Origin of the sequence: Acidisarcina polymorpha, from assembly GCF_003330725.1 — a bacterium.
Lineage (GTDB): Bacteria > Acidobacteriota > Terriglobia > Terriglobales > Acidobacteriaceae > Acidisarcina > Acidisarcina polymorpha.
Window position 1 is genome coordinate 5,754,430 of sequence record NZ_CP030840.1, and the last position, 113,359, is coordinate 5,867,788.

Sequence of the window (113,359 nt, forward strand, 5' to 3'; positions counted from 1 at the left end):
CCCTCTTCCTCGCTCTTGAGAAAAGCACCAGAGCCAGTCTTGACATCGAGAACGAGGCCGTTGAGCCCGGCCGCCAGCTTCTTGCTCATGATGGAGGCGCAAATCAGGTACGGACTCTCTACGGTCCCGGTATGATCGCGCAGCGCATAGAGGACCCGGTCGGCGGGAACGAGCGCCTTCGTCTGGCTGACGATGAACGCTCCGTTCTGCTCTAAAGCCCGGAACATCTCGGCGAGGGAGAGGTTGGAGCGGTAGCCTGGGATGCTATCGAGCTTGTCGAGCGTGCCTCCCGTATGGCCGAGAGCGCGACCGCTGATCATGGGAACGGAGAGTCCGGCTGCGGCTGCGATTGGCGCGACGATAAACGAGGTGCTATCGCCGACTCCCCCAGTCGAGTGTTTGTCAATCGCGAACTTGCCTAATGGTGAGGGATCGAAGACCTCCCCGGAGAAACGCATCGCCTTCGTGAGGGCGTGGAGTTCGGCAGCGGTAAGCCCTCGGAGCAGGACGGTCATGAGCCAGGCGGCAAGTTGGGCTTCCGTAGCTGGCTGGGTTGCGTCGGGATCGGAATGCCGCGCCGCGGCGTTGACCACGAATTCGATCTCAGGGGCGTTTAGCTCGTGACCATCGCGCTTCTTGCGGATGATGTCGATGATGTGGTGATGGATCGGTTGAGCGGGATCGGCCATTCTTTAGGAGGGCTCCGAGGGAGACTTGGCCAGGGCGAAGCTGAAAGGGAATAGGTCAAAAAATGGCCGGTTTTCCATCCCGCTCACTGCATTTCCAGAGCCGGTCGGGAAGAAGACCATGGCATCTTCCTGGGCAAACTCGCTGAGCACCTGACGACAGGCTCCGCAGGGGGAGCTTGGTGCCCCGTTGAGGTTATCTATGGCAATGGCGGCGACGCGGACGTGCGGCCCCTTTTCGCTGACCGCGCGGACCATGGCTGACCGTTCGGCGCAGATCGTAAGGCCAAATGATGCATTTTCAACATTACAGCCGGTGACGATCGAGCGATCGTCAAGCAGGATCGCGGCGCCGACGCGAAAGTTCGAATAAGGCGCATAGGCGTTTTCTGCGGCCTGGGTAGCGGCTTGTTGGAGGCGCTGGGCCTCTTCGGAGGTGAGACTCATTTTAGTGAGGCTAACGGGATGTGCGGTGGTGCGCAAGGAAAAGTGTTGAAGGAGTCACCCGCCCAGCTGAAAGGCTCTCGATAAGTCATTCATGCTGGTGTCTGATCGAGCCGCTTTCACCAGAAAAATTATGCCAGGAATACCCGGGGTCCGAGTCGCCCGCGAATCGAATGCCCGCGAAGCGTAGCAGGCAAGGGCCTGACGAGTCCTCAGCTTTTGAACCTAGGGCCTGGTTGGACTTCTGTGCGACATTGGTGAGATGGACTCAAGACTGGCGGGGCGCAACCGAACCGCAATGGGCTATGTGGCTTGTGCATCGGCCGGCTGTCTTTGGAGCGCAGGATTTTACTTTGGCAAGATCGCACTTGGGCAGATGGGAGTCGGGCATATGGTGCTCTACCGCTTCCTCTTCGCTTGCTTGGGACTGTCGCCGATCCTCTGGCAACGGAGTTTTCGTCAAGCTAAAGGTCTGAGTGGCGGGGAGTGGAGGTTGTTGCTGCTGGCTTCATTCCTGGGTGTGCCGGTCCAGTTTCTCATCCAGTTCTGGGGACTCAAGCTGACGAGCGTCTCGCATGCCGCTTTAATGGTGGGAACGATGCCGGTCATTCTGGCTGTTGCTGCGACGTCATTCACACACGAACGCTTGGATGGTTTCGGGTGGCTAGCGCTATTTGGCTCGACCTCGGGCGTGGGACTAATCGTATGGAGTGGCGTCGGCAGCGGAGGCTTGTGGGCTGGGTTGGCGAATGCACCAGGCTTCACCGGCGACTTGCTGGTGGTGCTGTCGATGCTAATAGCATCAGCATGGATCTTGATCAATCAACGGCTGATGAGGCGGCATCCACCGCTGGTGATAACTGCCTACGGCGTTATCTCTGGGACAGCGATGCTGGCAGTCTGGGTTCTGGCGGTGGATGGGCTGCCGCCGCTACAAGGCGTCAGTTCGGCAGCTTGGCTGGCGTTGGCGGCCAGCGGGGTTCTATGCACCGCAACAACGACGCTGCTTTGGAACTGGGGAATTCATCATGTCCCAGCTTCGCGGGCAGGCGTTTTCCTGAATATTGAGCCGGCGCTAGGTTCGGTGCTCGGGGTGAAGTTGATGGGCGACAAACTGGGTCCGCTGACCTGGGTCGGAGGCGCGCTCATCCTGGCGGCTGCGGTGATGTTGACGAGCCGGGGCGGGGTGGATGCTGAAGCGGTAATGGAGTAGCGCAACCCGGTTTCTACGGCTGTGCCTAGGTCTTCTCCTTTGAGGGTCAACTGCTTCCAGAGCCTGGGCCAAAATTTCCATGCAGAACCGATGCTAATTCAACGGTGAGGCAACGATCACGAGGGCTGCGTCCTTAGCGGCTTTCGATTCAATGTCGAGACCTTTCACCCACACAATCTCACCTTGCCACTCAAGCATCGGGGGTTGACTGTCGCGAGGAAGCCGCGCCCGCTGAAGGGCCTCCTTGATCTTCAGCGGCGAGCGGCTATAGCGCAGCGTCACCCGATCCCCCGGACGGCTGGCGCGAAGCGTGGCAGAGGGAAGCGGCGCCAGGCTCGGTTCTGTGACGGTCACGTCAAGATGCAGTCCGAATGCTGGCGCATCCACAACACCAGGAACCGGCAGTGTGTATTCGACCGAAGCAGAAAGCACATCACCGGCTGCAATCCCCATCGGTTCGCGAAGGAGACGCAGTTCCCGGGGCGTTCTTTCGGCGCGTAAGCCTCCAGACAAGTCCAGCCTGGAGCTATCCGCGCTGCCATAGCTATCTGAGCCCTCAGAGTCGCCAAGCCCGCACAAGCTGAGCAACCGCTCGGTATCGGCAAAGGATGCGGTACCGCCGAGTTGCTCGACTGCAGTGCGCACGATTCGGCGTCGAAGCGCCGGGTGCAGCGAACGCAAGCGCTCGATTTCGATGGCCAGAGAGTCGCTCCCGGTCAGGGTGTTCGTCGCCCGCCCACCGCCGCGAACAGCTCGTCCGGGAAGAAAGAGGGTAGGCAAGAGGCGCGAAAGTTCGGCTTGCCAATACGCATCTTCGTCGCGGGCGAGGACGGCGAGCTGGGCAAGCTGCTTTCGGATCTCAGGGTTGAAGGTCCCCAGCTTCGGCAACAAGTCATGGCGGATACGGTTGCGGGTATACACAAGATCGAGGTTGGAGGAGTCTTGGCGCCACGGCTGCTGAATGGCCTTCAGCCAAGCCTCGATCTGCTCGCGGGTGGTATCTAGAAACGGCCTCACGATCAATGCCTGCCTGTTGGGCGCAGATTGCTTGGTGGGCCCGGGCTGTTTGGTGGGCGGTCTTAACACGGGGTGAATTCCGGATAGCCCCTCAGTCCATGCGCCGCGAAGCAGCCGGTGCACGACAGTTTCGGCCTGATCATCGAGGGTATGGGCGGTGACCAGGACATCTGCCTCCGCTTGCGCTAGAAGCTTCCAGAACCAGGCATATCTGAGATTGCGGGCACTTTCTTCGAGACCTTGCCGATGGGCCGCTGCCTCTCCCGGAGTATCTACAGACTGGGGGTGAACGGCTAGGTCAAACTGGGCAGCCAAAGCGCGTACGAAGGCTTCGTCTCCATCGGACTCTGCTCCCCGGATGCGGTGATTCAGATGAGCAACCGAAAGGACGATCCCGAGCCTGTCTCTCCACGCAAGGAGGGTCCGCAGCAAGGCGACAGAATCAGCACCCCCTGAGCAGGCGACGATGATTCGCATTCCTGAAGCGAGGTACCGGGTGTTCAGGAGCGGCGTATTGATGGTTGCGTTCTGGGTCATACCAAGTTGGGATTATTCACTTGCCAAGAAGCATCGCTTTGGAACTCTTATGCCTCCAGCAAGGCGCAATCGTGTTTCGATTGTTATCATCGCAAATCAGAGGACATGCCATGAGCAGGCTATCTGCGAAGGCCATCGTGATCGGGGGGCTGGCAGGTATTCTGACCTCCGGGTTGGGAGCGGTTTTGCTGGTTTCCTTGGTCATGTCCCGCCTTGGGACGCTCCATTCTACGCGGAGTCATGCGCATACGACCGTCGCCCTCGCCATGCAAAGGAGCGGACCGGTTCAAGCTGCGGAACTTCTCTTGGGCTTCGGCAGCTCAGTTCTGGGAGGCTACATCGCAGCCCGGCTTTCGGGCCACGATGAACTGGTCAATGCCGCCTGTTCGTCGTTGATCTGCCTGTCTGTTGGGATCCTCAGCCTGGCATCGGGGCATGATTCGCAGTCGTTGATCGTGCAGGTTCTTATCCTTCTGGCTAGTCCACTTTTTGGACTTTTTGGCGGTTATCTCCACCAGTTGTGGACACGGCGCTCGTCAGCTCCAAACCTGGCCTGAAGGTTAAATTCAGGTAACCAACTTGTAACACGCGAATGGTATCGTCCCGATTGGCGGAAATCTCATTTCCGCTGTTCTGGAGGCGAAAATATGAAGTTGTACTCTTCCCCACGGCTATACCGGCGCGAAACGCTGCGGCGGACTGCCGCAGTCGTTGCTCTGGGCGCGCTGACCGGCAGTCTTGCGGTTGCCGCCGACGACCATTCCCCGGCCAAGCCACAATCCTTTTTTACTCCCGGAAATCTGGTGTTGAGCCGGAGTGTTTACGACAACAAGGCGAGCAATGTCACGGTCGGCGAGGTGCTGCCGCCGGGTTGCGCGAGCACATCGGTTGGCTGCCCCGCTGGGAGCAAGGCCACCAACAGTGGCATCTATCCATTCGTTTTCAATAATGTCCTGGCCGATGGCAGCTTCGGCATCACTTCACCGATCTATCTAGATCAGATCGCTCCGGATGGAACGATCATTAACAGCCTGGAAGTGCCGAACAGCAGAGAAGCCGGAATTCAAGAAGGCAGAAGTCAGCTGGTAACCAGCTTCAGCTCGAAGTCAGAGGTCGGACTGCATCTGTCGACCGATGGTCAATATTTAGTATTCATGGGATATGTCGCTCCGGTAGATGCGCTCGACGTTTCTAATTCGAACACGCCAGGCGCCATTGATCCCACGAATCCAGTCGGGGAGACCTATTTCAGGGCCGCTGCCCGGGTCGACAGGCGCGGCAAGTTTTCCTTTACCGAGACAAACGCATATAGCGGGAACAACGGACGCGCTGCAATCCTGAACAACAGCGATGGAAACTTCATTTTCTATAGTGCCGGCAACGCCGGCAACGGCAACAATCCTCAGCCCGCTGGCGTCGTCTTAGGGGCGGGCGCACAGATCTTCGATTTCGCAGGAGAGCCGGAGAGCGAGCAGGAGCCAGGAACTCCGACACCAGTAGGCAGTTTCTCGGTGACCCAGCTTGGCGCGAAGGCGGACAAGATCGGAAAGGACGATAACTTCCGCGGGATTGCGATCTTCAACAACGTCGTGTATTTCACTAAGGGAAGTGGTGGAAACGGCGTCAATACGGTGTATTTTCTCGACACGACGGGTGCTGCCTGCCCCAAGGGAGTGGGCCTTCCGTCGACCTCGGCGACCCTGCCGACGACCCCGATCGTTCCGGGACCTACGTTGACAACCACCGGGCTGCCTAGCAACATGTGCATCCTGAAGGGCTTTCCCTCGATCCCGAACAAGACCGCGACGGTGACTGCGTTCCCGTTCGGGTTGTGGTTTGCGAATGCGACCACGCTCTACGTTGCGGATGAAGGTGACGGCTACACGGGCGGCCTCGACCTTTATAGCCACGCCGCCAAGCAAACCACTGCCGGGCTGCAGAAGTGGGTCTTCGATTCGGTTTCGCAAAGCTGGAAGCTGGCCTATGTTCTGCAGAAGGGTCTGCGGCTTGGGGGTCCGAACCTGATCACCGGGTACCCGACGGGCATCAACGCGGCCACCGGACTTCCATGGGCTCCGGCAGCAGACGGTCTCCGCAACATTACCGGCAAGGTACTTCCCGGCGGCAAAGTATCGATCTGGGGGGTCACTTCGACGATCAGCGGCAACGGAGATACGGGCGCGGATCCGAACACGCTTGATCAAGTGATCGACGTGCTCGCGAACACCGACCCATCGGTGGCTGCAGGTGAATCCTTCGTTCGGCTTCGTCACGCGAAGAGCGGCGAGGTTTATCGCGGCATCTCGTTTACGCCGGGCTCGAACTAAGAACGGCGCTCTGCAACTATCTGCAAAAGCAAGTGACGGCGGATGTTTAAACACATCCGCCTTCGTTGTCTCTCCCCTTGAAGTGCGCCGACCGTAGGGAACGCAGCCTGACGAGAGAGAATTTAGGGACCGATTTAGTCGAAGCCTTGAATGTGACCGGTACGCGGGAGACGGTCACGATCATGCCGGGCGTGTTGGGCAATGAGAAGGCACTGGTCACAACGCGGGAGTTCTGGCATTCGCCGGATTAAGAGGTGAATGTCTCGGTGACGCGTAAGGACCCTCAGGAGGGAACCCAGGTAATTCACTTGAGGGATCTTTCGCGGTCGGAGCCGGATCCGGCCGTATTCGAGACGCCGGCCAACTTCACTATGCATGACCTTCGACAGCCCAGTCAGGCCACGCAGTAAACAGTCCCCGCCGGGTGAGACGTTCGTTTCTCGCGGCGGCCTTCAGGTTTTCAAGCCATCGGACAAGGAACTTAGGCTCCATCCTGTATACTCCTGATGCTATGCGGGTTTATGTCATTCTACCGGCGGCTGGGCTGGGTACACGTATGGCGGCGGGAGCCGGCTCCTCCCCCGCGCCAAAACAGTTTCTCGAACTTCGTGGAACGCCAATCCTCATTCACACGCTGCGCGCCTTTCTTGACCTGCCTGCGATCGCCGGGATCTTTGTGGCGGTGCGCAAGCCGGAGATCCCGCGATTAGAGGCTTTGCTGGATGCCCATCGGATCGCAACCAAGGTCACCATCGTCGAGGGAGGCGACACTCGACAGTTAAGTGTCGCCAATGCGCTGGCAGCGATCCACGGGGACGATGACGACATCGTCCTGGTGCACGATTCCGTGCGGCCGCTGATCGATGCGGCGGTGATCTCCCGTACTATCGAGGCTGTGGAACGGCATGGCGCCGCGATCGTGGCCCTGCCGGCCGTCGACACCATCAAGCAAGTAGAGCGGACCGCCCATGGCGCAATCATCACCTCGACGATTCCGCGTGAATACGTTGTGCAGGCGCAGACGCCGCAGGGCTTTCGTCTAGGATTGCTGAAGCGGGCATTTCGTGAGGCCGCAGTCGATGGGTTTGTGGGGACTGACGAGTCTTCGGTGGCAGAGCGCGCAGGCATTGAGGTGGCTGTGGTACCGGGGACGGTCGAGAACCTGAAGATCACTCAGCAGAGTGATCTCGATTTGGCGGAATTCTTTCTGACCCAGCGCGAAAAGGGTCGAGGGTGAAGATAATGCCAACAAGCGTCGGAAGCGGGTGTGCTTCGCGGTAAGATTCAAAATGGCCTGGCAAGAAATACTACAAGAGATGAGACGATGAGCCTGAGAATCGGTTGTGGCTGGGATTCACACGCATTTACCGCGGGGGTGCCGCTGCGCATCGGCGGTCTTCACATCGAGCACCCAGAAGGCCTCGCGGGCCACTCCGACGGCGATGTGCTACTGCATGCGATCACCGACGCGCTGTTGGGAGCGGTGAGCGCGGGCGACATTGGCAGTTTCTTCCCACCGGGAGACCCGCGTTGGAAGGACGCCGATTCGGCAATCTTTCTGAATTTGGCGCTGGAAGAGGTCCAGAATGCCGGATACCGCATCGTCAATATAGATACCACGCTGATCCTGGTCTCGCCGAAGATCCGGCCGATCGCCCACGAGATGCGCGATCGCATCGCCGATATGCTCGACGTCGAACCGGCTTGTGTCGGGATTAAAGCCAAGACTCCTGAGGGGCTGAACCTCGATCATGTAGCCCAGGCGCAAGCGGTGGTATTGCTGGAGAAGGTTGAAGACCCGGAAGAGTTAAAGAGCATGACGGCAGTCATCGAGAGCCAGCGTCAGTTGGAAGATGTGGTCGAGAACTTGGTCAGCACCGTGCACGGGGTACCTCGGCGGCGGGCGGTCATCCCGGCCTTTGACACCGAAGACATCACCTGAGGTTTTCGCAACCGCTCCTTTCGATTGAGATAGGTGGAGCGGGCCGCCGCTCAAAATGCCGCTCCTCGCCTCGGCCGCGCCCGGCTACTGTGTTGGTGAGTCGGTGTCTCCTTGACGTGCATGCGAGTTGATTGCATGCGACGGATCAGGTAGTGTGGGCGCAGTGCAAAGGAGATCGCATGAACGCTCCCACGCTTGATCCGACCCAGATCGCTGCCATCGCGATCCCTATGATTTTCCTGGGATTGATCTTTTCGGTAGTGATGGTCATTCCTTATTGGTTCATCTTCAAGAAGGCTGGTTTTAGCCCCTGGCTCGCAGTGCTCATGTTCGTTCCTCTGGCAAACATTATCATCGTGTATGTCGTGGCGTTCTCCCAATGGAAGGTTGTGCCGATACCGCCTTACTCAGTGACCGCGCATCCTCATCAGAACTACCCCCCGCAGGTATATCCTCCTCAGACATAGAACCGCTCGAGTTAGAGGATCCGGCATAACCGGGAGGGGTCGTGCGCCCTCCGGTCAACTCCGAAGGGCCAAATGCTTTAGCATCTGAAGTTGAGACACTATGGCAGAGACATCTTCGGCACCACGAGTACGTTTTGCGCCTTCCCCTACCGGCTACCTGCACGTAGGTGGTGCGCGGACCGCGCTGTTTAACTGGCTATTCGCCCGGCATACCGGCGGTACGCTGATTCTTCGTATAGAAGATACTGATTTTGAACGCTCCTCCGAGGAGATGGTCGGCGGCATTCTCGACGGAATGACCTGGCTCGGCCTGGATTGGGACGAAGGCCCCTTTTATCAGTCCAAACGGCTCGATCTCTACAAGGCGGCGGCAGAAAGACTGATTGCCAGCGGGAGCGCGTACCCCTGTTTTTGCACAAAGGAAGAACTGGAGCAGCGGCGCGCTGAGGCGGCAGCGGCAGGCAGACCGCCCATGTATGACCGGCGCTGCCGCAGGCTGACAGCGGAAGAAGTGGCGGCGAAGCGGGCGTCGGGCGGATTGGCGGCGATCCGATTCGCGGTCCCTGAGGGCGGATCCACCAGCTTCGACGACGCCGTCTTTGGACGAATTGAATTCGCGAACAGCGAGATTGAAGATTTCGTGCTGCTGCGATCCGACGGCATCCCGACCTACCACCTGAGCGTGGTCGCCGATGATATGGAGATGCGGTTGACGCATATCATTCGCGGCGCGGACCATATCTCGAATACGCCCAAGCAGGTGCTCCAGTATCTCGCTTTGGGCGCGGAGTTGCCGGTATTCGCTCACGTCCCGCTCATTCTCGGGCCGGACAAGACGCGGCTCTCGAAGCGCCATGGAGCCACCAGTGTTCTCTCGTACAAAGAGATGGGGATTGTTCCGGAAGCCTTTCGGAATTTTCTAGCACTGCTGGGATGGAGTCCGCAGGCGGCCTCAAAGGACCGCGAGATCTTTGCTTCGGAAGAGCTGATCCAGCTTTTTTCGCTGGAGGGAATTTCAAAGTCGAATGCGGTCTTCGATAACGATAAGCTGGCTTGGTTCAACACGGAATATATTCGCGCTTACTCAGCCGAGAGGCTGCTGCCCTTGATCGAAGAGGAGTGGGCGAAGGCTGGTTTTGAACCCCTCTGCACAACCGAAGAGATTCTGGCGATTATCGACCTGCTCAAGCCGCGAGCACGCAGCTTGAAGGATTTCGCGGGTGCGTTCAAGGCCTACTTCAGTGATGAATTTGAATTCGATACCGCCGCTGTGACCAAGTTCTTTAAGGATGAGGCAGTGCCGGCGCTCCTGGTTGAGCTGGGGTTCCGCTATGAAGGGGCGGAAGAATTCAGCGAGGCCTCAGCAGAGCAGATACTGCGGCAATTTGCAGAAGAGAAGGGCATTAAGGCCGGCGCGTTGATCAACGGTTCGCGGGTGGCGCTGACCGGCCAGGGCGTGGCTCCGAGTTTATTCGCTGTCATGGTCACCCTTGGGAAGCAGAGGGTGGTGCGCCGGCTGAAGGCTGCCGGAGAAATCGCAGTCGTGACCCAGGGGTTGAGCTAGAGCGTTGGCCGCAGCTTCCTATCTATCCGCACACTTTATGGCGCAGACGATTCCTGCACTTTGACGACGAAGTAGAGAATGGTCGCTCCCTTTTCGAGCGTCATCCGGTGCGGCTCCCCCGCGGGAATGTGGACGATATCACCCGCATGAAGCGCGCGCTCTTGATAGTTTTCAAGAGCTGGGCCCTTTTCCTCTCCAGGGGAAACGGTTGTCGTTGGAGCGACCATTCTTCCGCCACTCTGAAGACTAGCCGAGCCGCGAATGATGATGAAAACATCTGCAAGTTTTTCATGCACCTCAGCCTGACCACTTCGATCGCGGTACGCGAGCATCGTGTAGTGGCCTGGATAATGGGCCAGGATTTCACTCGAAATACCGCTTGCCGCTGCCTCTGACGCTAAGGCAGATTCCTTCTGACGCAATTGTTCCGGGGTGTAGGAATCCACATTGAACGAACCTGTCGCGGGCGATGCGTCGGCTTTGGCGTTCTGCGCGATAAGGTGAGGTGTAATCAGGAGGCACAGGCAGGCCACGACTGGCGTCGTGAGATTGCGGAATCGTTCTGTCTTCATGCCTACTAATCTCATCTGCCGAGCCGTTCGCCGTCAAACGCGGGAATACTTTTGCTGCCGCTGTATCTACCTAATGCAGGAAGCTACAGGCCACTAGCGCTTGGCGGCGCGATGGTTTTCGACAGCAGCTCGATATTGTCGCGCTACCTCAGTAATTTTGTCATGGTCGCCTCTGCGGGCTGCGTGGACATCGGCCAGGTCGGCGCCTACACCCAAGGCAAATGCTCCAGCGTTCAGGAATTCATGCGCGCTCGCGACGGAGATACCACCAGTGGGGATCATCCGCACCTGCGGCAACGGAGCCTTGAGCGACTGAATGTATCTCGCGCCTCCCATAGCGCTGCAAGGGAAGATCTTGACCGCTGAAGCGCCGGATTGCCAGGCGCGGACCACTTCGGTTGGCGTCAATGCACCGGGAAAGCAGGGAACTCCGTAGCGATGGCAGAGCTCCACCGTGGCCGCGTCGAAAGCGGGGCTCACCACAAACCGGGCGCCGGCAGAGATGCAGGCCCGGGCGGTCTCGGCATCGAGGACGGTGCCCGCTCCGATCAAGCCGCTGGAGTCTGCACGTTCCAGCTCTTTTAATACGTCAAGCGCATTCGGCACCGTCATGGTGATCTCGAACACCGTGATGCCGCCGGCCTCGATGGCGTGCACCAGCGCCAACGCCTCCTCGAAGCTGCTGCCGCGAATTACGGGAATCACGCCACATTGTTCTATCTGGATGAGTATGTCTTCCCTGGTCATGAATGTCCTTTCAGCGAATCATCGTGGCAGCGCCGCACTCCATGAGCCGTTCGACGTCCGCGAGCGTCGCCATAGAGTTATCCCCCGGCGTGGTCATGCAGAGCGCGCCATGAGCGACGCCACAGTCGAGCGCCCATGCGAGCGGCTTTCGATTCATGATCCCGTAGATGAGGCCGGCGACGAATCCATCTCCGCCGCCAATCCGGTCGAGAATGGCAACATCGTTGTAGTGTCTCGAGCCCGCATAGTCCCCGTCATAATAGGCGAAGGCGCTCCAGTCATGGAGCGAGGCGTGATGGACGTGGCGGAAGGTGGCTGCCAGCAATTTCAGTTGAGGAAACTCCGACCGCGCCTTATCGAGGACCGCGACGAATCGTTCGGCGTCGGGTGCGGGATAGCTCCTGTATTCACTCGGCTCGTCGCTCAGGAAGGCGAAATGCCCTTCGTTGCCAATCACTACATCCATCAATGGGGCAAGTTTTCTTATCAGCGCTCTGGCGCCCTCGACACCACCCTTATCGCGCCAGAGAGATGCCCGGTAATTCAGATCGAAGGACACCATCACCCCGTGACGGTGAGCTGCCCGCATGGCTTCTTCAGTTACCAGGGCAGCTTCTGGAGAGAGCGCCGCATAGACTCCGCCGGTATGGAACCACCGCACTCCCTCGTCGCCGAAGAGCCGGTCCCAGTCGATGTCCCCAGGCTTCAACTGGGCGACCGCCGTGTGCCCGCGATCGTAGCATGCGCTACCTGGCCGCAAGCCGAAACCTCGTTCCGCGAAATACAACCCGTTCCGGACTGACTGGCCGATACTATCGAAAGAACGCCAGAGAATCTGCGAGGTGTCGACGCCGCCCTGGTTTATCAGGTCTTCAACAAGGCGCCCAACCTGGTTATCGACGAGCGCGGTACAGATCGTCGTGCGTTGGCCGAAGACCCGCTGCAAACCACGGATGACGTTATATTCGCCGCCTCCCTCCCACACCGAAAAGCTTCGAGTCGTGGCGGTTCGTCCGTCGCCTGGGTCAAGACGCAGCATGACCTCTCCGAGCGCAGCTACATCCCACTTACACTCTCCGGCGGGCCGGCATTCCAACTGGCGGCTGACCTTGTTCTTCTCTTCCATCAATGTCTCTTACCTGAGCGAACGATCCCTGAAGACATTCGAGCCTTGCCTGACACGGCTGTGTCACAAATCAACTGTGGCCTACTTGGCGATGACGTCGATCGCCACTGGGATCGTCTTTGGTGGATAGCAGGACCTGGAATCGCAGGCCTGGTAGCGCAAGGAGGCCTGAAGAAGATATTGTCCGGCTGGAGCTGCGAGATGTGCGTGCAGGACGAACTCTCCGCTATAGACGCTGAGCTTTTCGCTGGGTGCGAAGGCGAAGGCGTAGTCGGTGCCTGAGGGAAATTCGACGCCCGTAACCTTGAGGGCGTTCATCTCGACGACGGCGAGATTCGTAGGGATCAGGCTCTTTTCACGGGGAGTGTGAGAGTTGATATGAAGGCCGTCGGCGACGCGGAAGTGAAGATCGACCGGCGCTGGTTTACCGGCAGGAATCGAGACCTGTTCGGGAAAGAGAAAGGTCACCGATGACGGTGTGCCCCTAGAGGACTGGATCGCCTGATTTGCAGGTAAATCCTGGGCGCCGGCCGCTGCGCACCCAAGCAACAAGAGAACGGAAACCATGGTAGCGAGGTTCCGCCCCACTTTCGGCTGATGGCGCACGGCCTACTGGCCTCCGCCGGCGAGTGCCTTCTTGATGTTGGCTTCGATCTCGTCGCGGTCGGCGAGTCCTATGATCTGAGCAGTGACCACGCCGTTACGGTCGACATAGAAGGAATTAGGCAGGCCGTCCAGTCCTCCGTAAGGTTTGGAGATCGAGTCGCCTCCGAGCAGCACCGGATAGTCGACTCCGAGAGCAGTTGCTGACTTGACGACTCCCTCCTTGTAGGAGGCGAACGCTTTGGGATCGTCGTCGTAATTGTCGGATTCGATACCCAAAACCTCGAATCCCTGAGCTTTGTATTGGTCGCGTAACTTGACGATCCAGGGCATTTCAAGCTTGCAGGGACCGCACCAGGTGGCCCAGAAATTCAACAGGACGGCCTTGCCCTTGTAGTCGGCGAGCGAGACTTTCTTGCCGTTGATGTCCTGAAGGGTGAAGCCGGGCGCCGGTTTGCCCTTCATGGGCTGAGGCTGGGCAATCTGTCCGTCGTTCGCCGCCTCTGATCCAGCATTGGCTGGCGGCGATTGGCCATCGGGCACAAGCACCATCTCCGGCGCATGTTGCGCCCCAGCCTGCATCTTGCGGCGCTGATATTCCTTGAAGCCAGAAAAAGCCATCAGCCCTAGGGCCGCGACCAGAATGAGTGCGACGATTGCTTTTCTTGCCATGCCACTCTGATTCTATAGGTTCGCCTAAGGTTACGGGGCGGGTCTGGTAGCATCAGGTGTTTGTTTCGTTATGTCTGAATTAAGCGCAGCCCAACTCGTTCGCATCGAAGCCGCGGCCCTCGAAGCGCTCGCGCTGCGGCTGGATGGCGTCATGAAGCCGGCCTTTGAGCGGGCGGTCGAACTTGTTTTGCAATGCGGCCAAACGCGCGGCCGGGTGGTGGTTACCGGCATGGGCAAGAGCGGCATCATCGCCCAGAAGATCGCCGCAACACTGAGCTCAACGGGAACTCCAGCGCTTTTTCTTCACCCCGCTGAGGCCGTTCATGGGGATATTGGCGCACTGGCTGCCGGAGACGTCGTGCTCGCGCTCTCGGCAAGCGGCGAGACGGAAGAGATTCTGCGTCTGCTGGTGATGCTGAAGCGGATTGGCGACGCGTTGATCAGCTTCTGCTGCAATCCGCAAGCGACGCTGGCGCTGGCCAGCGATGTGGCCCTCGACTGCTGCGTGGCCCAGGAGGCTTGCGCGCTGGGGCTCGCCCCGACGGCCTCGACAACGGCGATGCTGGCTTTAGGGGATGCGTTAGCTATCGCTGTCTCGCAGCGGAAGGGCTTTCGCGCAGAAGATTTCGCCGACCTCCATCCAGGCGGGAAGCTGGGCCGGAAGCTGGCGCGGGTTCGCGAACTGATGCATTCGGGCGAGGCGATCCCCCAGGTCGACCCGCAGACGCGGATGAGTGAAGTGATTTACGAAATGTCCAAGAAGCGGCTGGGCGTGACGACGGTCATTGAAGCGGGCAGGCTCGTCGGTCTTATCAGTGACGGCGATCTGCGGAGGCTGCTGCAGCGCGACGGTGCGAGCGTGCTGGACAAGACAGCGGCAGACGCGATGAATCAGTCCCCGCGAACCATTTCAGGAGAGGAACTCGCGGTGCGGGCTTTGGGAGTCATGGAGGAGGCCAAGATTACTTCGCTGGTGGTCATCGATGAGCAGCGGCTCGTGCTCGGCGTTGTGCACCTTCATGATCTGTGGCAGGCGGGTGCCTTCTGATTTCCCTCAAGCTAAGGCCCAAAACTTTATCTGTAATCTCAGCCGGATTTGGTAGTCAGACAGGTACAGTCTTCCGGAGAAATTATGAAAAAGCTGGCCTGCTCGATCGTCATCGCACTCTGTTTCTTCGCCTTTTCTGCGCCATCGTTTGCTTCAGAGCCGCCATCCGTTGGGCAAAAAGCGCCTGATTTTGAACTGAGCAATGTGCTGGGGAAGAAGGTCAGTCTCAGTTCGGTCCTGCAGAGCAGCCCGGTTGTACTGGTTGTGCTGCGCGGCTATCCAGGCTACCAATGCCCATTCTGCGTGAAGCAGGTGCATGATTTCGTCCAGCACCAGGCAGCCTTCGAGCAAGCGGGGTACCGGGTGGTCTTTGTCTATCCTGGACCGCCTGCTCAACTCGGCGATCACGCGCAAGAGTTCCTCAAAGATGCGCAATTCCCAAGCTCTTTTGAGATGTTGCTGGATCCCGGGTATTCCTTCACGAATGCCTATGGCCTGCGTTGGGATGCTGCCAACGAAACCGCCTATCCTTCAACTTTCCTGATCAGCAAGGACGGGAATATCTTCTTCTCGATGAGCAGCAAGATGCACGGAGGAAGAAGCTCGGCTGCGGAGATCCTTGCGGCCCTTCCGAAGAAGTAACCGGTTTGGGCCGGGTCGCTACTCCGCGTCGCCCGCGGTCGGAACCAGCTTCAGCAGTTTGTCAGTATTGGTCAACTCGAAGAGCGTTTTGACACGGTCGTTGACACCGGCCAGCACCAGCTTGCGATGGTTTTTGGTGCAGGAGATGTGAAAATTGATGATGGCTCCCATACCCGCTGAATCCATATAAGGCACTTTGCTCAAATCCAGGATGGTTAGAGGAGCGCTATCCTTGCGCAATTCAGCCTGGAAGGCAAAGAGGTTGCTGAGGGTCAGTGGCCCTTCAAACTCGAGAACGAGGGTATCAGCGCTCTTGCCTGGATGGGAGTTGATCGAAAGTGGGTCTTGTTGCATATGGTCTTCCAGAGTAAAGACACCAACAGCTTACACGATGAACGAGTCATGAATACAAATAGGAGAGGGATTCGTTCGGTAATGCGGGGGAGGGGCCTTCGCAACGGCTAAAATAAAGTACTGACCTCTTCAAAATAGCGGCGTGGAAACCGAAACGCGCGCAGGAAAGCAAGTAACGCAAAACATGCATCGTTGGTCGAAACTGTTTGTCCCCACTCTACGCGAAGCTCCGGCGGACGCCGAAGTAGCCAGCCACAAGTTCCTGCTGCGTGCCGGGTATATTCGGCAGTTGGGCGCTGGGATCTATTCCTATTTGTTTCTGGGCAACCGATCGGTCAATAAAATCGTCGGCATTGTTCGCGAGGAGATGGACAAGATTGGCCAGGAGTTCTTCCTGCCGGCGATCCATCCCAGAGAGATCTGGGAGGCGAGCGGCCGCTGGACGACTATGGGCGACAATATGTTCCGGCTGAAGGACCGGAAAGGCGCCGACCTCGCGCTGGGCATGACCCACGAAGAAGTGATGACCGACATCGCCCGCAAGGAGCTGCGCAGCTACAAGCAGCTGCCTCAGATCTGGTACCAGATTCAAACCAAGTTCCGCGATGAACCGCGCCCGAAAGCAGGGCTGCTGCGGGTACGGCAGTTCCTGATGAAGGACAGTTACAGCTTCGACATCGATGCGGCGGGTCTGGATAAGAGCTTTGATCTGCATGATGCCGTGTACCGGAGGATTTTCAGCCGATGCGGCTTGCAGTTTGTCGCCGTAGAGGCTGACTCGGGAGCGATGGGCGGCTCGCAGTCGCAGGAGTTCATGGTCTATACAGACGCCGGCGAAGACCTGATCGTCAGCTGCCCAACGGGCGATTATGCGGCAAATCTGGAGAAGGCGACCTCGCAGTTGCCGGTCGAGGAGGACCTGCCGCCGAGCGGCGATGGTCTGCCTGAACTGGTGCATACGCCGGGAAAAGGCGCGATTGCGGATGTTGCGGAGTATCTTCAGATTTCTCCGAAACAGGACATTAAGTGTGTCGCGTATATGGCGCTGCGGGCAGGTAAATGGCTCCCAGTCACGGTGTTTCTGCGCGGAGATCACAGCGTCAATGAGGCAAAATTAAGCGCCTTAGTTGGTGCAGTCGATTTACGTTCAATGGTTGCGGAGGAACTTGAACAATGGTTTCATGCGCCGGCCGGCTTTCTCGGCCCGGTTGGAATCGCGGCAGCCAAGGATCTGGAGTCTGCGGAAATGTTGGTGATTCTGGATACCGCCCTTGTTGGGCGTAAAAACATGATTTGCGGCGCCAACAAACTGGACTACCACCTGCGCAACGTCACACCGGGGCGGGATTTTCAATGGACACTTGTGGCTGATGTTCGCAATGTGGCTGAGGGGGAAGGCTGTCCGGTTTGCGGAACTCCGCTCAAAGTCGCCAAGGCGGTTGAGATCGGACACATCTTCAAACTAGGGAAGAAGTACACCACCGCGATGGGCGCGAGTGTGCTCGACGAGGCCGGCAAGGAAGTAACGCCCATTATGGGCAGTTATGGCATCGGGATCGAGCGCATTTTAACCGCAACGATCGAGCAGAACAACGACAAGAACGGCTTTTGGCTGCCAGCGGCCATTGCTCCGTTCGAAGTGGTGGTCACGATCACGAACACCACCGACCCGAAACTCGTCTCTACTGGAGAGGCAGTGGCGGCGCAATTAGAGGCGGCGGGGTTCGATGTGATTCTGGATGACCGCGACGAACGCGCGGGGGTCAAATTCAAAGATGCTGATTTGATTGGCATCCCGTATCGTGTGAACGTTGGCAAAAGAGCAGCCGAGGGCAAAGTGGAATTGGTGATCCGGTCGACATCGACAAGCCAGGATGTTGAGATGGACCAAATCGCAAGCCTGATGACGGGTTTGATTCCGGAGAGTTCGCGGCCCTAGTGTTTTTGCATCTAGTGATTTGGCGGATATCTTTTGGGTCAACAAGGTCACCAATGAGGAAACCGGGGCCTTTGACCGTAAGAGAGATCCGGTAGCTTTGTGGAGATGACGCCAAAGGAAACAACTTGAGGTTGGAATAATTTCGTGGCAGTTAAAGTGAAGATCGGGAGTGTGGGTTCGGGCAAACTGCAACGCAGCCTGCTGATGGCGTCGGCGGCAGTGGTTGCGCTGGGATTGCTGGTTGGCGGTTTGGTGTTTGGCTACTACTGGTTCAAGTACAAGCATATTGTCGATGAACGGCTGACCCAGCCTCTGTTTGAGAACACCGCAAAGATCTATGCCGCGCCTCGAGAGGTCCGTCCGGGGCAGCGCCTGAGTGCGCATTCCGTGGCTCAGGAGCTTCGCAACGGGGGTTACAGCGAAGACGGGGCGGCTTCGCAATCCCCAATGGGTCACTTCAGCGAGTCCGCCGACTCCATCGAGATCCATCCCGGCCCCGAGTCGTATCACTCCGAAGACGGCGCCACCATCAGCTTTGAGAACGGCAAGGTATCGCAGATTACCGGCGATGGCAATGTCAACCTCAATGCCTATGAGCTGGAACCGCTGCTGATCACCGGGCTTTCTGAGGACAAGAGCCGCACCAAGCGGCGGCTGGTCGACTACGATGAGCTTCCCCAAAATCTGGTTCATGCAGTCGTCTCTATCGAAGATCACCGTTTTTTCCAGCACGGCGGCGTGGACTACATCGGCGTACTCCGCGCGATACGAAATGACTTGACCCACCGGCACAATTACACCGAAGGCGGCTCGACGCTGACCATGCAACTGGCGCGAGGGTTCTTTCTGACGCCCGAAAAACGCATCAAGCGCAAGCTGATCGAAATCGTGATTACCTACCAGTTGGAGAGCCGGTTCAATAAGCAGAAGATCTTCCAGCTTTACGCAAACGAAATCCCGCTCGGCCAGCAGGGGAGTTTCGCGATAAACGGATTTGGCGAGGCAGCTCGAGCTTATTTCAACAAAGATGTTCGTCAACTCGATCTCGCCGAGTGCGCTTTGCTGGCGGGGATGATCCAGAGTCCCAGCCGGCTGAATCCTTATCGTCACGCGGAGCGGGCGATGACGCGGCGCAATCTGGTTCTCGACACCATGGTCGAGACCGGCTCGATCACCAAGGCGCAGGCGGAAGCGGCCAAGGCGGAGCCGCTGAAGCTTGCTCCCACCAATGTGAACGCCGGGGAAGCGCCTTACTTCGTCGACCTGGTGCGCGAACAGCTCACCCAGAAGCTGGGAGAAAACAGCTTCAACCGCGAAGGTTTGAGGATCTATACGTCGCTTGATCCGGAGCTGCAACATGCGGCGACCCAGGCGGTGGAGGTCGGTTCGAAGCTGGTCGATGAACTGGTGCTGAAGCAGCATACCCGCAAGGAAAAAGATGGAACGATCACCACTACGGGGGAGATCTCGTATCCACAGATTTCGCTGGTGGCGCTGAATCCGCATACCGGCCAGGTGTTAGCGCTGGTCGGCGGCCGCAACTATGGGATCAGCCAATTGAACCATGCGGTCGCCAAGCGGCCAACCGGTTCCATCTTCAAGCCGTTTGTGTACGCCAGCGCGTTCAATTCGGCGGTTGCGGGGACGAAGTTGGACAGCGACGGCACGGATGCCCTGTTCACCCCGGTGACCATGTTGAACGACGAGCAAACCACCTTCACCTACGCCGGGGACCAGGAATACAACCCAAAGAATTACAAGGACGAGTATCACGGAGAGGTCACGGCAACCTATGCTTTGGCGCATTCGCTGAACAACGCGACGATCTCGTTGGCACAGATGGTGGGTTTCGGGAATGTCGCCTCGCTGGCGCGGTCGGCGGGCATTCGCTCGGCACAGGGGACGCCGTCGGTTGCGTTGGGGACTTATAGTGCGTCTCCGCTCGATATGGCTGGAGCCTACACGGTGTTCGCGAATGGCGGCATCAAAATCGATCCCTGGTTGCTCGCCTCGGTGCGCTCGGCCTCGGGCGATGTGCTGAACGACTACACTCCGACGTCAAAGCCGGTGCTTGATCCGCGCGTGGCCTACCTCACCACCAGCATGATGGAAGGCGTGATGAACTTTGGCTACGGCTACGCAGTGCGGCAGCGCGGCTTCTTGGCGCCGGCGGCAGGGAAGACCGGAACCTCGAATGACGCCTGGTTTGCCGGTTATACGAGCAATTTGATTTGCATTGTTTGGATTGGCAACGACGACTACAAGGACGTGAAGCTGCAAGGCGCGGTAGCCGCCGCCCCGATCTGGGCGGAGTTCATGAAAGCCGCGGTCAAGCTGCCCCAATATTCAGACACCCGTGAGTTTGTTCCGCCTACAGGGGTGACGGTCGTGCAGCTCGACAAGGAGACCAACCTGTTGGCCGACGCCAGCTGCCCGAGCAAGACCTACAACGCAGCCTTCCTGCAAGGCACCGAGCCGACCGACACCTGCGACCATCTGAATGGAGACCAGCGCAGCATCTTCCAGAAGCTGTTCGGTCTGGGGGATAAGAGTACGATGCCGGCCTTACCGCCCGGCACTCATCCGACCGTAGTTGGCCAGCCGGCATTGCCGGCACAGACCGCGCAAACCGGTCAGGTTCAGACTTCCGCATCAGCGCAGAGCCCCAATCCGGCGGTCGCCGAGGATAGTCAACCCAAGAAAAAGAAGGGGTTTTTCAGCAGGCTGTTCGGCGGGGGGAAGAATGAAGACAAGAAGCCCGCTCCTCAGCCGACGCAACCTCAACCCAGCGCTCCACAACAGTAACGAAGCTCTGTCTGCCGCTGGCGCAGCCAGCTTCTGGCTTGAGCCCGATAGCGGACAAGTTCAAGAGCATCCGATCCTGGTGCGCCGCACCGGAGTCGACCAGCCCTCGACCTCGCCTCCTCCGCCATCATTCGCCGCAAGCGGCAAAGGCTGGCATTGCGGGCACCAGTAAGTGGAGCGTGCGCCAACGCCCTGTTTTCGCATGAGGATGATTGTTCCGCAGCGGCGGCATTGCTTGCCACGGCGGCCGTATACCCACAGGCGAGCTCCCGGATCGGCCGCTCCGGTGGTCCGCCTTCCCCCGGAATAGGTGACGATCCCAGGTCCCGCCGATTCGGAGACATTGGCTGCCAGGAGCCTCCGCGCCGTGCTCATCAAACACTCCACCTGGGCGGAACTCAGCGCGGAAACTCTAGTGAAGGGGCTGACCCCGCAGCTAAAACAGATCTCCGATTTGAAGACATTCCCGATGCCTGCGAGTACTTGCTGGTTCAGCAGCACATTGGCGACCTCTTCTTCACCGCGGAGAACCAGGCGCTTGATAGCCTCGTCTTCAGAGAAGCTGCCCTGAAGCAGATCGGGCCCGAGCTTCGGGATGCTGGTATTTCGCTCGAGCGTTCGTGCGGTATGGAAGCTGGCGACCGGGACGTCGAAGGCAACCGCCTCAAAATCGTTGGTCGCAATTACGGCGCGCATGTGGATCCGGGTGCGACGCCAGCGCTCTCCGCGGCGGTAGATGTGCCAGCTGCCGCTCATCAACATGTGAGTCACCAGGATCAAATCGCCGGTGAAGTGAATCAGCAGCCACTTGCCGCGGGATTCCACCCGCTCGACTATCCGCCCTACAACTGGCGTTTGGTCATGAACACTCGCCAGCTGTGCGTAGGCGGTTTCAAAAGCGGTGACCTGTTTGCCCTGCAGCGCCAGATTAAGGGCGCGGGCAGAGCGGAAAATAGTATCTCCCTCAGGCATGAAAACATTCTAGTTGCTGAGTAGAAGCAATGAACCAGTCGAAGCCAAATCAGCGCCCTGTGTGGGCGCTGATCAAAGGGTCGGGCGGCCTTGGCTGAAGAAGATGCTACTGGATCGGCTGGCTGTTCGTGGTCATTTGATTGAGGGACTGATCGTTGTACTGCTTGACGGCGTCCGGCAGAGGCGCATAGGAGAGAGTCCCGGCAACCGTCTGGCCGTCGGTAATGACGTAGTGAATAAAGCTCTTCAGAGCGCTACGCTTGCCAGCGTCGGTTCCGTCCTTCGGAATGATGAGAAAAGTGAGAGTGGAGATGGGATAAGCGTCGGCTGCGGACGCCGGCGGGTTCACGATCGGGATGCGCGGGTCTTTCGTCAGTTGGTCGGCAAACGCAGCGATGGCGGCGGTGGTGCTTTCGGCGCTGGGAACGATGTACTTGTTTGCCTGATTGCCGATGGATGCGATGGGAAGCTTGTTCTGTGTGGCAAACGTGAGTTCGACGTAACCGATAGCGCCTGGGGTCTGGCGGACCTGGCCGGTGACGCCTTCGCTGCCTTTACCGCCGAGATCACCGGGCCACTGTACTTGAGTTCCCGCGCCGATCTTGGTCTTCCATTCCGGACTGACCGCTGCCAGGTAGGTGGTAAAAGCATTCGTCGTACCGCTGCTGTCGGCGCGATGGACGACGACGATCTTCGTATTGGGTAGCGTTACCCCGGGGTTGTCCTTGGCGATAGCGGGATCGTGCCAGGTCTTAACTTTCTTGAGGAAGATGTCGGTGAGGGTTGTGCCGGAGAGTTGGAGCGGCTGCTTGAGATCAGGCAGGTTGTAAGTCACGACCACCGGGCCGGCGCTCTCGGGGATTTGAATCACGGGCTTCATTCCGGCCAGTGCAGTATCGTCAAGCGGTGCGTCCGAGGCGCCAAAATCTACGGTACCGGCCTTGACCTGCTGGATGCCCCCGCCGCTGCCGATCGACTGATAATTGATCTGGGTATTGCTGTGGGTCTTTGAATAGTCTTGTATCCACCGCTGCATGACTGGATACACAAACGAGCTTCCCGCACCGTTCAGGCTGACGTTCTCTGAGCCGCTGCCCCCGCCGGAGTTGCAGGAGGAAAGGCAGAGCGCGAGCGCGGCGCCGGCCAGGGAGACCTTAACACTTGCAGATGCACGAGTTGCTAACTTCATAAAGGTTGTCTCCTCAGATATATACAAATCATACGTGTCACCATGCTAGACAGAGATTGCCTGTAGAGACTTGAATTCACGATAAATTTACCGCGGGTTGAAAAGGGATGGATTCTCTTCCGGAAAGCAACGGATGTCGGGGGACCTGGTTCTTATGGTAGGAATGGAGGTAAAACGATGGCACAGCTACAAGGCAAGAAGATCGCAATCGTCGCTACGGATGGGGTAGAAGCCGTAGAGTTGACCGAACCCAAAAAGGCGCTCGAAGCGGCCGGAGCCAAGGTGGACGTGATCTCGTTGAAGGCGGGAGAGATCAAGGGCTTCAACTTTGACGATCCAGGACCAAAGATCAAAGTGGACAAAGAAATCGGACAGGTTAAACCGGAAGACTATGACAATCTGGTCCTCCCCGGTGGGGTGGCAAATCCCGATAAGCTGCGGACGCACCCAGAAGTGGTGAAGTTTGTGAAAAGCTTTTTTGATGCAGGGAAGACGGTCGCATCCATTTGTCACGGGCCGTGGACGTTGATCGAAGCAGATGTCGTAAAAGGCCGTACGCTGACCTCCTGGCCTTCGCTGAAGACTGATATCACGAATGCCGGCGGCAATTGGGTGGATAAAGAAGTTGTGAACGACAAAGGCTTGATTACCAGCCGCAAGCCGGACGACCTCCCGGCCTTTAATAAGACGATGATTGAAGAGTTCGCACATGCCAGCTCGTTAGCTGGTGCTCGGTAGGCACGGTTCTTGTTCGTCACGGTTCTTGATCAAGGTTGCTAAAATCCCTGGCCTTCGGGCCGGGGATTTTTGCTTCTGAACCATTTGTGTTCCAGCGACTCGATAGACTTTTAGAGCAGGAGTACGAATCATGTCCTGTGCCGGGGTTCACTCGGTAGCTCTTTTCCTGATGGAAAAGACCTACCGAGTTCGGATCTTCGCATGATGACAGCTTATTTCTGCTTAAGCTGGAGCCGAGAATGACATTTTCAGAAGTTCTTACCCGCCGGGAGCTCGTGCGAAATCTTTCGCTGGCCGCCGGAGGGCTTTATCTTTCACCGCACACCTTGGGACTTGCCGCATCGTCCTCATTTCCATCCAAGCGTCCCCAGCCATCAGCGCGGAGGTTTCGCAGCCCTGCTGTCGATGCAGCGATCGACTCGGTTTCGAGTAAGATCTCCGATCCGGAGCTTGCGTGGCTCTTCTCAAACTGCCTGCCGAATACGCTCGACACCACCGTGACCTTCGGAGAGTTTGAAGGGAAGCCGGATACGGTCGTCGTCACCGGGGACATTCCCGCGATGTGGCTCCGGGACTCGTCCGCGCAAGTCTGGCCATACCTGCCCTTTGTGAAGGCTGATCAGAGTCTCGCGCGGTTGATAGAAGGAGTGATCCGGCGACAGACCCGCTGCATCCTGATTGATCCTTACGCGAATGCGTTCATGAGTGATCTCAAGAGCGCCGAACCGCTGCCCTGGAGCAAGACCGACCATACCACAATGAAAACCGGGGTTGGGGAACGCAAGTGGGAGGTCGACTCCCTTTGTTATCCGGTTCGGCTGAGCTATCAATACTGGAAGGAAACTGGTGACATCGCACCATTTGACGCACAATGGGCGGCAGCGATGCATCTCATCGTCTCTACCTTCAAGGATCAGCAGCGCAAAGGGTCGCAAGGGCCGTATAGCTTCCAGCGTGTTTCTGCTACGCCTACAGAGACGCTGGGGAACGCCGGTTTCGGCGCTCCCACCAGGCCGGTTGGTCTGATCCACTCTGGATTTAGGCCGTCGGATGACGCCTGCGTCTATCCGATGAATATTCCCGGGAACTTCTTCGCGGTGAAGACGCTCTTTCGACTGGAAGAGATGTTGACTGAGATTACCCACGATGCAGCTTCAGCTCGCGAGGCGGCGTTGCTTCGCGAAGAGATCTCGTCTGCATTGAGGAATTATGCTCCTGGGAAACACCCCACTGCGGGCGAAATCTGGGCGTACGAAGTCGATGGTCTTGGGAATGCGATCTTCATGGATGACGCCAACGTCCCGAGTCTGCTTGGTCTGCCTTATCTCGAATGCTGCTCGAAGGCCGAACCGATGTACCTGGCGACCCGGAGGTTCGCTTGGAGCGACGACAATCCGTATTTCTATCGCGGATCGGTGGCCGAGGGTATCGGCGGTCCGCACATTGGTCAGGACATGGTCTGGCCGATGTCGATCATCATCCTCGCCCTTACTACGGACGACGAACACGAACAGCTACAATGCCTGCGTTGGCTCAAGAAGAGCAATGCCGGCACCGGCTTTATGCATGAAAGCTTCAACAAAGACGATCCGGGCAAGTTCACACGGGAGTGGTTTGCCTGGGCCAACACTTTGTTTGGTGAATTGATCCTGACGATTGCAAATAGAACGCCGCGTTTGCTGGCGTCGAGCAACATCTAGACGGGCAATCACGTTTGAGGGGCCCACCTTGGGCTGGGCCCCTGGAGCTCTGCTCTAGCTGGAGTAACTCCGCACCCACTCCACCAACGTCCGCACCGGGGTTCCGCTCGGTCCCTTCGCCATCCACGGCTTTTGCTCTTCGAGCCAGGCAACACCAGCGATGTCAAGATGGATCCAGGGCGTTTCGCCGACGAACTCCTTCAAGAACATGGCTGCAGTAGTTGCTCCACCCCAACGGCTTCCACCGGTATTCATGATGTCCGCGATTTGAGACTTGATCTGGTCGCGATAATCATCCTCCTCGGGTAGCCGCCAGAAGCGATCGCCGGAGATCTTGGCGGCCTCGACGAAGTGGCTGTAGGCCTCCTCATTATTGGAGAAGACACCGGCATTGATCATGCCGAGCGCGACCACACAGGCTCCCGTGAGCGTGGCCGCATCGATAAGGTGGGTGACCCCAAGCTGTTGCGCATAGTGGAGCCCGTCAGCCAAGACCATGCGACCTTCGGCGTCGGTATTCATGACTTCGATCGTCTTGCCGGACATGGCGGTGACCACATCGCCGGGCTTATAGGCGCTGCCTGAGGGCATATTCTCGGCCGAGCAACAGACGCTGATGACTTTCACCTTCGGCTTAAGAAGCGCAATGGCACGCATAGCGCCGATCATCGCCCCTGCGCCGCCCATGTCGTACTTCATCTTTTCCATGCCTTCGGAGGGCTTGATCGAAATGCCGCCGGTATCGAAGGTGATGCCTTTGCCAATCAAACCAAGCACCGGTTCGGATGGCGCGCCCTCCGGTTCATACGTGAGCACAATCAGCGCTGGCGGCTGAACGGAGCCTTGGGAGACCGCCCAGAATGCCCCCATCTTCAACTCGTGGAGTTTTTCCGTTGAATAGACTTCGCACTTCAATCCAACTTCTTTGGCCATTTCGGCGGCGCGCTCTCCGAGGACGGTGGGAGTGAGCACATTGCCGGGTTCGTTGACGAGGGAGCGAGTGAAGTTCTGGGACTCACCCAGAATGACACCCTCGGCGAAGGCGGTTTCAAGGGCGGCCTTGTCTGCTTTCTGAGGAGCGATCACGCTTAGCGAATCGATACTCTGATCCTTCCTGTCGGAGCGATAAGTATCGGGGTCGAAATCGGCCAGCAGCGCCCCTTCAACGACCGAGCGGCCCCCCGGGCCAAGCGGCAGTAGTTCGGAATTCGGAATGACAATCGCCAATTCCCGGATGGCCCGCGGCTTGGAGAAGCGCACAGCAACGCCGGCGGCTTTACGGAGGTCGTTCACCGTCACCTTGCTGGACTTGCCCAGACCAACGACGAGCAGCCGCTTTGCTTGTAGACCCGAGGGAGAGTGGAGCAGCAGGGTCTCATTGGCCGAGCCTTTGAATTCGCCCGAGGTCAGCACATCCTGGGCGGCGGTGGTGAGCGCGGATTCGGTGGTGAGCAGGGCCAGTTCGGGTTTGGCGTCTTTGTCTTTGGAGGTGGAGTGATCGACAGCAAAGGCGACGAGCAGTTCGGTAGCGATAGCGGCGGCATCGCTAAAGTTCAGTTCGGTTTTCATGGTCCTCTTTTACGTGCTTTATTGACAAGTTTACTGACAAGCTCTATTAGAGCACTTCGCGATGGGTGTGAACTGAAGGCTCAGACATAATCGAAGAGCGTCATAAACCCGAAGTCCATGTGCAGCTGCTGGTGGCAGTGGAAGAGGGTGAGGCCGGGATTATCGGCCGTGAAGTCGATTTCGGCTTCCTGATAGCCGCCGAGCATGACGACGTCCTTGAGCACTCCCGATGTCGGCTGTCCGGCGATCCTGGTCAACTCGAAGCTATGGCGATGCAAGTGGATGGGGTGAATGTCGTCGCTGGCGTTGCTCATGCGGATTCGATAGCGCTTACCTTGCTTCAGGTGAAAGGACGGTTGCGCCGACATGGCGTCGCTCGACTCGCCGAAGGGATAAGCCACGCCATTGATCGCCCATCGGTTAAAGCCTTCGTAGGCGGCGTTTTGCTTGGCGAAGGTCATAGCGAAGACTTCTTCCGGCTGCTCGGCTGAGGGATCTGGATCCCCGAAGTGAGCGTAGTTCCAATGGAAGGGCTTAGGCGCAATCCATTGCGGTTTGCCTTTCGAACCCGCGTATTCGACGACGATGCCCATGCCGTGGCGGCGATCGTCATCGCCCGTGTCTCCCATGACCCAGACGCCGGGGTGGTCCATCTCGACGATGGCCGAGATGCGCTCCGCAGTGCCGAGCCAGAGCCCTGGCACTCGCACCGGCTTTGGCAGGGGATTGCCGTCCAGCGCCACCAGCGTGAACATATGGCCGGGAAGGGCGAGGCTGCGGATCTCTCCAGCGCTCCCATTCAACACGTGGAAGAGGACGCGTTCGCCGCGCTTGACGCGTATCGGATCGCCGTGGCCTAACATGCGTCCGTTGATGGTGAAAGAGCCATAACCAACCTCGTAGCCGTGCGGCATTCCTTGAGCGAGCGAGGCGTTCATCTCGCTTTCGCCTCGGTCTTTGAGCCTCTTCACGGTGGCAGACGGAGCGAGGAAATCCATTGCCATATCGCCGCCGCGGCTGAAAGTAGGTTCGAATTCCTTAAGAGTGAGAAAAACCTCGCGATCGTAGCGGCCGGGATTCTCCTTGGGTTCGATGTAAACCGGGCCGACCAGCCCGCTATATTGACCGGCGCTGAGGTCGCTGCCGGCGCGGACGTGGGTATGGTAGAAGCGAAACCCTGACGGTCTGGGGACAAACGAAATGCGGCAACTTCCATGAGGCGGGATGAAGGGAGTGCCTTCTTCAGCGGCGCCATCCACATCGGAGCCGATGGCTTGGCCGTGCCAGTGGAGTTGCTCAGGAGTGTCGGTCCGGTTGTGGACCTCGATCCTGGCTTGCTTGCCTTCCTGGAAGCGAAGCAGCGGGCCGGGGAATTGTCCGTTATAGGTTGTAACGGAGACGATGCGGTTGGGAGCGATCTCGATCGGGGTCTTGGCAATGGTAAGGGTATAGTCGGCTGACGCGCTCTCCGCGACACCCGTCGCCACTTGTGCGGCGCCGATCCTCGAGAACGGCGCTCTGCCAAGCAGGCAAGCGCCGGCCATTACGCTACCAGTGCGGAGAAGATCGCGACGGGAATAGCCCTCCGAAGCCATAGGTTCCTCGGGTTGATTTTGTCTGAAACGGGCGGCAGTAGCAATTCGGGTCAGCGAGCGTATTTGCCTTTGCTGTGGGCAATGGCGGCGCGTGCTTCGCGGTCGGCTTCGCGCCGCTTCTCGGTCTCCCGTTTGTCCCAATCCTGTTTACCCTTGGCCACGGCGAGTTCGCATTTGACCCGGCCATTGCGAAAATAGAGCCGGGTGGGAATGAGCGTAAAGCCTTTCAACTGCGTCTGTCCCGTTAGCTTCTCGATTTCGGTCTGGTGCAGCAGGAGTTTTCGAGTCCGCAGCGAATCATGATTCAAGGCGTTGCCGTGAGAATAGGGACCAATATGCGCGTTCAGCAGGAACGCCTCGCCGTCTTTGAGCAGACCGTAGGCGTCCTTCAGGTTGGCCTTGCCTTCGCGGATGGACTTGACCTCGGTCCCGCGAAGGGCGACTCCAGCCTCGAATTTGTCGAGCAGAAAGTAATTATGGCTGGCGGCACGGTTCTGCGCGGCATCGCGCTCGCCGGAAGCCACCGGGTCACGGGGCTTTGGTTTCTGCGAAGGAGCAGGGGAAGTCGTATGTGTCGATTGGCGGGCCATCGGAAGATCTCTGCTATTGAGCGAAAAAGGTCTAATTTCCAATGCTAGCATGCACCGTGTCGAATCGTGAGCAGACCCTCCGGGCGGGGCAGTTGCTGCCCCTGCCGATGGTATACTCGGGGAGCGAAGCTTGGTGAAAACAACGGAGTTGCCTGTGGATGGCAGCGAAGTCGAAGGGATCGAGAAGCTCCGATCCTGCGATGGCTGCGGAAGTGCCCGTCTCAATCTGGACCCTCTCGCCGCAACCCGGGCAGGCGGTGGAAATCGAACCTCTCTCTGGAGCTGCATGAGTCGCTTGAGTTTTTCGGACACGAAGTGGATTGTGGCCGTTTTGTTGCTTGTTGTCCTGTTCCTTGAGGGTCCAATCGGACCGCGGGCCTATGCGGAATCAGCGGCAAGCTTTTTTAAGAAAGCGCAGTCGGCCGAAGACCGGGACGATATCGATGCCGCCTACGATCTCTATACAAAGGCCTTTCAAAAATCACCGAAAGATTTGCGATATAAGACGGCCTATGAGCGCTCCCGCTTTTCGGCTGCGGCGATGCATACCAAGCGTGGGGAGCGGCTTCGCGATCAAGGCGACAATACCGGCGCTTTAACGGAATTTCTGCATGCGCTGGAGATCGACCCCGGATACGAACTCGCGCAACAAGATGTCGATGCAGCGCGGCGTACTATGGGCACCCCACAGGAACGGCAAGAGACCTCAGTCGGTCCGGTGGCAATGAGCGAGATGGGCGAGATGTCATCGCCGGTCAGGCTGCGGCCGATCTCGAACGAGCCGATCACGGTACACTCTGTCGAAGACAGCAAGATTATCTACCAGACGGTCGGCAAGCTGGCCGGGATCAATGTATTGTTCGATCCCGATTACAACGGCAAACGTGTCCAGGTCGATCTTTCGAATGTGTCGCTCTTCGATGCGCTGCATATCATCGGGACGATCTCCGGAACATTCTGGAGACCGATTACGTCCAACACGATCTTCGTTGCGCAAAACACTCGCGCGAAGCGGACTGAGCTCGACGAACAAGCGGTACAAACCTTTTATCTCTCGAATTCAGCTCAGCAGAACGATCTGAACGACATTCAAACAGCGTTGCGCAACGTGCTCACCAACGCCAAGCTGTACGGGGTACCGAGTCAGAATGCAATCGTGATGCGGGCGACTCCAGATGAACTGCTGCTCGCGCAAAAGCTGGTCAACGATCTTGACAAGGCGCGGCCGGAGGTCGTCGTCGACGTCGCTGTGCTCGAAGTGAACCGTAACAAGATGACGCAGATCGGTATCCAGCTGCCGCAAACCGCGTCGGTCACGATTACGACTCCGACGACGGCCACCTCTTCGACTAACACTACGACGGACACGACCGGTACTACCACGACCAACAACTTGACCCTGAATAACCTCGCGCATCTGAACGCCAATGACTTCGCCGTGACGCTCGGGACCGCTCAAGCCAATCTACTGTTGAGCGACAGCGATACCAAGGTGCTGCAGAACCCGCGTATCCGGGCGACAGACGGACAGCAGGCGACGCTGAAGATCGGTTCGCGTATTCCGATTGCAACGGGGTCATTCTCGAATGGCGTCGGCGGTTCGGCGCTCGGGGGTATCGGCGCTGTCCAGACGCAGTTCCAATACATTGACGTCGGCGTGAATATCGACATGAAGCCGACCATTCACTATGACCGTGATGTAACCCTGAAGCTCAAGATCGAGATCTCGTCCGAGAGTGGTCAGACTACCATCAGCGGAGTCACCGAGCCGATCATCAGCCAGCGCACCGTAGACCAGGTGATTCGTCTCCGAGAAGGCGAAGTGAATATGATCGGCGGCCTGCTGGACAAGGAAGAAAACAAGGCCGTTAGCGGCTGGCCGGGTCTCGGGGAACTACCAATCCTGAAATACATGTTCAGTACCATCACCAAAAGCAAGATCGATGATGAGATTGTGTTCCTGCTGATCCCCCACGTGGTGCGCGGAGCCCAGTTAAGTCCGCTGAACTTAGAGCAGATTGACACCGGCACCGGCAGCGCGGTAGAGATACGACGCAAACCGAGGACTGACGATGGAGTAGCACCGGTGGTAACGCCGGCCCCGACGGCATCGAACAGCAGTCCAGCCGGCGTGACTGGGCCAGTGGCGGCCGCGAGTGCTTTGGCGGCCATGCATCAGGAGGCGGAGACGAACACCGGCGCACCGGTGGCACTGCAGCTGACCACCCCCCCGACCCCGCCAAAGGTGGGTAGCAGCTTCCAGGTTGCGGTCAATCTGAATGGTGGGCATGACATCTTCTCCGTGCCTTTACAGGTGCAGTATGACCAGACCAAGTTGACGCTCATCAACGTCGATTCCGGCAATTTTCTGGGCGCCGACGGACAGGCGGTGGCGTTGGTGCATCGCGACGATGGGAACGGCGGCGTGGCGATCTCCGCATCGAGGCCTCCCGGCGTGGCCGGGGTCAACGGTTCCGGACCGGTTTGTCTGATGACGTTCCAGGCAAAGGCGCCCGGAGACGCTCCTATTGCGATTACCCGGCCGGGTGCAAAGAACAGCGCTCAGCAAGCGTTGCCGGTGACAGGTTCGCAGATCACCGTTCATGTTCAGTAGGCTCTTATGAGCGAAGCGTGGTTGAGATGGACCCAAAAGAGGTGCGTACGAGACGGCGAGCGCGGCTCGGAACGTGGCTTGACGCTGGTTGAATTGATTGTCACGGTCGCGATCCTGGCGATCGTCGCGTCTGCTGCGGTTCCGGTGACCCGCTTTGAGGTCAAGCGGGCAAAAGAGCGGGAACTCCGCTACGACCTGTGGCAGATGCGGGACGCGATCGACAAGTATAAGGACGCCGCCGATAAAGGCGCTTTTCAGACCAAGGTCGACAGCCAGAATTATCCCCCCGACATGGAAACGCTGGTTACCGGCGTCGATGTGCAGGGCAAGAAGCTGAAGTTCCTGCGGCGCATTCCGGTTGATCCGATGACGGGAAAAGCGGAGTGGGGATTGCGATCGATGCAGGACGACGCGACCAGCGATTCCTGGGGCGGTCAGAACGTCTTCGACGTGTACACGAAATCGGAAGGCACTGGGCTCGACGGCACCAAATACAAGGAATGGTAATCATGTTGGGCGGCATAGGGCGAAGGATGAGGGTTCGGCTAAAACGGCAGGACAGCGGCTTCACGCTTGTCGAGCTGATGATCGTGATGCTGATTATCGGGGTGCTTGCTGCGATCGCAATCCCGAGTTACATCTCCTCGCTGAAGAATGCCAAAGAGGCGGTACTCAAAGAGGATTTGCATGTACTGCGTCAGGCGATCGACGCCTACACCAACGACAAAGAGAAGGCCCCCCAGTCGCTCGATGACTTGGTGACGGCAGGATATCTCAAGTCCATTCCCATGGATCCGATGACCCACAGCAACACCACCTGGGTGACCGCGACCGACGATTCAGTACAGAGCCTTGATCAAACAGATGGTGGCGTGAACGACGTCCATAGCGGATCATCTGAAACCGGAAGCGACGGACAGGCGTACTCAACCTGGTGATCCCGAAGCATCATGCAGACGGGTCTTGCCAACGTCGCAGCTAGGCTTTCACGGCATTGATTTCGGCCCACACCTCGTTTATGCCACGACCTGTCTCGGCCGAACAGAGCAGCATCCGCTCGATTCCCAAACCTTCACGAAGCGTCTTCTCGGCCTTCACCCGGGCGTTCCCGGAGAGCCGGTCTGCCTTGGTCCCAACGACCAGAAAAGGCCTGCCTACGCTTGTAAGGAATTCGATCAACTGAGCATCGCTGCGCTGCACGGGAATGTTGCTGTCAACCAGGCAGATGCAGAGGGCGAGGGTTTCGCGGTTGGTCAGATAGGGATCGATGAAGCTGGGCCATTCAGCGGAGATAGACTTGGAAATTTTTGCGTATCCGTAACCGGGAAGATCGGCGAAGATCCAGCGAGGCTGCTGGCGGGTGGGACTGTCAGCGATTGCGAAAAAGTTAATCGCCCGGGTACGCCCTGGAGTTTGCGAGACCCGCGCCTCATCGGAGCCGAGCAGGGCATTGATCATGCTGGATTTCCCGACGTTCGAGCGGCCCAGAAAAGCGACCTCCGGGGCGGAGGGCTGAGGAAATTGCTCCGGTGCGAGAGCCGAGAGCAGGAATTTGGGATAGACACGCATCAGTATCTTTTCAGCTTACGCGATGGCTGGACGTGACCGCCTCTCCTTGAAGAGAATTGAAGATTGAGGTAGCAATCCTGGAAAGGGTAGGGCAGAAGAATATGACACCCATCCAAATCTCGACAGAAGATCGTGTCTTCGTGCTGACCGGCGCGGGCATCAGCGCAGAGAGCGGCCTGGCCACTTTTCGGGATAGCGATGGTCTTTGGAGCGGGCATCGGGTGGAGGACGTGGCTACTCCCGAAGCGTGGATCGCCGATCCCGAATTGGTATGGCGTTTCTATTCTCAGCGGCGCCGGGATGCGCGGCTGGCCGAGCCAAACCCCGCGCATCGGGCCCTCGCCGCCTTGGAATCTGCTATAGGCGATCGCTTTTTTCTCTGTACTCAGAACGTCGACGACCTCCACGAACGCGCCGGTTCGGTGCGCATGATTCACATGCATGGCCAGCTCTTTGAGTCGCGCTGCGAGGATGAGTGCGGCAGGCCAGTCTTCTCCGATGAGAAACACTATGATTCCCTCGCGACCATCGGTCGCTGCGCATGCGGTGCGCGAATTCGACCGCATATCGTCTGGTTTGGCGAGGTTCCTCTTGAGATGGAGACCATTCAGCGGGAGATCGAGCGCTGTACGGTCTTGCTGGTGGTAGGGACTTCGGGGGTAGTGTACCCGGCCGCCAGCTTTGTGCATTGGGCGAACCAACGGAATCGAGTGGGCCGCCAGCAGGTGCGCACCGTCTATGTGGGTCCTGAAGCTCCAGCGAACGCAGCCGCCTTCACTCAAGTTGTTCTGGGGAAGGCGGGAGACGTGCTGCCGGGCTTGTTCGAGTTCAGCTAGCGCGTCGTCTCGACAGCTTCCTCTTCGAAAGACTGCGAAGCCTCGAGTCGGCGCGCCATAGTGGCTAACAGCTTGGGGCGGGCGTCGGGGCGGGTCCACGGACATTCGGCAATGCAGATGCCGCAGGAGGAGGCTTCGGTGAAATACGGGATGCACTTGTCGAAGTCGACATACCAGCGGTCCTGGCCGCGGACCATCTGCTTTTCATCAGCTATCGCGGCTGGCGGGCAGGCGCGAGTGCAGACCTGGCAGGTCTTGCAGAATTCGTCGGCGCCGAACCGGTCGGGACCAGTGGCGACGAGCGGCATGTGCGTCGTGACCGCGGCGAGGCGCAATCCCGAGCCAAATTGGCGGCTGATCAGCGAGCCGTGCTTGCCGAGCTCGCCCAGGCCGGCGTCGATGGCTGGCGGAATATGGAGCAGCGCAGCAGCGCCGGAGCCGGGATATGGTTTCGCGTAGTAGCCCTGCGAACGAATCCAGTTGGCGAGCGCGTAGGAAGAGCGCATGCCGCGAGCATACTGGTCCGCGATGTCGATCATGCCGACTGAGTTGGTCTCGTCGGAGGGGACCTCCTTCAGGCGCTCGTAGTTGTGGGCGAGCTCCAGCACGATGACCCACGGCTCCTCGATCGTGTAGCCCGCGACGACATAGAGAGGATCCATCGGGGTCATGCCGACGGCGTCCGCCTCATGGGCAAGAGCGAAGGCGGTGGCCTGTGCGGTAAGTTCTTCGGGCGATGCTAGGTTGCGTGTTTCGCTCACGGGGACAAGTTCCGGAAAGTCATAAGCGGCCTTGAACGCTTCGTCGGAGCCGGGGCATTTGCGAAAATTTTGCCGCGCATAAGCTTGCAGTTCGCCGAAGGGGTGCATGTCGGGCGGATGCCAGAAGAAGGGGGAAGCCTGGCGCGGGGTTGTCTCGCCCACTCCGTTGATAGCGTTGCCGGAGGTCTTCAGCAGGGCGAGCGTTTCGGGCCTGGGGCGGTAGGTGCCCCGCTTGGGTCGCCTGGGATTGGTTTGGGTCGTAGCGGTTGCAGGTGTAGCCATGGCTTCTGTTTTCCCTGGGTTTAGCCGAGGTCGCTGAACGGCCTAAGTATAAGGGCAGAGTTTCCGGCAGGGATCACCCGAAAGGTTGAGCGCTCGCCGTGTTTGGCGCCAAGAATATACGCCCCACACTTCGGGCAGTCTCGGGGTTGTAAACTAGAAGTTCGAGGAATTATGCCGGAAATTTATCGCAGGAAGACGGTGACCACGACGATCGGCCGCATCCGAGTCGGTTCGGATGCGCCGGTCGTCGTCCAGTCCATGACCAACACAGACACCGCCGACATCCCAGGCACCATCCAGCAGGTAGCGGCGCTGGCGGCGGCTGGTTCGGAGCTGGTTCGGGTGACGGTGAATAACGATGAGGCGGCGATGGCCGTGCCTGCCATCGTCGATGGATTGGCGAAGCTCGGTATCGATGTCCCGATCATCGGCGACTTCCATTACAACGGGCATCTGCTGTTGAAGAAGTATCCCGAATGCGCACGGGCCTTGGCGAAGTACCGCATCAATCCCGGCAACGTCTCGATTGGACGCAAGGACGACGACAATTTCCGCACCATGATCGAATGCGCGGTCGAGAACCAGAAGCCGGTGAGGATTGGCGTCAACTGGGGTTCGCTCGACCAGGCGCTGCTGACCAGGATGATGGATGAGAACTCCCGTCTCGCAGAGCCGCTCGATGCCCGCGACGTGATGATGGAGGCGATGGTGGTCAGCGCGCTCGACTCAGCTGCCGCCGCCGAGCGCTATGGCTTGCGCCACGACCAGATAATTCTGAGTGCGAAGGTGAGCGGAGTTCGCGACCTGATCGACGTCTACGGTGTCCTGGCATCGCGCTGCGATTATCCGCTGCATCTGGGCCTGACCGAAGCAGGCATGGGCATGAAGGGAATCGTCGCGTCCGCAGCTGGGTTGGCTCCGCTGTTATTGCAGGGGATTGGCGACACCATTCGAGTTTCATTGACGCCGAAGCCGGGCGGCGATCGTTCCGAAGAGGTCCAGACGGCCCAACAGATCCTGCAATCGCTCTCTATCCGCAGTTTCACCCCTCAGGTGACTGCTTGCCCAGGTTGCGGGCGGACGACCAGCACCTTTTTCCAGGAGCTGGCACAGCAGATTCAGGGCTACTTGCGCGATACGATGCCGCAGTGGCGAGAGCGCTACGCCGGTGTCGAGGAGCTCAAAGTCGCGGTTATGGGCTGCATCGTCAACGGGCCCGGTGAATCGAAGCACGCCAACATCGGCATTTCTCTACCTGGCACAGCGGAAGAGCCAAAGGCTCCCGTCTACATCGATGGCCGGTTGGCGGTCACCTTGCGAGGCGAGACGATCATTCCGGACTTCAAGAGAATCCTGAATGAGTATGTGGACCATCGTTACGGGCATTCACCCGCTGAACAGCAGTTGGTTGAAGTGAGTTAAGAGCCTCTAGCGGGTGTGGATTTGGTCTATTCTGCAGGCTGCCGACCAGTCAGCTGCCTGTAAAGGAAATTTCACGCCAGTTAAAGCGCTTTTCCCAGATCGAATGGCGATCCCGTCCATAGGTATTCTCGAGCCCAGTCCTAGGCTACGGCCATTCCCTCCAGCTCGTACGGTAGAGTCGGATTCAACGTCATTTCCCGGATTGGATCTGGAAGCGTAATGACGTCCATTTCCTTCCATCGACACCGGGCACGGGCTGGTACGTTAGCATCACTCTCCTTCGAGGATGATCGATGCGGCGGAAGATGATCCTGTGCCTGGCATTTGGGGGCAGCGTTGTATCTACATTGACCAGCATGGCGGGTGAGAGGCCTTGTTACGAATCGGCCGAGGCTGGGCAGCACCTGAACCAGGATGTGTGCATTCGAGCTCACGTCTACGATGTCGTGGAACTCGCGGATGGGACCCGTTTCTTGGATGTTTGTAGCCCGGAAACAACCGATGCGGCTTGCCACTTCACCATCGTGAGCTTACGCCAGGACCGGAAAGGCGTGGGCGCTCTCGATCCTTTACATGGCCAGGAAATTGAAATTCGCGGAACCGTGCATTCGTTTGCCGACCGGTCGGGTATTGTTCTCAGCGACGTGCGCCAGCTGCACGGAGGGGCAGAGAAGTTTCGACCCAACCCGGCGCTACTCAAGGGGTTTTCCGCTGAGGATGGCAAAACAGCGTTTGAAGATCCGGCGTTTCGGAGCGGCGGCCATCACCACAAGACAAATGCGGGTGTGCCGTAACTTGAAAAGTGAGTTGAAGGTCTTAGGCTGTATTGGCTACGAATTCGCCAATCTTCCCCTACTGTCTCCAGATGGGGAGGACTTCGGGAGCCGAACTTCTCAGATGCTGCAGCAATCTGTGCTGCGGGCTGTAGCCGCAAACCGGATCGATTGCCTCGGCATCGCCCGTAAGCAGGTATGCCTGACAACGGCAGCCTCCAAAGTCCTTCTCTTTCCTCGCGCACGACAGGCAGGTCTCCGGCATCCACGCGTCACCTCGGAAGCGATTGAATGCTGAGGAGGAGCTCCATATCCAGGCAAGATCGTGTTCGCGAACGTTGTCAAAATGAAGGCCGGGAATCACCGCAGCGGCATGACAGGGCATTGCCTGGCCGGCCGGGTCGATGAGCATCATTTGCCGTCCCCAACCACCTACGCAGGCCTTGGGGAAGCTGGCGTAGTAGTCGGGAAAAACGGCTTCCAAATGGATCTTGCCTTTGAGGCGCTGCCGGGCCGCCTCGACGATGGGGATGGAGCGATCCACCTGCTCCTGGGTCGGCATCAGCAAGCTACGATTCTTGAGCGCCCATCCGTAGTACTGGACGTGGGCGATCTCCAATCGGTCTGGATTCAGCTCTTCGGCGAGAGTAATGAAGCTTTCCAGCCGGTCAAGATTCATGCGATGGACGACTAAATTAACTGTGAACGCCAGGGGAAAGCGTTTGAGCACGGGAACCAGGGCCAACTTGAGAGCATGTGCGCGAGTTCCGGCGATATGGTTGGCGGAGGCTTCGTCAATATCTTGAAAGCTAAGCTGCAAATGTTCGAGCCCGGATTGGACCAGAAGGGCGAGCCGCTCTTCCGTCAGCCCGACGCCGGAGGTGATCATGTTGACGTAAAGGCCCGCCTGGCGGGCAGCGACAATCAAATCTGGAAGATCTTTGCGAGCGAGTGGCTCTCCACCGGTGAGGTGCAGATGAAGGACGCCGAGCCGGGCAGCTTGTTGAAAGACGCGAACCCAGTCTTCGGTCGCGAGTTCTTTTTCGGTTCGCTGCATCTCAAGCGGGTTAGAGCAGTAGAGGCAGTGCAACGGACAGCGGTGGGTGACTTCAGCGATCAGCGAGAAGGGCTTGAAGGACGGCGGATTTGAATCGAGATTTGACATTGTGTTCTGAATCTCAGCCTGCGAATCCGAGATCGGCCCTCATATTTCTTGTTCTTTATCTTTGCTTCCTTGTTCTTAGTCCTTACCGCAATGTTTTAGGCCTTATTCACCGGACGCTCGAATGACGCCACGTTGCTCCATGCGGTTGAGGAGGCTGAGGACGTCCTCAGTCATTTGTTCCTGAGGCGCGCCGGTATATTGCTTGAGGAGCTCCGCGACGATTGCCGCGATATTTCGCCGACCGTCAAGATAGACGAGAACGTCTCGAGCTGGGCCTGCCAGGTTGAGCGTTCCTTCGGGTACGAGCAAGACCGGTTCAGTTCCATGGAGGCGGCAGCCAGGGGCAAATCGTGGTGTGGAATTCAAGTCCATATCAGCTTATCTCGTCTTTGAGGCAGCCGAAGATGACTCTCCGGGCACGAAACAGCCGGGAGGAATATACCCGGGCTCCACGTAGGCGTAATCGATGGCGTCCAGCTGTGCCCAGAGGATCTCGCATTTGCGCTCGAGGGCACGGATGACTTGCTGCTGTTCCGCCGCGGTCCTGGCATGGGTGGAGACGTAATCGAGCGCGAAGGCGGCGTCCTCGGGAGCCTGAGTGAGGCGTCCTTCGAAGTAGGCCAGGCCGGGAATCAGATAGGGATAGTGGAGCCTCATCTTGTCCATGCGCAGAGAGATGAGGTCGCGGGAAAAGAGTTCCGTCAGCGAGGAAGCCACGGCAACCAGCAGAGAACTGTCGCGAACCAGCGCGAGGTAAGCGTCGACCGCAAAGATGACGCCGGGAAGGATGCCGCGATAGGAAATTACCGAACTTCGGTCTAGACCAGTGGCTTCGGCGAGTTGAATCCACTTTTCAACTCCGCCGTAGCCGTCCTGATCGCCGTCATGATCGAGAATGCGTTTGCGCCAGGTGCGGCGAAACGCAGGATCGTCGCTTTTCGCCAGCAGCAGCGCATCTTTGATGGGAATGCGGCTTTGATAGTAATAGCGGTTGAGCGCCCAAGCCTGCAGCTGTCCTCGAGTCAGCTCACCTTGATGCATTCGTACATGAAACGGATGACGGTGGTGGTACCGGGCCTCGCCGACTGCCAGGAGGCGCGCACGTAGTTCCTGGCGCGAAAGCAGGTCGTCTTCAGTCGTGAGTGCGACAGCTAATTCAGTTGCCATCCGTCATGTCCTATCTCCCAACCGGCCTGGATGACCTGGTTGTATTCTGCGCTACGCGGGTCGAGAACGGGATTGGTGTTGTTAATGTGAACGAAGACTTTCTTGGGCTTCTTGATTTGGGAAAGGAGAGCGATGATGCCGTCATCCCCGCTCATTGGGATGTGTCCGATGCTCCGCGCCGAAGGGGTGCCTGCGTGGGTGCTACTCAACTCAGCATCGCTCCAGAAAGTCCCGTCGACCAGAATTACATCGCTGGTGGAATAGATTGCGAGGAGTTCTTCGGTGATCTTCGGCAGTGAGGGCGTGTAGGCGATGCGAAGCCCACTCGCTTCCAAGAGCAGCCCGAGGCTGGCCTGACCGTCCTGCGCTGGATTCACGTCGCGCGCATAAAACGGCAAAGATCCAGAAAGCGGGATCGCTCGACAGGTGATCTCGTGATCGAGCAGAAGCGGGTGATCGGGGGAGATCTCGACCCAGGTCAGTTGTTGGGGAACTCGATCCAGCATCCGAAAGAAAGTGTTCGCTTCCAGCACCTTCCGCACGAGGGAAGTGGCATAGATGGTGAGCGGCTGAAATTCGCGGAGAAGAAGGACGCCGAGCACCTGGTCTAGGTCGGCGCTGGTGAGCAAGATCCCATGCAGCGGCGTGTTTCGTTTGCCCAGAGCGGCTGATGGCTGGAGTTCGGGGTTGGCTTCGATTTGGTATCTGAGGTCGGGGCAAGCGTTGATCAGGAACCAATTCTCGCCATCACCCGAAAAGCTGGCTTGCAGTTGCATTCTTGGGGCGGTCAGTTGAGGCTGGGTCCGGGACAGTTGGCAAAGAGAACAGGCGCAGTTCCACTGGGGGAAGCCACCACCGGCAGCTGTCCCCAGCAGCTTGAATTTCAGCAAGGTTTAGACTTCCGCGGGGGCGTAGCAGTTGATCTCGCAGCCGAGGGTCACTTCTTCAAAATCAGGGCGTGTCCAGACTTTCGTTTCCATGTCGTTCTCCTGTCTAACGATGATGACGGCAGCAGAAATATCGGCTACGCCGGGATCTCTGCTGCCCTATTGTAGCCCGGTAATCGAAAACTACCAGAAACTTTCGTAATGTTTTCAACGCGATTGCGCCCGGCGCGACGCCTCGCGGCAAAGCATTTCGCCGACTGCCTTGTGCACGGCCGTTGATGGGTGACCCTCGTGAAAATAAAAGTGGCTCGAGGGTGACGTGCAGGGAGTCGGATCCTCATTCTTCAAGGCGCGGCCGGCGCACGGGGTGGTGGTGTCGGTGATGCCGTATTTGCCGGGATTTTGCATGACTTCGTCGAAGAACGAACCCCAGTCGCTATTCTCGATCTGAATGTCCGAAAATCTGGCCTGCAGATCAGCCGGAATCCTGGCGAGTTGAGGATTGAAGCGAATACCAGTGGTTGCGAATGCGGGTATTTTGGTCGGCAGGAGAGCAACCATGAAGCGGCGAGCGCCGAGCGCATAGAGGGTTGCGATCTCGGCCTTCAGGTTTAAGGACGTGGCGCCCGCCGGGAGAGAACGGTCGTTCAAACCGCCCGCGAAGAAGAACATGGTCTCCCTGGGATCGAAGTGGATCCGGCCGCTTTTCACGAGACCTGCAAAATCGTCCACTTGATTGCGCATGCCGCGGCCGAGCAGTTCACCATGCTCAAAGTGCTGACCCTCTCCAAAGCCCGTTCTGGCGCCGCTTACGGCGAAATTGAGGCCCTTGCCTTTGCTATCCGCATCGCCGAAGTAGGTAAAAGGGATATGAAGGCACTCTGCAAGGTAGGCTACCGCGGTTGGACCATTGCCGTCGACGTAGCCGGCTCCGGTGTCGGAATAGCTGTCGCCGAAGACGTAGAGCATGGTGTACGGAGGAGTTGCCGCGGTTGCGCCGGTTACGAAGAGCCCCATAGTTAGAGCCAGCAGCACGACATGCTTCATCTGCCTTTCACCTCTGACCCGCTTGTTTGTGGGTTCTCTTCATAGCGGGCATGGAGCAACACCCAGGTAAGCCTACTGGGGGGCCGACAGTTTTGGTTGCCAGCTGACCTTCCCCTCAGGACCGACTGCGATGATCAACCGGCCTTCCTGGCCCTGGTTGAGCTCGGGTCCGTCAACGTTGTGAACCTGTCCGTGCGAGTCGGTGAACTCGATCTTCAGTGCGCCGGAGCCTTGGATCTTAAAGCGATAGTGAAATTGCGAGTTTGCAGCAAGGTTGCCAACTCCGAAACTGGCGCTGGGGTAGTCGACTTCCACGAGATGAATCGCAGACGGTCCCTGATTGTCGATGGTGGTGTCGACAAAATGGGAGTGGCATCCCATGACGATGAGGCCGATTGAAGTAAGAAGAGCAATTCGAGTACAACGGGAAAGGCGCTTCTGACTCATGCTCGCTTTCGATTCTTTTATACGGGACTTTGCGATTCAAGCTTTGCGTTCAAGAATCCGCGCGGTCAGCACCACACCTGGCTGGTTGTCATGCAGGGTCATCGGGAAGGCAAGAACATTCCACACCCACTCCTCACCTTTTCGGGGCAGGTTGAGCAGCCCCCGATAGGTACGATCAATGTAGGTTTCTTTGGTAGTGACCACAGTCTTGAGGATATCGCGCCAATCGGCAGAGATTTCCGGGAACTCGATGAACAGATTCCGGCCGGGGAACCATTCGCGGGGACGCTCCAGAAGGCGAGCGCAGGCTTCATTGACGTACAGCCAGTCACCCTCACCGCTGAGCACTTCGAGTACCACGTCCTCGCCCATAGCCATGTTAATTCTGGAATAGAAAAAATCGCGGGCATCGACGACTACGGGTTTGCCGCGCAACTTTGCCTCAAAGGAGCGCAACGCAGCCAGGAGATCGTCCACCGAACTATAGCCTTTAAGCAGATGCATGTCTTCAACGCCGCCGAAGCGGCGTTCGAGCGTCGCGGAAAGGATGATGATCGGCACTTCGGGTCGTCGGCGACGGAGAACGGAAGCGACTTCTGTGCCAAATTGACCGGCGCCCAGATGATAGTCGAGCACTGCAATGTCAATCTGGTCGAGGAGCTCGCTGGCCTCCTGGATGGTGCTGGCGGACTCGGTAAGGTATCCGTGTTTGCGCAAGATTGTGGATCGCAGCAACAAGCTCTCTGCATCGTCGTCGAGCAACAAAACTCGAATCAGCCGATCGACGCCTGGGGAAAGATCGTCAGTCGATTGCCCGATTGCTGGCGGCGCGACCTGGCTCGAGCTTCCTGGCGGCCCAAAGACTATCTCGTTCGACATGTCGTGATTAGATGCTGAATCAGGGTTGGTGTCGTTAGCCTATCCCTGGTCAGCATGATTTCGTATCTCTTTTTCCTTCCTGCCCTGACGTTTGACCTCGCGAAAAAGTTCTGGCAGGCGCTGAAAATAAGCGACCGCGCGTAACCATTGGCGATTCTCGATGGCGGGATAGCCGCTGACTATTTGTCCGGCGGGCACATCGTTCGGAATTCCGGATTGTGCAGTGGCCACGACCCCATCACCCACATGACAATGTCCGGCGACGCCAACCTGACCGGCCAAGATGACATTGTCGCCTATCTGAGAGGATCCGGCGAGACCGACCTGAGCGCAGAGCAGCGTGTTAGTGCCAACCGAAGAGCCATGGCCTACCTGAACCAGATTGTCAATTTTGGCTCCATTCGCAATACGTGTCTCGCCAACGCTAGCGCGATCGACGCACGCATTCGACTGGATCTCAACATCATCTCCAATAAGGACAGGTCCGGACTGCGGAATTTTGTACCATGCGCCATCCTCTCCTTTGGCGAAACCGAAGCCATCCCCGCCAACTATCACGCCATTCTGGAGGACCACCCGGTCACCGAGACGGCAGTTTTCGCGAACGACAGAGTGGGCGTGGGCGAAGAAGTTGCTACCAATGACGGTCTTAGGATAGAGGACTACGTGGGGCAGCAGAGTGGCATGATCACCGAGAACCACTCCCGCGCCGATAACGGCATAGGCGCCAATGTGGGGATCTTTCCCAATCAGTGACGTAGGATCGATGACCGCCGTGGGGTGGATACCCGGGGGATAAGTTGGCGGTTGGTAGAACAGACCGACGGCACGAGCGAAGGCGTGATAAGGATTTCGAATGCGCAGCGTCGGGATGGTCAGAGGCGGAAAATCGGGGCTAACCAGGATCGCCGATGCCTTTGTGGTTCTGGCGTATCCCACGTATTTCTTATTGGCAATAAAAGTCAACTGTCCAGGGACTGCCTCTTCGATGCCGGCGACGCCCGTGATCTCTTCGTCGACAGCCCCATCGCATTCTGCGCCCAGCGCAAGTGCTAACTCACCCAACTTCATGGGTTGGATTGTAAAAGAGTTCACTCAGCCGGTTCTTCCGGCGCGGTAAAGAGGTCTTCCTGATGGGGAAGCTCGAAGCGTTTCCGCCGGGAAGAGTTGACGATGACCGCGAGGATCGACAGATCGGTGATGGTTGACCGCGGTACAAAGATTTTCTGAGTATTGGAGCGAATGTCGGGAGGCGTCAGCAAAACTCCGGGCGAGTCGAGCAACGTGAGGTCGTTGGCGGCCAGGCCCTCAAGGATGTCGCCGTCTTTCAAGCGGAGACGGAGAGAAACTCCTTCGTTTCGAGGGCGTGCGGCGAAATTCTTGCGCAAAAGCCGCTCAGGATTGCCTGGCTCCCCGGAATTAAAATCGCGCACAAAACACACCCACTTTATCGCATCTAACTGCAGGGTCGTGACTTTGCCCGTCAGATCGAGCAGTTCCATCTGCCCGTTGTGGGCGAAGTTGGAGGCCGGCAGATATCCCGACAGCCAATCTCGACTGAGTTTGCGAACGATCGCTTTCTTTCGGCCAGAGGGCATAAATCCTATGGAGCGATTGAGAATAAAGGACAGTTCGCGCTCCAGAAAGTTATATACCTGCTACGTTGAGCAACGAAAGTTGTGCAGAATGGTAGCCAACTGGATGCCAATATGTTAAGTTATTGTTTGCAATCAGCGCCCGTGCGCCCCTAACTCTTTCAAAATGTAAGCCTTAAGGTGAAATCCAGAGGGCGTAATTTGGGACGGCGGCTGGAGCAACTTCGCAAGCATGCCCGATTATATTTACCTCCTCGAGAACCGCCTCTCACCCTCTCAGCAGGGCGCCCTGCAAATGATTCGCGAAGCAGCACGCGAAGCCGGTATGACAGTTTTCCTGACCGGCGGCGCAGTGCGCGACCTGACCAGCGGTTCGCCGGTCAGGGACCTGGACGTCTCCGTTCAGGGCAATGCTCTCGAACTCAAGACGAAGCTCCAGGAAGCGGGAGCGGTTTTGTGGGGGGAGCATGAGCCTTCGCAGACCCTCTTTGCGCGGTTCCCCGGCAGCGTTCGAGCGGAAATCAGTAGCACCCGCCGCGAAGAATTTCCGACCCTCGGAAAGCCAGTTTACTCACCCGGCAGTATTCTCGAAGACCTGCGCCGGCGCGACTTCACCGCGAATGCCATGGCGCTTTCCTTGAATGAAGGCTCCTATGGGCTGCTCATGGATCCACTGAACGGGGTTGCCGATCTCGAAGCCCGTTTGCTTCGGTTAGTGAGCAATTACGGCTTTCTGGAGGATCCGGTTCGGCTGATCCGGGCGTCGCGATTCCAGGCTCGGCTCGGGTGGGAGTTGGAGGAAAAGACAAAGGCGAGATTCGAGAACGCAAAAGAAGAGAATGTTATAGCTCAGCTTTCCCCCTATGCGCAGGGCTATGAGGTAGAAGAAATCGTCCATGAAGAGGATGGCCTCAAGATTCTGAAGGTCCTCGAAGAGCAAGGATGGATGAAGTCGCTTTTCCCGGCTTGGACGAGCGCCAAAGCGGATACTGATTTGTTGGCATCGATGCGCGAGGTTCTGGTTCACTTGCAGATGCAAGGGGTAAATCCCGATCCCTCCGCAGCGCAAGCGCAGCTGCTTACCTCCAAGCTGGCCCCTAAAGACCTGACAACTCTGAAGCAGATGTTTGTGCGGCAAGGTTTTGTCCGCGAATGGGAGACTCAGGAGGAGCGTGCGAAGGAGCTGGGAAAGAGGCTGACCGGCAAAGAAGCTGCAACGCCTTCGGCGGCTTGGAAACTGCTGACTTCAGTCGATCCTGAAGCTTTGCTCTGGTTGGGACTGACAAGCAAAACCGCAGCTGTGCAGGCCAGGCTCAAAGACTTCTTCTCGGTGTGGCCAGAGGCGCGCCAGAAAATTCCATACGCGCTGATGCAGGAGATGCGCATCGTCCCCGAGCTTGAGGGTTATCAGGAGCTTGTCAAGAATATCTTCTTCGAGTTAATTGACGGAAGGCTTTCGACCGAAGAGGAGATGCGGCTGTTCCTGGAGCCTTATTCGCCACCCGCACCTCCTCCGCCGGTCAGCATTCGCCGCACTCGCTCGAAGAAGTCGGCAGAGAAGAGCCGCGAACTCCGCGACGAGGACGACGAAGAACTTGTCGAAGGACGCGCCGCCGGCGACGATGACGAAGGCGATGAAGACGTGGATTCCGATGAAGAGAGCGAGACTGCGGACGAGCGTGCAGAACTTATTCCGCGATCCGTTCTTCGGAGCGTTCCTCAACTTGTAGACGAGCCGGTTACGTTGCAACAATCGACAGAGAGGTCAGCGGACCATGAGTCGAGTGCTCCTGCTCCGAAGCAAGGGTTATCAGGGACAGCAAGGATCGATGAAACTCTAAAAAAGACGGAGTCTCCGGTAAGACCTGGCGCGGCTGCCCCGGTTAAGGATGAGCCTAAGCCGGAAGTCAAGCCGGCATCGAAGACTCCTACCAAGCATGCGACTGCTATCAAACATGCGGATACCACTGAGGCCAAGCCAGCAGTTCATTCTCCCGGCAAAGCCGCGGGACATCCGGTGCTGAAAGCTCAAGCGCACAAATCGACCAGCAGTCCGGCCCCAACTAAATCCCTGGCTAAGCCGGCCCCGAAGTCCGCTGCTAAAGGGGCGGTTAAGAGCAAGCCAATCGCTAAACCATCTGGCAAGAAGAGCTCAGCGGTCAAGAAGGCGGCAACTAAGGGGAAGGTGTTAATCAAGCCGAAGGTAGCGAAGCCGCCCGTGAAGGCGAAGCCGGCAGCCGATAGGGTGGGTTCGGCGGCCAAGTCTCGAGCTGCCGGGAAGGTCTCTGCAAAGTCATCGGCGAAGTCAGCGCTGGCGAGAAAGAAGCGCTAACCTCGTCGATGAGCAATATTTGTCAGCGAACGATATGAATCAAGCGGCCAGTGTAACCATGGAAAACAGCCCCGGTCATGGCTGCTGCTAACAAGTCTGGCTTCAACCAGCATCAAAGAACGCCGCGATATCAACGTTGGAGGACACTATGCGAAGGAAATATGTTGGACAAGGTTTGGTATTTCTGGCGCTGTCGGCTGGATTGAATCTTTCGGTGACTGCTCAGACCGTGGGTCAAGATATCAAGACCGCCGGAAGCGACACGAAGAAGGCAGCCGAAAAGACGGGAAGCGCAGTCAAGCACGGGACGGTCAAGGCCTACGACAAGACCAAGGAAGGTACCGAGACGGTGGCGCACAAGACCGCGGAAGGCACCAAGACCGTAGCGCATGATACCAAGCAGGGCACGGTCAAGGCCTACGATAAGACTACGGGGAAGACCGAGGAGGCCGCTGACAAGACCAAGAGCGCCACCGACACGGCTGCCCACAAGACGGCGAGCGGCACCAAGACTGCTGCCCACAAAACCGCCGCAGGGACCAAGAAGGCGGCGCACAAGACTTCCAATGGCACCAAGTCGGCTTATCATTCAACCAAGAAAGCTACGGGGAATACCGTGCGAGACGCCGAGGGCAAGCCGACTACCACCACGGGCGATTCCAGCGGCGCCCCTACCAGCGCCCCGAAATAGCAGCAATAGCAACAGACGACTTAGAACAGTTCCATCGACCGGGCGAGGCGGCTCATAGGGAGATACCCTAAGTAGCCGCCTTTTCTTGGTTGAGCTTTCGATTGTGCGCTACCCGGAATTGTCGCGACTGCTGGGCAATGAACCAGCGCGCCGGATCATCTGACCAGACTGGCTGCCGGACAAGTCCGGACCAAGTGATCAAAATACCTGCCTTCCGAGCCAGATAGGGAACGCCGAATCCCGGCTCCTAGCGCCTCTGGAACAGCGCCTGGAGGACCGGTTAGAAGGTAAGACGCAGTGCCATCTGTATTTGCCGCGGGCTTCCTATGGTCTTGTTCACATTTCCCAACCCGAAGGGAGCGTTGTAAAAGGAGTTTGGTTGTCCCGGGAGTGGCGAACTCCCAAGCGAAGGAAAGCCATTGTAGTTTTCGTTCTGGGTCACGTTGTTGATCGGGATGTCGAAGCTTGCGGTATTGGTCAAGTTGAAAATGTCCAAGTCATACTTAAGGTTCATCCCCTCCCTAATCTGGGTGTTCTTCGCTAGAGAGATGTCGGCTCGTTTTTGATAGCTTTGGCGGAATATGTTTCGTTGGCCGCTCGTGAAGTTGGTCTCGAAGGTGTCCCCCGGGGCAATACCCCCATTCAGATCTCCTGGACTGAGGAGCGGCAAGGTGAAGCAGGAGGCTTTCAGTGCCGGGGCGCCAAACGCCCCGGTCGCACCGGTTTTAGCGCTGACCGGAGAGCAGCCTGGGGCGAGAGGCACGATCGGATTCGTGATGCCATCCGAGACCCCGTAGAAGATGCTGCCGACCGCGCCAGAGTAGTCAATCACGCTATACGGCTGGCCGCTCTGAATGACCGTAATTCCAGAGAGTGCCCAACCACTGGTGAGCCTGCCCTTGAGAGAAGTCTCTCCGAAGAAGGCGGGCAAAACATAAGAGTAAGTGAAGTTAATCACGTGGGTGCGGTCGAAGTCTGAGGAGCCGTAGGACTCACGAAGATTGAGCGGATTATTTCCGTTGTAGAAGAGCCCGAGCGCGCTTTGTTCATCGAGAGCATGCGAGTAGGTATAGGAGAAGCCAACTTGGAGTCCGTGGCTCAAACGCTTCTCGACATGGGTCTGCAGCGCGTTGTAGGCCGAGACGCCAGCGGCTTTATAACTCTCCGATTCAGCCGAGTACCCGATGTAGGGAACCCGAAGGTCGATGTTGCCCCCCTCGTAATTCGATTGCATCGGTCCTTGTCCGTTGGGTAAGTTGATCGGGGCAAAGTTGTTATTCGGATCGAGGACGGTGTAGCCATAGGTGTATTGCTGACCATTGATGGGGCTGGACGGAGTGGCGATGCCAGCCTGGTTGAAGGGCACTGGGATGACCTCATGGCGCCCCAAATTGCCAACATAGCCGATGGTAATGGCAAGGTCGTTCCGCGGCTGCCACTGCATGTCAAAAGTAAAATTGATCGTATAAGGGAGCTTGTTTGCGCGGTTATAGGTTGCGAACGAAAATAACTGGGCTCCATTTTCGATCGCCGCTACGCTCGGCAGGTAATTTGTAATATCTGCCGGATTACCAGTCGGCGCAGGCCCGAGCGCTGCGCCCCAGGGGCTCGAAAGGGAGTAGCCAGCCCCTGGGTCGCAGGTAGGAACAAAATTTAAATAGGCTGGGCTCTGAAATGATTTGCAGATCTGAGAGGTGACAAACGGAGGAGCCTGGTTCACTCCGAAGGGGCCGCCGGTGATCTCGCCGGCTGCATATCCGGGAGAGAAGTAGGTGAACAGTTCGCCACGATCGTAATAAATTCCGGTGCCGCCGCGGAAGACAACCTTGCCGTCATTCTGTTTCGGCGTCCAGGCAAATCCAAGCCTGGGGGCGATTCCCCATTGGCGGCCGGTGAGCGTCGTCGGACTGACGCCCTTCGTCGGAAATTGCTTATTGTTTCCGGCGATGATGAAGCCGTTCGATGTGACTTCGCTGCCGTTAAAGACATAGCTGGCCGGATCAAAGTTATAAAGGCGGCCGTACTTTTCGGTGAGCCCGCCGTTCCAGTCATAACGGACACCTGCGGTCAGACTTAAATTTGAGCGAACCTGGAATTTGTCCTGTACGTAGGCGCCAACCTGGTTGGCGCGGTAGTACCGGTTCGCATCGCCTTGAAGAAATGCGGTCGTGTTGAAGTCGTAATTGGTGGTGACAAGGCCCTGCAGGAATTGGGAGAAATCAGCAGTCGCAATGATTCCTTTGCCGGTTCGTTCATCGCGAGTGTTGAGCTGGGTGTATTCGTAGCTTCCTCCAAAAGTGAGAGTGTGCTTGCCCAATGTCCAAATCGCATTGGCCGAAGGCATAATGCGGTTCTGAAAGACTCCCGTAAATGGCCCCTGCGAGGCTGAGCCTGGACCGATGTTGAGTTGGGCGTTTGAGACCGAGTTAACGTTGTTGGGCGAACTGTTGCCAAGCGCGTCGACGATGCTGATGCCGGAAAAAGTCGTCGAACCGAATGCGTTGATGCCCAACTCGGCAGGAGTAAAGAGTTGATCGGTGGTGCTATACGTCTTTTCCCTGAGGATGCCAATGGTTTGCGTCGTACTGAGGGTGGGGGTGAGCAGAAGAGTATTAGTGATCGACGCGACCTGGCTCCCCGCATCGAGGTGCTGAGTGAAGCCGGAGACGCTCGAATACGCGTAAGGAGCAATTGTCGGATCGTGTTGGTAGTAGTACTTTGCGGAGACTGTGTCGGTCTTAGTGGCATTCCAATCAAGATCGGCGACGGCCTGGTCGGAGATGAAGTAGGCGGTGCCAGGCGCGGAAGCATTGGTCGGAATCGTCTGGGTCGGGGCCGGCCCGACACCTGCAGAGGGTACCAGGTATTGGCCGTTCGGCAGCTTGTAATTCAAGAGGAAGTCCGCGACCGTGCTTATCTCGCCGGGTGCAGAACCTACGGTGGCGAGTGTGGGGGTGGCGAAAGGAAAGTTTGTGTTGGCGATATTTGCAAGTGCCGTAGTGCTCCGGTCGTCCGTGAGCCCGAAGGGAACAGTGAGACGGGAGATGCCGATTTCCTGATCCGAGGAATGAATATGCTGATAGGAAAGGAAGCCGAACAGCTTGTCCTTGAGGATTGGCGCTCCCACCGTGCCGCCGGCGGTGTAGCGGTGAAGCTGCGGCACCTTCTCGTTCTCGGGGATATAGTCGTCCTGCTTATAGAAAAAGGGGGCTGCATTGAGCCAGTCGGTGCCGCGATGGACGTATCCGGTGCCGTGAATCTGGTTAGTGCCGGAGCCGGTGCTCATGTCGATGTGTGCGCCGCTGGTTGATCCCTGCTGGGCGTCATACATCGAGGTGTTCACGCGGACTTCCTCGATGCTCTCCGGCGCCGGTGTTGGCAGAGCTTCCCCGATCGCGAGATAAATTGAGGCGCTGGACTGGACCACGATGCCGGAGCTTGCACCCGGTTGGGCGATTCCGGTGTTGTTCACCACCCGGGCAGACAGCACCTGGCTGGTACTCTTGCCGTTGAAGAGATTGCTGGCATCCACGCCATTCAAGAGGAAGCTATTGCTGGTGTCCCTCTGGCCATTCGCCCAGATCGGCGCGTTGCCTAGTCCGCTGTTTGCGCCGGTGCCACCTGGAAGCTCGGCATTCACCCCGGGAGAAAGAACGGCCAGGCCGGTAAAGCTTCCGGTAGGAAGAGGCACAGCGTCAATCTGCGCTTTGTCGAGTACGTAGCCATTGGTGGTGTCGGTGGCGTTCATAAGTGGCGTCGCGTCGACCTCGACGGAGGTGTTGACCGAGCCTACTTGCAGGGTGACATTGAGAGTGACAGTGCGGTCGGCCTGGACGAGGATGCCTGGATTCTTTTGGCTGTCGAAGCCGTCGCGGTTATAGGTCAGGGTATAAGTGCCGATGGGGAGGTTCACAAAGGAGTAAAAGCCGTTGTCATTGGTGTTCGCGGTGCGGGTAAGTTGAGTGGAGTCCTGTACGGCGGTAACGGCGACACCTGGAACCGTGCCGCCAGAGTTGTCGGTGACACTTCCAGAGATACCGCCGAGGGTTTGTTGGGCGAGGCCGGGGGAACAACAAGAGAAACCCAGGAACAACAGCGCGATCAGAGAAGAGGAGAGTCGACCTATTTTTAGGTACATGAATGCTTGGCCTCCACTGGGTGAAAGAAGCTGGGGAACTGCGTCGGCTCTGAATCAGCCGGTATTTGAAATAGAACTGCGGTCGAGCGCAGGTACGCTTGTCTTTAGTGGCCCGGGTTCAGGCCTGATTTTCGAGAATGGCTTGAGAATAACGTAAGTTTCGCACCCGACATAGCGAAAAATTTATGCGATCTTCACTAACCCGAGTAGAGCGGCCCGCGACGGCGGCTTAGCAAGAAAATGCCCGGTCGGTGCAATTTTTCTTCCGCTCTCGTTGTTGTTACCTTCAGCTTGTTGGATTGTCCCTCACGGCTTTCGAGGGATCCATCTGTTACTTTTCAAAGAGAGACTACGGGCGTCGAGGTAGGATTTGATGATCCGATTTGCAACCGTCGCGGTTGCTGTTGTAATGCTGCTAGCGGTGCCGTTCGTGATCTTCGGGAAGGAATTGTCAGGCAAGCCGCCGTTGCTCCATGCTGCGCGCCAGGCTGAGAGTGACTTGGAGGTTGGCGGAGAGTTAGCCGGTCTTCCCCCAGACAGCACGCGATTTATCGCCTACCAGGACCTGCTTGCCTTGCCGCAAGCAACCTACACTGTTAGTGACGATAGCAACTTCCCCAAAAAGACGCGGATTAGCGGAATCCCGCTCGAACAGCTGGCGGCGGCGCTCGGCACGCCTACGGCGAATTTGGTGGTGGCAATATGCTACGACGGATACAGGGCGAATTATCCCAGCGCGTATCTCGGCGCGCATCATCCGCTACTGGTGTTGAAGATCAACGGCAAGGCTGAACCGCATTGGCCGCTGACCGAGAGTGGCGGATCCATGGGACCTTATCTTATCTCCCATCCGTTCTTCAAGCCGTCTTTCCGAATCCTTTCGCATACCGATGAAGCGCAGATACCTTATGGCGTCACCAGGATTGAATTCCGAGAGGAACAAGCCGTCTTCGGCTCGATTGCACCGGTAGGTCAGTATGATGCCGATGGCGCGGTCATCCAGGGGTATCGTATCGCCCAGCAGAACTGTTTTCGCTGCCATAACATGGGAGCAGAGGGAGGTCAGCTGGCCGGCCGGTCATGGCCAATGCTGGCGATGTGGGCGTCGACTGAACCAAAATATTTCGTTGGCTATGTCAAGAACCCTCAGGCCTTCGATGCAAAGAATAGAATGCCGGGCAACCCGCAATATGACGCGGAGACGCTCGAGACGCTGCGCCGGTATTTCGCCACGTTTGCGGCTACATCCGCGGTGAGCCGATGACGATCAGGATTGCGAAGATTCTCCTGATCTTTGCGTTAGCCGTGTTCTACAGCATAGTCGTCTTCAACAATCTGACTGACTATAACTCGAATTACCTTTTCGTCTATCACGTGCTGAAGATGGACTCCACTTTTCCGGGCAATCACGGAATGTGGAGGGCTGTCCACTCCACGATGGTGTACCGCTCCTTTTATGATTCCATCATCAGCTGGGAGGCTTTGACTGCTTTCCTTGGATGGGCCGGCGGGGCGCTGTTGTTACGGAAGCTGGGCGCTCCGGCTGCTGCCTTTAACCTGGCAAAACGAATTTCAGTGATTGCTCTGACGCTGAGTCTGCTGATGTGGTTTGTGGCATTCCTCACCATTGGCGCGGAATGGTTCCTCATGTGGCAGTCCAAAACCTGGGACGGCCAGGAAGCGGCCTTTCGCATGTTTACGGTGGTAGGAATTATCCTCATGTTCCTGGTCATGCCGGATGTTGAGGGGCAGGCTTAGGTCAACTAAGGTTCAGCGCGTAGAATGCGGCGGAGCTCAAGCAAAAGTCCGCCCAAAACGAGGAATCCCCCGCACCAGAATGCCTTGAGGCTATTGACGACCCAGGCCGGAGCCGCCCCGACACGGCCCAGCAAGAACGGTAGGAAATTCCAGGATGTTATGTGGACATAGTCCCATGGATCTTCGGTCATCGCGTGGTTGTTAAGTCCCCAGGGGTCCATCTTTCCTAATGCAAAGGCAACGATGTTTTTGAATCGCAGCGCGATGACGAAGGTAGGATGGCCGATCGTTTCCATCTGATAGATCTCTAAGGGGAGCCAAAAGCAGAGCGACGCCAACTGCACCACAACGCTGAAGGCAACCACGACCCAGCCGGCCCAGCGAAGCCATCCGGCGATCTGCTGCCGATAACGCAAGAGCAGTGGGACACCGAGCAGCGATGCAATCTGGGCAGCGGTAGATACATAGCGATCTCCCCACGCGAAATCGCCGCTCCAGACGGTGTACTTCGCATAAAAGCAGATGTAGCCAAAGAGCAGCGACCAGGCTGCGATCGAGAATGCCTTAACCGGACTGCTAAGGCGCTTCCACAGAAAGATGGTTGCCACCAGGCTGAGGATGAGCAATGGGTCGAAGAGAAAAATAGACTTCTCTGGCGAGAAAAGCGGGCCGAGCAAGCCATCAAGGAAGCGGCCTTCAAATGGATAGGCGGCAGGCAAGGATGGATCGAGCTTCTTTTGCTGAATAGCAAAGACGCTCAGGTAGGTGTTGAAGAAGGAGCCGAAACGATAGAACTGGTAGATCCGATCAATCAGCAAAAATGCGGCATACACCGGGATGGTTGTACGAGCGTAGATCAGCGCTTGCCGCCGAACGTCGCCAAATCTGGTTCGCTCCAGCAGCAGGAGCATGGCGAGAAAGCCAGCAACCGCGAGCAAGTCGAGAGCGGTAGTGAGGCGAGTAAGCAGGTTCAATCCGAGCGCCAAGCTGCCGATAAGCAAGAGCCGTTTTCGGCCGGTGCGGAACCACTCGTACTGGAACGAGATTCCTGCCAGGGTGAGTAGAAAGATGTAGTTGTTCTCGCTCATATTCTGCGAGTAATGCAGATGGGTCGTGGCAAAGAGAAGTGTCAGGACCCCGGCGGCCGCTTGTTTCAGGGCAAATTCGAACTGCAGCAGCAGCCTGAAGCACACAAGCGCGGTCAGCACTGCGATGAGCAGATTGGTGGTGAAGCTGACGAAGACGCCGCGAATACTGGGATCGTTTCCAGCGTATTGATCGAAGATCGACAGGTGCTCGAGGTAGGTTCCCGCCACGTCCGGCGGGAACATGAGCAACGATTGGCCCATGCCATACCAACTGTAGAGATGGCCGTTGCGTCCGATAAGACCAAACTCCGGATATTCATTGGGAAAGACCGGCGGCTCGGAGGTCCAGAACGAGTGGGTGGTCTGCAAGCGATGCATCGTATCGCTGGTGCCGAGTTCGCCGGACTGCGCAAGCAGCGTTCCGAGAAACGCGATCGACGCTAACACAAAACGGGGGCTACGCAGTATGCGCAGGCAAGCCTTCATCATCACCACCAATGATTTCACGGCTTCCCAACTTGTGGTCTGCGGGCAAGGCAGATCAATTCTCGATCGCCGCAGTCCGAGGTGACGAGTGCTCAATTGTTGATGCAGTCATCGCGGTGCAGTGCTAGAGTTGTTTGCATATCCGACTGCCTCGCACTCGAGGGGCTAACGCGTCACTGCATGTCTCCCCCCAAGGCCGCTTCTATGGAATTCTGCGTTTTTGATGAGTCGTATGTAGAGCGATTGCGTGCGGGAGATTTCCGGACACAGGAACACTTTGCCGCTTATTTCACCGAATTGATCAAGATCAAGCTTCGGTCACGGGTTCGCAGGCCCGAAGACATCGAGGACATCCGACAAGAGACATTCAGCCGGGTTCTGCGTACGTTGCGCACCCAGCAGGGTCTCCGAAATCCCGAAAAGCTGGGCGCGTATGTGAATTCCACTTGCAACAATGTGTTGCTGGAGTACTATCGCGCTCCCGCCCATGAATCGCCGGTCGAGGACGAAGAACAGGTTCAGGAATACCCAGACGCCAGCTCCGGAGTGCTCGATCACCTGGTCTCTCGGGAGGTCCAGGCCCAGGTGCAGCAAGTCCTTGAACACCTTTCCGAACGCGACCGGCGGCTGATTCGCGAGGTCCTGCTGCAAGAGCGAAGTAAGGACGAGGTTTGTGAGGAAATAGGGGTGAACCGGGACTATCTGCGGGTGCTGCTTCACCGCGCCCTCAAATCTTTCAAGGAGGAATATCTGGAGAGGACCAGCCAGCCCGCCGGAACGATGTACAGGCGATAGAGCTGCCGTACAGCCATCGCAATTTGGCAGGCCATGCTCAGGGAAAGCAAAGAGCGAATCTTCGGCAATTCACTGCCGCTCTAAGCCTCATGAAACGTTTTGGCTGGTAACGTCACTAATCATCAGAGATGGAATTACCAATGGACCATAAACAAGCATTAGAGATGATGGCAGTGGAAAAATACCTCCTCAACGAATTCGCCCTAGAGGAACGGGAGCAGTTTGAGGAGCATTTTTTTTCCTGCCACGAATGCGCGGAAGACATCCGGGTCGGCACCGCGCTGATGGAACACGGAAAGCAGATTTTCGAACTAGAAGGGCCAAACAGCAAGGAGGCTCCGACATCAAGAGCACGGCTCAGGCCGGAACCGTCCAGTCGCAGCCGAGACTGGTTTGCGTGGCTGCGGCCTGTATTCACCGTGCCCGCATTGGCGATACTGTTGGTGACGGTCGCGGTCCAAAATCTGGTCCAGGTGCCGGCCTTGCAGCGATCGCTGATGGTCATGAATTCGCCCGAGGTCCTGCCCTCAGCCTATCTCGCGAGTGGGGGCACGCGCGGGGAGAACCAAGTGGTTGTGGCTAAGCGCGGCCAGCCGTTCTTACTGCAGGTTGACATTCCCGGGGAGAGTAACGCCGTCTACTCGGCGGAGCTCTACGACGCCGCGGGACAAAGGCGTTGGCCGAAGAGCTTAACGATCCCGGCAGACGTCGCAAAGCAGGATCTTCCGTTGCGAGTTCCTGGCGGCCTAGAGGCGGGGAATTATTCGCTGGTGGTCAGCCAGGCGGGAACTGTCGGCCCGGCTGAGGTTGGCCGCTATACATTCACTCTGCGCTTGAAATAGGCAGAAAACGACGGCATGGGTGTTTTGGAGGCGGAGATGGATGACGGCAATGAAGTAACCCACTACTACCACGCGAATGCAGACGCGTTTGGCGGCGTCCTGGAAAGACCTTTCAACCTGACACTTCCGGTGTTAGCGGCGAGCTCTTTACCGAGCGTAGGCGGCTATCACTCGGCACGGGCTGACAATGTTCGCGTTGCGGAGATGATCTCGGTCAAGAGCGCTTACACCCAGGTAGGAGGCACCAAGAATCATAAAGACGGGAGTTTCACTACCTTCGTGCGTTCCGTGGTCGAGGACCTGAATATCAAGGACGTCTTCCATGCCGAGCGGATCGCTTTGGAGCTTCAAACCGAACATCCTCCAAAAGACCATTATCCAACAGTTTCTTTCAAAAACACGGAGTACCGCGGCCTGCGCGCCGGTGACTGCACCTTTGAGCCGCAATTGCGGCTCGACATCTGCGATCGCAACGGCGGTAAGAATTACCCGAAGAACCCGTATTTGACAGATTCCAAACTGCTCAAATATGCCAAGAACCAGAGCAAGAAGATCGCGGATGGTTGCTCCTCGTCAGAGATGCGCAAAGTTCCCGTCTTTGACCGGTTATTCCAAAGGCATTCGGGCGATGGACCGAATAGCGGCGCTAAGATTAAACAACGCGGCAATGTTATAGTCTCAGTCGTTGATGGGATCGTGACGACAGGGAGTTTCGCCGGGAAAACAGGCGGCCATGTGATCGACATTCCCGGATTCGGGCGCATATACCTAGGTGAGTTGCTCGTCCATCACAATTCGTTCGATCTGACCTTACTCCGGGTGGAATTGGGATGTCCCACACAGGGAAATGTCGCCGTAGCACATGGAAGCGCGAATGGCAGCAACTCGGGTGGAAACCGTTAGCCGTTACTGCCGCTCTGGTTATGGCCTTCTCAGTGGGCTGTACTAGAGATTTGGTCCCAGAAAAGCTTTATCAAGAAGCAGAGTCTTTTCGTCAAAGGGGCGACCTGAATCAAGCTCAGGTAGATGCAGACCAGGGTTATCAACGATTCTTGTCATTGGACCCGGTTGCAGCGGCAAAATTTCGTCTTCTCCAGGCTCAGATCATGTTGGCGAAAGGCGGGTACTCTTCGGCAATCGCAGCGCTGGACAACTCGCCATCGAAGCTCTTCACAGATTGCGAACTCAATGCGCGAAGACATCTGCTTCAAGCGGTGGCCTACGACCGGCTCGGGCAAGACTCCAAAGTCGAATCCAGTATGCGGGAGGCGAGCCAGCCTTGCCCCCAAGGCAGCCTTAGCCTCACCGAAGATATTGCGATCCGACGAGGCGAACTCCTTGACGATCCGGCAACCGCTGAGTCGGACTATCGCTTCGCGTTGGGCATCGATCGACAGCTCGGGGACAGCTTTCGTGAAGCTCGGGCGCTGCTTGATCTTTGCAACGCGGCTCAACTGGAGGAACGATACGACGAGTCGATCGCATGGGGCGTTGCTGCACTGAATATCTCAAAATCGAAAGGGTATAAGGTCCTCGAGGAGATTTCCGAGGGGAACCTGGCCTGGAACTACTACAAGCTCGGCGACTTTAGCGATGCGCTTCCGTTGTCCCTCCAGGCTGAGGAGTTGGCGCGCGTCATTGGCGAAGGTCCCGAGCGCATCCGGCGTCGCAACAACATCGGCATGATTCATGAGCAACTCGGTCAATTCGCGCTGGCCGAGTCTGAATACCGAGACGCACTTTCGATGGCCGAGCAACAAGGGGACAAAGCCCAGGCAGCGATTGCCTTGGCCGAGATTGCATTTGTCGCTGTGCGGGCCGGAAAGTGGGAGGTTGCTGACGAGTTCAGCAAGCAAGCCATCGAGTCGGCGCGGCAGCAAACAGACCGTCCGCTGGAATTACAGGCGCTGTTTGCCCAAGGCCTCATCGCCTCCCACAACAGCGATCAGGATGGGGCAAAAAGATTGCTGACGGAAGTCGCCTTCGACCCGCATCATGATCGCCAGTCTCTGCGCTGGGAGGCGCAGACCGCGTTAGCCGATCTGTACGCTAAGGAGCAAAATTTTAAAGCGGCCGAAGCGGAGTACCGTGCCGCGCTCGATACCGCGGGCACAGCCCGCTGCTCCATCCACAAAGAGGATTTACGGCTGCCTTTCTTCGCCAATACGACCCTGCTCTATGACAGCTACATTGATTTCCTGGTGCGGGAGGGGAAGACAGTTGAAGCATTGCGCGCCGCCGATCAAAGTCGAGCGTTGACGCTGGCTGAGGGGCTTGGTGTGGAAGGGAAGAGGTGTCTGGCGTATGAAGCGTCCTTCGCTCCGCAACAGGTAGCCAAGCAGCTCCAATCGACGATGCTCTTTTATTGGGTGGGTGCCGCACATTCTTATCTGTGGGCAGTCACTCCGCAAGAAACAAAGTTGTATTCGCTTCCCCCGCGCGCCGAAATCGAGCCTCGCATTCTTGCTTACCGAAGGGCACTGGTTGGTTCGCGCGATGTGCTTCAGACGGAAGACAGCAACGGCGAACAGCTCTATCAGATGTTAGTAGCTCCGGCGGCGGAGTTGTTTCACCCCAACGGCCGGGTCATTGTCATCACCGACGGTCAGCTGAGTGGTCTGAGTTTTGAAAGCCTCATCGCTCCGCAGCCAGAGCCTCATTACTGGATCGAAGATGTCACTCTCGAGAATGCATCTTCGCTACGTTTGTTGCTGGCCCGACCGAAAGCGCGCCGCATTCCCGGCAGTAAGCTGCTGTTGATCGGGAACCCGGTGCCGCCGGACCGGGGTGGCCAATATAGCGTTCTGCCGCATGCTGCGGAAGAGATATCCGCGGTCGGCCAATACTTTCCTGCCTCCGAGGAGGAGGTCTATCAGCAAGGGAACGCTACGGCTGAGGCCTACATAGCCAGCGATCCCGGCCATTTCCGTTACATTCACTTCGTAGCCCATGGCGATGCAAATTCAACCGACCCGCTCGAATCGGCAGTGGTATTGTCGGCCGCCGCCTCGTCCGTCCGGGGTGTCAACGCAAGTTATAAGGATGCAAGCTATAAGCTTTATGCGCGCGATGTGATCGCTCATCCCCTGCAAGCCGAGCTCGTTACCATCTCGGCTTGCAAGGGAGCAGGGGAGCGCGCGTATACAGGGGAAGGTCTGGTGGGACTCTCCTGGGCGTTTCTCCATGCCGGTGCGCACAACGTGATCGGTGCGCTTTGGGACATCAGCGACGTATCCACTCCCGAACTGATGAGAACGATGTACTCCGAGCTGGCGAAGGGAAGTTCTCCCGACACGGCGTTGCGCGCAGCCAAGTTGTCTTTGCTGCATGGGCAAAGCTATCGAAAACCGGTGTACTGGGCGGCTTTCCAGCTTTATACCGGGTCATAAAGCGGGTTACTCGCTTACTGCATGGCCACGGTGGACAGCTTCTTCACTCTGCTCCGCGTGGTAATGGCGAAAGCTGCGTTTGCGACCTGGTGGAAATGACGATTTCGCAGGAAGGCGCCTAATCCAGCCGGTATTTGGTCTCGGCGAGGTGATACATCTTCCGCCAGAGCAGGCGGTTCGCGGTGACCACCATCAACGCCATGATGATGGTGCCCATAAGCAGGATGCCGAAGTTCCCGGCATCGCTGGCTGCGCTGATCTCAGCCCCGAGTCCAAGGGTGGTGAAGATTTTATCTCGGATGGGGTAGTATTCCGCAATGATCGAGGCGTTCCATGCGCCGCCGGATGCAGTGACCAGGCCGGTCACGAGGTAGGGAAAGATGCCGGGCAGAATGACGGTCGTCCAGCGCTGCAAAGTTCGAAAGTGGAAGAGATCAGCGACCTCGCGCATTTCGGAGGGGATGGCCATCGCTCCGGCGATCACGTTAAAGAGCACGTACCACTGCGTTCCAAGCAGCATCAACGCGACAGCGCCGATGCCGAGGCCGATCCCGATGCGGTAGAGGCCAAGAATGATGATCGGGTATAGGACGGTTGCCGGGAACGATGCGACCATCTGGATAATCGGTTGCAGGATCTTCGCGAGCCGCGGATTGAAGCCGATGGCCACGCCGACCGGGATGGTCCAGAGCGAGGCAATGAGCAACGACGCGTTCACCCGGAGGAAGGTCGCAGCTGCGCCTTCGAAGAGCAAAAGGTAATCCGATCCCGGGATGCCGTGCAGCAGGCCAAGCGCCCGGACAGCGGCCAGGGCTACGGCGATGACGGCAATGAGAGCAAGCACAATTGTAGAAAGCGACCCAATGCGGCGCGCAGTTCGCTCTGGCATTTGTCGGATGATCGGGGCATCGCGTCGGCGCGCCAAACCGGCGTAGATGCGCTCGCCGAGCGGCTCGATGGTGCGCTCTCTCACCCAGCCGAGAGCGGTAGAGTTTCGCAGCAGGTGCAGGATCGGCGAAGTGACGCGGGCGCCGCTATCGCTGGTCTCAAACTTGAATTTGTCCGACCAGGCGATCAGCGGCCGCCAGACCAACTGGTCAGTCAAGACGATGATCACCATCATGGTGATGATGCCGTAGACGGTCGCCGATGTATCACCGGCGTCCGCGGCGGTCTTGAGGTAGGATCCAAGCCCGGGTAGTCGAAAGTGACGAGTACCCACCGGGAACATCTCGCAGACGACGAGGATGAACCATCCGGCCGCGACGGAGACCATCGAATTCCAGATAAGGCCGATGGCGGAGAAGGGAAGCTCCAGCTGCCAGAAACGTTGCCACGCGGAAAAGCGGTTGATGGCGCAGGCTTCGCGGAGCTCGCGAGGAATGCTCTTCAGCGAAGAATAAAAGCTGAAGGCCATATTCCAGACCTGGCCTGTGAAAATGAGGACAATGGCGCCGAGCTCAATGCCGAGCTGCCTGCCCGGGATGAGCGCGATCATGGCCAGCATCACGCCGGGTAGAAAGCTGAGTACTGGAATCGACTGCAGAATGTCGAGTGCAGCTATCATCAACGACTCAGCCCGCTTATTATAGGCGGCGATATATCCGTAGCCGATTGCGAAGATGAGGCTCAGAAAATAAGCGGCGATGGTGCGCACCACTGAGTAAAAAGCGTAAAGCGGGAGTGCCGAAGGAGCACGGTCGATGAAGACTTCCGGCACCGGGCGACTGAACCAGTAGCGACCCACGAAGATGATGGCGTAGAACCCGGCGAGGCAGAAGGCCGCGACGATCAAGTCGAGGAAGACCGGCCAGGTGCGCTCGGGAACCAGGCTGCGGGCGAATGTATTGTCGATCTTCATGCCTAGCCCTTCACTTCCTCGATAGAGTCGGCGGTCGCTTCAACTTCAGGAAGGACAAAGCGCCGGCGCGCGGCGTCAAAGTCGAACAATTCGGCATAGCGGCCCCAGTTGATGGCAGTCTCCATCTGACGGCGGGTCTCCTCTTCGCTGAACTGCTCATCGAGCATGTCCATGAAGAACTCTTCCGGTACCGTGTGATCTGACTTGTTCTCGAGCGCGCGCGTGATCTGTCGCAGCAGCAGCACGTGCTCGACGGCCGCCTTGCGAAAGAGTTCCTTTTGCCGCAAGATCTCCGATTCGGCGTATTCATGGCCGGCCGGAGTGATGGCCGCGTCGCCTTCCTCGACGTGAAGAAAGTCAAGTAACTGGGCGGCTTCAACGATCGGAAAAAGGTCGTCGATTTCAAAGGCCAGATCGTCGGCGAGGCGGTATATATCGGCTCGGCCTTGGTGGTCGATGAGCAACTCGAGCAGGCCTGCAATGCCGCCAGGGCGGGCGTGCGGCAGCGTCTCATATTTCATCTGCCGTTGGTCTCGTGGCCTGGACGGATGCTGATGCGTCGGTTCGTTGGCGGGGATGACATCCGGCCGGGTGAGGACTTTGTAGATATAGTCAACGATGCCGGTAAAAGGTGCAGCCTTGCGGTCGCGCGGGTGCAGCAGCGTGACCTTGAAATCGGTGCGAATATGGCCGGGATTGCGGCCCAGGACAATAATCCGGTCTGCTAAGAGTACGGCTTCTTCAATGTTGTGGGTGACGATGAAGATGGACTTCGTGGGTATGGTCTTCTTCTCCCACAATTCGAGCAGTTCGGAGCGGAGGTTCTCTGCGGTCAATACGTCTAGCGCCGAGAACGGTTCGTCCATGAAAAGCACTTCGGGCTCAACGACCAGCGCCCGGGCGAAGCCGACGCGTTGGCGCATGCCGCCGGAAAGCTCCTTGGGATAAGCGGCTTGAAAACCGTCCAGACCGACAGTGTCGAGGATGCGCATACTTCGTTCACGGCGCTCGTCTGGTTCCATGCCACGCGCCTTGAGGGGCGCTTCGACGTTTTCAAGAACGGTGAGCCACGGGAACAAGGCGAAACTCTGAAAGACAATCGAGACGTTGATCTGGACCGAGCCAATTGGTTTGCCATGCCAGAGCACCTGGCCGGCCGATGGAGTCGAGAGGCCGGACAGCATGCGCAGCAGAGTGGATTTGCCAGAGCCGGAGGGGCCGAGGAGCGCCACAATTTCGCCCGGTACAATCGAGAGATCGGTCGGAGCGATCACCTGGATCCGGTTTTCGCTCGGCTGCGAGTAGAACTTCTCGACCTGCTGAGCACGGATAATCGTCTCCGTATCGGTCTGAATCTTGGCTTCAACCATCGGCATTTATCTCACTGACAAAGTAAACTGAAGTATCGTGGAATCACCGGGATTCGGCCGATCCTGGGGCCAGAGCGCAAGTCCAAATGGCGCTGGCTGAGGGACGGCGTTCAAGATGGAAAAGCATCCCTTGAGGGAAGCGTATCATCTGAGAAGGAGATTTCGAATCCAGACCTTGTGCTTTCTTGATTCCCCGCATTTTTGCTTTGGGGCGTAAGCCCGGAAAGCGTCGTTTTACCCAGTAAAGACAAGCCAAAGAGAAGAAAAGGAACGAATGCCAGAGACTGTAGCTAAGCCAAAAGTACTCGTCGCCGACGATGAACGAGTGATTGCCGATACCCTTGTAATCATCTTGAACCAGGCCGGGTTCGACGCCACGGCCGTTTACTCCGGAGAAAGAGCGGTCGAACTAGCCGGCACTCTGCAACCTGAAATGCTGATCAGCGATGTCATCATGCCCGATCTGAATGGCATCGACGCGGCGATTACGATTCGCAAGATTCTCCCGTCCTGTAAGATTTTGCTGTTTTCCGGTCAGGCTGCAACCGCGGACCTGCTCGACAAGGCCAGGAGCCAGGGACACGAGTTTGAGATTTTGGCAAAGCCCGTCCATCCGCAAGATCTGCTCGCCAAACTCAAGGGTTAGAGCAGAATCACAGGCACTCGGAAGCGGAGTGCCTCGCTGGCAGGCTTTTTCCTCCAGGAAGAAGCCGAAAGAAGTAATTCGCGGCACCCCCGACTCTTGTTCCCTCTGATTCGTCAAGCAGCCTGAGGTCATGCACGCCTGGGACACGACCTCTTCAGCCAAGGAAATGGCCGATTCCATCTCCAGGCTTAGATCTCACGGCGACCTTCGATAGCGCGAGAGATGGTGACCTCGTCTGCATATTCAATATCGCTCCCTGCGGGAACGCCCGTCGCGATGCGGGTGACTTTCACGGGCGTGGCATGAAGCAGTTCGGCGAGGTAACCGGCGGTGGCTTCTCCCTCGACGGTCGGATTGGTGGCGAGGATGACTTCTTCGATTTCGCCACGCTCAACCCGCGCCAGGAGGTTCCCGGTTCTCAAATGTTCAGGACCGACGCCATGCAGAGGAGACAGTGTGCCGTGCAGAACGTGGTAGACGCCGTTGTAGCTCCGGGTCTTTTCAATGCTGCCGATGTTGGTAGGCTCCTCGACCACGCACACTAGATGCTGGTTGCGGGTGGGGCTGGAGCAATAGACGCATGGATCCACGTCGGTGATGTTGTTGCACACTGAGCAAAGTCTGAGCTTGGCCTTCAACTCGCGCACCGCCATGGCCAGCGCTTCCGCGTCAGAAGCAGGCGAGCGCAGGATATGGAAAGCCAGCCGCTGGGCGCTTTTGGCGCCGATTCCAGGAAGCTTGCGCAATTCTTCGATCAGTTGCGACATCGGTTCGGCAAATCGAGACAAATGGTTCCTTTGAATGCAAAGTTGGTGAGTCGTCTCTTTGGAGAAGGGTTTGCTAACAGACTCTAGGTCGATCCTTGATCTTTCTAGATCAATCCTAGAGTTTCTAGATCAATGATTAAATCAATCCCGGAGGCAGATTGAGGCCGCCTAGCATCGACGAGAGACCCGTCTTCATGGCGTCATCCACGCGGCGGCCTGCGTCATTGATCGCAGCGATGATAAGGTCTTCAAGCATCTCGACATCTGCAGCGCTGCCGCTTAGTCCCAGAACCGCCGACGGATCGATGGTGAGCTTTTGAAGTTGCTTTTGGCCATTCATGCGGACGCAGACTGCGCCGCCGCCGGAGTTGGCTTCGACCACGGTTTCACTCATCTTCTGTTGTAGCTGCTCCTGCATGGCTCGTGCCTGGCCGAGCATTTCCTGCATCTTTAAAGGATTCATCGGTATCTCCACTCTTATCACCCATTCCGTTTCTCGCGCAGGTCCAGGACACTGCGCACTTCGCCGTTAAATAATTCGAGAGCCTGCTTCACCAGTGGATGGGCCAACGCTTCGGACTGCACACTGCCTGCAGCGGCGGGGCGCTTTGCTGCGGTGCGCGGACTACCGTTGGCCGGGGTTGCGTCTCCATTGGCAGCCGAAATAATAGAAATCGGCCGGGTGAATCCGGTCTCCCGCGCCGCCGTTTTGACGATCTTCTCGGCTTCGGCATTCATGGTCAGGCCGAGCATCGTCTGCTTGATTCGGACTTCGACCCTTACATTGCCATCTGCCTCAAGCCAGTTGCCGTTCGAGAGCAACGCTGCGGCGGTATGGTGACCGGCGGCTTCAAGCGCATTGCTCACTGCATCGCGCAGTGTATCCAGATCGAACGTAGGTAGGGTTCGCTCGACCTGCACCACCCTGTTCTCTGGCTCCGATTCGGTTGACACTGGACCGGCAAGAGCGACTGCGTCTGGCATTTCGACGGCTGAAGATGTTACCTCCAGCGGGGTTGGGGCACGAGGAACGGACATTGCCGCTGGGACTGGTGGCGGGCTGCTTTCAGACTTGGCAGCTTGGTCTTCCATCTTCCGGTCAGTCTCGGCGCCAAAGGGCGAGAACGGCACGGCTGGAAGGGAATTCGCTTTCGCCCCCGGTTGCTGGGAACTTGGACTGGCGGTTGGGGCTTGTGATGGCGGCGCCGGACTAGTGCTGCGAAGCGTCCTGACTGGACCGCCGCCAGGCAGGCCGCCACCACCGGGCGTTTTTCCGGGAACTGGCAATTGACTGAGAAACTGCTCCACGGGCAGCAAGCGCTGCAAGTGGACCAATTTCAAAAGGCCAAGTTCTAGATGAAAGCGCTGCTCCTGCCGGTAGTTCAGCTGATCAAAGGTGCGCAACATCACGTCCAGAAAGCGAGTCAGGTCTTCTTCAGAGAACAGCATTGCCGAACGAGCGGCGCGTGCCCGCTCATCTGGAGAAATCTGCAGGAGCTCGCTGGACTCCCCGCCCAGCCGGGCCATCAGGCAATTGCGCAGATAGCGAACGAACTGCCGGGCGAGCTGTGCCGGACTGTTTCCCGCATTGAGCAGACGGTTTATCTCCTCGATCACGGTGGCGCTCTGGTTTTCGCTGATCGCCTCCATGAGCCGCTCGAAGACAGTATTGGGAACGCTGCCCATTAACTCAAGAATCTGCGGCGCATCCAAATGGGGCTGGTCCCCGGTGACCGGAGCACTGGCGATCGCCTGGTCCATGATTGAGAGCGCATCGCGCATCGATCCGTCACCGGCCTCCGCGAGCAGAGCCAGAGCCGCCGGAGTAGCCGTAACGTTTTCCTGGGCGGCGATGGTGCGCAGTTGCTCGAGAATGTCGTCGAACTTGACCGCGTGGAAGCTGAAATGTTGACACCGCGAACGGATAGTCTGCGGAATATCTTCTGGCTGGGTTGTCGCCATCATGAAGACGACGTGGTCGGGCGGCTCTTCGAGCGTCTTGAGGAGGGCGTTGAAGGCAGCGTCCGTAATCTGGTGCGCCTCGTCGAGGATGTAAATCTTGTAACGGTCGCGAGCCGGACGATAGCGGGCAGCGTCACGAAGTTCGCGAATCTCGTCAATGCCGCGGTTCGTGGCGGCATCGATCTCAATCACGTCAACCGCATTCCCGGCGCGGATCTCGGTGCAAGATTCGCAGACACCACAAGGCTCCGCGGTCGGACGCTGTGCGGAGCCGATGGCATTGCGGCAGTTCAGGGCCATGGCCAGGATTCGCGCGATAGTTGTCTTGCCAATGCCGCGGTGGCCGCTAAAGATGTAGCCGTGGGCGATTCTGCCCTGAGAGAGCGCATTCATCAGAGTGCGCGTGACATGGTCCTGCCCGGCGACATCGGAAAAAAATTGGGGACGATATTTACGGGCGAGTACGAGGTATGCCATGGGATTCAGTTCGGGTTATCGGTGAAGCGCCTGGATCGATTGTATCGCTTGCAGCAAGATGCCTTTGTCTCAGCGAGGAGCTTCCTGCGGAAAACTCAAGCTACCGTTCACGGCAATTAAGGCCGCAACCTTCTGCGTTGAGGTGGTGTTCTTAAAGATGTAGTTGGAGGAAACGGAAATGCGAAAAAGCCTTTGTAGTCTTGCACTAAGTGGTGTCCTCGCAGTTGCGGGCAGCGCAGCTTTCGCGCAAACGGATACCGCGGCCCAGCAGCAATCAGCCCCAGCGCAGAGCGCTCAACCCATGCATTACCATCAGTCGATGAGCCCCGATCAACAGGCCGATCACCTGGCCAAGAGGCTCAAGCTCTCCGCCGACCAGGAAAATCAGATCAAACCGATCCTTGCCGACAGGCAACAGCAAATGGAGGCCCTGCGCCAGGACCAGTCCATGAGCAAATCCGACAAGATGGCAAAGATGAAGAGCCTGCGCGACGACAGCAACACGAAGATCGAAGCGGTGCTGAACGATACGCAGAAGCAGAAGTTTGAGCAGATGCAAGCCAAGCAGCAGCAGCGCTGGCAGGAGCATAAGCAGGGTGGCGAGAACGGCGCGGCGCCGGCCAATTCTCCCTCTTGAGCATGTAGGCAAAGCATCACGAAGAGCAAACGTACAGTTGCCGAATGCGAAGCAATCTACTCGTCAGGCTAGTCCTTGTGGCAAAGCCTGACGAGCCAACTTCCGCACATCACACCAACACAGTACTTCTGCCCTAACAGCGTAGAAAGACAGGCAAAATGGATGTCACATATCGCTTGTTGATGGCGAATGCGGCAGGCGCGAGTGACATCCAAAAGCCCGGCTAGAAATTGAAAAACTTCTCACGAAGCGCCGACTCATAGGCGAGCTTCGCTGCCTTGACTTTCTTTCTCGCCACGTCCTCTCGGGCTGCGGCGTGTTCCCATTGGTCAATCTCGGCGACGGTGTGATTGACCGACGCGAGCGCCTCTTCATACCGGATTGCAGCTACCCACACATCTACAGCCGCTTTGTAACTCTCTTGCAGGCGATCGAGTTCTTCGATTTCACTGGGCATGCTTGCTCTATCCTCAGGCGTCGAGTGTAGCGGTGGATTGTGAATAAACGATGTACAGCGGTAAAAGAGGGGTCTCTTACCAGGCAGTCAGGTTTCTTCACGAACGTGCGACCACTGGTAGGCTATAACTCTGAGAATCGAACCTACTTCGATCGCGCGTTCCTTACGGCACCGTTATGCGAGCCTTTCCCGACGGCAGCCTTCTTTCGACGCTTCAACTCTTCGACCGAGTACATCGATCCTCGGCATTTCGCCGCACCGCAATTGCACGTGGCGGGATCTTCGTCGCCATCGTAGAGATTGTAGTCGTAAAGCAGTTCCTCGCCGGCGGCGATGTCGCGGATGGCCTTGATCCAGACGCGCCCGTCAGTTTCATCGGTCTCACAGTTCGCATCGCAGGAGTGATTGATGAACATCGCGACCCCATGCCCATCGATCACGTAAGTGCCGTCGCCTAGACCGAAAAGGTAGGTGACGATTGAGTCTTTGTATCGTTCGTCGGCTACGTCTTTGGTGATGCGCTGACCGGTGTACTCGACGATTCGGGAGCCGTTGGCGATCCGCTTTGTGGTGTAGCAACCGGCGGCGTGAATGCTGGAAGAACGAATAATCAAGCCCATGGATTTCCGAGAGTATAGCAATAAGCTGGGCAGCAGGGAGGCGAAAGTTGAGAAGCTCCGTGAGCCTCCGTTGATGCGTCTAAAATGGGAGCAGTGGCGCAGGTCGAAAGACTGGAGCGAACTGCTGGTTGCCGGGGTGAGTATGCAAAACCGGGTCTTCTTCGCTGTCGGACTGCTGATGGCCAGCGTTGTCGCGGTGCTCATTCCCGCGCATGCGCAGAACGCAAGTCAACCTCCGCCTGCTTCAAGTCAGTCCGATGCAGGAAATACCAGCGCGGCCAATAAAGACCAGAGCAAGACACACCCAGACAGTAAAACACCGCCAGAGGCTCCAGCCCCCAAAAAGAAGGCCACTACAGCTGAAGACAACCCGTTCCCCGAAGATGTCTCGAAACAGGCGGCCGCAGCAGCGGCAGCTGATGCGAAGTCGGCGGCGACGCCGGACGCACCCGCGCCCACCGCACCGGGCTCGACGAGCGGCACGGAGGCCAATGGGAGTTCGAGCCGCGATAACATCGACAAACTTGGCTTGGACGATCCCGCGCGCAAGCAGCTCAAGCTCGAATCCCCCGACGGCTCATCCGACGTTTACGACCAAAAACGGGCAACTGAGGACGTTCGCGTGGGTCAGTTCTATTTGAAGACGGGGGACTTCAAGGGGGCTTATGCGCGCTTCAAAGACGCGACCAGCTTCAATCATGAAGATGCCGAGGCGGTCTTCTGGTTGGCCGAGGCGGCGAGGAAGATGAACCTTCCTCAGGAAGCGGAGCAGAACTATGAGATTTACCTGGAAGCAGTGCCCGATGGCCCCAACGCCAAGACCGCCCGAAAGGCGCTCGCAGAGCTAATCTCTTCGAAAAAGCCGTAGCCCAAGAGGCTTTCTAACGTAGCTCGCACTAAGTCGCTTCGATTGAGGGGGCTACCGGTATAAGTCAAAGTACCACTTTAGAGCGTCCATCCCTTCAAAGAGGGCAAAGATCCCGCCAGCTCCAAGGAAAGCTCCGAGCGGAATGCGAAGGGCGAGCTTCGATGCTGTCGCCAGTCTTCTACGCAAAGCAATGAGGATGAGGCCGTAAGCTGCCGCCGCTACGACAGCTAGAAATAGTGCCAGCCCAGCTTGCCAGAGCCCCATCCAGGCGGCGATCATAGCCAGCAGCTTGGCATCGCCGAGCCCAATGCCCTCTCGCCTCCGGGCGAGCCAGTAAAGCCAGCGGATCAGCATAATGAATGCCGCCGCTACCGCTGCGGCCAGGAGTGACTCTCCCGCAGCCCGCCACGCAAAGAAATGCTCTCCCGCATAGAAGCCAGAGTAGGCCACTCCTAAAGCGGTCCCCGGCACGGTGAGCGCATCCGGCAGCAGCATGGTCTCGGCGTCCATCGCCGCCAAGCCGAGCAGGAGCCAGCAAAGGACGCAAGCAGCTACTCCTTGAAAACTCATCCCAAACTGCAGAATCGAAAGCAGGAAGAGCGCCGCAGTTGTTGCCTCGATCAGTGGATAACGGCGAGAAATGTGGCTGCGGCAGGCGCGACAACGGCCTCGAAGCAGGATCCAGCTGAGTATCGGAATATTGTCCCAACTGGATATAGGAGAGCGACATACCGGACACCGAGAACGCGGCCTGACGATCGATTCATGCTGGGGCAAGCGGCTGATGCAGACATTCAAGAAACTGCCAAAGATGAGGCCTGCAAGCACAGTAAAGATGGAGATGAGTTCCGGCACTCTGTAGCGAGTATAGGCGGCGACAATTTCCAGATCGAGAGTGGCCCAGGAACGCTGTTCTCCGCCGCTATCGTTTAGAGTAAAGACATGGGACTGGACGCCGAGGACCAAGGCGAAGATGTTCCGGCTGCGGCCGGACAAGTCTTTGCCGATGCGGTTGCGATCATGGCCCGGTTGCGAGGGGTCGACGGTTGTCCTTGGGACCGGGAGCAAGACTTCGAATCCATTCGCAGGTACACGCTCGAGGAGACCTACGAAGTCATCGACGCGATCGATCGCAAGGATTGGAAAAACCTCCAGGAAGAACTTGGCGACTTGCTGCTGCAGGTGTTGTTCTATGCGCAGATGGCCGCTGAGCCCGGCTATTTCAACATCACCGACGTAATCGAAGGATTGAACCGGAAGCTGGTGCGGCGGCACCCGCATGTCTTCGGTGATCAGGCTTCTGCGGCTGCTGGAAATACATCTGCGGCTTTAGAGACGAGCGGGATCGGCGCGGAGCAGGTGTTGCGCAACTGGGAGCAGATCAAGATTGCCGAAAAGGGAAGCGTCCCGGACTTCGCTGCCAAAGCATCGGTTCTCGATGCGGTTCCACGATCCTTCCCCGCGCTGTTGGAAGCTTCCAAGCTGGGATCGAAGGCGGCCAAGAGCGGCTTCGACTGGCCGGACACCGATGGAGTCTTCGCCAAATTGGAAGAAGAGATCGAAGAATTGCGTGAAGTTATTCCGGGTCCAGAGAGAAACGCGATCAGTTCGGAGGAGCAAAATCGAATTGAGGATGAACTCGGCGATCTACTTTTTACCACAGTGAACCTGGCACGCCACCTTGGCGTCGATCCCGAACTTGCCTTGCGCGGAACCAACCAGAAGTTTCGCCGTCGCTACGCGGCGATGGAGTCTGCCTCCATCTCGCCTCTGGACCGACAGTCCGCCGATCAACTCGAGTCACTCTGGGCGGGGGCGAAGCAGGTAGAGCGCAGTCTTCCGGAGCCGACCAGATGAAAGCTCCGGCGCAAAAGATTCTTATCCGCCGCTGCCAGGGCTTCGACGAGTTTGACGTCTGCGTGCGGATGCAGACGGAGATCTGGGGCTATGATGTCCGGGACACGATTCCGCTTCGGGAGTTCATCGTAATCGAGCGCATCGGAGGCCAGGTTTTTGGCGCTTTCGACCTCGCCCGATCGAACGAGCCGGGTGGCGACGGCAAGAGCCTCATCGGCTTTGCCATGTCAATGCCTGGGGTGAAGGACGGGCAAGCCTATCTGCACTCCCATATGCTGGCTGTTCTTCCCGAATACCGTGACATGGGGATCGGCCGTAAGTTGAAGCTCGCGCAGCGGCAGGACGCGCTCGCCCGTGGTATTCAGCGCATGGAGTGGACCTTTGATCCGCTCGAAATCAAGAATGCCTACCTGAATGTCGCTCGGCTTGGGGCAGTAGTTCACAGCTATACCCCAAACTTTTATGGTGTATTCTCAAGTCGGCTGCAAGCAGGATTGCCGACCGACCGGCTCCATGCCGAATGGTGGATGAATTCTCCCCGGGTTGATTCAGCACTGAACGGCGAACCAGCTCTGTCCTCGGAAGTCGTCGAGACCATTGTCGTTCCGGGCGCGGTGCAAGCATGGAAGCAGTCCCCGGTCACGCTGTCTGAGGCCGAGGCGGTGCAGTCTGAAGTGAGAAGGCGGTTTCTCGATGCCTTCACCCGCGGCCTCACAGTCGTCGGATTCACGAAGGAAAATAGTGGGAAGAAGTTGAACGGATCCGGTGGTGGCGAAATCAACGGCGTGTATCAACTGGGCTTTTGGCGTAGACCCGAAGTACCGCAACTCCTGAAAGCAGCGAGACAACCTTCCCATGAAGCTTGATGCGATTTTTCTCCGTGAATTGCGAATTCCCCTTGTTAAGCCATTTATCACCAGCTTCGGATCCACTACGGATCGGCGAATTCTGCTGGTTGAGATCAAGTCAGAGGGGCTGACCGGCTGGGGCGAGTGCGTCGCTGGTGAACATCCATATTTCAGCTACGAGACGATTGACACCGCCTGGCTGATGCTGCAGCATGAGTTGGCTCCGGCCCTGGCCGCTGCCGAGATCGCCCATAGTGGCAAATGTCCCTCGATCTTCAAGCACGTACGCGGCCATCGCATGGCCAAGGCGGCGCTCGAGAATGCAGTATGGGATCTAGAAGCACAGATGCGGAATGTGCCTTTGGCGCAGCTGCTTGGCGGCACGAGAGATGTCATTAACTGCGGTGTTTCGATTGGGATACAGCCATCTATTCCAGTATTACTTGAGGAAATAGAGAAAGAACTTGCGGCCGGATATCAACGCATTAAGCTCAAATGCAGACCCGGCTGGGACACAGAAGTATTTGCCGCCGTTCGAAATCGCTGGCCAGAAATTACTCTCAGTTGCGATGCCAATTCGGCATACCGGATGAGAGACATTGAATGCATCGTCGAGTGGGACCAGTTCGATATGCTCATGATCGAGCAGCCCCTCTGGGCAGATGATTTTTATTTCCATTCCATGCTGCAGAAGCGGATGGAAACGGCGATCTGCCTGGACGAGTCAATCCGCAACCGCCGTGATGCCTTAGCCGCGATCGAGATGGAGTCCTGCCGGATCATCAACCTCAAATGCGGCCGGGTCGGCGGTTTCAGCGAAGCGATCGCTGTTCACAACGTCGCTCAGGAACGGGGTATTCGGGTGTGGTGCGGCGGCATGCTCGAGTCGGGAATCGGCAGGTCTCACAACATTGCGCTGTCCTCGCTGCCTAACTTCTCCTTGCCGGGTGATGTGTCCGCGTCCATGCGCTACTGGCAGGAAGACATCATCGATCCGGTCGTCAAAGTTTCCTCGGCTGGACAAATCCAAGTGCCCGAGACACCTGGTAGGGGCTTTGAGGTACGCACTGATCTCGTCGAGCGGTTAACAGTGCGTAAGGAAGAGATTCGTGCCATGCAGCTGGTCTCCTAATCCTGCCAACGTGGCGGACCGCATCGGTTGAAGATCAAAGCTGAGCAGGATCAAGAGGCGCCGTATCTCTCCTAAGAACGACTCCGAAGATACTCAAATAGAAGGTAGCCAACCATCGCCGCTATCAATGCGATCTCGAAATTGGAAGCCGTGAAAACATCCTTGAGCGCCCAAGCTAAGCCCTTCGCCTGCCCCATGCCAGAGCGTTCGAACTCACCCATCAGTAGGTTGGAATAAAACAGAAAGACGATGAAGGCTATTTCAATCACGGCTCGCCAAATGCTTTTCTTCATCGCCACATGCTTCTCTTCATCTTGGAGTAGAGTAGACCACCTGTCTCCGCAATGAAAAAGGGACCGGCGAGCGAGTTCGTCGCTTTGTCTTATGCCGGGAAGGGGAGAAAGGCGGAGGACGGAACCTTAACTCTACCCTCTACGTATACGGCTTGTTCGGGAATCAAAGTGCGAGTGCATCGGTTTATGGATAGCCCGTGGCTCGAAATACGCGGCTCGAAAGTAGATCCGCACATGCCCTAGGGTGATTGCGCAAAGCGGTCCCCGCATCTAATTGAAGGATCTGGGTTCTTAAGTGTGAAGCAGAAGGAGTGATAGCAATGACGCCGCAGGAAAGCTCGATGTTGAATGACCTGGTTCGCAAAATCCAGCAGACACAATTGCCCGAAAAAGATGAGGAAGCGGAAAGATTTTTGCAGCAGAGCCTGGGAAGCAGTCCCGACGCGCTCTATATTCTTGCCCAAACGGTGCTGGTGCAAAACTTCGCGCTCGATCGCGCTAAAGCTCAGGTACAGCAGTTGCAGCAGCAGCTTCAGGATGCGCAAGCGCACCCGCAGCCAGCCCAATCTCACAGTTTCCTGGGGAGCCTGTTAGGGCGGCACGATCCTGCTCCTGCTCCACCACTACCACAGCGAGCCCAGACGCCTCCGCAATACTACCCTCCGGCGCCTTCCTACGCACCAGATTATGCGGCTGCACCGCCCGCCGCCGCACCTTCCGGAGGCGGATCCAGCTTCCTGCGATCGGCAGCAACTACCGCTGCGGGCGTTGCTGCTGGGGCTCTGGCGTTTGAGGGAGTCGAGTCGTTGATGCATGGTTTTGGTCACGGCGGCGGAGGCGGCTTTGGCGAGCCCGGCTTTGGCGGGGGCGGCGGCTTCGGCGGAGGCGGCTTCGATGGGCCTCGAGAAGAGACGATCGTCAACAACTACTATGAGGATCCTAACCAGAACCTTGGCGGCATGCAGGAGCATCACGAGCATGAAGCTTCCTTCGACGAGCGGCCCGGGGACGATGGTCGAGGCGCGCAACTCCAGGATGCCAGTTATACGGATCCGCAGGGAATCGACACGCTGGATGATGACCAGACGACCGGCGGACTCGATGACAGCTCCAGCTTCGATGATTCCGGGAGCTTTGATGACGGCGGCGGCGACGACTCAAGCCTCGTGTAATTCCTAAACGGGCGAACTCGAAGGCTGACCTTGATTGCGCGGCGTGGGTGCTTCCAACAGGATGCCTCCACGTCGCGCGCCATTGTCTGATCCTGGGCCGGGTCGGCGGGCACCCGATCAGCTCGACGCCTCCCTGAGACTAAGAATTGCGGCTAAGCAGAAGTTTGCGAAAAACAGGAAGTGGATACACACGTGGAAGAGGTTTGGGCGAAGGTGTCTACGCGTTCAGGCAGGATGTACGAGTTCCCACATACATGGCTAAGTACTCCCTCCTTTGTTTTGCAGGCGCACCCCGCAAATAAGGGATGTACCACATGCCTACTGCCGACAGCATCGCGACTGCGCAGTAGATGAACCAGTAATTTAAGACATATCCCGGCTTGGGACGATTCCAGAAGCGGATCGCAAAGCCTGCGGCGATTCCGGGAAAACACGGCGTTCACGAGCGTCGCGAGCCAGACCTTCCGTTTCCCGATCTGTGCCTGTACCTGAGAGCCGTAGATCCAGCCTGGAACATCGATCAGATCATGATTGACGATGATCAGGAATTTGCAAAAGTAAGAAGACACGTAAAAAAAGCGGCCATATTCGATTTCCTCCACTGCGCGCTGATACCTGCTCCGGCAATAAAGCGAACCTCTCCGTAATCTTCCCGTTCGTCGATCCCCTCCATAAACTCGTTGGCGAAATCTCGGCGGCAGTCAGAAACGAGACGCTGGATAATGCACAAACGTGTACACAAATCCTGCTTGATTTGCTTTTGACACGATGCGCGTATCAGCCCTGCTCCTAGCGTGCGATGTGACGGACACTCAGACGCTCAGGCAAATGATTGCTAAGACCTCCGCCGACCTCGGAAAGATAACAATCCTGGTCAACAATGCTGCAGAGCTGTATCGGGCTGGGCGAAAGACCGTTTCAGGAGATTATCGACCACCCTGTACCGCTCGATATGCGCATCCTTAAAGCGATGCGGCGGTCATCTCTCGGTCTTGATGTGTACATGTGGCTTTGCCGGTTGAGCTTGGCGATCACTAGAGTCCCGCGGCTGGTGCGGCACCGGGCAAGGGCGGCGGTGAGCTGAGGCTGGTTAGTGTGATTCTTTCCGCTCTCGATCTCCTGGAACTCGCCCAGCAGAGAAGCGCCCTGGATGAACCGCGCCACGGCAGTGCGCTGCGCGTCCAGTGCAAGGCCGCTCTCACCCTGCCGGTCGGTCGAAACGCGACAGTAGGCGACGAACTCCGGCATCTGTCTGCGTTTGTAACGGACGTTCAGTGCTGACAGAACTGGCCGTCAGCTACTGCTTTGGTGGTGTCAGAGAGTACAGATGATCACCCTCTTACGTTTAGGCGAAATCAAGCTCCATACGTCTCATTGATTTCTCATCCTTCGCTAGATACGACGGCTATAGACGTGCTTACCCTCTACACAGAGGATCATAATGTATAAAGTGCTTCGCGCTTTCACCGTATCTACGGTGATGATTGGCTGTAACTATTTTGCGCAGACTGGCCATGCGCAGTCGACACAAGCTCCTTCTGCAATCTACGAAGGGGGAGCAACACCTTAGTTCTTTCGTGGTGCAACCTGCCAGAGCCAATTCTGACGAGACTGCTGTAGTAGAACAGCCGGCAATCAGCCATCCCCAACCTGAAGGTTCGGCACCTCCCCTTACGAGTGTGTTAACGTACAGCACTTGATCAGACGACCTCAACAGCGACATTGGTGCGCGAGTACACTGTAAACCGGTCTGCAACAAACAATCTGTATCCAACAACCGACTACAAGGTTCTTGAAGTAGTCAGTGTTTATGGCTATGGATCGCAGCCAATTGCCAAGCCTGGAGGATCAAGTGGGTCTGTGATTCCGGCAGGTGCACTATTTTAACGGATAGCCTGTGTGGTTCAAGCTATACGATCTGCACCAACGGAAAGACGATCACGGGCTATCAGTATTGGTATGACATCACAAGCTTGCTCGCTGCTGGCGGTGCTCGCACATTTAATCTTCAGTCAACTGGGACCAACAATCCAGGTACGACACTCTCCTCCAGCATCCTTATTCAGCAATAAGGTCGCACCTACAGCACTGCGCTGAGCGCAAGCATCAAAGGAGTCTCAATGAACATTGCAGGCATAAGCAATGCGAGCGTACTGAGCGACCTCTACGCATCAGGGACGATCGGAAACACCAAAGCGAGCAGCCCCTTGGATGGCGATGGAGCTACCGTCTCTGAGATCCGTGACAAGGTAGACGGACTTGCCACCAGTGGAAAACTCACAACTCTCCAGCAAGTAGCTCTCATAGCCTCAGGGTTCCAGGACCTGAACGCCAACGATCCGAGCTATCAACCGACAGGCCAGACAGGTTACACCCGAGCCACCTCCGGAAATATCGATTTCACCGGCACGTTACAGAGTATTGGTGATTTCGATGCCGCACATGGAGACCTAACCGATGCGGCAAAATTCACCGGTCTTGCTGACCTCTTCAAACAGGACAGCGTTTCTAGCTCTAACAGCTTGGATGTAAAAGGCTAAAGGAAGTAGCCGTCGTCGAGGCTGTGGGTTTGTGGGACGCGAGGCGGTATCCGCGTTCCAGGCGCTTGCGCGTCAAATCCATGGCCTTGCCTCGGGCGTGGTCGGTACCTACTACTTCTTCCAGAGGGATGTCCGCAGGATCGACGGCAGGCTGGACGCGATTCAGCAGCAGATGACCCCGGCGATTTCGGTTCCAGCGCCGAGTGTTCCAGGCGCGGGAAAGAAGCACCGGTAGTCGCCGGAGACCACGTCAGTTGTCTGGTAAGCTAAGTAGCGCATTCCTGAGTAGAACGACAGTTGCGCCCCCTCCTGTGTTGAATAGCTCACCAAAGAGCTTCGTCGCGCAGCTCTTTGGCCGGCGGTGATGGCGTCGGCTTGAAGTCCACGGTTGTGACCGGCTTGCCGGCAAGCAACTTAACGCCCTGGATACCATCCGGCGCGCCCCATATTGAAATATTCGGCGAAGTAGCCAGGGTGAAAAGCCAGTAGCAGGTACTGGCCTGCGGGAAGGGATGAAAAGACGTAAGCTCCGGAAGCATCACTCTGAGCGACCAGGTGCAGCGTTTTTTGAGTATTCAGGAGGGATACCGCCGTTCCCTGGACGGGGTGACCGGTGTCCGTGAGAAGACGGCCCGAGATTGAACCAGCCTGCCGACCTAAATTCGATGATTGAAAAGCTAAAGCAGGAGATAAGAGGGCGAAAGAACAGAGCAAGGCTGCAACCCGAATGGAGCAGAGTCTCTTCACCGGCCTTCCATGGAATTTTACCTACCCTTTAGGCGAGATTTTTCGCTGACGTCTAATCAGCATACGGATGTCTTCCACTTCAGACCTTGGCGACAGTCTTCACTTGTGATACCAGGCAACTCCGGTCAGGGCGAACTCCAGAGCTGCCTCCTAGCAAGCGTCGATTATTTTTTGATTGCCGTACCCTGAGCGACTTGAGCGCCGATACTATCCGACTCCAACATATGAACAGCATCCTGGTAGCTCATGTTGACTGGGACTGGCTCGAAGTCGGTCGAGGTTTCGGTGGTCTGGAAGCTGAGTGGCTTGACCATCAGGGCGATTCCGGTGAGATTCAGCTTCAACAGCGTAGCTTCCCAATGACGGTGGCCGACGTCCTTCTGCTCGATGCTGAGGCTGCCGCCTTTATAGAGCTTGCCAAGGATGCCCCAGCCGAAATTCACGTCGGCAATGAGGTGGGCATCGAGTTTGACGATCCGTTCCTGAGCTTGGTCGAGCCAGAGTTCCCCCTCCATGCCGTGATAAACCTCGGCTTCGCGGTCGGGCGGATTGAAGTTTGGATTCGGTTTGAAACTGAGGCGATGCGCCGGCCCGTTGGGTCCTGGAACGGTTCCAAGATAGGTATAGAGAAACGCGTCTGGCAGCAGCTTGGTCATCTCATCGGCGCGTCCGCTGTCTTCCTGTTCACGTTTGTGGCGGTGCTCTTGTATCTCAGGATGCGCGAGCAGGTTATTCAATCGATCGAGCTCAGCCTGGTTCTCCTGCGGGGTGAGCGGCTTGTCGTTCTTGGCAATAAGCCGGGCTACGTCTCCGTCCTTAGTTTCGACGATCTCCTTGGTCGTGACGCCCTTCTCGTCCTGCTTCCGCAGCTTGTACCGGACTGGGTAGGGCGGAGACGACGGACGGAGCTCATTCTGTGACGCGCGGCGAACGAGCGCGGCTGGGTCGCTTGACGCGGCGTTGGGCGCCGACGGCTGAGCAGAGAGAAAAGCGGCAGAGTCTGAAAGCATGGCCACGACGGCAAAGGCGCTCGCCGCCAGGAGCTGCCGGCGCACTCGAGCGTTGATCATTGTCATATCTCTCCAGACGTTCCAATAGGGGGGAATGTCACTCCCGCCCCATTGCATGATTGTAGTGGGATTTTAATGGGAATATGGGGCTCCCTACTCTGCCAATGCTTCCGGTTGGGCTTGCGGTGGCCTTTGGTCCTTGCGTATAGTTCGGGGATAACTCCGCGTACATCGAAAGCGGTCAGAGGAGAACGACATGAGTCCTACGGAGAGCAGTGCTGCGTCGATCGGCAAGTCGGTCGAGATTCGTGGCGAGGTGAAGGGCAGCGAAGACCTGATCGTCGATGGCCATGTAGAAGGAACAATCACCCTGATCGACAGCAAACTGACGGTGGGGCCCACGGCGCGCGTGGATGCCGATGTCTCCGCCCGCGACATTGTCATTCTCGGTACTCTGAACGGCAACGTGACCGCCACGGTCCGCGTCGATCTGAGAAAAGGGGGGAATCTGACTGGCGATGTTCGAGCAGCCCGGATTTCGATTGAAGACGGTTCTTTGTTCTCCGGCAAGGTAGACTTATCTCAGCAACAAGCTGCTGCTCCGACGACGTCGGCGAAGAGCGTAGCGTCAGCGGCAACAGCAGTGTCAGCGACGCCGCAGACTGCTTCTGGAGGTCTTTTCACTTCAGGGTCGAAAGCCTAAATCAAGTGCCCGAATTGAATTTTTTAGCCGGACATAGACTCCGTAGGCTTTGTTTTTCATAGAGAAAACCTGACAAGACCGCTTCGTGTGCCAATAAGCAGACTTCTCTGGCGCGACGCGAAGCCGGCAGCGGCATTTCAGCGAGGGATAGTCACGTGGCCTTCAAGGCATGGCGCAATATCTTCAACAGGGCATCCACCGGCGACTCGCCAGAAGAGCGTGTCACGCTGGTGGGTCCGCGTATCCCGAGGCATTCGACTGGCTGGTCGGCGATGCTTAAGTACCTGCGGGACGAAGAGTCGCTGCGAGTCCTCGATATTGGGCCGACATCATCATCGAGCATTAACTTCCTGACCGGCCTCGGTCACAGCGTATGCATGGCAGATATCCTCACCGAAGCCAACCGCAGCGACTGGCAAAATCCGGCTAGCGAAGACGACGTCAGCATAGAGGCGGATGCAGAGACTTTTCTCAACCAGCATCTAGATTTCAACGGACGCCTCTTTGATGTAGTGCTGCTATGGACGACCCTCGACTATCTTCCCGAAGCCCTACTAGCCCCAATCGTCCGTCGCCTTTATGCGAGTCTTAAGCCTGGAGGCCGCATCCTCGCTTTCTTTCACACGAAGACGACTGGCGCAGCCACTGCTTTTTATCGTTACCACCTCACCGATGGCGATGTCGTCGAGATGCAGGAGGCGGAACGCCATCCGGTACGCCAGGTGCATACAAACCGCAAGATCGAAAAGCTTTTCTCCGATTACGAAGGCTGCAAGTTCTTCCTCGCGAAGGACAATGTGTACGAGGTGATCGTTACGAGGTAGAGGAGCCGCCGTTAGGACCACTGGATCTTACGGAGAACGGTGTCGTGGTTCTGAGTGGCGGCTTCTTCTCCACCCATAGCGTCGTCTGCCCGCAGGGACTCGAGGGTGGCTCCCTCCCGACATCTCTGGTCAGTAGAGCATCAGAGCTCCGCGATGCTAGGCCATGCTTCCGAGTGACTTCATCTACCAGCGCCTCCATCCGTTTCCGGTAAGCATCAGCAACAAAATCTCGCCCATCGAAGCGGAAACGGTAGAGCGATTCGAGGGCAGGGAAGTGCTTCCGCACAAACGCCAGATAGGTCTCGCGGGAACACGGCTTGAGAAAGAGCGGCTGAGCGGCAAAGAAGCTGGCCCCGGCATCCTTAGCCCGGCTCGCCATCGAGTCGATGGCCTCAAGGCTGTCGGTAATGCCGGGCAGCAATGGGGAGCAGAGAATGCCAGTACGGAGGCCTGCCTGACGCAGCCTGGCTACCGTGCGCAAGCGAAGATCAGGGCGTGGAGCGCGAGGCTCCAGAATACGCGCCAGCTTCGCGTCCGGAGTGGTGATGGTTAGGTGAATTACCAGTTCGTTATGCTCTGCGATCCTCTCGAACAGATCGATGTCTCGGGTGATCAGCGTCGACTTGGTGACGATGCCGATCCGAAGCCGGCGTCGCTGTGCAAAAACCTCCAGCAGACTGCGTGTGACCTTCGCCTTCCGCTCCACGGGCTGGTAGGGATCGGTCGCCGTTCCGATGGCGATCTCCTCCCCTCCTCGAAGCTGGCGGAGTTCCTGTTGCAGCAGCCAGGCCGCATTCTGCTTCACAAAGATCTTCTGCTCGAAATCTTCCGGCTGACGGAGCTCCATGTACTCATGGGTGTAGCGCGCGTAGCAATAACGACAGGCAAATTCGCAACCACGATAGGGGTTGATGCTTTTCGAGAACGAGAGGCGACGGCGCGAGACGGAATTATTCAGGATCGATCGAACTTTGAGACTACGAAATTCAACTTCGTGCCCATGGTCGACCTTGGAACTCGAAGCCGCCAATCTGGCGATCCCCTTAGGGCTCAATCGGCAGTCTGCGGCCGGTTGGTCGAGGATCGGGAATAGAGAAGGGGAAGCTATTAGGGTGTTCGCCATTTGTTCGCCTTTATGCAAACCATAGTCCCGTGTAACCCTGCGGTCAAGTGATAAATTGCCGCTATCTTTCCAATCTCAGGACAGGCGTTTAGCGCCCTTCCTCCAAAGACGCTGCCGGATCGCCGATACTGGGAGAAGATGCCTAACGGCTCCAAGCGAATCGTCCTGGCGACCATCGGATCCCTGGGTGACCTGCATCCCTGCCTCGCGCTTGCGCTCGCGCTGCGGGAGCGCGGCCACCGGCCTTTGATTGCAAGCACTGAGGCTTACCGATCGAAGGTGGAAGCTCTAGGGCTGCAGTTCCATGTCATTCGGCCGGACATTGCGGTTCGCGACCCGGCCCTGATGGGTCCACTGATGGACATGCGTAGAGGCCCCGAGGTACTGCTTCGAAGACTTATTCTGCCTGTGATTCGAGACACATACGAGGACCTCATCGAGGCAGTCACGGGAGCCGATCTGTTGATTGCCGGGGAAATTGTCTTCGCTGCTCCCTTGGTGGCCGAGAAGCTCCGGATGCGGTGGGTTTCCGCCATTCTCTCGCCTTTCTCCTTTTTCTCGTCCCTGGATCCTCCGGTATTTCCGCTAGCCCCGTCACTCGATCTTCTCTACCGCGCAAGTCCCCTGGTGCACAAGGCTTTGTTGAAGACGGCCCAGCTCGCGACGCTTTCCTGGTGGAAGCCGGTGCGGAAGCTGCGCCGCGAGCTTGGCCTTCGTCCAGGACGCAATCCGATCTTTTATGACAAGTTTTCGCCGAACCTGACGCTCGCGCTGTTCTCGTCGGAGATCGCTCGTCCGCAGGACGACTGGCCGCCTAACACCATCCAGCCTGGCTATGTCTATTACGACGACGCCGAGGCGCAGAGTGGGCTTCCTGCTGAGCTGTCCGCTTTTCTTGATGCCGGCCGACCGCCGATCGTGTTTACGCTGGGTTCGTCGGCTGTCCACGAACCACGCGGCTTCTTTGAAGAGAGCGCCGCAGCGGCCGCGATCGTGAAGAGGCGCGCCGTGTTCCTGATTGCCGATAACCCACCACCCCCGAGAGCTTCTTCGGAGATGATTGCGGTTCCTTACGCGTCGTTCTCGAATCTCTTCCCGCATGCTGCCGCCATCGTGCACCAAGGCGGCAGCGGCACGACTGCCCAGGCCCTACGAGCCGGACGACCATCCCTGATCATGCCTTGCGGCTTCGATCAACCGGACAACGCCGCACGAGTGCAGAGGATGGGAGCCGGGCTGACCTTGTCGAGGAACCGCTATACCGCCAGCAATGCAGCGAAGGTTCTCGAAAAATTGTTAGATGATCCGCAATATTCGAGCAAAGCGGAGCAGATCGGCGACCGGTTACGAGCAGAGAACGGTATCGGCCACGCCTGCGACGCGATCGAAGCACTGTTCATGAGAGATGCCGCAATCGAAAGCAACCCTTCTAACTGAAGGTTCACTCCGAAGCGACAACCTCCCGCCGCATCTGAAGCCGGCTTTCCTAGCGCCTTTCCAAGCTTTTCTAGCGCCTTTCCAAAACCAGCGGAACCCCGTGCTTCGGACGCAGACTGATCAACGGACTCATCGGCAGTTCTTCCGGCAGGCCTGGTGCCGGACGCACTCGCCAGTTGCGGAGAATCGTGGCGAGTACAAAGACCCCTTCCATCCATGCCAGTCCTTCGCCGATGCATTGGCGGGAACCGGCCCCAAACGGGTAATAGGCGAACTTTGGCCGGACGGGCCGGCCCTCTGACGATCGGTTCTCCTCGGCAAAACGCCGCGGGTCGAACTTTTCCGGATTTGGCCAGAAACGCGGGTCGCGTTGCACAACTATCTGCGGAGCAATGAAGATCGCGCCAGCCGGCATGGTGAACCCGCGAAAGTCGTAAGGCTCGGGGCCGCAGCTGCGTCCGATCACCCAGACTGGCGGGTAGAGGCGCATCGTCTCCGCGAACGCCATGTAGGTGTAGCGAAGCCGCGGGAAATCATCCGCGACTGGTGCGCGAGCACCGAGAACCCGGACCGCCTCTTGGTGCACCTCTTCCTGCGCTTCGGGATGTTTGGCGAGCATCCACAGGGCGAAACTCAGGCCGTTAGCGGTCGTCTCATGCCCCGCCAACATCACCGTGAGGCATTCGTCACGAACCTGCTTGTCAGTCATGTGCGCCGCTGGTTTTTGAGCCGCGGGGCTATCCTGGAGCGCTTCGGGGTTCTCCTCAACGTCGGTCGCCTCGAGCAGCATGGAGAGCAGGTCGCCGCGATCGCCCGGGGACTTGCGCCGCTCGGCGATCATGCCGTAGATGATGGCATCCAGATCGACGCCGCCCTTACGGATCTTCTCCATAGGCCCGAAGGGGAGCTTCTCGATCTGCTTGGAGAAGGGCAGAAAGACAAGCGGCAGAAAGCCCATGAAGGCGTCAACTGCGGCAGCGATTTTCTTGACTTCGGCTTGTGCGTCGGTATCGAAGAGGCACTTGCCGACGATGCGTAGAGCAAGCAATAGCATCTCCGGATGGAGGTCGAGCGGACCGGGCTGCCAACGGTCGATCATCTCCGCAGAGTACTGCGAGATGACCTCGCCATAGGCGGCGATCCGCTGGCGGTGAAAGGCTGGAGCGGCCATGCGGCGCTGGCGCATATGCAGAGGTTCTTCGCTGGTCAGCAGGCCATCGCCAAGAATGAAGCGCGATCGCTGCATGACGATTCCCCGGCGGTTGCGCGGTTCGTCATTGACAAGTAATTCCTGGATCAACTCGGGATGATTAAACTGAAAGATCTTGCGATTGCCGGCGCCGTAGTGCACCAGGTCGCCGTAACGCTTTGCGTTGTCCGTCAGAAAGTCGATGGTGCTCTGCCTAAACATCTTGCCGCTCAGCAACCGCGGCAGGAAAGGAGGGCCGGGCGGATTCCGCGATCCAGGTCTCGTGCGAATGTCGGGTTCAGTGTTCACTGGCTTTATAGTAAGCTGCGGCGAAGCGGGCGAATTGATGGGGTGAACGGGGCGGAATTCGTTCTCACCTCCGTGTGATCCAAGCTCGTTCACTCATCTGCCTCGCAGAGCGCACGATGATCGTGTGTATCGTCTGCAACTTCAACCCGCAACATCCTGCCGTAAATACTGTTCATAGGGATGAAGGGAGCCGATGATGCGCTGGAGCCGAGTGTCTTCGTTGTCCTGGCTGCTGGCGGTGCTCCCGCTATCTTCCGGCGCCTCCGCGCAACTGACTGCGAAGAGACCGCAACATCACCTGCCCGCGGCCACTGTCGAAGCTCCATTGACGCAGCGCGAAAAGGCCGCGCAGTTGCTGAATCGATGCACATTCGGCCCTAGGCCCGGCGATATCACAGCTGTCATGAAGCTGGGGCCGGACGCCTGGTTTGAGCAACAGCTGAATCCCGAGACTGTGCCCGACGCGGTCCTGGAGAAGCGGCTGGAGGATTATCCGGCTTTAAAGCTGACACCCTCGCAAACCGCAATTGACTTTCCGAGGAACCAGGTCTTTCGCAAGATTTTGGAGGGAAAAGAGACTTACCCTCAGGATCCGGCCCTGGCGAGCGTCTACCAGGTGCTAGAGACAAAGTATGCGCACGAACAGCAGGTCCGCAAAGAAGAACAGGACAACCAGCAGACTCCCGAGCAGCAAGAGGCACAGAAGGCAGCCCAGAAGAAGCAGGACCAGGCCACCGCTCTGGTGGTTTCCGAGCAGATTCTCGGTATGCCTAAGGCGCAGCGCATGGCAGCGATCTTCAAGCTTCCGGTTGAGCAGCGGATCGTGCTCGCTGGCAGTACCCCCGATCCACAGAAAAAAATGCTGATCGCGGACTTCAATCCGCATGAGCGGGAGATCTTCGCGGCGATGGGCGGCGGTCCGGATGCTGCGCATGTCGTTCAGAGCGAGCTTCAACAAGCGAAGGCACTTCGCGCTATCTTGAGTGAACGCCAGCTGCAAGAGGTGATGACCGATTTCTGGTTCAACCACTTCAATGTATTTCTGAATAAGGACAGCGATGCGCTTTATACCCCCGCTTACGAACGAGACACCATTCGCCCGCATGCTTTAGGCAAGTTTCGGGACTTGCTGACGGCTACCGCAAAAGACCCTGCAATGCTCGTCTATCTGGATAACTGGTTGAGCATCGGCCCAGACTCAAAGGCGGCCGAGAATCGCCAGGCCAACCAGAAGAACGCACAGAGAGGCCTCAACGAGAATTATGGCCGCGAACTCATGGAGTTGCATACCGTGGGAGTGAGTGGCGGCTACACCCAGGCCGACGTCACCAACCTGGCGAAGATCCTCACGGGATGGACGGTCGACCGGCCTGACCAAGGCGGCGGGTTTCTCTTTGAGCCGCGCAAACATGAGCCCGGAGACAAGCAATGGTTTCGGCAGAAGGTCGCCTTTCAGGCCGGACCGAACGGTGTGGCGGAGGGGGAGGCGGCGTTGAACTGGCTGGCATCCCAGTCGCAGACGGCCCACTTCATCAGCTTCAAATTAGCCCAGCGGTTCGTGGCCGATGAGCCGCCGCCGGCGCTGGTCGACCGGATGGCAAAATCCTTCCTCTCCTCTGACGGCGACATCCGGGAGGTGTTGAGAACTATGGAGCGTTCGCCCGAGTTCTTTGCGCGCAAGTATTACCGCGTCAAGGTGAAAACGCCACTCGAGTTTGTAGCCTCGGCCTTCCGCGCAACCGAGACCAACCCGGCAAATCCCGCCGCCGTCGTGAACGTGCTCAAGACGATGGGCGAGCCGCTTTATCAGATGCAGCCGCCGACAGGCTACCCGATGACCGCCGACCATTGGATGAACTCCGCAGCGCTGGTTGACCGGCTGAATCTCTCGCTCACCCTGACAGGCGGTAAGCTGGGAAACACACCTTTCGACGCCACGCATCTGCTTGCCACCGGATTGCTCGCCCGGGAGGTTGAGCCGGTGAAGTCTCCAGTCCGCCGCATTTCGGTAGAAGCGGGGGAGCCGGTCAGCGGACGCGAAGAAGCACTAGCCTTGCTCGAACAGATGGTCATCGGCGGCGCGGTTTCGGCCAAGACAAACGCTGTGATCCTGAAGCAAATCGCGGAGGACCAGGCCAGTCCGTCCCCGGCGGATTCGACGCAGGTGCTGAACACGATCGCTGCCCTGATTCTAGGCTCGCCGGAGTTTCAGCTGAAGTAGATGGGCGGCAGGAAGCCTATGATACGCAGTTCGCCGATTCGGTTGACGACCGCAACCGCCATTAATCCTCAATGACGCCTTGGAACATGGCTACGTCGGCTCCCGCCTCTTGGAGACCACGGGCGGCGACCAGAAGATAATATTCGAGGTTGGCGGTCGCCTCCCATGCCTTACGCGCTTTGTCGAGCAAGATCGCCTGGCTGGTGTGCTTGCGGAATGCTTCGTACTTCTTCTCTGCGTGGTTCCCAAGATGAAGTGTTAGAGAATAGGGCGTGCGGCTCGTGTTCGCCTTGGCCACCTCATCCTGAACCAACAAGAACGGAGTTGCCGAGTAATAGAGCTTCTGCGGCCAATAGGGCTGCATGCCGCGATCGATCTGTTCCGGAAAAGCGGAGGGCCGCCCCGCCCAGTGAAACGCGGTGGTGGCGGCGAGCGAGACTACGGTGTGATCGCGATGCAGATTGACGCCGCCTTCGCCACCGAATGTAAGGACGACCTGCGGCCTCCACTGCCGAATACGCTCGACCAGCACACCGATCAGCTCCGTAGGATCATGCCTGGCCAGCTTCCCATCGGGATAATGGAGCACCTCGCCGCGGCTGACTCCGAGGATTTCACCGGCGGCGGCGAATTCGTCGCGGCGCATCTGCGCCAGTTCCTCTCCGCTTGAGGCGTCGCCGCGATTTGAGGCCGCCTGGCCCTCGGTGAGACAAATCACTGTCGTCTCGACACCGGCTGCATGGGCCAAGAGCAATGCTCCGCCAAAAGCGCCGCACTCATCATCCGGATGAGCGGTCATGCACATCAGTCGATAGGCCAATAGCTCTCCCTCAAAAAGAACAGGATACGCGAACGGGCAAACTGGGCACCAACCGAATCGTACGAAGCTAAGCGGAGGTGCAACTGTGATACTCCTACTCAGGTCGGGGTCTTCAGCAGGAGGTAGCTCCCAACTAAACCGAAGAGGACGTCGGGCGACCAGGCAGCAAGGATCGCCGGCAGCATATTCACGTTCCCCATCGCTTCAAACATGGCCGCGGTCACCCAGTAGGTAACCGCCAGACCGATGGCGGCGGCGATTCCCGCCAGCGAGCCGCGCCTCCCCATCGAGAGGGCAAACGGAATCGCGAGCACGGCCATGACCAGGGTGATCAACGGATAAGCTAGTTTGCGATTGAGTTGAACGAGCAGCGGCATCGTGTCGAAACCGCTTTGGCTGAGATCGCGTATGTAGCGCCGCAACTGCACGAAGCTCATCTCCTGAGACTGCAGACTCTCCTTCTTGAAGTACTGCGGCTGCTCAGGAATCTCAGGAAAGGTGCTGACTTCAAAAGGCGCGTAGGTCTTGATTGAATCTCCACTAAAGGTCCGGACCCACCCGCTTTCGAAGATCCATTGCTGCACCGCCGGCTCCCAGTGGGCGGTCGCTGCAAAGATGCGCCGGGAGAGTGTAAACGTCGCAGGATCCAGCTCGAAGACGGTGACATTGGCGAAGCGGTCATGGTCGGGATCGAAGAACTGGTAGTAGAAAATTCGATCAGGCCGCCCAGCTTCCTGCTTCCCGAACATCCACTTCTGATCGGGACGGAAAAAGGTCTGCGCCGGCTTCCCCTTAATGACGCTGCGTAAGGCTTCCTGGCGGCGATTGGCGGAGGGAACATAGAGTTCATCGAAGGCAAAGAGGGAACTGGCGACTAGCAGAGAAATCACCAGCACCGGAAGGGCAACCCTGTAGAGGCTGATGCCTGTCGCTTTCATCGCCGTGAGTTCGTTGGTGCGGTGCATGGTGCCGAAGGTCACGAGGACTGCCAGCAATACGCTTAGTGGCGTAATCGTGTAGATCATGCTCGGGGTCAGGTTGATCAGGTATTCCCCGACGGTCACGAACGGCGTCTTATTGCGGATGATGTCGCCAATCAATTCAAAGAAGGTGAAAACCAACAGCAGCATCACGAAGGTGACCAGCACCAGGCCGAGAGTCGTCAGGAATTCGCGCAGGATGTAGTCGTCCAGGATGAGAGGAAATCTTCCTCGCCCCTGACGTTTGACCCGGGCCACGGCGGGAGATCGCTGCGCTGGTGCTTCGAATTTAGCGAACCACGTTTTTACCCAGGAGGAGATCGTTCCGAAATATGCCAGCGCCGCGTTGCCGGTGGCTATCTGGCGAAGCAGAAAGACTCCGCAAATGCCGAAGACGGCATTCGAAAGCCAGACTCCCGCGAATGGCGGAACCTTTCCTTGGCGTGCCAGCGCCACGCCGATGATGGACAAAAAATAGTAAACGAAGACCAATAGGATGGTCAGCACGAAGCCCGCGCTCTTGCCGCCACGCCTGGAGGCCATGCCCAGCGGCACGCCCACCAGCATAAGAACGAGGCAGGCGGCGGGATAAGAGAGCCGCTTATTGAATTCAATCAGCGCCGCCTTCCCGTCGACACTGTTCGGCGAATTTCTGGCTCGGGCGATCAATTCACTACTCGAAAGCGCAAGGATGGGGGCATCGCTTCTGCCCAACCGGGTATCGTCCTTGTCGCTGAGAGGCAAAGGTAGATCGGTCACGCCAAAGGTGGAGATGTTGTATTGGTTCGGTTGGCTGGCGCTGGTTTCGTGCTCAACGCCATTGCGCAGCCTCATGCGCAAAGTAGCGTCAGTGTCATTGACAACCGTGGCTTGTTCCGCACTGATGATTTGCGGAGAGGAAGGATCGGTGAGATTGGCGAGGAAGATATTCTGCCAGTTGGATGCTCCCGTTCCGGCTCGTACATTCTGCACATAGAGGACGTAATCTTTAAAGTCTTCATAGAACACCCGCGGCTGGATCTCGAAGGATGCCTGCGAGGTGAGCAGCGAAGCTTTGAGCCGAAGCAGCGCTGCCGATGCCCGCGGCGCGAAATAGAGCGAGTTCGCCATGCCCACCAGCCAGCCAAGAACCGCAACGACCAGCACAATGCGTACAAAGCTCAACACGCCAATGCCGGAGGCGCGCATGGCGGTAATTTCACTATCGGCCGCCAGTCTCCCCAGACCCAACAGGATTCCGACCAGCACTGCCATCGGAATGGTCACCGTGAAGGTGTTGGGCAGGGTGAACAGGAAGATCTTGAGCACGCTGACCAGCGAAGAACTGTTGTGCACGACCAGCGCCAGGATCCCACCGAGATCCCGCATGAACAGAATAAAAGTGAAGAGCGCCCCGCCAATCAGTGCGTGCGAGAAGACTTCCCTCAAGATGTAGCGGCTGAGAATGCGCATGGACGAACCTGTCTTGAGTTTACAACTCTATCCGCGGCAGGATTTATCGCGCATGGCGATAGACCAGGTCGAGCAGCTCGTCGTACATGGCATCGGCATCGGGTGATCCCTTCCGGATCGCATCAGCAGCGCAATGCTGTAGATGGTTGCGCATGAGTTGACGGCTGGCGCCACGCAGTGCTTCCTGGACGGAGGAGATCTGAAGCAAAATATCGGCGCAATAGCGCTCCGACTCGACCATATTCCTGAGGCCCCGAACCTGGCCCTCGATGCGCGCGAGGCGAGCAAGCACGGAGGCCTTAATTTCAGGATCCACGGCGGCGGCCTTGCGCTCGCCGGCGCAGAGACAGCTTACCTCGAGAGTCTCCGCTGTCGCTGGTTTGGGAATTTTCATCGTGGAACGAACCTCCGTAAACGAAGACTATTACCAAGAACGCTGATCGAACTTAAAGCCATTGCGGCGCTGGCGATTGCCGGGCTGAGCAGGATGCCGAGCACGGGATAGAGAGCCCCGGCCGCGATTGGGATCCCCAGGATGTTGTAGCCGATCGCCCACCCGAGATTGGCGCGCATTGTCTTCACGGTTGCCCTCGCCAGATCGACAGCGGTCACGATCGACATTGGCTCACCGCGGAGCAGGACCGCATCCCCGGCTTCCCGAGCCAGATCGGTACCCGTTCCCATGGCGATGCCAGCGTCGGCCTGGGCCAGAGCAGCGGCATCGTTGATGCCGTCCCCTACCATCGCGACTTTTCGTCCCGACGCTTGCAAACCGCGGATGTGTTCCAATTTTTGTGCAGGCAGCAGTCCGGCATACACCTGAACAATGCCAGTTTGTCTGGCGATGGATTGGGCGACTTCCGGATTGTCTCCAGTGAGCATGATGGTGTGCAGGCCGCGAGCCTTGAGTGCCTTGACGGCGCTGGCTGCTCCTGGGCGGATTTCATCCTGAGCGGTGAGGTAGCCGTGGAAGCGGCCATCGATCGCAATCAGAAGAACGCTGCCCTGGTGCGGTTGCAGCGATGTTTCTGAAGTAGAGATGCCAAGCTGCGCCATCAATGCCGCGTTGCCGGCAGCGACCCGATGGCCCTCAACCACACCGGTAATCCCCATGCCGGGAACGGCCTTTGAGTCGACGCTCGGCTTGAGCTTCAATCCGCTTTCTTCCGCTTTTTCGAGGACGGCGCGCGCGAGTGGATGTTCGGAACGCTGCTCGAGCGATGCAGCCAGCAGCAGTAACTCTTCGCTGCTGGTATCCGCGGTGGGATAGATGCCATGAATTCGCGGCTTTCCTATCGTGAGCGTTCCCGTTTTATCCAGCAGAACGGTGTCGACACCAGCCAGGCGCTCCACTGCTTCGCCACTCTTGAACAGAATCCCAAGCTGCGCGCCGCGGCCGATCGCAACGGTCAGCGCCGCAGGCACCGCGAGCCCCATCGCACAGGGACAAGCGATTACCAGGACAGTGACCGCGGCGGCGAAGGCGTAGCTCGGATTCGCACGATCAAGGATCAGCCAGCCAACGAGCGTCAGCAGCGCGATTCCCAGCACCGCGGGAACAAAGACGGCGCTGACCTGATCAGCAAGCTTCTGGGTTGGGGCACGTGATGACTGCGCGTCCTGCATTAAGCGGAGCATCTGACCGAGAATGCTGCTGTTCCCAAGCGACGTTGCCCGGTATTCCAGTGCACCGTCAAAGTTGAGCGAGCCCCCGATGAGGCGGTCGCCGGGTCCGCGAGGTACAGGGATCGACTCGCCGGTCACCAGCGATTCGTCGACATTGCTGGTGCCCGAGAGCACGACGCCATCAACCGGGACGCGTTCACCTGGACGCAAGACGACGGTGTCGTCTGGTTGTACCGAGGCGACGGGAATTTCCACTTCACGACCCTGTTGCAGGACGCGCGCGGTCTGCGGTTGCAAACGGGAGAAGGCCTTGAGCGCCTCCTGCGTGCGATCCTTGGCGCGAGCCTCGAGCCACCGTCCAAGCATCAGGAATGCCAGGATAAACAGCACCGACTCGTAATAAACATCCGGACGGAGGCGGTGGGTCACAAACAGAGAAGGCGCGAGGGTCGCCAACGCCGAATACAGCAGTGCGGAGATCGTTCCCAGCGCCACCAGCGTATTCATGTTCGTGGCGCGGTGGAGGAGCGCTTTCCATGCAGGCTTGTAGACCTCGCCTGCCGCGAGCGACATACCGGCGAGCGTCATCGCGAGCAACGTCCATCCGAGTGCCTGGGCCGGAATTCGATAGAGGATGGGCAGCGCTGCCATCAATAGCCGCGAAACAGGACCAGGGTTTGCCGCCATGCCGTTCATCAGGGGCATGGAGAGCAGCATGGCCAGAGCCGCCAGGACAAGCGTCGACAGTGCTTGAAGACGCAGCTTGCCTTCGGCGGCTTCCGGGTGCACGTGCGATGCAGGTGTAGCGTCGTCTGCAGGTAACGATGACTCGTAGCCGGAACTCTTAACTGCCTCAACGAGCTGCAAAGGAGAAGCGATCTTCTGGTCGAAGACGATTCGCGCGGAGTGCGTCATCAGGTTGACCTCCGCCTCACCAACTCCCGGGGTTTGCCGTAAGGCACGTTCCACGTGGGACTGGCACGCAGCGCACGACATGCCCAGGACGGGGATGGTGATCGTCGCCTGCGCCGCAGTCTCTGACGCCTTCGTCGCTTCCAGGCCGGACACGTTCAGCTCTCCTGGTGAGCGGCGAATCCGCCCGCGCTCAAGGCAGCGATAAGCGCGTCTGAGCTGGAACCTTCCGGTAACTTCACTCGCGCTGCCCCGAGCCGCACCTCTTCCACTTCGGCTCCTGGAACTCTCTGCAGCGACTGGGTCACCCGGCGAATGCAAGCACCGCAATGCATGCCGTCAATGCGCAGTATCATCTCCAAAATAGCTATACCCCCTACCCCTATACTACTTTGATGCAGGTGGAGACCGAAACGGAGCGGATATTCGCCTCAGGCAGTTCCGGGCAGGAAACGATAGCCGACTCCTCGTACCGTTTGCAGGTAGATCGGGTCGGCAGGACGATCTTCGATGTAGCGGCGCAAGCGAACGATAAAGTTATCGATGGCCCGCGTATCGGTGTCCTCGCGAACGCGCCAGACTTGTTCCAGCAACTCTTTCCGGGAGATAATCCGGTCGCGATTCTGGACGAGATAACGAAGCAGGTCAGCCTCCATCAAGGTGAGATGGATCGTCTTCTCCGGAGTGATCAACTCGAGCTTGGAGAAATCGATCGTGCGTCCCGCGAAGCTGAAGGGGAGCTCGGATGGTTCTGCAGTCGGTGGTCGACCAGGCTTTTCGCGCCGATTCCACTGCATCCGCCGCAGCAAATTCTTGAGCCGCGCCAGCAAGATTGAGAGATCAAATGGTTTGGCGAGATAATCGTCGGCGCCGGCGCTGAAGCCTCGCAGCACATCTTCAGGCCGCGCGCGCGCCGTGAGCATCAGCACTGGCACGTAACGCTCATGTTCCCGCAGCTCGGAGAGTACTTGAAAGCCGTCTTTGCCGGGAAGCATGACATCCAAAACCACGGCATCAAAATATTCAGCGTCATCAAGGGAATTGAGCAGTAGATCGAGAGCCGCATTGCCGTCGGGAGCAATTTTGGCTCGATATCCCTCTGCCTGTAAATTGAACAACAGGCCTTGAGCGAGATGAGCTTCGTCTTCGACGATGAGGATGTTGGCAGAGTCAGCGATCATGGCACCCGCGTGAGTGATTCGCTCCTGTCCAGGAGCGCCGTCTGCGACTCGGTTGCCGGGGTGAGTAGTCGGGGGAGTTGCAAAATAATGGTGGTCCCCTTACCTTCGCCGGCGCTCTCTGCCCGGGCATCGCCGCCATGCTGGCGAACGATGCTTCGCACCAGGAATAGTCCAAGTCCAGTCCCTTTCACCTTGAGCAGAGACATATTGGGCACCCGGTAGAAGCGTTTAAAGATGCCTTTCAGGTGCGCCGCCGGAACTCCGATGCCATCATCGGTCACCCGAATCAGTATCCAGGCATCGTTTTCCAGCGAGATGCTCACACGTACTGCTACTTGTTCGGGAGAATACTTAACCGCGTTGTCGAGCACATTGAGGATGGCCGAATGAAGATCCTGCCGGTCTCCGCTGACCGCGAGAAGCGTCTGATGGTCGACCGGTTGAAGGGTTATCCTATCGGGCTCAAGATGATATCGCTGAAGCGTGATCTGAATGCATTCCTTGACCAGCGTCAGCAGGTCGACCTCTACTCGCACCTGGTTCTTCTTCGCCCGCTGCCCAACCTCACCCGCCTTCAGGACCTGTTCGATGGTAGCAAGGAGGCGCTCGCTATCGGCCAGCATAATACCGTAGAACTCCTGCCTTTGGGCCTCGGGCAAGTTGCGGCGCTGCAGGGTTTCGAGGTAGAGGCGGATCGAGGCGACTGGTGTTTTCAGTTCATGAGTGACCGCATTTAGAAAGCTATCGTGATGCTCATTGCGCCGGACTTCGCGAACCAGAAAGATGGTGTTCAAGATCACTCCGGCGATGAGCAGTGCAAAGAATGGAATCCCTAAAACCAGGGGCACCAGACGACGCCAGTTGAGGATGATCCAGCCAAATTGCAGGGTTACGGCCAAGGCAACCATGCAGACGCCGAGCGAGATGAAAAGAGCGATAGCGCGGCGGCGGCGAATATTGCGCATGAAGGTAGAGTCGACCCTCTCCCAGTATATCGGGCGAGGTGTCTCTTTCTTGCTCTGCTTTCTTGTTCTGACAAAGGCGCACTTCGAAGAACCTAGCAGCTAAACCCAGCGGAATCGTCTTAGCAGTAACAACAGGAAGACTGTAGACAAGAACATCGCCGCACCGATGTATTCCGAACCATAGTCGCTCTCGAGAAAAGGAAGGCCCTTCAGGTTCATACCGTAAATGCCCGAGATCACCAGGGCGGGAAGGGCAATCGTGCTGAGCACGGTAAGTACTTTCATCACCTGGTTGGTGCGGTTGGCTACGCTCGACAGATAGACGTCCAGCGTGTTGTTCAACAGGTCGCGCATCGTGTCGATGGTGTCAGCGAGTCGAAGGAGGTGGTCGTAGACGTCGCGAAAAAATGGATAGAGGTTCTCATCCACGAGGGTCCCAGTGTTTCTTTGCAGGTGAATGCCGACATCGCGAGTGGCGACGACGATACGCCTTAGATCGATCAGCTGCCGCTTGTTGTCAAAGATTTTTTCTAGAATTTTTGGTGAAGGATCATCGAGTACGTCATCTTCGATCAGGTCAATTCGATCGTCGAGGCGGTCGACGATGACGAAATACGAGTCCACGATCGTGTCAAAGATCAGGTAAAGGATCTTCCCGGGAGAGATATCCGAACCCGCGCGCCAGGCGCGTTCCATCGCTTCTCGCACTGAAGAGCAGCTCATATCGCCAACTGTGATACAGAAGTCCCGTCCCACAAAGATATGCAATGGAGATTCGCTGGTCTCTTCATCGACGATCTTCAGCGGTTTCAGGATGACAAAGAGATAGTCGGGAGTCTCTTCGGCTTTGATACGTCCTTCCGCGTTCCGGCAATCTTCTACATGCAACGAGTGCAGTTTGTACTTTTCGGCCAACTCATCGAGTTGTTCGCTATCGTTCGCTTCGAGTTGATACCAGGCCAATGGACTCTCTCCAGAATCTACGGTAAGCCGGGTACTTGCCGCGCAACCCGGCCGCGGTCTTAATTTACTACGTCTTCACAAGATTGCCGCTCTCTTCCCGGATCTTAACGGATCCAGGGTTCCGGCTGGCGATCGTCTTAACCCCTGATCTCGATTCCTGGCATGGGAGCCACCGAGACGAGAAACTAATCTCCCTTCTCGATATACCCCTTCGGGTGCGACTTGAGTTCGCTCAGCAGGGTTTCAATCTGTTCCTCCCGCTCCAGCTTGCGAAACCGGTCGTCCAGCGAATCCATCTCCATGAGCGACCGGGATGCGCTGTTCGCCGCCTCATCCTCCAGCACTTTCATTCTCATGCGGTGCATAGAACGAGTGAGCGTATCGCCAGTCGCCGTTGTCCGGGCCGGGTGCGCCTTACCGGCTATACGTGCCCGGCGGCTTTGCGCGATCAACAACTCGCATCGGCCCTCGGTCTCTTTGAGCTTCTGCTGAAGCTTGTTGTAGTTCGCTCGCATGATCTCAGCTTCCGCGGACTGGTCTTCAATTTGCTGGGCGAAACCCTCCGCGAGTTGATGGTGCGACAAGCTGCGGTCGAGTGCAGCGCGAGCCAGGTCATCGTGTCCTTTGCTGACCGCGATCTCCGCCTTACGATGCCATGCGGCGGCCACATCGTCATGCTCCGTCTTCTTCTTTTCCAACATATGTTGATCGGCAATGGCGATGGCCACCTGGGTTTTCACTTGAAGCAATTGATTTTCCATATCAAGAAGCAGCTGTCGCAGCATCTTCTCGGGGTCTTCGGCTTTACCGATCAAATCATTTACGTTCGCGCGAAGCAGCGTAGAGACTCGTTCTAACAATGCCATGGTGTACTCCTTCTAGTTATCGACTTTGCAACAGGCCCTGAGGATCTCACTTGCCTCGGCCGGGTTAACGGCCAGGAAGTTCCCACCTCCTTTGAGCAGTTCATTGCGCGGATCGGTCAGCCCGCTCGCCATCCGTGCGAGGTTTCATCGGCTTGATATTGCCCATAAGGTCTTTGAGATTCATACCGGACAGGGCCTCGAAAAGGGCCGGCACCTGAGAGGCGATCTTCGTCATCTCCCCGGTCAGTTTGTTGGCGCCAATATTATCGTCGCTCCCCGTGGAAACAATGGTGATCTTGTCGACCCTGGATAGCGGTTCGGCCATGGCGCGGACGACCTCGGCCATATTACTGATGAGCCGATCGACAACCGCGGCCTGGGTCCATCCCTGGTAAGCGGCGGCTTTTACGTTCATCGCCTTGGCCTCGGCTTCGCCTTTCTGGAAGATGATTGCCGCCTCAGCCTCGCCTTGCACCCGAATGACGGAAGCCTGCGCCTCCCCGCCGGTACGCGTGGCGGCGGCGCGGCCCTCGGCTTCGATCGTTAACCGGGAACGCTCAGCAGCGGCGATGTTCTCGACCCGCTGGCGCTCGATCTCGGATTGTTTCAGTACGGTGGCGATCAATTCCTTCTCGTGGCGCAGGATCTCTGCCTCCTGCACCTTGATCTGCTGCTCCTTCTCGATCTGCTGGATCTTCACCTGCGCGGCGATCACCTGTTGCTGCATGACATTGGTTTGAAGCTCATAGGCCTTGTCGGCCTGCGCTTCCTGTCTTCGGCTTTGCTCCATGAACTGCGCTTTCTGGATGTCCAGATCTCGCTGGGCCTCCGCCTGTTTGGCGAGCGAAGCAGTCTCCGCAATGACCCGCTCCTGATCGGCGGCGGACTTGGCGACAGCCGCCTCGCGGAGAGCGTTCGCCCGGCGGATCGCAGTATCGCGCTCCGCCTCGGCGGCTGCGATTTCGGCATCGCGGCGAATGCGGGCAATATCCGGACGGCCCATATTAGTGATGTATTCGTTCTGGTCGCGGACTTCCTTGATGGTGAACGAAATCACTTCCAGGCCCATCTTGCTCATGTCTGCCGCACAGGTGGAGCGCATCCGGTCGGCAACCATCTCGGGCTCCTTGACAATCTGCTCGACGGTGAGCTGGCCGATGATGCCTCGCAGATGGCCTTCCATAACCAGTCGGATAAGGCCTTCCCGTTCCGGCGGGGTCTTGGTGAGGAACTGTTCGGCAGCGGTGAGGATGGACTCGTTGTCCGAGCGGACCTTGATCTGTGCGACCGCTTCGACAGTGACCGCGACGCCCTGCTTGGTGTAGAGGTCCTGCTTGGGCGCCACGTCGAAGCTCATCAGTTCAAGCGAAAGCTGGCGGGCGTTTTCGACGACCGGAAAGATGATGGCGCCATGGCCGCGAATGATTCGTGGACCCCGGAAGCCATAGACAATGACCGCTTCGTTGGGGCCTGCTTTCCGAAACATCTTCGCGATAAGCGCGAGAATGACAAGGGTTGCGGCAACGGCGAGTCCGATGATAATCACCACTAAGCTGGGCATAATGTTCCTTTTGCGAATGTTGCGTTGTGTCGTGTCGACATATGAATTCCACGGCCTGACCGGTAATACGTACCGCGAACGGTGAGGTCAAGTCCGCCGCGGCTCCTGCCTGGCGGGTTCTTCAAATTCGTCAAGCTCGGTAAATGGGCGCACCCAGGCGATGCCCTGCTCATAGCGCATCACCAACACCTGGGTATCGCGAATGATCGATTGGCCGTCTTCGGAGCGAGCGGCCGCGCAGCGGCGGGTGCCGTCGAGAGAAAACAGAATCTCTCCCAGACCGCCGGGCATGACCGGAGAGCTGACCTGGGCGACGACGCCGCGCATTTCAGTATCCTCGGGAAGCAGCACCCGCTCATGGGGAAGCAGCACTTTGGCCAGAAATCCAAAGATAAGAGCGGCGCCAGCGACGCCGGTGACCACTGCCAATAAAAATATCAAGGGCGCGATCGTGAAGCGGTAGTAGCTGAGAAGATAGCCCGCACCCCCGAACCAGCACAGGAAGGCCATGGCGGTAAACAAGTTGAACGGAGAAGCGCCGTCTGCGCGCCCATGTCCAACCGGACCATGATGGCCGAGGTGCAGGTGGCCCGCGTGGAAGTGGCCAAAGCCGCCCACGAACGACAGGACGCTAAGCGCCAATCCCACACCGAAACAGACTAGATAGAACGACTCCAAATTCATTGCCGTCTCTTTCTTTTTTTCGCTTCCGGCGTTTGAAGAGCCACCGAGTGGGCGTTTATCGGCGAAGCCTTTTTTGCGAATGGGCGACTATCCCGAATTTCGGGCCGAAGCAACTCGAGCAGCCGCTCTGCCAGGGACGGGGTTTCGAGAATCGCCTCCAGCAGCAACAGGCAGTTGCGCGACTCCGCATGGCGGGCGAGCGTCAGTAGCGCTTTACAGAGCTTGGGATCACGCCGGAACCGCTCCGCCCCACCGATGAGCCAGAGATCGAGCTTGTCCTCTAGAGCCCGGACATCGGAGAGCAACTCGGCGTGATATCCCTCCGGATCATCCACGAGGTAACCGGGGTGGACTTTGAAGAACCGCGCCAGCAATAAGCGGGTGGTGTTGGTGAGATGAGGACGAGAACCGGACTCTATCTGGGACAAGTAGGACTGCGAGATGCCGCCCCCGGTCTCGGTCTCAATTGCGCGTACGAGCTCCTGTTGAGTCATGGCTCTATCCAGGCCACGCAGCGATCCCTCTACCTCGCGCAGGTATCGAACTTTATCAGAGAGTTTCATTGCAGCGGGCTCCCCGAAAAGCCTATAACAAATTGCAATAATTATATTGCAGATTGCAATTCTGTCAAGAACGGACCGAATGGTTCCCGGGCAGGTGCGAGAATCGGATGAAGTAACCATTTGCAGAGGGTGTCCGGTGGCTTCTTCTTGAAAGGGCCAAGCATCGCATCGGCTGGAAAGTTCACAGGAGCTGCGAAGATGCTCATGGGAGAGTGGGATGACTCAGTTTTGGTCCAATTGGCGGCGGTTGTGGTGCATGTGGCTTGCGGGCGTCACAATTTCCGCGACCGTGGCTTTTCCCCAGCCGCCGCATCTGAGCGTGCCCGGTCAGCCGACCCACGCGTGGACGGAGTTTACTTCAGAAGGGGTAAGCGTTCGCGCGATCATCAACGGGCCGGATTGCCCGTCCGTCAGCGTTGACGGCGAGTCGATCCCGATGGCGGTGCGCGCGAAGTCCAGCGCCGAGTTCCCGGTGACTACTTGTCAGACGCTCATTCCTTCAGGTGCGAAATCCGCTGTGGTCAATGGACAGACGCTCGCGCTTGCGCCGCGCAAGCTGAGGCGGATTGTGGTGATTGGCGACACGGGTTGCCGTTTAAAGGGCGCCGAGGTGCAAGATTGCAACGATCCGAAAATATGGCCGTTCGCCACCATGATCAGGAACGCCGCGGCTAAGCATCCAGACTTGGTGATCCACGTCGGCGACTACTATTACCGGGAGACCTCTTGTCCGGAGCAGCGGCCGGGCTGCAACGGCAGTCCTCATGGAGACCTCTGGGACAGCTGGCGCCTGGACTTCTTCGATCCGGCTTCAAGTCTGTTGGCCGCCGCACCCTGGATCTTTGCCCGCGGAAATCACGAACAATGTGGGCGAGGTTCGAGCGGCTGGTTTCGCTTTCTCGACGCTGCGTCGGCTCCGTTGACGTGCCCCGCGACCTCGGCGCCGTTTGCCGTACACTTCGACCGGCTTCAGCTCGATGTCATCGACACTGCCGATGTTGTTGACAAGCAGCTCAGTATCGATCGGCTCGCGTTCTATCAGAAGCAGATATCTGCGATTCCGGCTAACGCTTCGGTCAATAAGAAACAGGAGGCGACCTGGGTGATCACCCACAAGCCGCTTTGGGGCTACGAACTCACGCGTGCCGGGCAATCCATGATCGCGCAAAATCCCATGCTTGCGGCCGCGGCCGAGATGATGGATACACCGAGAAGCGTCCAATTGCCGGGTGTGGACCTGTTGCTTGCCGGGCATATTCATCTTTTTGGCGCGCTCGACTTCTCGAGCAATCAGGCATCGTTGCGGCCTGCCCAACTCATTGTCGGCGATAGCGGCACTGCGCTCGATTCGGCGGACGTTCGCAGTGGTGAAGAGACGATCGACGGTCTCTTGGCAAAGTATGTGGTCAAAGGCAACTTCGGTTATTTTGTTCTAGATCGAAAAAAGAAGGGCTGGACCGGCATCCTCTACAGCACCGAAGATGCGCCGCTGGTGCGATGCACCTATCACCAGCGGCAGATCGAATGTCAGGCTGTGGAGTAGAGCCAATTACTCGTGTCTCCGGAGGGGATGGCCGGTCGGTCCAGACCCTGTGTTGCCGGTTGCTTCGACGACGGTCAGGGTAATTGGACTCATATCCGCAAGGCCGCCTCCGGCAGCTGTCAGCAACAGCTGACTCGAACCGAACCCTGCTGTCTTTGAGGCGGTGAGCGTAAGCACGCTGTTCCCGGCGCCGGGCGCGGAGAAGACTGCCGGGGCAAATTTTGCCGTAACTCCAGGAGGCAATCCACTCAGTGCGAGAGTTACCGAGGCATTGAATCCGCTGCTCGCGATAGTCTTCACCAGAAGCGTTTCAGTGTCGCCTCGGGACAGTGTGGCTTGCGGCCTGCTTACGCTGAGTGTCAGGCTGCTGAGTGGGACGCCGCCCCAGGCGGTCACCAGCTTCTCCGCATCGACTGAACCCAGGCCAGAGGCCGGATCGTATCCGGCGGCTGCGGAATAGCCGGTCACTCCGGGCACGCTGTTATTGCCGGAGACAATATCGTGGAAAACGCCGCCACCGGCCGCTGCCAGCTTATAAAGCTGAGGGTTGGCATTCCCCAAGTGCGCTTGCATTTTTTGTTCCACCAGAGCGAGCAGGCCTGCAAATGAAGGCGCGGCCGCCGAGGTACCGCTGAAGACATATAAGCCGCCACTCACCTGCACCAGATAACCATCATGGCCAGCCGCGGATAAGGCCACGTCGGGGAGATCGCGCCTTCCATCCTTGGGCACTCCCGAGCCAGTCTGCCAGGCCGGCTTCGGATAGACGCTACTGGCGCCGCCTCCAGTCGACCATAAGCCAGAAGACCCACTCTCGTTCCAGACGACCTCAGGAATATAGCCAAGGGCCGACTCCTCTCCGACACCATTCGTCTTTCCCCAAAAGATTGCCGGGTTACCCAGGTCATTGAATTCCGTGCCGCCCACACAAGTGTTGTAAGGCGTAGAACACATTCCGTTCACGCCTCTTCCATGTGTCGCCCGGGTTGCATTCGCGGAGTCGCACCCGGCCGCTCCGCTATCTCCCGCCGAGACCAGGATGGTCATTCCTTGCACCGCCGCCTGCTGCCATAAGGAATTCAGGAAACTGTTGCCGCCGGCGCCAAGTGACGCCTCGCAAAGCCCGTAACTGAGGCTCACAATGGACGCTACGTTGCGGTTGACCGCATAAAGCGCCGAGAGGAAGACGCCATCGCTGACTGCGGTCGATGCCGAGGTAACGAAGTCTATCGTGGCCTTGCTGGCGACCGCGCCCGACCATTCCACATCAAGCATCGATTCGTAGTAATCGCCTTGGCTTGCTCTCCCTGGATCGCTCCCGTTCACTATAACGACCGGGTCTTTTGCCGCTAATCCAAACTGGCTGCGAAACGACCGGATATCGCTGAGGGTAATGTCCGACCGACCGAGAATGGCGATCGTCACACCGGAACCATCGTAGGCCTGATGGTACAGCGAACTGACGTCATAGATGGCGGCAAAATCCGCGGGAGACAAATAGTGGGTCCCCCCCGCCGAGTATTCCGGCGTGACTTTTTGGGATCGGTGTTGGGGAGTGCTGAACAAATCATGAAGCGAAACCACTCCATTGATGACCCCGGACAGCGCCAGCGGAATGGTCGGCTCGGTGGCGTTCGCTAGGTGATCCTCTCCACCGAAACGGTAGGTGCGCATAGAAGTGTGGAAAGCCGCCTCCACCTGTCCGCTGGTGCCGCTAAAGAGCAGCGTGCGGTGGTTTGCGGCTATCTCATCGACTTGCAGACCGTAGCGTTCCAGCCATCGCTGCACCTGCTCGATATCGGCATTCGACGCACCGAAGTGCTCTGCGTAGATTTCCGGCGTCAGCCACTGGCGGTAAAGGGGTGAATCAGGATTTTGTTGCGCCACGAGCAGCGCATCCAACCCCGACTGTTGTGAGGCATCCGGCTTGAGCTCGAGCAAAATGTGATGAAAGGGGCGGTCACTTTCAACGGTTCCCGTCTGGTAGGCCAGAAGCGCCTGAGGCAGGGTGTTGCCATAGAGAACCACTCGGTCCTCATCATCCACGGGGAGCACGACCCGATCGAACGGATGCACGGCCTCTAAGGCAGCATCGACCGAAGACTGCGCGAAAGCTGCGGTGAGTAAGGCGGAGGGCAGCAGAACAAACGAGAGAGCAGAGAGGGAAAGAAAGGAACATTTTCCGTAGCGCATCGAGGCTCCGTCGGGGGAGAGTGCGGCATGTGCCAGCCCGCTCTCTTCATCGGCGCCAGATTAAAAAGCGCTAAGGATTGTGATTAAAAGCGCAACAGAAAAGCGCAGCTGCCGAAAACCGGCAACTGCGCTGCTATGAATTCCCGTTCATTGGAGAAGCTAATTCTTCGAACCCTAAATGCCGAATTGGCCTCTGCCCTAAACGGCGGACGCACCGGCCGGCCTTGGATTTTGCGGGTCATACTGCGCGACCTTTATGTCCTTAGCCAATCCCACCTTCTTCAGCAGCCAGATGCCGTAGAAGTTCGGATCGAACTCATACCATTTCAGGCCGTGGCGTGCTGAAACTGGATGGGCGTGGTGGTTATTGTGCCATCCTTCTCCGCCTGTGAGCAGAGCGACCCACCAGTTGTTGCGGGAGTCGTCACGGGTCTCGAAGCGGCGCGAGCCCCAGAGATGCGTCGCCGAGTTGACCAGCCAGGTTGCGTGCAGCCCGAGGGTGACGCGCAGGAAGATCCCCCACATGACCAGCGGCCAGCCGCCAACGGCCAGGAGGATTACGCCGACAGCCGTTAAGGGAAGCCAGTGATATTTGCTGAGCAGCACATGAAAGCGGTCCTTGGCGAGATCGGGAGCATAACGGCTGAGCAGAGCGGTGTCCTGGTGAAGGGATTCACCATGCATAATCCACCCTGCATGAGCCCACCAGGTGCCATCCACCGGAGTATGCGGATCCCCGGGTTTGTCGCTGTGCTGATGGTGAATGCGGTGGGTCGAAACCCAGAAAATCGGTCCGCCTTCGAGCGCCAGCGTTCCGCAAATGGCAAGAAAATATTCGACCCATTTGGGAGTTTTGTAACCACGATGAGTGAGCAACCGGTGGTATCCCATGCCAATGCCGACATTGATCGCAAAGAAGTATAAGACCACCGAGACGATCAGGGCCTTCCAGGAAAACATGAACAAAGCGGCGACGGCGCCGACGTGGAAGGCCACCATGAACGCGGTAGTCATCCAGTTGATTTTTTTCCTGGCGAGGTGCCGGTCAGGGGTGGATGCGGTGGGTGTGGCGCGGATCGAAGCTTTCGCTGGTTGAACGGGGAGGTTCAGTTCTTCTTCCAAGAGTTCGAGGGGCATGGGCTGGCAGCTATCCTTGGGTTAAACGAATCAACCTGTCTAAACCGTATCAGTCGCCGCAGGAACGTGGTTGTAACAGTTTTGTAAGCGGGCGCTTGCTGTGTTCAAAATGAACCGGAAGTCAGCCTCGTCGTCAGTCTCCTGAAAGCTCCCAGGGACCCTGACTCGATCCTGGTGTGGCCGAGTGCCCAATTGGGTGCACGACAGTCGACGCCGGAAAACATCGAACGCAATCGCCGCCCGCCTGCTTTGCCGCGCGCAGCGTGCTTTCCGCTTCCCGCAGCACCAGCAGCGGAGAGCGTCCGCCACTTTGCGCAATGCCGAAGCTCGCGGTCACAGAAACTGAAGCCTTGAGGATATCGAAGGGGCGTCTTCGTATGCAGTCCTGCAATCGCTGCGCCATGCCCCAGGCGTCGCGCATCGAACAGCCCGGCATGGCGATCAGAAATTCGTCCTCACCACACCGTCCGGCTAGATCGTAGCTGCGGAGGTGACGGCGAAGACGGCTGGCAAACTGGCGCAGGATGTTATCGCCGCCGTCGTATCCATATCGTTGATTGACGAGCGAAAAGTGATCCAAATCGAAGAGCAGAAATGCCAGGGGACTGCCCATTCGCTGTGCCCGGTCGGTTTCAAGAAAGAGCCGGGTGAGGAGCGACTCGCGGTTCCATAGACCAGTCAGCGAATCGCGGCTGGCATGGAAGCGAGCCGCGTCAACTGACTCCAGCATCTCTGCATGTATCGCCCTCACCCGGAACGCCGCGTGGAGACTGACGCGGAGATCAAATTCATTCACGGGTTTGGTCAGAAAGTCGTCTATGTGGATGCCTCGCGCGAGCGCCCGGCTCCCCTTGCCGGGAGATTCAGAAGAGTCAGTCAAGGCGATCGTCCAGCATCGGCAGCGCGACGATTGCCAGTGAAACTGATGGAGAAGTGCGACGCCATCCAGCCCAGCAAGAGCGTTATCGACGATCAGAATGGGTGCAGGTTCTCCTTCGTTCAAGGCTTCGAGGAGCGCCGCCCCGTCGTCAGCCGTGATGACCTGATACCCCCAATCGGCGAGTAGATCCCTCAGGATGCTTCGCTCTAAGGAGTCAGCTGCGCCGACCAGAATCCTGGAACGCAGAGCCAGGCCAGATGATGACGCCGAGATAGCCGATTGATTTGCCTGAGAGAGCTTACCCATCTCCCATCTATCGGTGATTGGCGAAAGGGGATCAGGCAGTGGCTACAAACCAGAACAAGTCTTTTCACTTTGGTACTCGCAGTTCTTGATCAGTTTCGATTTGGAACCATCGCGTTTTCCTAGCCCTGCGCCACCGGTTCGCGATGGTCGCGTGCCATCTCGTGAGGCCGCCGCTCGATCATTTGGAGGACTTGCCGACAAACACCCGCGGCTACTTCGCGCTCCAACGGGATCAATCGACCGCCTACTCTACAAAGCGCCCAGTCCTTGCCAGACTCGATGCTCATTCGCTCCTCCGTTGCAGGGATCCGCCGCAGGGCGTCACTGGCTTTGGGCGCGATCCTGAAATTGGACTTGAGCTGGGCTGCTTGAATCAAGCGAAGCAGCGATGGTCCAAGTCCGGTCAGCCAAAACTCGCGCTGATATTTCTTCGCCGTATAAGCCAGATGGATCAGCTCTCCAAGCGCATCCGGGCCGATGAAGGTGGTCCGGGCTAGATCCAATATCAGGTGACGACCGGTTCTGACGGCGAGCCGGGCCTCCTCTTCAAAGTTCGCGACGGGCGTGCCCGTTAGTCTCCCGGAGATCCGCAGTATGGTTGTCGAGCCGATCTCTTCCATGACGACACCGTTCATCCAGTGACCGGGCTTCTGGGCGGCGCTAGCCGCGAGTTGCAAGGCCATATAAACGACCATGCCAAGGGCGTCTCGAAGATACCGCGCACCCAAACGCGCCGGTTCTTGGCAGGTCCGGAAAAACCACTCCAGGCCCTGTCGCTGCATCCACAAAGGCGCGCGTCGCAGCATTCCGGCGAGAATGTCGAGCGAGCCTCCGATTCCAATGCAGACGGGAACTTTCAAGCGATGACTATGCATCGCGAGCCATTTCTCCTGCTTCGGACTGCCGAGAGCCACCAGCAGAATATCCGGCTTGGCTGCTTCAATCTGTAGCAGAATCCGCTCATGATCCATCTCGTCCAGGTCCTGTATCTCGGGACAACAGCGTCCTACGATCCTTACTCCTGGATAGCTGAGCGCCATCCACTCCGCTGCGCCCTCGGATGAGGCCTCGCAGGAGCCGAGCAGGAAGATCCCATATCCGCGGTCGGCTGAAAGTTCTGCGATCTTCGGTACCAGGTCTGCGCCGCTGACGCGCTCTCGCAAAGCAGAACGCATCATGCGCGAGGCCCAAACCAAGGGCATGCCATCGGGCAGGACCAGGTAACACGCGGCAAGGATGTCCTTCAACTCCTGGTCGTGGATGGAAGTGATGAGGAAGTCCACATTGGCAGTAGCGATGTGATGAAAGCCGCCCTCGTGGATACCATTTTCAATGGCCTCTACAGCTTCGTCCATCGACACGTTATCGATGGGAACGCCTATCATTGCGACACAACCGCTTCTGAGACGTTGCATGAATGATCCCCGGTTCATTTGAACTTGGACGAGGGACGTCCTCTGCTCGCTTTTCCGATTGGTGAGGCGACGGCTCTTCTGAGCAGAGACGCGCCTATTTCGCCGTCGGTCGAGCCGCGGAAGTCGGTCCAGAGCTGAAGTACAGCTGCTGTTTTGCGGGCAAGTCGCTAGGCACACTTCTCCGCCGGAGAAGTACGCTGAGTGGGTTCGCTCCGCATTGCAGTGGCTGTTCTTCTGGGCTAATCGTCCAGATATAAATGCGTTTGTTGGAGCGATATTAGGGTAAGCAAGCCTGCGGATGCCACCCCAATTCATCGGGCGTCGCCCGGATGTCGAGGTTCCGCTCCAGAACGGGAAATCCTACTGTTGAGTCGGCATTACAAATTTTTTCCGAAGAACTCCGTGGCGCGTTGATAGAGCACCGAACAGGCGGCCGGTTTGTCGACGATCCGGGTCTGCCCGGGATAGAGGGAAATCTCGGCATATTTGCGCGCTTGCACTAATTCGCTCTGCAGTTCCATGGATTGGTCCGGATGAATCTTAAGATTCCCCGCGCCATGAGCAACCAGCAGGCTCCCCTTGAGGAACTTGGAGTAATCCAGCGGAGAAGAAGAAAGGTATCCATCCTGGTTTTGCACGGGATCGCCAAGGTAGCGCTCCGCATAGGCGGAGTCTTGCTGGAACCAATCGACGACCGGCGCCACTGCGAAGCCCGCCTTGAAGAACAGCGGGGCATGGAGCATGGCATTAATCGTGATTGCGCCGCCGAAGCCTTCCCCCCAGATGCCGAGCCGCTCCGGATCAATGTAGGGGAGTGCCTGGAAGAAGTGAACGGCGTCCTTAAGGTCGGTAATCTCCTGACCCTCAAATCGCTGGTGAATGTATTCTTCGTAGATGTGCCCGCGGCCGGCAGTGCCGCGATTGTCTAGCGCGAGAACGATAAATCCTCGCTGAGCCAACATCTGGTTCCATATCGACACGTCGCCTTCCCACGTATCGTGAACGGCCTGCCGTCCCGGGCCTCCGTAGATATAGATCACGGCGGGATATTTTTTCGCTGCGGTAAAGCCCGGAGGCCTGATCATCGAGGCGTTCATCTCGATGCCGTCGTGGCTTTTGATGGTGATGAAATCGACTTGTTGCAGCGCCGGTTTCATGGGACTGCGCACCCTGCTGTTGTCGAGCACAAAAACCTTGGCGGCAGCGATGGACTCGGTCTGGGAGCCGAGCTGGTATACCGTCCGTATCCACGGTTTGACGACGGTCGAGAAACGATCGACGAATGCGGCAGCATTCGGCGCGAAGATCGCTTCATGGGTCCCGCTTTCCCCGGTGATGCGTTTGGCCTCATTGTTGCCGGTGTTACCGCCCTCAAACCTCACCGAGTACAGCTGCCGATCAAGCGAGCTCTTTTCGGTTGAAGTGTAGTAGATGATGCCGTCCTTCTCATTGACAGCATTGAGCGAGGTGACCTCCCATTTGCCGTCCGTGAGTTGACGCACCAGTTTGCCATCAAGATCGTAAAGAAAGAGGTGGCGATAGCCGGACTTTTCATTCGACCAAAGGAACTGTGGCGTACTCTTCGAGAAGTAAAGAATATCGCTGAGGTTGATCCAATACGGGTCGGTGTCAGTCAAGATGGTTCGGGCCGTGCCGGTGTGTGTGTCAGCTATAAGTAGCTCAAGCTTTGTTTGCGCACGATTCAGACGCTCGACCGCCAGTCGCTTGCTATCCGGGAGCCATTTCATCCGTGGGAGGTAAATGTCTTTTTCGGTACCCGTATTGATTGCCACGGGCGTCGACTTAGCGGCCACGTTGAGGACCAGGACACGAACCGTCGGGTTGGCCGTTCCCGGGGTTGGGTAGTCAATCGTTTCTGCCGGGCCGTCTTCGTCCGGCTGAAAAGGTGGGGTATAAAGGGCCACTCCTTTGAGGTTGAACTCGTAATAAGCGATTTGCCGTGAATCGGGCGACCACTCGTATCCGTGCCGGGTACCGAGTGAGTCCGGATACATCCAGTCCAGTTCACCGCGGCGAAGGATCTCGGTTCCGCCATGAGTGATCTCTCGGGCTTGGCCTCCCGCAGTGCTGATCATCCACAGGTTGTGCTGGCGAACAAAACCCACCCAGTGGCCGTCGGGAGAAAGCTGCACGTCCCCAATTACTTCTTCGCCGGAGATCAAGGTGCGAGTCTGCAGGGTCTTCCGATCCAGCCAGACTATACTTCGATCGCTGTGCAGCAGAAGGCCGGCGCTGTCAGGGCTCCACTCCAAGCCAACCTTCTCCCGAGGAGGTGGAGCCATCGTGCCCTTATCACCCTTCGCCGTGGCGGGGAAGAGATGGTCGATCTGGCTTTGGTTCAGCAAAACGGTTGGCTGCTTGCCGAGTGAGTCCACTCCATCGAGTTCGAGGCGAAGGCCAAATCCACTATCGAGCGACTTAAAGTAGACGATATTGCCGCTATCGGGACTCCACCAGAATTGCTTGCCCTGGGACTCTGGAGGCACGGCCGCAGCGCAAACGTCCTCGATACCGATGCCGGGCGATTTCGCGGCGGCGGGAGGCAGATCTCCCCCGGGGCGCTGAGCGAGAAGAATGCAGCCTTGCGGAAGAAACAATGCCAACGAAAGCGTAAGCCATTTCCGCAAAGTGAATGTCTTTTGTAGGGAACCCAACCACGCAGAATGATCCTTACGACTCTCTTCGACGAAACGCAAAGCTCACCTCGGAATAGGATGTGTTTGTTTCCAAGCTAACATCCCAATCTCTCGGGAATCCGGGCGTTCGCCGCTTCGGCTCCAAACTGCTCCCTAAACTGCTCTATGATTCTTGAAGCAATCCCATCCTGGGGAGGACTGACAGTGTTTCCGAAGCTTCTATTGACGTGGGTGGCCGGTCTCGCGGTCGCCGGCTCTTCGGGGAATGCACAGACGCAGGCGCCGCCGCCGGATAACAGAATTCCTGAGAGCTCCTCGGCCTCCTCAAGATTGAGCGTGACCGAGACCCAGTGGAATCTGGTGGAATTAAATGGCAGTCCAGTAAGCTCCAGGTCTCCTGGAAGTCAGCCATATATATATTTGCAGACGCAAGGGGATAAGTTGAGCGGATCCGGGGGCTGCAACCGGTTGTTCGGGTCGTTCGATCTCAGTGGAAGCTCACTCCAGTTCCACTCCGTCGCGCAAACGCTGATGGCGTGTCCGGGGAACTCCGCCGAGCGTGAGTCCGCCTTGCTCGACGCGCTTAAGTTGACCACCAGCTTTCAAGTCTCGGGAGACGTTCTCCTGCTTCGCGTGGACGATCGGGTACTGGCTCGATTCCAGGCGAAAAAGAAGTAGTTTGGCATTGGGTTCGACGACAGAAGCAAAATCGGATTACCCAAAAAGCTTACTTGTCTGGATCCCGAGGTAAACCGCTCCATATCCAAGAACAACGCTCGATCCGACGTAGAGGAGAGCGATCGCCGGGTTTTCTTGTGCTGCTCGAAAGGTCTCAAACTCAAAGGTAGAGAAGGTCGTGTAAGCGCCGACGAACCCGATCGGTACGGCAAGACGCCAGGCGCTGGGCAGCTCAGTGTGCGCATCCAGGATCGAGAGCGCCAGGCCAATAACGAAACAGCCCGTGATGTTAATCACGAAAGTCCCATAGGGAAAGCGTGTCCCCATGCGGCTGTAGATCCAGGCTCCCAATGTGTAGCGGGCAAGCGATCCAAGCGCGCCGCCGATGGCTACCCAGACGAATTTCATTCCGTTGCGACCTCCCCTGCACTGGTTTATTACCAATGAAGCCGTTTCAGCAGGATAGCAGTGAGAGGAACTTACATCTCGCCGCGAAACATGGTGTGCCGCTGGCCCATCCAGAAACGATTGCTCACCTGCACCAGCAGCCCTGGCTTACGACCTTGCAACCGCCGAATTGCTTCCCGATACGGACCCACAAACCTCAAAAATCGCGGCAATCTCGGGTAAATTTGCGGCAGTCGGGCAAACGCCCGGCGTGCTGCCGCCTGCTCGTTTGGCCCGAAGTCCAACTCAAAGGCATCGCGAAGGGGTGCGGGCATCCACGCCGCCGTGAGCGCGCAATACCAACCCGGGATGGGGATCCAGGAGCCGCGGCCGTGCAGAATGCGCTGCGATAGTTCCCGGGAAAGCGTATTGACGCCGAGTTTACCCGACGCCAACATTGCGAGATTGTAGCGCTCGAAGGCTTCCCAATCCCGCGGCAGAAGTTCGCCGGGAATGCCGAAGAGAGCGGCCATGGTCTTGCTCTCTGTGTAGTAGCTCTCTCGCTCGTTAGGCGGTAAGGCCGGAAGCACGCTTTCGTAGGCAATGAGCGCACTCTCAACCAAGGTGGAATAAACCCAGCAAAGCGCGTTTGCCTCGTTGGCCTGGTAGCGCGATCCACGAGAATAGGCCGCAGCCGACTCGGGCAGTTCTCCTTCAATGTGGGAATGCAGCTGATACAAATGCCTGGAGGCGGCCAGCGCCTGAGCGCGGGTGCCGAACACCATAGTGAAGATGACCCGGAAGGTGTTGTGGAATCGCTCAAGCGGGTCGTTTCTTAAGTTGGAATGCTGGTCGAGCGCTGCAGCTACCCAGGGATGAGCCAACTGCAGCAATGCTGCCCGCCCGGCGCCGAGAAACAGCGCAGCCTCTCGATTGACCTTCCAGCTGATCGATTCGGGTCCAAAGATGCCTCCTTTAGGATCTGCCTCGCGGTCACCAACCCAGGCACACAGCGACTCAAATGTTTCTCGCGTAATCGGCAGATCTGCATCGCTCATCATGAATTTCGATGCGATTCTTCAACCTTCAGCCATCGGGATGTTGCTCGCGAGCATCCCCTGACCGTTGCCATAGCGCCTCGAGCTCCGCCACATCGCGGGCTGCACCACCAGCTCGAATCTCGAAAGAACGCAGCGCTGCTTCCAAAGCATCGATGACGAACTCCTCGATCGTTACCTGCCGATCCTCTGCCGCAGCAGCCAGGCGACCTTGATATTCGGGGCTGAGTTGAATTTTCACCGGCAAGCGCCTCAACCCGTTCTTCGGCTAACTGACCGTTCGCTTGAGTTGTCCGCACGCGGCAAAGATATCCAATCCTCGAGGCTTGCGCACGAAAGTGGGAATGCCCGAGCGAATCAGCTGCTGTTGAAAGGCAGCGACGCTGCCGGCCTCTGGCTTATCAAATTCGACCCCCGGTCCGGGATTCCACACGATGAGATTAACCTTGGCCGGGACATTTGCTCGGCGTAGAAGCCGCGCCACTTCCTCCGCCTGCTCCTGCCGGTCATTAACCCCTCGAAGCAGGACATATTCGAAGGTCAACCGTTCTTTCGACCGGAGGGGCACTTGGCGGGCGGCGTCGATCACATCGCCAATGGCCCACTTGCGGGTTACCGGCATAATGCGTTCGCGAACTTCGTCGTTTGGAGCATTCAACGAGATTGCCAGCTTCGGCCGGATCCGCTCAGCTGCGAAGCGAAGAATCCCTGGAACGATGCCTGAGGTGGAAACCGTCATCCGCGATTCGGCAATTCCGACCTCAGCGACCAGCAGCCGCACGGCATCCATGAACGCGTCGTAATTTAGAAATGGCTCGCCCATTCCCATAAAGACCAGATTGATCCGGTCGCGACCGATCTTGACCCCCTGAAGCTTCAGGACGGCGACCACTTGCCCGGCAATCTCTCCGGCAGAGAGGTTGCGTTGAATCCCCAGCTTTGCAGTGAGGCAGAACTGACAGTTGACCGCGCAGCCTATCTGGCTGGAGATGCAAATGGTCGCGCGGTGATGCTCCGCTTCGCCAGTGCTTAGCTCTTCCACACCGGCATCGGAACCGTCTCCGGACTCGCCGTCGTCTCCATCTGGCATCCAAACCGTCTCCACCGTCTTTTCGTCTTCCCCTGCGATCAGGTAGCGCTCGGTTCCATCCTTCGACCGGAAGGTCTGAACGATCTTTGGCCGGCCTACCTGGTATCCGGCGTCGATGAGGCGCTCCCGTAGCTCTTTCGGCCAGGTGGTGAGCTGGTCCAGATGCTCGATCCAACCCCGGTAGAGCGCATCAGAAAGCTGCTTTGCCCGATAGGCAGGTGTGGCGAATTTTCCACATATATTCGTAAGTTGCTCAATCGAAAGCCCAAACAGGGAATTCACCGCCGGAGCCTGTGGAACGTCTAAAATAGAGAAGCCGCTGTTCCCATCCGGTGCGCCCGCAAGATTGTC

Annotated in this window: 106 protein-coding genes and 1 pseudogene (2 of these 107 running past the window's edge); 44 read left to right on the forward strand and 63 right to left on the reverse strand. The window is 57.7% G+C overall.

The genetic code is table 11. The features are described from left to right. Together ACPOL_RS24480 and ACPOL_RS24485 are read right to left on the reverse strand one after the other, a co-directional pair. On the reverse strand, positions 1–689 hold the 5' end (the start) of the coding sequence (locus ACPOL_RS24480; RefSeq protein WP_114209374.1) for a thymidine phosphorylase. It extends 703 nt beyond the left edge of the window; only the first 689 of its 1,392 coding nucleotides appear in the window; the start codon lies at positions 687–689; its stop codon lies off the left edge, out of view. A gap of 3 nt (positions 690–692) precedes the next feature. After that, positions 693–1,169: a cytidine deaminase gene (locus tag ACPOL_RS24485; RefSeq protein WP_414633317.1), complete on the reverse strand. Its 477-nt coding sequence runs from the start codon at positions 1,167–1,169 to the stop codon at positions 693–695. Positions 1,170–1,392: 223 nt separating this feature from the next. Here ACPOL_RS24485 and ACPOL_RS24490 point away from each other — a divergent pair, with 223 nt between their 5' ends. Further along, positions 1,393–2,343, forward strand: a complete 951-nt coding sequence (locus ACPOL_RS24490) for a DMT family transporter (protein WP_236657001.1) — start codon at positions 1,393–1,395, stop codon at positions 2,341–2,343. Positions 2,344–2,436: 93 nt separating this feature from the next. Here ACPOL_RS24490 and tilS read toward each other — a convergent pair whose 3' ends face one another. Further along, entirely contained in the window at positions 2,437–3,897 is a 1,461-nt protein-coding gene (tilS, locus tag ACPOL_RS24495; protein WP_114209377.1) for a tRNA lysidine(34) synthetase TilS, read from the reverse strand. Positions 3,898–4,007: 110 nt separating this feature from the next. Between tilS and ACPOL_RS24500 the strand changes: the two genes are divergently transcribed. The 6 genes from ACPOL_RS24500 (at position 4,008) to gltX (ending at position 10,197) form a co-directional block, all read left to right on the forward strand. Next, entirely contained in the window at positions 4,008–4,454 is a 447-nt protein-coding gene (locus tag ACPOL_RS24500) for a hypothetical protein (RefSeq protein WP_114209378.1), read from the forward strand. 90 nt (positions 4,455–4,544) lie between these two features. Continuing rightward, on the forward strand, positions 4,545–6,224 hold the full coding sequence (locus tag ACPOL_RS24505; RefSeq protein ID WP_114209379.1) for a hypothetical protein: 1,680 nt from the start codon (positions 4,545–4,547) through the stop codon (positions 6,222–6,224). Positions 6,225–6,735: 511 nt separating this feature from the next. Next, positions 6,736–7,461: a 2-C-methyl-D-erythritol 4-phosphate cytidylyltransferase gene (gene ispD, locus ACPOL_RS24510; protein WP_114209380.1), complete on the forward strand. Its 726-nt coding sequence runs from the start codon at positions 6,736–6,738 to the stop codon at positions 7,459–7,461. 87 nt (positions 7,462–7,548) lie between these two features. Then, positions 7,549–8,166 (forward strand): 2-C-methyl-D-erythritol 2,4-cyclodiphosphate synthase, encoded by a 618-nt coding sequence (ispF, locus tag ACPOL_RS24515; protein WP_114209381.1) that lies wholly within the window; start codon positions 7,549–7,551, stop codon positions 8,164–8,166. A 179-nt stretch (positions 8,167–8,345) separates the two neighbouring features. Continuing rightward, positions 8,346–8,633, forward strand: a complete 288-nt coding sequence (locus ACPOL_RS24520; protein ID WP_114209382.1) for a DUF805 domain-containing protein — start codon at positions 8,346–8,348, stop codon at positions 8,631–8,633. Between the two features lie 100 nt (positions 8,634–8,733). After that, positions 8,734–10,197 carry a glutamate--tRNA ligase gene (gene gltX, locus ACPOL_RS24525; RefSeq protein WP_114209383.1) on the forward strand — a complete coding sequence of 488 codons (1,464 nt, stop codon included), beginning with the start codon at positions 8,734–8,736 and terminating at the stop codon, positions 10,195–10,197. A gap of 35 nt (positions 10,198–10,232) precedes the next feature. Here the strand turns inward: gltX and ACPOL_RS24530 are convergent, their stop codons facing one another. The 5 genes from ACPOL_RS24530 to ACPOL_RS24550 all read right to left on the reverse strand — a co-directional run bounded on the left by ACPOL_RS24530 (position 10,233) and on the right by ACPOL_RS24550 (position 13,917). Further along, positions 10,233–10,769, reverse strand: a complete 537-nt coding sequence (locus ACPOL_RS24530) for a cupin domain-containing protein (RefSeq protein WP_114209384.1) — start codon at positions 10,767–10,769, stop codon at positions 10,233–10,235. Positions 10,770–10,862: 93 nt separating this feature from the next. Beyond that, positions 10,863–11,516, reverse strand: coding sequence for a bifunctional 4-hydroxy-2-oxoglutarate aldolase/2-dehydro-3-deoxy-phosphogluconate aldolase (eda, locus tag ACPOL_RS24535; protein WP_114209385.1), 654 nt, complete (start codon positions 11,514–11,516; stop codon positions 10,863–10,865). Positions 11,517–11,526: 10 nt separating this feature from the next. Next, a complete protein-coding gene (locus ACPOL_RS24540; RefSeq protein WP_114209386.1) occupies positions 11,527–12,642 on the reverse strand; it encodes a sugar kinase in 1,116 nt (371 codons plus the stop codon). Positions 12,643–12,723: 81 nt separating this feature from the next. After that, positions 12,724–13,209: a protein-disulfide reductase DsbD domain-containing protein gene (locus ACPOL_RS24545; RefSeq protein WP_114209387.1), complete on the reverse strand. Its 486-nt coding sequence runs from the start codon at positions 13,207–13,209 to the stop codon at positions 12,724–12,726. A gap of 42 nt (positions 13,210–13,251) precedes the next feature. Next, positions 13,252–13,917: a TlpA family protein disulfide reductase gene (locus tag ACPOL_RS24550; RefSeq protein WP_114209388.1), complete on the reverse strand. Its 666-nt coding sequence runs from the start codon at positions 13,915–13,917 to the stop codon at positions 13,252–13,254. A 70-nt stretch (positions 13,918–13,987) separates the two neighbouring features. Between ACPOL_RS24550 and ACPOL_RS24555 the strand changes: the two genes are divergently transcribed. Together ACPOL_RS24555 and ACPOL_RS24560 are read left to right on the forward strand one after the other, a co-directional pair. Further along, positions 13,988–14,965, forward strand: a complete 978-nt coding sequence (locus ACPOL_RS24555; protein ID WP_114209389.1) for a KpsF/GutQ family sugar-phosphate isomerase — start codon at positions 13,988–13,990, stop codon at positions 14,963–14,965. A gap of 84 nt (positions 14,966–15,049) precedes the next feature. Continuing rightward, positions 15,050–15,607 (forward strand): peroxiredoxin family protein, encoded by a 558-nt coding sequence (locus tag ACPOL_RS24560; RefSeq protein ID WP_114209390.1) that lies wholly within the window; start codon positions 15,050–15,052, stop codon positions 15,605–15,607. A gap of 18 nt (positions 15,608–15,625) precedes the next feature. On the opposite strand, the gene ACPOL_RS24565 is transcribed toward ACPOL_RS24560, so the two are convergent. Next, positions 15,626–15,961, reverse strand: a complete 336-nt coding sequence (locus ACPOL_RS24565) for an STAS domain-containing protein (RefSeq protein ID WP_114209391.1) — start codon at positions 15,959–15,961, stop codon at positions 15,626–15,628. Positions 15,962–16,145: 184 nt separating this feature from the next. Here ACPOL_RS24565 and ACPOL_RS24570 point away from each other — a divergent pair, with 184 nt between their 5' ends. Beyond that, the gene (locus ACPOL_RS24570) at positions 16,146–17,900 is read left to right on the forward strand and encodes a proline--tRNA ligase (protein WP_114209392.1); all 1,755 of its coding nucleotides are present in this window, start codon (positions 16,146–16,148) and stop codon (positions 17,898–17,900) included. A 144-nt stretch (positions 17,901–18,044) separates the two neighbouring features. Further along, positions 18,045–20,705 (forward strand): PBP1A family penicillin-binding protein, encoded by a 2,661-nt coding sequence (locus tag ACPOL_RS24575; RefSeq protein ID WP_236657002.1) that lies wholly within the window; start codon positions 18,045–18,047, stop codon positions 20,703–20,705. Positions 20,706–20,765: 60 nt separating this feature from the next. Here the strand turns inward: ACPOL_RS24575 and ACPOL_RS24580 are convergent, their stop codons facing one another. Both ACPOL_RS24580 and pstS read right to left on the reverse strand, forming a co-directional pair. Beyond that, on the reverse strand, positions 20,766–21,677 hold the full coding sequence (locus ACPOL_RS24580) for a DNA-formamidopyrimidine glycosylase family protein (RefSeq protein ID WP_114209393.1): 912 nt from the start codon (positions 21,675–21,677) through the stop codon (positions 20,766–20,768). Between the two features lie 106 nt (positions 21,678–21,783). Continuing rightward, on the reverse strand, positions 21,784–22,866 hold the full coding sequence (gene pstS / locus ACPOL_RS24585; protein ID WP_114209394.1) for a phosphate ABC transporter substrate-binding protein PstS: 1,083 nt from the start codon (positions 22,864–22,866) through the stop codon (positions 21,784–21,786). A gap of 177 nt (positions 22,867–23,043) precedes the next feature. Between pstS and ACPOL_RS24590 the strand changes: the two genes are divergently transcribed. Both ACPOL_RS24590 and ACPOL_RS24595 read left to right on the forward strand, forming a co-directional pair. Further along, positions 23,044–23,604: a type 1 glutamine amidotransferase domain-containing protein gene (locus tag ACPOL_RS24590; protein ID WP_114209395.1), complete on the forward strand. Its 561-nt coding sequence runs from the start codon at positions 23,044–23,046 to the stop codon at positions 23,602–23,604. A 239-nt stretch (positions 23,605–23,843) separates the two neighbouring features. Continuing rightward, positions 23,844–25,304 carry a glycoside hydrolase family 125 protein gene (locus tag ACPOL_RS24595; protein WP_114209396.1) on the forward strand — a complete coding sequence of 487 codons (1,461 nt, stop codon included), beginning with the start codon at positions 23,844–23,846 and terminating at the stop codon, positions 25,302–25,304. Between the two features lie 54 nt (positions 25,305–25,358). Here ACPOL_RS24595 and ACPOL_RS24600 read toward each other — a convergent pair whose 3' ends face one another. From ACPOL_RS24600 to smpB, 3 genes are all read right to left on the reverse strand, one after another. Continuing rightward, positions 25,359–26,873: a leucyl aminopeptidase gene (locus ACPOL_RS24600; protein ID WP_114209397.1), complete on the reverse strand. Its 1,515-nt coding sequence runs from the start codon at positions 26,871–26,873 to the stop codon at positions 25,359–25,361. 80 nt (positions 26,874–26,953) lie between these two features. After that, complete coding sequence (locus ACPOL_RS24605; RefSeq protein WP_236657003.1) at positions 26,954–28,468, reverse strand: multicopper oxidase family protein; 1,515 nt, start codon at positions 28,466–28,468, stop codon at positions 26,954–26,956. Positions 28,469–28,518: 50 nt separating this feature from the next. Further along, positions 28,519–29,058, reverse strand: coding sequence for an SsrA-binding protein SmpB (smpB, locus tag ACPOL_RS24610; protein WP_114209398.1), 540 nt, complete (start codon positions 29,056–29,058; stop codon positions 28,519–28,521). Positions 29,059–29,191: 133 nt separating this feature from the next. Between smpB and ACPOL_RS24615 the strand changes: the two genes are divergently transcribed. From ACPOL_RS24615 to ACPOL_RS24625, 3 genes are read left to right on the forward strand one after another with little or no spacing between them, the layout of a single operon-like run. Then, positions 29,192–31,672 (forward strand): cohesin domain-containing protein, encoded by a 2,481-nt coding sequence (locus ACPOL_RS24615; RefSeq protein ID WP_236657565.1) that lies wholly within the window; start codon positions 29,192–29,194, stop codon positions 31,670–31,672. A 6-nt stretch (positions 31,673–31,678) separates the two neighbouring features. Next, complete coding sequence (locus ACPOL_RS24620; protein ID WP_114209399.1) at positions 31,679–32,179, forward strand: type II secretion system protein; 501 nt, start codon at positions 31,679–31,681, stop codon at positions 32,177–32,179. 26 nt (positions 32,180–32,205) lie between these two features. Continuing rightward, positions 32,206–32,610, forward strand: a complete 405-nt coding sequence (locus ACPOL_RS24625; RefSeq protein ID WP_114211034.1) for a type II secretion system protein — start codon at positions 32,206–32,208, stop codon at positions 32,608–32,610. Positions 32,611–32,650: 40 nt separating this feature from the next. On the opposite strand, the gene yihA is transcribed toward ACPOL_RS24625, so the two are convergent. After that, the gene (gene yihA / locus ACPOL_RS24630) at positions 32,651–33,241 is read right to left on the reverse strand and encodes a ribosome biogenesis GTP-binding protein YihA/YsxC (RefSeq protein ID WP_114209400.1); all 591 of its coding nucleotides are present in this window, start codon (positions 33,239–33,241) and stop codon (positions 32,651–32,653) included. Positions 33,242–33,342: 101 nt separating this feature from the next. Here yihA and ACPOL_RS24635 point away from each other — a divergent pair, with 101 nt between their 5' ends. Further along, positions 33,343–34,077 (forward strand): SIR2 family NAD-dependent protein deacylase, encoded by a 735-nt coding sequence (locus tag ACPOL_RS24635; RefSeq protein ID WP_236657004.1) that lies wholly within the window; start codon positions 33,343–33,345, stop codon positions 34,075–34,077. On the opposite strand, the gene ACPOL_RS24640 is transcribed toward ACPOL_RS24635, so the two are convergent. After that, positions 34,074–35,120, reverse strand: coding sequence for a 4Fe-4S dicluster domain-containing protein (locus tag ACPOL_RS24640; protein ID WP_114209401.1), 1,047 nt, complete (start codon positions 35,118–35,120; stop codon positions 34,074–34,076). The genes ACPOL_RS24635 and ACPOL_RS24640 overlap by 4 nt on opposite strands. Before the next feature lie 171 nt (positions 35,121–35,291). Between ACPOL_RS24640 and ispG the strand changes: the two genes are divergently transcribed. Both ispG and ACPOL_RS24650 read left to right on the forward strand, forming a co-directional pair. Beyond that, positions 35,292–36,542, forward strand: a complete 1,251-nt coding sequence (gene ispG / locus ACPOL_RS24645) for a flavodoxin-dependent (E)-4-hydroxy-3-methylbut-2-enyl-diphosphate synthase (RefSeq protein ID WP_114209402.1) — start codon at positions 35,292–35,294, stop codon at positions 36,540–36,542. Positions 36,543–36,835: 293 nt separating this feature from the next. Continuing rightward, on the forward strand, positions 36,836–37,336 hold the full coding sequence (locus tag ACPOL_RS24650) for a hypothetical protein (RefSeq protein WP_114209403.1): 501 nt from the start codon (positions 36,836–36,838) through the stop codon (positions 37,334–37,336). Positions 37,337–37,394: 58 nt separating this feature from the next. Here the strand turns inward: ACPOL_RS24650 and pqqE are convergent, their stop codons facing one another. The 10 genes from pqqE to ACPOL_RS24700 form a co-directional block, all read right to left on the reverse strand. Next, complete coding sequence (gene pqqE, locus ACPOL_RS24655) at positions 37,395–38,480, reverse strand: pyrroloquinoline quinone biosynthesis protein PqqE (protein WP_114209404.1); 1,086 nt, start codon at positions 38,478–38,480, stop codon at positions 37,395–37,397. A gap of 102 nt (positions 38,481–38,582) precedes the next feature. Beyond that, positions 38,583–38,852, reverse strand: a complete 270-nt coding sequence (gene pqqD, locus ACPOL_RS24660) for a pyrroloquinoline quinone biosynthesis peptide chaperone PqqD (protein WP_114209405.1) — start codon at positions 38,850–38,852, stop codon at positions 38,583–38,585. 6 nt (positions 38,853–38,858) lie between these two features. Then, a complete protein-coding gene (gene pqqC / locus ACPOL_RS24665; RefSeq protein WP_114209406.1) occupies positions 38,859–39,647 on the reverse strand; it encodes a pyrroloquinoline-quinone synthase PqqC in 789 nt (262 codons plus the stop codon). Further along, positions 39,632–40,537, reverse strand: a complete 906-nt coding sequence (pqqB, locus tag ACPOL_RS24670) for a pyrroloquinoline quinone biosynthesis protein PqqB (RefSeq protein ID WP_114209407.1) — start codon at positions 40,535–40,537, stop codon at positions 39,632–39,634. The genes pqqC and pqqB overlap by 16 nt, the downstream gene beginning before the upstream one ends. Positions 40,538–40,540: 3 nt before the next feature. Next, complete coding sequence (pqqA, locus tag ACPOL_RS36530; protein WP_114209408.1) at positions 40,541–40,627, reverse strand: pyrroloquinoline quinone precursor peptide PqqA; 87 nt, start codon at positions 40,625–40,627, stop codon at positions 40,541–40,543. Between the two features lie 114 nt (positions 40,628–40,741). Further along, positions 40,742–41,581 carry an SGNH/GDSL hydrolase family protein gene (locus tag ACPOL_RS24680; protein ID WP_114209409.1) on the reverse strand — a complete coding sequence of 280 codons (840 nt, stop codon included), beginning with the start codon at positions 41,579–41,581 and terminating at the stop codon, positions 40,742–40,744. 72 nt (positions 41,582–41,653) lie between these two features. After that, complete coding sequence (locus tag ACPOL_RS24685; protein WP_114209410.1) at positions 41,654–42,028, reverse strand: hypothetical protein; 375 nt, start codon at positions 42,026–42,028, stop codon at positions 41,654–41,656. A 36-nt stretch (positions 42,029–42,064) separates the two neighbouring features. Further along, positions 42,065–42,907 carry a response regulator gene (locus ACPOL_RS24690; RefSeq protein ID WP_114209411.1) on the reverse strand — a complete coding sequence of 281 codons (843 nt, stop codon included), beginning with the start codon at positions 42,905–42,907 and terminating at the stop codon, positions 42,065–42,067. Positions 42,908–42,946: 39 nt separating this feature from the next. After that, complete coding sequence (lpxD, locus tag ACPOL_RS24695; RefSeq protein WP_114211036.1) at positions 42,947–43,978, reverse strand: UDP-3-O-(3-hydroxymyristoyl)glucosamine N-acyltransferase; 1,032 nt, start codon at positions 43,976–43,978, stop codon at positions 42,947–42,949. A 20-nt stretch (positions 43,979–43,998) separates the two neighbouring features. Beyond that, on the reverse strand, positions 43,999–44,505 hold the full coding sequence (locus ACPOL_RS24700; protein WP_114209412.1) for a DUF6982 domain-containing protein: 507 nt from the start codon (positions 44,503–44,505) through the stop codon (positions 43,999–44,001). 229 nt (positions 44,506–44,734) lie between these two features. On the opposite strand from ACPOL_RS24700, the gene ACPOL_RS24705 reads away from it, so the two are divergent. Further along, positions 44,735–46,834, forward strand: a complete 2,100-nt coding sequence (locus ACPOL_RS24705; protein WP_114209413.1) for a CCA tRNA nucleotidyltransferase — start codon at positions 44,735–44,737, stop codon at positions 46,832–46,834. Between the two features lie 148 nt (positions 46,835–46,982). Next, positions 46,983–47,525: a prolipoprotein diacylglyceryl transferase gene (locus ACPOL_RS24710; RefSeq protein ID WP_114209414.1), complete on the forward strand. Its 543-nt coding sequence runs from the start codon at positions 46,983–46,985 to the stop codon at positions 47,523–47,525. A 280-nt stretch (positions 47,526–47,805) separates the two neighbouring features. Here the strand turns inward: ACPOL_RS24710 and ACPOL_RS24715 are convergent, their stop codons facing one another. Beyond that, on the reverse strand, positions 47,806–51,663 hold the full coding sequence (locus ACPOL_RS24715; RefSeq protein ID WP_114209415.1) for a carboxypeptidase-like regulatory domain-containing protein: 3,858 nt from the start codon (positions 51,661–51,663) through the stop codon (positions 47,806–47,808). A gap of 373 nt (positions 51,664–52,036) precedes the next feature. On the opposite strand from ACPOL_RS24715, the gene ACPOL_RS24720 reads away from it, so the two are divergent. Beyond that, positions 52,037–52,927, forward strand: coding sequence for a c-type cytochrome (locus tag ACPOL_RS24720; protein WP_114209416.1), 891 nt, complete (start codon positions 52,037–52,039; stop codon positions 52,925–52,927). Beyond that, positions 52,924–53,421 (forward strand): DUF2165 family protein, encoded by a 498-nt coding sequence (locus ACPOL_RS24725; protein ID WP_114209417.1) that lies wholly within the window; start codon positions 52,924–52,926, stop codon positions 53,419–53,421. The genes ACPOL_RS24720 and ACPOL_RS24725 overlap by 4 nt, the downstream gene beginning before the upstream one ends. A gap of 5 nt (positions 53,422–53,426) precedes the next feature. Here ACPOL_RS24725 and ACPOL_RS24730 read toward each other — a convergent pair whose 3' ends face one another. After that, entirely contained in the window at positions 53,427–55,016 is a 1,590-nt protein-coding gene (locus tag ACPOL_RS24730) for a hypothetical protein (RefSeq protein WP_150133123.1), read from the reverse strand. Between the two features lie 183 nt (positions 55,017–55,199). Between ACPOL_RS24730 and ACPOL_RS24735 the strand changes: the two genes are divergently transcribed. The 4 genes from ACPOL_RS24735 to ACPOL_RS24750 all read left to right on the forward strand — a co-directional run bounded on the left by ACPOL_RS24735 (position 55,200) and on the right by ACPOL_RS24750 (position 60,021). Continuing rightward, positions 55,200–55,790 carry an RNA polymerase sigma factor gene (locus ACPOL_RS24735; protein ID WP_161557550.1) on the forward strand — a complete coding sequence of 197 codons (591 nt, stop codon included), beginning with the start codon at positions 55,200–55,202 and terminating at the stop codon, positions 55,788–55,790. A gap of 140 nt (positions 55,791–55,930) precedes the next feature. Continuing rightward, a complete protein-coding gene (locus ACPOL_RS24740; protein ID WP_114209420.1) occupies positions 55,931–56,632 on the forward strand; it encodes a zf-HC2 domain-containing protein in 702 nt (233 codons plus the stop codon). A gap of 15 nt (positions 56,633–56,647) precedes the next feature. After that, positions 56,648–57,535, forward strand: coding sequence for a hypothetical protein (locus ACPOL_RS24745; protein WP_150133125.1), 888 nt, complete (start codon positions 56,648–56,650; stop codon positions 57,533–57,535). 203 nt (positions 57,536–57,738) lie between these two features. Then, positions 57,739–60,021 (forward strand): CHAT domain-containing protein, encoded by a 2,283-nt coding sequence (locus ACPOL_RS24750; RefSeq protein WP_161557551.1) that lies wholly within the window; start codon positions 57,739–57,741, stop codon positions 60,019–60,021. A 118-nt stretch (positions 60,022–60,139) separates the two neighbouring features. On the opposite strand, the gene ACPOL_RS24755 is transcribed toward ACPOL_RS24750, so the two are convergent. Both ACPOL_RS24755 and ACPOL_RS24760 read right to left on the reverse strand, forming a co-directional pair. Beyond that, positions 60,140–61,882, reverse strand: a complete 1,743-nt coding sequence (locus ACPOL_RS24755; RefSeq protein ID WP_114209423.1) for an ABC transporter permease — start codon at positions 61,880–61,882, stop codon at positions 60,140–60,142. A 2-nt stretch (positions 61,883–61,884) separates the two neighbouring features. Further along, positions 61,885–63,252, reverse strand: coding sequence for an ABC transporter ATP-binding protein (locus tag ACPOL_RS24760; protein ID WP_114211037.1), 1,368 nt, complete (start codon positions 63,250–63,252; stop codon positions 61,885–61,887). Positions 63,253–63,526: 274 nt separating this feature from the next. Here ACPOL_RS24760 and ACPOL_RS24765 point away from each other — a divergent pair, with 274 nt between their 5' ends. Next, the gene (locus ACPOL_RS24765) at positions 63,527–63,898 is read left to right on the forward strand and encodes a response regulator (protein WP_114209424.1); all 372 of its coding nucleotides are present in this window, start codon (positions 63,527–63,529) and stop codon (positions 63,896–63,898) included. Between the two features lie 188 nt (positions 63,899–64,086). Here the strand turns inward: ACPOL_RS24765 and recR are convergent, their stop codons facing one another. The 3 genes from recR to dnaX form a co-directional block, all read right to left on the reverse strand. Beyond that, positions 64,087–64,686 (reverse strand): recombination mediator RecR, encoded by a 600-nt coding sequence (recR, locus tag ACPOL_RS24770; protein ID WP_275066496.1) that lies wholly within the window; start codon positions 64,684–64,686, stop codon positions 64,087–64,089. Between the two features lie 115 nt (positions 64,687–64,801). Continuing rightward, positions 64,802–65,128 (reverse strand): YbaB/EbfC family nucleoid-associated protein, encoded by a 327-nt coding sequence (locus tag ACPOL_RS24775; protein WP_114209426.1) that lies wholly within the window; start codon positions 65,126–65,128, stop codon positions 64,802–64,804. A 17-nt stretch (positions 65,129–65,145) separates the two neighbouring features. Further along, positions 65,146–67,104, reverse strand: coding sequence for a DNA polymerase III subunit gamma/tau (gene dnaX, locus ACPOL_RS24780; protein ID WP_114209427.1), 1,959 nt, complete (start codon positions 67,102–67,104; stop codon positions 65,146–65,148). Between the two features lie 178 nt (positions 67,105–67,282). Between dnaX and ACPOL_RS24785 the strand changes: the two genes are divergently transcribed. After that, positions 67,283–67,741, forward strand: a complete 459-nt coding sequence (locus ACPOL_RS24785) for a hypothetical protein (RefSeq protein ID WP_114209428.1) — start codon at positions 67,283–67,285, stop codon at positions 67,739–67,741. Between the two features lie 223 nt (positions 67,742–67,964). Here the strand turns inward: ACPOL_RS24785 and ACPOL_RS24790 are convergent, their stop codons facing one another. Continuing rightward, positions 67,965–68,198: a hypothetical protein gene (locus ACPOL_RS24790; RefSeq protein ID WP_114209429.1), complete on the reverse strand. Its 234-nt coding sequence runs from the start codon at positions 68,196–68,198 to the stop codon at positions 67,965–67,967. Between the two features lie 143 nt (positions 68,199–68,341). Then, positions 68,342–68,818, reverse strand: a complete 477-nt coding sequence (locus ACPOL_RS24795; RefSeq protein ID WP_114209430.1) for an SET domain-containing protein — start codon at positions 68,816–68,818, stop codon at positions 68,342–68,344. Between ACPOL_RS24795 and ACPOL_RS24800 the strand changes: the two genes are divergently transcribed. Then, positions 68,817–69,686 (forward strand): tetratricopeptide repeat protein, encoded by an 870-nt coding sequence (locus ACPOL_RS24800; RefSeq protein ID WP_114209431.1) that lies wholly within the window; start codon positions 68,817–68,819, stop codon positions 69,684–69,686. The two genes, ACPOL_RS24795 and ACPOL_RS24800, sit on opposite strands and share 2 nt — an antisense overlap. 51 nt (positions 69,687–69,737) lie before the next feature. On the opposite strand, the gene ACPOL_RS33250 is transcribed toward ACPOL_RS24800, so the two are convergent. Continuing rightward, a complete protein-coding gene (locus ACPOL_RS33250) occupies positions 69,738–70,652 on the reverse strand; it encodes a prepilin peptidase (RefSeq protein ID WP_161557552.1) in 915 nt (304 codons plus the stop codon). On the opposite strand from ACPOL_RS33250, the gene mazG reads away from it, so the two are divergent. Genes mazG through menC form a run of 3 tightly spaced genes read left to right on the forward strand, consistent with a single transcriptional unit; the run spans position 70,629 to position 73,523 of the window. After that, positions 70,629–71,543 carry a nucleoside triphosphate pyrophosphohydrolase gene (gene mazG / locus ACPOL_RS24815; protein ID WP_114209432.1) on the forward strand — a complete coding sequence of 305 codons (915 nt, stop codon included), beginning with the start codon at positions 70,629–70,631 and terminating at the stop codon, positions 71,541–71,543. The two genes, ACPOL_RS33250 and mazG, sit on opposite strands and share 24 nt — an antisense overlap. Next, positions 71,540–72,409, forward strand: coding sequence for a GNAT family N-acetyltransferase (locus ACPOL_RS24820; protein WP_201758956.1), 870 nt, complete (start codon positions 71,540–71,542; stop codon positions 72,407–72,409). The genes mazG and ACPOL_RS24820 overlap by 4 nt, the downstream gene beginning before the upstream one ends. Beyond that, positions 72,399–73,523, forward strand: a complete 1,125-nt coding sequence (gene menC / locus ACPOL_RS24825; RefSeq protein WP_114209433.1) for an o-succinylbenzoate synthase — start codon at positions 72,399–72,401, stop codon at positions 73,521–73,523. The genes ACPOL_RS24820 and menC overlap by 11 nt, the downstream gene beginning before the upstream one ends. A gap of 71 nt (positions 73,524–73,594) precedes the next feature. On the opposite strand, the gene ACPOL_RS24830 is transcribed toward menC, so the two are convergent. After that, positions 73,595–73,822 carry a hypothetical protein gene (locus ACPOL_RS24830; protein ID WP_150133127.1) on the reverse strand — a complete coding sequence of 76 codons (228 nt, stop codon included), beginning with the start codon at positions 73,820–73,822 and terminating at the stop codon, positions 73,595–73,597. Between the two features lie 314 nt (positions 73,823–74,136). Here ACPOL_RS24830 and ACPOL_RS24835 point away from each other — a divergent pair, with 314 nt between their 5' ends. From ACPOL_RS24835 to ACPOL_RS36540, 3 genes are all read left to right on the forward strand, one after another. Then, positions 74,137–74,988 (forward strand): DUF2076 domain-containing protein, encoded by an 852-nt coding sequence (locus ACPOL_RS24835; protein WP_114209435.1) that lies wholly within the window; start codon positions 74,137–74,139, stop codon positions 74,986–74,988. Between the two features lie 768 nt (positions 74,989–75,756). Then, positions 75,757–75,954 (forward strand): SDR family oxidoreductase, encoded by a 198-nt coding sequence (locus ACPOL_RS36535; protein WP_114209437.1) that lies wholly within the window; start codon positions 75,757–75,759, stop codon positions 75,952–75,954. After that, positions 75,869–76,072, forward strand: coding sequence for a replication protein RepA (locus ACPOL_RS36540; protein WP_414633318.1), 204 nt, complete (start codon positions 75,869–75,871; stop codon positions 76,070–76,072). Before ACPOL_RS36535 ends, ACPOL_RS36540 begins: the two co-directional genes overlap by 86 nt. Here the strand turns inward: ACPOL_RS36540 and ACPOL_RS24850 are convergent. Further along, a pseudogene (locus ACPOL_RS24850) lies at positions 76,015–76,236 on the reverse strand (recombinase family protein); the annotation flags it as partial. The gene ACPOL_RS36540 and the pseudogene ACPOL_RS24850 sit on opposite strands and share 58 nt — an antisense overlap. An 872-nt stretch (positions 76,237–77,108) precedes the next feature. Between ACPOL_RS24850 and ACPOL_RS24860 the strand changes: the two are divergent. Both ACPOL_RS24860 and ACPOL_RS24865 read left to right on the forward strand, forming a co-directional pair. Then, positions 77,109–77,528, forward strand: a complete 420-nt coding sequence (locus ACPOL_RS24860; protein WP_114209440.1) for a hypothetical protein — start codon at positions 77,109–77,111, stop codon at positions 77,526–77,528. Between the two features lie 31 nt (positions 77,529–77,559). Further along, complete coding sequence (locus ACPOL_RS24865) at positions 77,560–77,763, forward strand: hypothetical protein (RefSeq protein WP_114209441.1); 204 nt, start codon at positions 77,560–77,562, stop codon at positions 77,761–77,763. 179 nt (positions 77,764–77,942) lie between these two features. Here ACPOL_RS24865 and ACPOL_RS36545 read toward each other — a convergent pair whose 3' ends face one another. After that, positions 77,943–78,275 carry a carboxypeptidase-like regulatory domain-containing protein gene (locus ACPOL_RS36545; protein ID WP_114209442.1) on the reverse strand — a complete coding sequence of 111 codons (333 nt, stop codon included), beginning with the start codon at positions 78,273–78,275 and terminating at the stop codon, positions 77,943–77,945. A 164-nt stretch (positions 78,276–78,439) separates the two neighbouring features. Further along, the gene (locus ACPOL_RS24875; protein WP_114209443.1) at positions 78,440–79,345 is read right to left on the reverse strand and encodes a hypothetical protein; all 906 of its coding nucleotides are present in this window, start codon (positions 79,343–79,345) and stop codon (positions 78,440–78,442) included. A gap of 196 nt (positions 79,346–79,541) precedes the next feature. Between ACPOL_RS24875 and ACPOL_RS24880 the strand changes: the two genes are divergently transcribed. Next, a complete protein-coding gene (locus ACPOL_RS24880; protein WP_114209444.1) occupies positions 79,542–79,988 on the forward strand; it encodes a bactofilin family protein in 447 nt (148 codons plus the stop codon). A gap of 155 nt (positions 79,989–80,143) precedes the next feature. Continuing rightward, positions 80,144–80,812 carry a class I SAM-dependent methyltransferase gene (locus tag ACPOL_RS24885; RefSeq protein ID WP_236657006.1) on the forward strand — a complete coding sequence of 223 codons (669 nt, stop codon included), beginning with the start codon at positions 80,144–80,146 and terminating at the stop codon, positions 80,810–80,812. Here the strand turns inward: ACPOL_RS24885 and ACPOL_RS24890 are convergent. Continuing rightward, on the reverse strand, positions 80,802–81,935 hold the full coding sequence (locus tag ACPOL_RS24890) for an SPL family radical SAM protein (RefSeq protein WP_114209445.1): 1,134 nt from the start codon (positions 81,933–81,935) through the stop codon (positions 80,802–80,804). The two genes, ACPOL_RS24885 and ACPOL_RS24890, sit on opposite strands and share 11 nt — an antisense overlap. A 138-nt stretch (positions 81,936–82,073) precedes the next feature. Between ACPOL_RS24890 and ACPOL_RS24895 the strand changes: the two genes are divergently transcribed. Further along, a complete protein-coding gene (locus ACPOL_RS24895; RefSeq protein WP_114209446.1) occupies positions 82,074–83,372 on the forward strand; it encodes a glycosyltransferase in 1,299 nt (432 codons plus the stop codon). A 70-nt stretch (positions 83,373–83,442) separates the two neighbouring features. On the opposite strand, the gene ACPOL_RS24900 is transcribed toward ACPOL_RS24895, so the two are convergent. Continuing rightward, the gene (locus ACPOL_RS24900; protein WP_414633319.1) at positions 83,443–84,870 is read right to left on the reverse strand and encodes a cytochrome P450; all 1,428 of its coding nucleotides are present in this window, start codon (positions 84,868–84,870) and stop codon (positions 83,443–83,445) included. Between the two features lie 193 nt (positions 84,871–85,063). On the opposite strand from ACPOL_RS24900, the gene ACPOL_RS24905 reads away from it, so the two are divergent. Next, positions 85,064–87,091 carry a DUF1800 domain-containing protein gene (locus tag ACPOL_RS24905; protein ID WP_236657007.1) on the forward strand — a complete coding sequence of 676 codons (2,028 nt, stop codon included), beginning with the start codon at positions 85,064–85,066 and terminating at the stop codon, positions 87,089–87,091. A gap of 61 nt (positions 87,092–87,152) precedes the next feature. Here the strand turns inward: ACPOL_RS24905 and ACPOL_RS24910 are convergent, their stop codons facing one another. From ACPOL_RS24910 to ACPOL_RS24965, 12 genes are all read right to left on the reverse strand, one after another. Next, positions 87,153–87,911: a PIG-L deacetylase family protein gene (locus ACPOL_RS24910; RefSeq protein ID WP_114209447.1), complete on the reverse strand. Its 759-nt coding sequence runs from the start codon at positions 87,909–87,911 to the stop codon at positions 87,153–87,155. A 98-nt stretch (positions 87,912–88,009) separates the two neighbouring features. Then, a complete protein-coding gene (gene lptG, locus ACPOL_RS24915) occupies positions 88,010–90,343 on the reverse strand; it encodes an LPS export ABC transporter permease LptG (RefSeq protein ID WP_114209448.1) in 2,334 nt (777 codons plus the stop codon). A 43-nt stretch (positions 90,344–90,386) separates the two neighbouring features. Then, complete coding sequence (locus tag ACPOL_RS24920) at positions 90,387–90,737, reverse strand: metal-sensitive transcriptional regulator (protein ID WP_114209449.1); 351 nt, start codon at positions 90,735–90,737, stop codon at positions 90,387–90,389. Beyond that, complete coding sequence (locus ACPOL_RS24925; protein WP_114209450.1) at positions 90,734–93,037, reverse strand: heavy metal translocating P-type ATPase; 2,304 nt, start codon at positions 93,035–93,037, stop codon at positions 90,734–90,736. The genes ACPOL_RS24920 and ACPOL_RS24925 overlap by 4 nt, the downstream gene beginning before the upstream one ends. Positions 93,038–93,039: 2 nt before the next feature. Beyond that, positions 93,040–93,237, reverse strand: a complete 198-nt coding sequence (locus tag ACPOL_RS24930) for a heavy-metal-associated domain-containing protein (RefSeq protein ID WP_236657008.1) — start codon at positions 93,235–93,237, stop codon at positions 93,040–93,042. A 75-nt stretch (positions 93,238–93,312) separates the two neighbouring features. Next, positions 93,313–94,062, reverse strand: a complete 750-nt coding sequence (locus ACPOL_RS24935) for a response regulator transcription factor (RefSeq protein WP_114209452.1) — start codon at positions 94,060–94,062, stop codon at positions 93,313–93,315. Further along, on the reverse strand, positions 94,059–95,027 hold the full coding sequence (locus ACPOL_RS24940; protein ID WP_114209453.1) for a sensor histidine kinase: 969 nt from the start codon (positions 95,025–95,027) through the stop codon (positions 94,059–94,061). The genes ACPOL_RS24935 and ACPOL_RS24940 overlap by 4 nt, the downstream gene beginning before the upstream one ends. A gap of 99 nt (positions 95,028–95,126) precedes the next feature. Further along, positions 95,127–95,990: a magnesium transporter CorA family protein gene (locus ACPOL_RS24945; RefSeq protein WP_114209454.1), complete on the reverse strand. Its 864-nt coding sequence runs from the start codon at positions 95,988–95,990 to the stop codon at positions 95,127–95,129. Positions 95,991–96,175: 185 nt separating this feature from the next. After that, positions 96,176–96,856, reverse strand: a complete 681-nt coding sequence (locus ACPOL_RS24950; RefSeq protein ID WP_114209455.1) for a PspA/IM30 family protein — start codon at positions 96,854–96,856, stop codon at positions 96,176–96,178. Positions 96,857–96,956: 100 nt separating this feature from the next. After that, the gene (locus tag ACPOL_RS24955; RefSeq protein ID WP_114209456.1) at positions 96,957–98,417 is read right to left on the reverse strand and encodes a flotillin family protein; all 1,461 of its coding nucleotides are present in this window, start codon (positions 98,415–98,417) and stop codon (positions 96,957–96,959) included. A gap of 87 nt (positions 98,418–98,504) precedes the next feature. Beyond that, positions 98,505–99,101: an NfeD family membrane protein gene (locus ACPOL_RS24960; protein WP_114209457.1), complete on the reverse strand. Its 597-nt coding sequence runs from the start codon at positions 99,099–99,101 to the stop codon at positions 98,505–98,507. Then, positions 99,098–99,664, reverse strand: coding sequence for a helix-turn-helix domain-containing protein (locus ACPOL_RS24965; protein WP_236657009.1), 567 nt, complete (start codon positions 99,662–99,664; stop codon positions 99,098–99,100). Before ACPOL_RS24965 ends, ACPOL_RS24960 begins: the two co-directional genes overlap by 4 nt. A gap of 217 nt (positions 99,665–99,881) precedes the next feature. Here ACPOL_RS24965 and ACPOL_RS24970 point away from each other — a divergent pair, with 217 nt between their 5' ends. After that, the gene (locus tag ACPOL_RS24970; protein WP_114209458.1) at positions 99,882–101,207 is read left to right on the forward strand and encodes a metallophosphoesterase family protein; all 1,326 of its coding nucleotides are present in this window, start codon (positions 99,882–99,884) and stop codon (positions 101,205–101,207) included. Between the two features lie 6 nt (positions 101,208–101,213). On the opposite strand, the gene ACPOL_RS24975 is transcribed toward ACPOL_RS24970, so the two are convergent. The 5 genes from ACPOL_RS24975 to ACPOL_RS24995 form a co-directional block, all read right to left on the reverse strand. Then, on the reverse strand, positions 101,214–103,400 hold the full coding sequence (locus ACPOL_RS24975) for a S53 family peptidase (RefSeq protein ID WP_114209459.1): 2,187 nt from the start codon (positions 103,398–103,400) through the stop codon (positions 101,214–101,216). A 198-nt stretch (positions 103,401–103,598) separates the two neighbouring features. After that, a complete protein-coding gene (locus ACPOL_RS24980; RefSeq protein WP_236657566.1) occupies positions 103,599–104,414 on the reverse strand; it encodes an acyl-CoA desaturase in 816 nt (271 codons plus the stop codon). 256 nt (positions 104,415–104,670) lie between these two features. Then, entirely contained in the window at positions 104,671–105,723 is a 1,053-nt protein-coding gene (locus tag ACPOL_RS24985) for a GGDEF domain-containing response regulator (protein WP_114209461.1), read from the reverse strand. A 119-nt stretch (positions 105,724–105,842) separates the two neighbouring features. Next, positions 105,843–107,138, reverse strand: coding sequence for a WecB/TagA/CpsF family glycosyltransferase (locus ACPOL_RS24990; RefSeq protein WP_161557553.1), 1,296 nt, complete (start codon positions 107,136–107,138; stop codon positions 105,843–105,845). 377 nt (positions 107,139–107,515) lie between these two features. Beyond that, a complete protein-coding gene (locus tag ACPOL_RS24995) occupies positions 107,516–109,762 on the reverse strand; it encodes a S9 family peptidase (protein WP_114209463.1) in 2,247 nt (748 codons plus the stop codon). A gap of 237 nt (positions 109,763–109,999) precedes the next feature. On the opposite strand from ACPOL_RS24995, the gene ACPOL_RS25000 reads away from it, so the two are divergent. Beyond that, positions 110,000–110,473, forward strand: coding sequence for an META domain-containing protein (locus ACPOL_RS25000; RefSeq protein ID WP_161557554.1), 474 nt, complete (start codon positions 110,000–110,002; stop codon positions 110,471–110,473). A 36-nt stretch (positions 110,474–110,509) separates the two neighbouring features. Here ACPOL_RS25000 and crcB read toward each other — a convergent pair whose 3' ends face one another. From crcB to rlmN, 4 genes are all read right to left on the reverse strand, one after another. Beyond that, complete coding sequence (gene crcB / locus ACPOL_RS25005; protein ID WP_114209465.1) at positions 110,510–110,881, reverse strand: fluoride efflux transporter CrcB; 372 nt, start codon at positions 110,879–110,881, stop codon at positions 110,510–110,512. Positions 110,882–110,952: 71 nt separating this feature from the next. After that, on the reverse strand, positions 110,953–111,921 hold the full coding sequence (locus tag ACPOL_RS25010) for an oxygenase MpaB family protein (protein WP_114209466.1): 969 nt from the start codon (positions 111,919–111,921) through the stop codon (positions 110,953–110,955). Positions 111,922–111,946: 25 nt separating this feature from the next. Then, complete coding sequence (locus ACPOL_RS25015; RefSeq protein ID WP_150133129.1) at positions 111,947–112,159, reverse strand: hypothetical protein; 213 nt, start codon at positions 112,157–112,159, stop codon at positions 111,947–111,949. Positions 112,160–112,186: 27 nt separating this feature from the next. Further along, on the reverse strand, positions 112,187–113,359 hold the 3' portion of the coding sequence (gene rlmN / locus ACPOL_RS25020; protein WP_236657010.1) for a dual-specificity RNA methyltransferase RlmN. 60 nt of this gene lie beyond the right edge of the window; 1,173 of the gene's 1,233 nt are visible here — the last part of the coding sequence; its start codon lies off the right edge, out of view; the stop codon is at positions 112,187–112,189.

What these genes read in the sequence shown, in the direction of transcription:
- ACPOL_RS24565 (WP_114209391.1), bottom strand. Translation starts at nt 15,961, where the DNA reads ATGCAACAAGACCCACTTTCGATCAACTCCCATCCAGGCAAGAGCGCT.
- eda (WP_114209385.1), bottom strand. Translation starts at nt 11,516, where the DNA reads ATGACCAGGGAAGACATACTCATCCAGATAGAACAATGTGGCGTGATT.
- ACPOL_RS24975 (WP_114209459.1), bottom strand. Translation starts at nt 103,400, where the DNA reads ATGCGCTACGGAAAATGTTCCTTTCTTTCCCTCTCTGCTCTCTCGTTT.
- ACPOL_RS24620 (WP_114209399.1), top strand. Translation starts at nt 31,679, where the DNA reads ATGAGCGAAGCGTGGTTGAGATGGACCCAAAAGAGGTGCGTACGAGAC.
- ACPOL_RS25010 (WP_114209466.1), bottom strand. Translation starts at nt 111,921, where the DNA reads ATGATGAGCGATGCAGATCTGCCGATTACGCGAGAAACATTTGAGTCG.
- yihA (WP_114209400.1), bottom strand. Translation starts at nt 33,241, where the DNA reads ATGCGTGTCTATCCCAAATTCCTGCTCTCGGCTCTCGCACCGGAGCAA.
- ACPOL_RS24710 (WP_114209414.1), top strand. Translation starts at nt 46,983, where the DNA reads ATGCGAAGGAAATATGTTGGACAAGGTTTGGTATTTCTGGCGCTGTCG.
- lpxD (WP_114211036.1), bottom strand. Translation starts at nt 43,978, where the DNA reads ATGAAGTTGGGTGAGTTAGCACTTGCGCTGGGCGCAGAATGCGATGGG.
- smpB (WP_114209398.1), bottom strand. Translation starts at nt 29,058, where the DNA reads ATGGCCCGCCAATCGACACATACGACTTCCCCTGCTCCTTCGCAGAAA.
- ACPOL_RS24625 (WP_114211034.1), top strand. Translation starts at nt 32,206, where the DNA reads ATGAGGGTTCGGCTAAAACGGCAGGACAGCGGCTTCACGCTTGTCGAG.
- ACPOL_RS24775 (WP_114209426.1), bottom strand. Translation starts at nt 65,128, where the DNA reads ATGAATCCTTTAAAGATGCAGGAAATGCTCGGCCAGGCACGAGCCATG.
- ACPOL_RS24545 (WP_114209387.1), bottom strand. Translation starts at nt 13,209, where the DNA reads ATGGTTTCCGTTCTCTTGTTGCTTGGGTGCGCAGCGGCCGGCGCCCAG.
- ACPOL_RS24960 (WP_114209457.1), bottom strand. Translation starts at nt 99,101, where the DNA reads ATGAATTTGGAGTCGTTCTATCTAGTCTGTTTCGGTGTGGGATTGGCG.
- menC (WP_114209433.1), top strand. Translation starts at nt 72,399, where the DNA reads ATGAAGCTTGATGCGATTTTTCTCCGTGAATTGCGAATTCCCCTTGTT.
- pqqA (WP_114209408.1), bottom strand. Translation starts at nt 40,627, where the DNA reads ATGGAAACGAAAGTCTGGACACGCCCTGATTTTGAAGAAGTGACCCTC.
- pqqC (WP_114209406.1), bottom strand. Translation starts at nt 39,647, where the DNA reads ATGGCAACTGAATTAGCTGTCGCACTCACGACTGAAGACGACCTGCTT.
- ACPOL_RS24720 (WP_114209416.1), top strand. Translation starts at nt 52,037, where the DNA reads ATGATCCGATTTGCAACCGTCGCGGTTGCTGTTGTAATGCTGCTAGCG.
- ACPOL_RS24965 (WP_236657009.1), bottom strand. Translation starts at nt 99,664, where the DNA reads ATGAAACTCTCTGATAAAGTTCGATACCTGCGCGAGGTAGAGGGATCG.
- ACPOL_RS24685 (WP_114209410.1), bottom strand. Translation starts at nt 42,028, where the DNA reads ATGAGTCAGAAGCGCCTTTCCCGTTGTACTCGAATTGCTCTTCTTACT.
- mazG (WP_114209432.1), top strand. Translation starts at nt 70,629, where the DNA reads ATGGGACTGGACGCCGAGGACCAAGGCGAAGATGTTCCGGCTGCGGCC.
- ACPOL_RS24985 (WP_114209461.1), bottom strand. Translation starts at nt 105,723, where the DNA reads ATGGGTAAGCTCTCTCAGGCAAATCAATCGGCTATCTCGGCGTCATCA.
- ACPOL_RS24890 (WP_114209445.1), bottom strand. Translation starts at nt 81,935, where the DNA reads ATGGCGAACACCCTAATAGCTTCCCCTTCTCTATTCCCGATCCTCGAC.
- ACPOL_RS24990 (WP_161557553.1), bottom strand. Translation starts at nt 107,138, where the DNA reads ATGCAACGTCTCAGAAGCGGTTGTGTCGCAATGATAGGCGTTCCCATC.
- ACPOL_RS24980 (WP_236657566.1), bottom strand. Translation starts at nt 104,414, where the DNA reads ATGACTACCGCGTTCATGGTGGCCTTCCACGTCGGCGCCGTCGCCGCT.
- ACPOL_RS24875 (WP_114209443.1), bottom strand. Translation starts at nt 79,345, where the DNA reads ATGATCAACGCTCGAGTGCGCCGGCAGCTCCTGGCGGCGAGCGCCTTT.
- ACPOL_RS24505 (WP_114209379.1), top strand. Translation starts at nt 4,545, where the DNA reads ATGAAGTTGTACTCTTCCCCACGGCTATACCGGCGCGAAACGCTGCGG.
- ACPOL_RS24570 (WP_114209392.1), top strand. Translation starts at nt 16,146, where the DNA reads ATGCATCGTTGGTCGAAACTGTTTGTCCCCACTCTACGCGAAGCTCCG.
- ACPOL_RS24560 (WP_114209390.1), top strand. Translation starts at nt 15,050, where the DNA reads ATGAAAAAGCTGGCCTGCTCGATCGTCATCGCACTCTGTTTCTTCGCC.
- ACPOL_RS24950 (WP_114209455.1), bottom strand. Translation starts at nt 96,856, where the DNA reads ATGGCATTGTTAGAACGAGTCTCTACGCTGCTTCGCGCGAACGTAAAT.
- ACPOL_RS24500 (WP_114209378.1), top strand. Translation starts at nt 4,008, where the DNA reads ATGAGCAGGCTATCTGCGAAGGCCATCGTGATCGGGGGGCTGGCAGGT.
- ACPOL_RS24595 (WP_114209396.1), top strand. Translation starts at nt 23,844, where the DNA reads ATGACATTTTCAGAAGTTCTTACCCGCCGGGAGCTCGTGCGAAATCTT.
- ACPOL_RS24835 (WP_114209435.1), top strand. Translation starts at nt 74,137, where the DNA reads ATGACGCCGCAGGAAAGCTCGATGTTGAATGACCTGGTTCGCAAAATC.
- ACPOL_RS24930 (WP_236657008.1), bottom strand. Translation starts at nt 93,237, where the DNA reads ATGATACTGCGCATTGACGGCATGCATTGCGGTGCTTGCATTCGCCGG.
- ACPOL_RS24540 (WP_114209386.1), bottom strand. Translation starts at nt 12,642, where the DNA reads ATGGAAGAGAAGAACAAGGTCAGCCGCCAGTTGGAATGCCGGCCCGCC.
- ACPOL_RS24880 (WP_114209444.1), top strand. Translation starts at nt 79,542, where the DNA reads ATGAGTCCTACGGAGAGCAGTGCTGCGTCGATCGGCAAGTCGGTCGAG.
- tilS (WP_114209377.1), bottom strand. Translation starts at nt 3,897, where the DNA reads ATGACCCAGAACGCAACCATCAATACGCCGCTCCTGAACACCCGGTAC.
- ACPOL_RS24860 (WP_114209440.1), top strand. Translation starts at nt 77,109, where the DNA reads ATGAACATTGCAGGCATAAGCAATGCGAGCGTACTGAGCGACCTCTAC.
- ACPOL_RS24550 (WP_114209388.1), bottom strand. Translation starts at nt 13,917, where the DNA reads ATGGCAAGAAAAGCAATCGTCGCACTCATTCTGGTCGCGGCCCTAGGG.
- ACPOL_RS24895 (WP_114209446.1), top strand. Translation starts at nt 82,074, where the DNA reads ATGCCTAACGGCTCCAAGCGAATCGTCCTGGCGACCATCGGATCCCTG.
- pqqE (WP_114209404.1), bottom strand. Translation starts at nt 38,480, where the DNA reads ATGTCAAATCTCGATTCAAATCCGCCGTCCTTCAAGCCCTTCTCGCTG.
- pstS (WP_114209394.1), bottom strand. Translation starts at nt 22,866, where the DNA reads ATGAAGTTAGCAACTCGTGCATCTGCAAGTGTTAAGGTCTCCCTGGCC.
- ACPOL_RS24795 (WP_114209430.1), bottom strand. Translation starts at nt 68,818, where the DNA reads ATGGGCTTGATTATTCGTTCTTCCAGCATTCACGCCGCCGGTTGCTAC.
- ACPOL_RS24935 (WP_114209452.1), bottom strand. Translation starts at nt 94,062, where the DNA reads ATGATCGCTGACTCTGCCAACATCCTCATCGTCGAAGACGAAGCTCAT.
- dnaX (WP_114209427.1), bottom strand. Translation starts at nt 67,104, where the DNA reads ATGGCATACCTCGTACTCGCCCGTAAATATCGTCCCCAATTTTTTTCC.
- ACPOL_RS24740 (WP_114209420.1), top strand. Translation starts at nt 55,931, where the DNA reads ATGGACCATAAACAAGCATTAGAGATGATGGCAGTGGAAAAATACCTC.
- gltX (WP_114209383.1), top strand. Translation starts at nt 8,734, where the DNA reads ATGGCAGAGACATCTTCGGCACCACGAGTACGTTTTGCGCCTTCCCCT.
- ACPOL_RS24790 (WP_114209429.1), bottom strand. Translation starts at nt 68,198, where the DNA reads ATGCCCAGTGAAATCGAAGAACTCGATCGCCTGCAAGAGAGTTACAAA.
- ACPOL_RS24715 (WP_114209415.1), bottom strand. Translation starts at nt 51,663, where the DNA reads ATGTACCTAAAAATAGGTCGACTCTCCTCTTCTCTGATCGCGCTGTTG.
- ACPOL_RS24605 (WP_236657003.1), bottom strand. Translation starts at nt 28,468, where the DNA reads ATGGCTTCGGAGGGCTATTCCCGTCGCGATCTTCTCCGCACTGGTAGC.
- ACPOL_RS24905 (WP_236657007.1), top strand. Translation starts at nt 85,064, where the DNA reads ATGATGCGCTGGAGCCGAGTGTCTTCGTTGTCCTGGCTGCTGGCGGTG.
- ACPOL_RS24580 (WP_114209393.1), bottom strand. Translation starts at nt 21,677, where the DNA reads ATGCCTGAGGGAGATACTATTTTCCGCTCTGCCCGCGCCCTTAATCTG.
- ACPOL_RS24820 (WP_201758956.1), top strand. Translation starts at nt 71,540, where the DNA reads ATGAAAGCTCCGGCGCAAAAGATTCTTATCCGCCGCTGCCAGGGCTTC.
- ACPOL_RS24725 (WP_114209417.1), top strand. Translation starts at nt 52,924, where the DNA reads ATGACGATCAGGATTGCGAAGATTCTCCTGATCTTTGCGTTAGCCGTG.
- ACPOL_RS24650 (WP_114209403.1), top strand. Translation starts at nt 36,836, where the DNA reads ATGCGGCGGAAGATGATCCTGTGCCTGGCATTTGGGGGCAGCGTTGTA.
- ACPOL_RS24800 (WP_114209431.1), top strand. Translation starts at nt 68,817, where the DNA reads ATGGATTTCCGAGAGTATAGCAATAAGCTGGGCAGCAGGGAGGCGAAA.
- ACPOL_RS24640 (WP_114209401.1), bottom strand. Translation starts at nt 35,120, where the DNA reads ATGGCTACACCTGCAACCGCTACGACCCAAACCAATCCCAGGCGACCC.
- ACPOL_RS24745 (WP_150133125.1), top strand. Translation starts at nt 56,648, where the DNA reads ATGGGTGTTTTGGAGGCGGAGATGGATGACGGCAATGAAGTAACCCAC.
- ACPOL_RS24690 (WP_114209411.1), bottom strand. Translation starts at nt 42,907, where the DNA reads ATGTCGAACGAGATAGTCTTTGGGCCGCCAGGAAGCTCGAGCCAGGTC.
- ACPOL_RS24955 (WP_114209456.1), bottom strand. Translation starts at nt 98,417, where the DNA reads ATGCCCAGCTTAGTGGTGATTATCATCGGACTCGCCGTTGCCGCAACC.
- crcB (WP_114209465.1), bottom strand. Translation starts at nt 110,881, where the DNA reads ATGAAATTCGTCTGGGTAGCCATCGGCGGCGCGCTTGGATCGCTTGCC.
- ACPOL_RS24920 (WP_114209449.1), bottom strand. Translation starts at nt 90,737, where the DNA reads ATGAAAATTCCCAAACCAGCGACAGCGGAGACTCTCGAGGTAAGCTGT.
- ACPOL_RS24755 (WP_114209423.1), bottom strand. Translation starts at nt 61,882, where the DNA reads ATGAAGATCGACAATACATTCGCCCGCAGCCTGGTTCCCGAGCGCACC.
- ACPOL_RS24700 (WP_114209412.1), bottom strand. Translation starts at nt 44,505, where the DNA reads ATGCCCTCTGGCCGAAAGAAAGCGATCGTTCGCAAACTCAGTCGAGAT.
- ACPOL_RS24600 (WP_114209397.1), bottom strand. Translation starts at nt 26,873, where the DNA reads ATGAAAACCGAACTGAACTTTAGCGATGCCGCCGCTATCGCTACCGAA.
- ACPOL_RS24680 (WP_114209409.1), bottom strand. Translation starts at nt 41,581, where the DNA reads ATGAAGCATGTCGTGCTGCTGGCTCTAACTATGGGGCTCTTCGTAACC.
- ACPOL_RS24705 (WP_114209413.1), top strand. Translation starts at nt 44,735, where the DNA reads ATGCCCGATTATATTTACCTCCTCGAGAACCGCCTCTCACCCTCTCAG.
- ACPOL_RS24530 (WP_114209384.1), bottom strand. Translation starts at nt 10,769, where the DNA reads ATGAAGACAGAACGATTCCGCAATCTCACGACGCCAGTCGTGGCCTGC.
- ACPOL_RS24490 (WP_236657001.1), top strand. Translation starts at nt 1,393, where the DNA reads ATGGACTCAAGACTGGCGGGGCGCAACCGAACCGCAATGGGCTATGTG.
- ACPOL_RS36535 (WP_114209437.1), top strand. Translation starts at nt 75,757, where the DNA reads ATGCGCGTATCAGCCCTGCTCCTAGCGTGCGATGTGACGGACACTCAG.
- ispF (WP_114209381.1), top strand. Translation starts at nt 7,549, where the DNA reads ATGAGCCTGAGAATCGGTTGTGGCTGGGATTCACACGCATTTACCGCG.
- ACPOL_RS36540 (WP_414633318.1), top strand. Translation starts at nt 75,869, where the DNA reads ATGCTGCAGAGCTGTATCGGGCTGGGCGAAAGACCGTTTCAGGAGATT.
- ACPOL_RS24750 (WP_161557551.1), top strand. Translation starts at nt 57,739, where the DNA reads ATGTTGGCGAAAGGCGGGTACTCTTCGGCAATCGCAGCGCTGGACAAC.
- ACPOL_RS24520 (WP_114209382.1), top strand. Translation starts at nt 8,346, where the DNA reads ATGAACGCTCCCACGCTTGATCCGACCCAGATCGCTGCCATCGCGATC.
- ACPOL_RS24555 (WP_114209389.1), top strand. Translation starts at nt 13,988, where the DNA reads ATGTCTGAATTAAGCGCAGCCCAACTCGTTCGCATCGAAGCCGCGGCC.
- lptG (WP_114209448.1), bottom strand. Translation starts at nt 90,343, where the DNA reads ATGCGCATTCTCAGCCGCTACATCTTGAGGGAAGTCTTCTCGCACGCA.
- ispG (WP_114209402.1), top strand. Translation starts at nt 35,292, where the DNA reads ATGCCGGAAATTTATCGCAGGAAGACGGTGACCACGACGATCGGCCGC.
- ACPOL_RS24970 (WP_114209458.1), top strand. Translation starts at nt 99,882, where the DNA reads ATGACTCAGTTTTGGTCCAATTGGCGGCGGTTGTGGTGCATGTGGCTT.
- ACPOL_RS24735 (WP_161557550.1), top strand. Translation starts at nt 55,200, where the DNA reads ATGGAATTCTGCGTTTTTGATGAGTCGTATGTAGAGCGATTGCGTGCG.
- ACPOL_RS24760 (WP_114211037.1), bottom strand. Translation starts at nt 63,252, where the DNA reads ATGGTTGAAGCCAAGATTCAGACCGATACGGAGACGATTATCCGTGCT.
- pqqD (WP_114209405.1), bottom strand. Translation starts at nt 38,852, where the DNA reads ATGGACTTGAATTCCACACCACGATTTGCCCCTGGCTGCCGCCTCCAT.
- ACPOL_RS24635 (WP_236657004.1), top strand. Translation starts at nt 33,343, where the DNA reads ATGACACCCATCCAAATCTCGACAGAAGATCGTGTCTTCGTGCTGACC.
- ACPOL_RS24940 (WP_114209453.1), bottom strand. Translation starts at nt 95,027, where the DNA reads ATGCGCAATATTCGCCGCCGCCGCGCTATCGCTCTTTTCATCTCGCTC.
- ACPOL_RS24785 (WP_114209428.1), top strand. Translation starts at nt 67,283, where the DNA reads ATGCGAAAAAGCCTTTGTAGTCTTGCACTAAGTGGTGTCCTCGCAGTT.
- ACPOL_RS24590 (WP_114209395.1), top strand. Translation starts at nt 23,044, where the DNA reads ATGGCACAGCTACAAGGCAAGAAGATCGCAATCGTCGCTACGGATGGG.
- ACPOL_RS24765 (WP_114209424.1), top strand. Translation starts at nt 63,527, where the DNA reads ATGCCAGAGACTGTAGCTAAGCCAAAAGTACTCGTCGCCGACGATGAA.
- ispD (WP_114209380.1), top strand. Translation starts at nt 6,736, where the DNA reads ATGCGGGTTTATGTCATTCTACCGGCGGCTGGGCTGGGTACACGTATG.